The organism is Paenibacillus kobensis NBRC 15729, assembly GCF_004000825.1.
In the GTDB taxonomy this organism is placed as follows: domain Bacteria; phylum Bacillota; class Bacilli; order Paenibacillales; family Paenibacillaceae; genus Paenibacillus_T; species Paenibacillus_T kobensis.
Genome location: NZ_BILZ01000023.1, coordinates 1 through 86,460, shown reverse-complemented (window position 1 = coordinate 86,460; position 86,460 = coordinate 1). Strand labels below are relative to the sequence as shown.

The following is an 86,460-nucleotide window of genomic DNA, read 5'->3' as shown; positions in this document are numbered from 1 at the left end:
GCCCCCGCGGCGCGCGGCTGCCCAACCGCCAGCCGCTCCGCCGCTTGAGCCAAGCCCGCCGCCAATGGTGCGGCCGGGCGAGGCCATCGTTCTGAATTCCTCCGGAATTTCCTGGAGGAATCGAGAAGGCGGGTTCGCTGCGGTACGGCCGAACAGCGTCCTCATACGTGCGCACAGCAAGTACAGCTTCTTCTCGGCCCGAGTGATACCGACGTAAGCAAGACGGCGCTCCTCTTCGAGCTCCTCGTTGTCCATGAACGCTCGGCTGTGCGGGAAGACACCTTCCTCCATGCCGATGATGAACACGACCGGGAACTCCAGACCTTTGGCGCTGTGCATCGTCATGAGAATAACGGAATCCTGCGGCTGGTCTTCTTCCTCATCTTTGTTCATCGAATCGATGTCGGCAATGAGTGCGAGATCGGTCAAGAACGCGACGAGCGATTTGTCCTCGTTGTTCTTCTCGAACTCCTGCGTAACCGACAGGAACTCGTCGATGTTCTCGATGCGGGCTTTCGATTCGAGCGTGTTCTCGCGATGCAGCTCGAGCTTGTACTCCGACAGCTCCAGCACCTTCTCCGTGAGCTCCGTGACGGACAAGTAGTCGACCATGCGCGTCAAATCCGCGATCATGTCGCGGAACTGAACGAGCGTCGCCCGCGTCTTGCCGCTGACGTCGAGTCCTCCGAACTCATCCAACGTACCGAGCGCCGCATACATAGAGATGCCGCGCCGTGCGGCTTCTTCGGCGATTTTGCCGACTGTCGTGTCGCCAATCCCCCGCTTCGGCACATTAATGATGCGCACGAGGCTGATATCGTCATCCGGGTTCGAAATAAGCCGCAAGTAAGCGAGAATATCTTTGATCTCTTTGCGGTCGTAGAACTTGATGCCGCCGACGATCTGATATGGGATATCCGACTTAATCAAGATTTCCTCAATGACGCGAGACTGGGCATTCGTCCGGTACAAAATCGCATGGTCCGCATAACGGCGGCCTTCCTTCACATTCTTGGCGATCTCGCCCGTCACGAAGTAGCCTTCGTCATGTTCCGAATCCGCTTGGTAGACGATCAGTGCATCACCCGGCCCTCTGTCCGTCCACAGCCGCTTCGCTTTGCGTCCGGAGTTATTGCCAATGACCGCGTTCGCCGCATTCAGAATGTTCGATGTCGACCGGTAGTTCTGCTCGAGCAGAATCGCCTTCGCTTCCGGATAATCTTCCTCGAAGTTCAGAATGTTCGTAATATCCGCGCCGCGCCAGCGGTAGATCGACTGGTCGCTGTCGCCGACAACGCATATGTTATGATGCTTATCCGCCAACATACGGCACAGCATGTACTGAGCCCGGTTCGTATCCTGATACTCGTCGACGTGAATATAACGGAATTTATTCTGATAGAAAGCAAGCACATCCGGTTCATCCGTGAACAGCCTAATCGTCGTCATAATCAAATCGTCGAAATCGAGCGAGTTGTTAGCGCGCAGACGCTTCTGGTACGCCTCATAGACGTTCGCCGCGATCTGTTCGAAATAGTCGCCGACCTTCGCTGAGAACCGGTCCGGGGTCAGCAACTCGTTCTTCGCGCTGGAGATTGCCGCTTGCACCGCTTTCGGTTCGAATTTCTTCGTATCGACATTCTGTTCTTTCATAATGTTGCGAATAACGGACAACTGGTCGGTCGAATCGAGAATCGAGAAGCTCGACGTGAAGCCGATCCGGCTAATATCTCTTCGTAAAATGCGGACGCACATCGAGTGGAACGTCGATACCCATATGTCGCTGCCCGAAGGGCCAACGAGCTGGGCGACGCGCTCCTGCATCTCGCGGGCCGCTTTATTCGTAAACGTAATCGCGAGAATGCTCCATGGCGCCACACGTCTCTTCTCGATCAAATAAGCAATCCGGTGCGTCAAGACGCGGGTCTTGCCGCTGCCCGCTCCGGCCATAATAAGCAGAGGGCCGTCTGTCGCCTGAACAGCCGCCCGCTGCTCCGGATTCAGCTTCTGAACCGCTGCATCAATATCAATCGAATTAAACATCGTATCGTTAACTCCTTTACCTGTCGGCTAGGCCCGATCCGGCCGCGATGCAAGCCTTGGCTGTGCTTGCGCCCCGTGCATACCTGCTTCGAAACGCTGGCGCCTGCCGCTTATGTTCGCATCGCTGTTCGCCTTGTATGTCTAGTCTATTCAACCGCAAGAGCGGTGTCAATTTCCGTTTTTCGCCACTTGTCGGAGTCGGACAACACAAAAAAGACGGCTTGTCCAAAACGGGATATGCGTTGACCGGTAGAACCGGAGTTCACTCGCCACTCTTCGCAACCACTTCACGCTTCCCGTCTGATAACCGTCTTGCTTCACTATCCCCATGAACTCCGCCCGACTTCCGCAAGTCCGCGACAAGCCTTCTTCATCTTAACCCCAGGCAACTACAACGCCAAGTTCGTTTCTTTGACAGCCTGCACCGTTGCTACCGCAGCGTCCAAATCCGAATAAATAATATTGCCGACAACGACCGTATGTGCGGAAGAGGCCGCTTGAACCGCCCGTTCCGGGCTATCAATTCCGCCGCCGTATACGATTCTCGCCTGCGAAACCGTTTGTGCCGCCCGCTTAACGAGCGTCATATCGCCGAAAGCTCCGCTGTACTCGATGTATACAACCGGCAACCGCATCAGCCTGTCAGCCGCTTGAACGTATGCAAGCGCCTCGTCTTCCGTTATATCCGTTCGCGCACCGCTCACTTTCGCGGCTGTTGCTTCACCATTCAATATCAAATAACCTTCACCAGCCGTAATTTCCCACGGTATGAGATGGCCGAACTCACGAACGGCTTCCGTTTGTCTGCCGATCAGCCACTCCGGCTTGTCTGCGTTCAGAACAAGCGGGACCAAGTAGTAGTCGAACCCCGGCACCGCTGCCTCCAGGCTTGTCACTTCCAAGACGCAATCGACCGCATAACGGCGTATGCGGGACATGAGCTCGACCGTATTGTCGAATGTCACGCCGCTTGAGCCGCCGACCATAATCGCATCCGTTCCGGACATGCATAAGGCATCCAGCGCTTCATCCGATATTTCGCGATCCGGGTCGAGCTTGAATAGGTGCCGCCAACCGGCGTACCACGCCCCATCCATATTGCCACTCTCCTGCCCAATAATTGATGTCATGACATCAGTCTAGGACAATGGCTAGGACGGTGTCAAACCGATTGTCATGCCGGCAGCCGTTTAGCCGATCGCCCAGTTGATAGTCGCTCTCAGCGTAGGCGTAACTAGCCGCAGGCCCGCTTTTAACCAATAAATGCTTGTCATCGATGATGCATAGGGCAGATTCAGATTTACAGCAGTCATCATGACCCCCGCCCAGCCGAGGAGCACAGCATACAAGATAAAATCCCGATACCAGCCCTTACGGATAAGCGTCCGGCTGCCAGCAACGATTAATACGGCGAAGCTGATGATAATGACTGCAATGGTGTAATGCACAGCACTCGCCTCACTCTCTTTTATCTTGATTCGTAATATATTGAAACGACTTATTGCTCAGCCCCATGCGCGCAATGCGAAGGTGGACGTTCGTTTCCAGAGCAGCGGAAGTGAATACGCTGTTCCAATCGCCGCTCCACTTCTTCCATTGTTGCGGGTGCTTGCGGTGAGCCGACTCCGCCGCACCGAATACGTCGACGCCAAGCTGCTGTCCCCGCGACCATGCTTCTTGTATGATCGTGCGGATTTGCAGCTCGCCTCCTTGCTCAATCTTCCGAATGACCTCCGGCTTGTACAAATTTTGCGGGCAACCCGACTCGGTCAGCGTGCCTAAGGCATGCACCTCAGCAGAATAAGCAAGTCTGCCCTCCCGAACAATCGGCTTCAGCTTCGTCGAAGAACGGCTAATGTGAATCATGTCGTAGCCGCGGGTGCCGTCTGTCTTCTCGCAAGGAACCGTCACGCCCGTCTGCTGCACCCTATTGCGCAGATAAGAAACGCCCAGCGACTGCCGCTGATTCATCCAGCCGACCATTCGGCCTTGGCGCAGCACGGCAAGCCTCCTAAGCTTAAGCTTGGACGGAATCGTCGTCTGCTTGAAAGAGTCCAGCGAGGCCGTGTCTCCTGAACCCGAAATATAAATTTCCGGGAGCACCGCACTCTTCGCATCGCCGGCTAATTCCATCGCAAGCTGATACACTTGAACGTTAGGCAGGATGGACGCATTTTTCATTTCAGACAAAACAATGTCCTTCATCCCATCACCCGAAATCAGCTGCAACTGCATGAACTGCTCCAATATTCGCCTCGCGGAACCCGGCGTTACAAGCATGCTCACCGTCTCGCGCGGCCCCGCGTTCCGGAAGTAGACGTCGATTAATTCCTCGAAGCCGCGGCGCGCGACCTCCTCGCTCAGGACGACGACCCGGTTATGACCGTAGAACAGCTTTCTCGGGCTTTCGGAGAAGCTATACATCATCGCCTCGCGAATCGTACGTCCTTCAGTAGAATAGACAACAATTGGCGATTGCTGCGTCCCGCCGGTCGTTCCGATTCCCGACGATATAGCGGCCGGAATGACGACTTGATAGGATATGATCCATTTGCTACCGTCCCAATCGATGCCCGTTGCCGACGTAATAGCCAGCTCATTCAATTCGATTCGGTTCCAACAGCCCGTCGCGATGAAGGTTGTCCATACGAGTGCGGCGGCGCATAGTATCCGGCGCAGCTTGCCATTCATGATGTCTTCGCTCCTTTTGCGCGATTGCCCGCCCTAGTCAAGATCAAACCTATTCCAATCACGGCCGGCAGGCCGACATTAAACACAATCAAGAAAGGGATCGTATCATACAGCACCCAGTTGTCCATCTCGACGTTCCGGGGCCATGCCGCCAATGTCGTCACGACAGCTAGCACGCTTAGTCCAATCAAAGCGTGCCGATTGCTGCGCAGATGCAAGGTTTGCGACAAACAATGTACGGCTGCGAAAAGAAAGACGGCCATTTTGATATACATGGTCATGCCCCATGCGGAAACCGTGAAGATCTCGATACGCTCCAGAAACTTGCCCACCTCGACGATCCCAACCATGTTAATGAACGGATACGACATCATCGGTACGATTCGCGGGCCGAAGATCGTGAGCGTCATGACGACGACGAGCATGATCTCGAATAGGCTGAACAGCATCCCGAACATTCCTGCTCGAACGAACGAAGCCGGCCGCTTCATGTAGGGTGAGAAGATAAGCAGAATCGACATTTCCGTCAGCCACAAGAACGGCGATACCGTCGCGGCTGCAATATGGGGCAGATCCGTATCGACTAAAGGCAGCAGCCGTTGTAAATTGATATCGGAATAATTGAGCAAAACAGAGAAAGGGATAATGGCCGCGACCATCAGCAACACAATAAACGACGACCGCGCGATCGCCTCCACGCCGTGGGCGACCGTAAAGGCGGCAACCGCCACCATAATGCCGATCAACATGAACAGCGGCGTCTCGTCGAGAACCATGTCGCCTATAAAATTGGCGAACTGTCTGACGATTAAGCAAAAGGTATTAAAATAATAGACCCCGAACAGCAGTCCGATCAGCATACCGACTGGTCGTCCGAAACGGCTCTCCAGCCATTCAATAAACGGCTTACCCGGGTTCGCCCTGCATATTGCGGCGATGACCGCAACCATCGGCAAATAAGCGAGTCCGGCACCTAGAACGGAAATCCATGCGTCATGCGAAGCAATCGAGATCACCACTGGCGGGATCGATAATATTGCAGTCGGCGATATCGCGTTATTAATGATTGCCACCGTCTGCAAAGTAGAAATCGCAGGCTTCATCGTTATGCCCCTTCCCGGTCCGGATCAGGCCTTTGCCCGCTGCCTTCCCTCTTCAAATTTGATTTCGAAGCCATGTTTTTCGGCCGGTTGCGCATCGCCCACCACGGGACGCGAATGAGCACATCCTTCAGATTACCTGGGACAAAAGGCGAGATCGGCATGAGGTACGGCTTGCCGAATGAACGCAACCCGCACAAATGAGCTAGCAGCACCATCAACCCGGACATGATGCCGAACAATCCGAAGGTCCCGCCCAATATCATCAGCACGAAACGGATAAGCCGCGCCGCGATGCCCATGTTGACAGCCGGAATAACGAAGCTCGCTATAGCCGTGAACGATACGACGATTACCATCGCGGCGGATACGAGTCCGGCTTGAACAGCGGCTTGACCGAGAACGAGCGCACCGACAATGGAGATAGCCGGTCCGATAATGCGGGGCATCCGCACGCCTGCTTCGCGCAATATTTCAAACGTAATTTCCATGAGGAACGCTTCGACGAGCGCAGGGAACGGTACACCCTCCCGCTGCGCGGCTAGACTGACTAATAAGGAGGTCGGCAGCATTTCTTGATGAAAGGTTGTAATCGCGATGTACATCGACGGCAGCAGCATCGAAATAAAAAAGGAAGCCACCCGAATTAAACGCAGAAACGTAGCGATGTCATAGCGCTGGTAATAATCTTCGCTCGATTGAAAAAATCTGACGAACGTTACTGGCGTTAAGAGCACGAAAGGCGTCCCCGACACCATAATAACGACTTGACCCTCCAGTATGCCGGCGCAAGCCGCATCCGGCCGCTCCGTGTTCTGAATGAGAGGAAACGGCGTAAACGCCTTGTCTTGGATAAACTCCTCGATATATCCGCTCTCTAATATTCCGTCGATCTCGATCGCATCGATCCGGCGGTGCACCTCTTGTACGACATCATCCTGCGCGATACCCTGCAGATAGACGACGGCAATGTTCGTACGCGTTTCTTGTCCGACGACTTTATAGTCCATACGCAAATTGGGCGACTTGATGATCCTTCTCACGAGAGCCGTATTCGTCCGCAAATTTTCGGTAAAGCCTTCCTTCGGACCGCGCACGACGGTCTGGGAGCTTGGTTCTTCTACCGACCGGCTCTCTCCTCCCGCCGTATCGACCGCGATTGCCCGCAGACTATGCCCGACTACGATTACCGTACTGCCTTCCAGCATAGCGTAACCGGCCTCATCAATTGAGGTGACGGGCCGGATTTTGCCAACTGCAATCGAACGGTCCATTAGATGGTTATAGAGACTTCCATCGTCCTGCAATTCGTTTGTTCGGTTCGCATCTTCAAGCAGTCCCAGCAGCATCGTATGGATTGCCGCCCCGTCTACAAGACCGTCCATATATAGAATGGCGTATTGTTCGTTATCGAACGACCGGTGCGTAAGCGTGCGGCATACGATATCCGACCCTCCGCCGAGAAAACGTTGCAGACGCTCGATATTCAGCTCCAGATCCGGAAGCAGCACCTGCCCGGCGTGCTCGGTATGCTCAGCTTGCGAGTTCGATTGCTGAGCCGCCGGCTTTTCTGAGCCTCCGCTCGTCGCATCGTTGGACATGGCCCTAATGCCTCCTGTCGTTAATGGCTTTGGCGTCCCTTGCCGGACCGGACCCCCTTCCGCATGAGCATCACGAGCAAGAGCACGATCGGAATCCCAATCTGAAAGATGGGAAAGTGGTACTTCAAATTTTGTTCGAAGCCGACGTTAACCTGATGCATATAGCTCTTGAACCAGAACGATCCGACGAAGATGCCGATGCCGACTGGCAAAGCTGCTATTTGCAGCCGAATGCCAAACAAATAAGCGAAAGCGAGCGAGGCTCCCAAGTAATAGGCCGTCAGCTTCACATATACGGCAGAGAACAAGAGCAAGGATACAAGCGGATCGATTCGTTCCAATATGTCCCCGATATCGATGAAATTCGTCGCTTCCAGCAGCGGAACGGTCGTCCAGCTGGCGAATGGTCCGAGTATCGACAGAGCGATCACATTCATTAAGGTGATAAAAGCGCCCCCGAACAAATAGCCCTTGATCGTCATGCTGGCAACTTGCCCGTAATCCGACGATTCCGTATATCTCCAGAACATAAGAAACAGCACCATCTCGCCGAACGGGAACGAAATAATTTCCGGTATCGCTGCATCCCAGACCGGCTTGAACCCTCGCTCGAGCATCGGCTGCAGCCGGCCGAAATCAACTAGTCCTGAGCTGAACAGAAGGATATAGAGTAGCACGTAGATCAGAAGCAATATCGGCAGAAGCACTTCCACCATGCGAAAAAACACTCCCGGCCCGCCCATGACCGCATAACCTCCGATCAAGCAGATGACGAGCATGACGACGGACAACGGCGTATCCGCGATCAGAAACATAATGGATAGATCGGCGAATTCCCGAACGTTGCGGATCGACTTATAGCTGTAATAAATGACGTATAAGAGACCGAAAACAAAGCCGGCGGTCCTGCCGAAATAAAGCTTAAATATTTCGATTAAATTCCGGTTCGGCTCCAGCCTCTGAATTTGCAGCGTCACGAAGCCTAGCAGCATCAGACCCGCCAACATCCCAACGAATACGGACATCCACGCATCCCGGTCCGCCTTGCCCCCCAGCAAAAATAAAGAGGAGCTGCCGATCAAGAACAGAATGACCGTCGAAGCCAGCTGTCTTAACGTGATCACGGTTCTCCCCTCCACGAAGCGGATGAAATAACGTTTCTTACCATTCCCCGTTCGCCGGAAAATAATGCAAAGAAAAAGCCGGATCATCGCCCTGTGTTGCAGGCGTTGACCCGGCTTACCGCCGTTATTACTTCACCAACTGGCCGCGCGTAACGCCCAATTGGTTAATAGCTTTCAAGCTGCGCCATACTTGCGTTCCGCTAATTCGGCCCGCCAGCGCATCCTCGTACAAATCCATTACTTCGCGTACTTTCTCGGCCGACTCTTCCAGGAACTCAATCCGGAAAGAACGGACGCCGAGATCGACGAAGTTCATCAAATATTCCGCGCCAGACTGCTCAATCGCGTTATAGACCGTATTGCGGCAGCCTTCGTCGACGCGCACCGGATGCGACATGCCGATCCGGTCCTGCAGTGACGCCCGCTTCTCTTCGCATGGACGGCCGCAGTTCGTAAAGTTGGTACCTTCACTCATGAATGTGCAGTATACGCAGTGCTCCGTATGGAACATCGGCATGTGCTGATGCAGCACCACTTCCAGCTTCGACGTATCCGCGCGGCCGAGCATGTCGACCATCTGCTGAATGTTCAAATCATAGGAAGGCGTAACGAGATCGCATCCGACTTCCGTGAACAGATTCGCCGTCTTGTGGTTCGCGATGTTAAGCGAGAAATCGCCGATCAGACGCGGGAACGGCTCGCCCGGTGCTTGGCTCGCGCGGGCGCGCAAATAATAGTAGAGCGCTCCTGTGTTGCGCACGAGTACCGCATCCGGCTTCAACTTGAGAATGTTCGCGTGGTAGCCGTTCTCGCCCGGCATATGAATGCGCGGCGTCGCAAGCGCGATCGGTTTGCCGGCTTGCCGTGCGATTTCGATGGCTGCCGGGAATTGCTTAATAAACTCGAAGTCGGCATAGATCATCGTCGCATTGGTATGCACCGCCGCCTGCACTTGCTCCAGTGTCCGGCAGAGCACCGTCAATTCAGGCTTCTTGTCGTCATCTGCATGTTTGGGCTGTGCATCGGCAAAAATATCGACGTTGTACTTCGTGTAGACCGGCGGCTTCGGACGCTCCACCGTTAACTGCTCAACCGCCGAGCGGCGAATCCGGTTCAGTTCGCGTACCGGAACAATCAGATCGCCTTCCAGCTCAACGTCAAGCGATTCGAGCTGATACAGCGTACCGCCGAGACGGCCAAGCTGGTCTTCGAGCAGCGCCTTGTCCATTGGACGCTTCAGTGCTGTCTCAAGAGGAATCTCGGATTCTACCGTAACCGTCGTTCCCTTCTGCACGTCCGTCCATACCGTTACCATCGGTTCGCCGGCACGGCCGCTTACGTGAACATTCATCGGGAACACACGGTATGGCTTGTCCGTCTCAAATGTCGCACGCAGACGTTTGTCGAGCGCAGGATCGCTCGTCTTCCATACCTTATCGCCGACTTTAACGCGGCGAAGATCAATATCATTACGTCCCGGCACGATCTCTAGCACGACGCCTTCCTGCGCCTCGCCTTCGATCTTCACGCCTTGGCGGCGCAAGTCGTAAACGCGGCCGCCCTCTTCCTTCTTCGTCGGATCGCCCGCGTCGAAGACGATGCCGTCGCCGCGCTTCAGCGGCGCATCGATCCGGCAGACGACAGCGTCGCGGAGCACGCGCTCGACGCGGCCGAGATAGACGCCCCTGCTTTTCGGGAACGTGCCGTCGACGAGCTCCTTGTTGTTCGTTCCTTGCAGGAAGCCGTGCGTGAAGCCGCGCGAGAAGCTCTGCTGCAGCTCGCGTATTTCTTCCTTCGAAGGCGTCGCATCCACTCCGTCGAAGTAGTTGTCGATCACTTTGCGGTATTTGCTAACGACGTTTGCTACATATTCCGGGCTTTTGAGACGGCCTTCGATTTTGAACGAGGCAACGCCTGCTTCGATCAGCTCCGGAACAATGTCAATCGCCGCCAAATCCTTCGGCGACAGCAAGTAAGCCACGTCGCCCATCGGCTGCTGTACGCCATCGACCATCAGGTCGTATGGCAGACGGCATGCTTGTGCGCACTCGCCGCGGTTCGCCGAACGGCCGCCCCACATTTCGCTCGTCAAGCACTGGCCCGAATAGGACACGCACAACGCGCCGTGCACGAATACTTCCATCGGCAGCTTCGCTTGCTCGCCGATCTTCTGAATCTGCTTCAAATTGTTTTCCCGTCCGAGCACGACCCGCTCCATGTTGAACGGCTTCGTGAACTCGACCGCTTCCGGCGACGTAATCGTCATCTGCGTCGAACCGTGAATCGGGAAGTCCGGTGACAGCTCACGGATGAGCTTCACGAGTCCGAGATCCTGTACGATAACGGCATCCACACCTGCGTCGATACAAGACTCGATCAACTTCTTCGCATCTTCTAATTCGTCTTCAAAGACGAGAATGTTGAACGTCAAAAACCCTTTTACACCGTAGCTGTGCAGAAACGCCATAATCTCGGGCAGTTCGTCAGTCTGAAAGTTGTTCGCTCTTGCCCGTGCATTAAACTTCTCCACGCCAAAAAATATCGCATCGGCCCCGTTCGCTACCGCTGCACGCATGCAGTCCCAATCGCCTGCAGGCGCCAGCAGTTCCACATCACCGCGCTGAATTTGTTTCGTCATTACTAAGCTTCGCCATCCTTTGTCCAGCTTTCTATTCCTCTAAGTGTACCAGAGCGGACATCCCGATTCCACCGGCAAAAAAATGCGCCGCTTCCGGGAGAACCCGAAAGCGGCGCATTGGATTAGAATTGGAATGTGAGAGACTCTATTACCTTCGTCACTTTAGCGCGATTAGCTTCCGTATCTTGCGCACGATTAAAGCTGACCGTTAAGATCAATATTCCGTCATAACCAGGACGGTCTACCAAATAGTGCAGAGTCGTGAACGGACGTTCTGCTTTTGGAGACTCCGTCTCGACTACTTTAAAGCTCGTACCATTAATAGTCTGGTTCGATGTCGATTTGACCGTGGTGCCGATAGCTTTCTCTGAAGCTTCGGTTTTATAGTAGTATTCAAGCGCATTCCCGTATTCATAGGCATTAATGTCACGCGTCTCAACGTTGATGCTGAACAATCCGAACGTTGTAGCATAGTTAACTTCTTCTTCTTCGAAGTCACCGTCAATGGCAGACCACGATTTCGGCAACGAAATGGTGTAGCCGTACTCCTTGCTCGTTTTTTTCGTGACGGCCTTCTCCAGCTCCGTGTCATCATCCACCTCTCCGAAGTTGTCATCGATAAACTTCGTATCAAGCGACAAAGAGCTCGTAAGCGTGCTGTACAACTGCTGCTCTTTAGCGGCGTCATCTTTAGTGTAGTAAAATTTTAATTTGTACTTATGATTACCGGTAATGTAGTAAATGTCATATTCGCTTATCCATTTGGTTTGATCCCAGCTGTACTGATACTTCAACACTTGACCTGTTCCGTTGTTCAATGCGATTGTCGATTCTTCTATATTGCGTATATACCCAGCCGCAAAATCGCTTTCCACATTCTCGCGTTCGCTTGCTCTCCATTGCTCAGCCGTCTCGCCGCTTTGTGCAGAATACAGCGAGAAACTGATCAAACCCTCATCGCTTACGAAGAACGGATTGGTCATGTCCTCCAAGCGGTGCCAATTCGCAGGCATCTTGATCTGCAGACCGTAATCCTTGTCGTGGATCGTTACCATGCCATCGACGACTTTCGTAATATCTTTCAATGTACGATTGGATTTATCGAACGATATCGTAAAGCTATCCAGCTGCGGCCCATATTTGTTCAGCGCTTCACGCGATTCAGACTTGGCTCCGGCCATAACCACATAGACTCTTTTATCTTTCTGTGCAGCCCGGTATTCGAAGAACCATCCGGAACGGCTCTTCGTCACATAGCGCTCGTAGGACGTGCCTTTGACCGAGATCGTTTTCTTCTCAAGCACGATCTCATTGGTGTCAAAATAGGTTTCGATATGTTCGCGAATTTGATCCGTCGTCCATTCTTCATCGGCATCTTCGATGCTGACGATCAGGTTCGGATCTTCCGATCCGCCTGTCCACGTCGTCCAGTCGCCGTTATCGGATTGAGATTTAAGCGTCAGGTCAGTCGGATACTGCATGCTCCAACCCCAGTAGCTGTCGCCGATCTTCGTCATCCCGGCATCCGAATCGATACCCGCCGTACCGCCAGCCGTCGGGCTAGCCTCGTTTGCTTTTGTACCCGTGATCGTAATTTTATTACCGCTAAGCGCAATGTTTGCCCCAAATGCTTGTGTAATGACGCGTACCGGAACCATCGTGACACCGTTTACGATCTTCGGTTCGGCCGGAAGCGTCGTAACCACGCCGTTCACCGACACTTTGTTGCTTCCGATCGTAAGAACGACCGTCGTTGCGTTGTAGGTCAGCGTAATTTTTTTGTTGTTCTCCAGCTTCAGCTTCGCACCGAACGCTTTGGTAATGACACTGAGCGGAACAAGCGTTATTCCATTCACCTTGATCGGCTTCTGAATCGTGGATGACGTTCCGTCAATCGAAACGGCCGAACTTCCGACCGACAATTGGATTTCGACAGGCTGGGCCTCCGCAGCCTCTGCCGCACTAGCCGTTAAAGGAATACATGCAAGCAGCAAACAGATAACCGTTAACATCGCTAACAATCGTTTGGACATGATCGACTCTCTCTCCCTTTGAGTAATACCGAGTTATTCGCTCCATTGAGCAAGCTTGATTTTCTTCGTGACAAGGTCACCATCGGATAGCAGCGTTATCTCGATCGTTTGACCTGGGACATACGCTTTCAGCCACTCATTCACATCGACGATGGACGAAACCTGCTGGCCCGCAATGGAATAAAGCTCGTCGTCGGTTGAAACGCCAGCCTTCTTCGCCTCATCGCTGATCACCTTCGTAATCGTAAGCGGCTCGGTCGTCGGCAAGCCGATGACTGCCGACCAGCTCTCCTCCAGATTGAATCCAAGAGAAGCCCGGTTCACTTTGCCATACTTCGCGAAATGACCCAGCACGTATTGGACCGTGTCCATCGGAATCGAGAATCCTAGACTGTCGATATCGTCACTGACGAACTTCATCGAGTTGATCCCGATCACTTCGCCTTTCAGATTAACGAGCGGCCCCCCGCTGTTGCCTGGATTGATCGCAGCGTCCGTCTGAAGCAGCTTATAATAAGAACCGACTCCCCGATTCATTCCGCTGATGATACCGCTCGTTGCCGTATTTCTTAACGTGAACGATACCGGCGTACCGATAGCGACCACCTGGTCACCAGCTTGAATAGACAAAGGCACCGTTGCAAACACAGCAGGCTTCATCCCGGTGGCATTGATCTTGACGACCGCTATGTCGCTCGTCTCGTCGATGTAGGCCGTCTTGCCGCTGTATTGTTTGCCGTCGGCTGTCACCACTGTAATATTAGTCAAATCTTTGACGACATGAGCATTCGTTACGATCTGACCATCCGCCTTCCAGACGACCCCCGTTCCATGTGCGAGAGCATTCCGGTTATCGTAGCCTTTGACCTTACCGATAATGGCGACGACGGACGGGGATACTTTCTTCACGACTTCCGTGACCGGATTGGCCGGCGTGTACGCATACTTGCTGGTTGCAGCATCGAATGTGCCCGTTCCGCCTAACGACTTCGTCAGCGAACTTGCTTTGACATAGACCTCTCCGTTGATCACCTTGGCGTCCAGCGACAACGTTGAGTTGCCGCTGCTGCTTGCAGCCCATGTACTTCCCGCCGCGAACAGAAGCACAGCGAGTCCCGCAGTTGCGATGCGCAGCCACCTTGTTCTCATTCTCTCATTTCCCCCTATGAAGTTCACATATGGCGCACTCAAACCAATCTAGTATATTTCTTCCAAATAACACTCTACTACAAAAGAACTAGAAACTACAATTAAATATTCCTTTAACTTTCTAGATTTCCTTATATTAAAAATAAGCACCGCTCCCGAGTGAGCACGTAAGCGGCGCTTTTCAACTTAAGAAGTAAAGGTGAGCGATTGTACCACCTTGTCGAACCGGGCGCGAAAAGCGGCCGTATCGTTCGCTTTGTACACTTCGACCTCCAAGACGATCAATTTTCCGTTCTTCTCGAACATATAGGCAATCGAATTAGACGGGATGTAGGCTTCCGGTTCCTCATATTCAACCCGGATAACCGAAATACCGTTAACCGTCTCCGTCTTCCTAGAGATCACACGAGCCCCATGCTCGGCTTGATCTTCTTCCTTCACATAGTCATCGATCGAATCCGCATAGCCCTTTGCAGTTGTGCCTGGAGACGTAACGGTTAAATACAGGTCTCCGTATTCGAACATGAACATGTTCATATTATCTTCCAAGCTCTCGCTGTTATCGTTCCATGATTTCGGCAGTTCGATCGAATAGCCGTGCTTCTTGCTCGTTCTCTTCACGAATACATCGTCGAGTGGAGCTTCTTCCCCAATCTCGCTGAAATTTTCATCTACGAACTTCGTGTCGATCGTTAGGGTGCCTAATATGGTATCGAACAGCCCCTTGCCATTGTTGTTGCTATTGTCCGCTTTCTCGTCCTCTTCCCGGTCATATTCGAAATTTATTCCGTATTTATGATCGCCCGATACATAGAACACAAGATACTGCGTTGTCCAATCCTTCATATCCCAGCTATGTTCGTACTGCAGCACTTGCGCTGTTCCATTATTAATGGTTACGGAATATTCCGAGATGCCGCGCAGGTAATCCGCAACATAGTCGCTCTCCAGCTTCTCTCGAGTTTGCTTCCTCCACTGCTCCGCCGTTTCGCCATTGGCGACGGAAGCAACAGCAAGACTAAGATCGGCATTATCACTGGAAAACTCCGGCGTCGAAGAGCCTTCATATTGCGTCCACTCGACCGGAAGCTTAAGTTTCAAACCATAATCCTCATCCTCATAAGCAATCATGCCGCCGACAACCTTCGTAATATCCTTAAGCTTCTTGTCCGCACTATTGAACGACATTGTAAAGCTGTCGAGCAACGGCTGGTATTTGCTCAAACCTTCGCGCGTCTTCGCTTCCGCACCAGACGATATGACATAAACATAATTCCCGTTCTTAGCCGCCCGGTACTCGTAGAACCATCCGGAACGGTCTTTCGTGACAACCTTCTCGAACGTTGCACCGCCCGCTTTCACCGACTTTTTCTCCAGAACGATCTCATCGTCGGAGAAGTAGCTCATAATCAGGTCCCGAAGTTCTTCGCTTGTACTCGTCTCTTCATCCTCTGTCACTTCCACAATAACAGCCGGATTTCCGCTTCCATCCGCCCATACGGTAAGGCTTCCGTCATTGGACTGATAGTCGAGCGACAGGTCCGCCGGGTATTTCATGCTCCACTTAAAATAGCTGTCTCCCACCTTCGTGAAGCCGGCATCGCTGTCGATGCCCGCCTTGCTTGTGCCGCCTGCTTTCTTGCCCGTAATCGTAATTTGGTTGCCGCTTAGCGCAATGTTCGCACCGAATGCTTGCGTAATCACGCGAACCGGAACCATCGTAACGCCGCTGGCGATCGTTGGCTCAGCCGAAAGCGTCGAGACCGTTCCATTAACGGTTACCTTATTGCTGCCAATGGTCAGAACGACAACGGTGGAATTATAAGTGAGCGTAATCTTTTTGTTGTTTTCCAAATTCAGCTTAGCACCGAATGCTTTCGTTATAACGCTCAGCGGCACCAGTGTCGTTCCATTCACCTTCACGGGTTTCTGAATCGTTAACGCGGAGCCGTTAATCGTAACGACCGGACTTCCAACCTCCAACTTCATGTTGACGGACTCGCCCTCTATGGCTTGAGCAGATTCAGCAGCATGTGCAGTCCCAGCCGTCAGCGACAGTGATAGGGACAGTGACAAACAGGCCATCGTTAGACAAAGTACAGTGATCATTGCAAGGATTCGCTTAGACATGAAAAAAATCTCTCCTTCGATTGATTGACAGCTCGATCTTTCCACTATCCTAGTTAAATTTTCCTATCTTTTATCTCTTTTATCGGATTCGAGTCTCTTATCTATCATCAAATTCTGCAATTATTTGTGTTTATTTTAAGATGATAATGAACCCGGCTTCGCAAGTGTAGTTACGTTTTGCTCTGTTCCTATGTGATTTGGCTATTGGAGCGGTAAGCGCTTCCTGACGAACATTAGGACATGCTATAATTAGGCCATATTGGCAAGCTTAATACGTACATTCAATCCAGTTCCGGGAGGTTATATTCACATGAAACTTGGCGTATTCTCCGTACTGTTCGCTGGCAAACCGTTCGAAGAAGCACTCGATTATATCGCATCCAAAGGACTCGACGCTGTCGAACTCGGCACCGGCGGTTATCCGGGCAATGCACACTGCGATCCCGATGCACTGCTCGCCGATGCAGGCAAGCTTCGCGATTTCAAGCAAGCGGTTGAATCCCGCGGCTTGATCATTAGCGCGCTCAGCTGCCATGCCAACCCGCTTCATCCGCAGAAGGCGCTCGCTTCGGCTGACGATGCCGTGATCCGCAAGACGATCGAACTCGCGAACCGTCTGGAAGTGCCTGTCGTCAATACGTTCTCCGGCTGCCCAGGCGACCACGAGGATGCCAAATATCCGAACTGGCCGGTTGCGCCTTGGCCGAACGATTATCAAGATATTTTGAAATGGCAATGGGAAGCGAAAGTTATCCCGTACTGGACCGAAATCGGCAAACTGGCGGAATCGAACAATGTGAAGATCGGTCTGGAGCTGCACGGCGGCTTCTCCGTCCACAGTCCGGCAACGATGCTCCGTCTTCGCGAAGCGGCAGGCAATGCGATCGGCGCGAACCTCGATCCGAGCCACATGTGGTGGCAAGGTATCGATCCGGTTCAAGCGGTCCGCATCCTCGGACGTGCTGGCGCTATCCATCACTTCCATGCGAAGGACACGACCATCGATCCGATCAACGTCAACATGCACGGCGTAACCGATATGCAGTCGTATGCACTAATGCTGGACCGCGCTTGGCAGTTCCGCACGGTCGGCTTCGGCCACGACCTGAAGACATGGGCAGACATCATCAGCGAGCTGCGTCTCGTCGGCTACGACTATGTCGTCAGCATCGAGCACGAAGACGGCCTGATGTCCATCGATGAAGGCTTCACGAAAGCCGTGCAAAATCTGCAGCAAATTCTCATCCGCGAGCCACTCGGCGAGATGTGGTGGGTATAAACGAAATAACGAAGGGGCTGTCCCTGCGGCGTCATGTACAACATGATGCCGCGGGGAACAGCCCCTTTTTTATACCGTGTAAGAAAATAAGAAAGAAGGCGAAGCAACGTTACACGCTGCCTCGCCTTCTCGCCCCCGTAAATTCGGATCCCTATGTAGACCAATAGTATGGCCTTATTTCATCCAGCTTTCCGTAATCATGACGTAATCGGAAAACAGGAACACGAGCAACGATACCGTCGCAAATCCGATCGCGAATACGTTCTTCTTCGGTCTTGCCATCAACAGTCGAACTAGGCCGATCGCAATCAGCACCGTGAACGCGAGCATGAACCAGTCGAACGTGTTGATGTTGCTCGACGATGCGGCTTTTGCCGCCTCTTCTGCAAGATACATGGGATGACCTCCTTTTCGTCACACGTCACCTATCATATTCCTATGTTAGCGGCTGCCGCCCATCGATGCAAGTCCAACCGGCCAACCGTAACACTTTTGTCAACATTTTACCTCAAAATCCAACGAGATTACACATATGTAAGACTCCGGTCGTCAAATATTGTTGCCAATCGCTCCGGATTTATGTAACCGCACACGATGAACAACCCGTCTGTCAGCAGACTTACGGGTTGTCCCTAGCGGGCTGTATGAGCATTCTAGCGCAAGAAACAAGAACGAGTTAATAAATCAGATCAATCGTAACATAATCCAGATTCCGGTACAGCAGCAACTCGGTGCGTCCGGTCGCTTCGTCCATAATGACGACATAATCGGCTCCCGGCGTCACGATTACACCTTGGAACGTGCGGGCATTCCATTGCGAGTTGTTCGGATAAGTCATATGGAACGTCGCTAGATTCCCTCGAACAGACTTTAGCCACCTCTGAAAGCTAGCCTTGCGGATTCCTTTGCGGCATCGTTGCGCTTGCGAGCTTCGCCGGACGTTGCGTCTCGCCTCTCCCATCGTGCAGCATCCCTCTCTTCCATTCATCCGATAACTATACAATTAAAATATGTTATGAGAACGGACTGCTTTCGGTATGGACAATCAGAGGATGGCGGATGCATCGGGGGCAACTGCCCCGCCGAAATCCATCACGGTCAACCCCTCTTCCTGCCGCTGAACTTGTAGACAGAGCTGTTCCGTATAAAATCGAAGCGCGGCTTGATAGTTCTCGACAAACAAAATGATGCCTGTTTGTTTCCATTTCAACGCTATTCCCCCTAATAAACCTCTCACTACTGTCTATATCCTAACGCGCGGTTCAGGAAATTATCGTCAGCATAAAGTTGTAGTGTGGTAGTACGGCGATAGTATGGATTTCTCACTCCGTGAGCCAAACCAAGCAGACTAGTAGTCGGCTAAAGAATCCCACAAGCCTTATTCGCTCCAAATGACCTCTACTAGCAATGTAACGAACTCCAGCAGCCTTATTTCTCATAAATGACCACGATTTCGATTAATTGAAGCCAAATAGCGCCTATACGATTCGTTAAATCAAAATCAAGGCAATTTCGGGCAAATAAGAACGTTACGATTCGTTAGCTGCCTCGCCTCACGAAAGAAGGAAGCATGCATCATCGCATGCTTCCTTCTGTTGTAACGCTATACCGCTCGCTCAATGGCGGTCCGTCTAATCCGCCGCTCCCGCAGCAACCGATTGTTCCGCTTCCTGGCGCCGATTGACGGTACGCTCGCGGTCGCGCTCGAGAATCGGCTTCAAGTAGCGGCCCGTATACGAGCCCTCTACCTTAACGACGGATTCCGGCTCGCCCGTCGCGACGATTGTGCCGCCGCCGCTGCCGCCTTCCGGTCCGAGGTCGATCAAATAATCGGCCGTCTTAATAACGTCGAGGTTATGCTCGATAACGAGCACGGACTCGCCGCTGTCGACCAGACGATGAAGCACCTGCAGCAGCCGGTCGATGTCGTCGACGTGCAGACCCGTCGTCGGCTCATCAAGAATGTACATCGTCTTACCCGTGCTGCGGCGGTACAGCTCAGCCGCGAGCTTGACGCGCTGTGCTTCACCGCCCGACAACGTCGTCGCCGCTTGGCCAAGGCGCATATAGCCGAGACCGACGTCGAACAGCGTCTGCATCTTCCGGTGAATGCGCGGAATGTTACGGAAGAACTCGACCGAATCCTCGATCGTCAGCTCAAGCACTTCGGCAATATTTTTCCCTTTGTACTTCACTTCGAGCGTCTCGCGGTTGTACCGCTTGCCTTTGCAAATCTCGCATGGCACGTAGACGTCCGGCAGGAAGTGCATTTCGATCTTAATAATGCCGTCGCCGCGGCATGCTTCGCATCGGCCGCCCTTCACGTTGAAGCTGAAGCGCCCTTTCTTATAGCCGCGCACCTTCGCCTCGTTCGTGTTCGAGAACACGTCGCGAATGTCATCGAATACGCCCGTATAAGTAGCCGGGTTAGAGCGCGGCGTACGGCCGATCGGCGACTGATCGATATCGATGACTTTCTCGATGTGCTCAAGGCCGCGAATTTCTTTATGCTCGCCTGGGCGAACCTTCGCTCTGTTCAAGTCGCGAGCCAACGTTTTGTACAAAATCTCGTTCACCAGTGTCGACTTGCCGGAGCCCGATACGCCGGTAACCGCCGTAAAGACGCCGAGCGGAATCTTCACATTCAGTCCGCGCAGGTTGTTCTCCTTCGCGCCGCGGATCTCCAGCCACTTGTCGGACGTCTTCCGCCGCTCCAGCGGCACTTCGATAAACTTCCGTCCGCTTAAGTATGCACCGGTCAGCGACTTCTCGTCCGCCATCACTTCCGCAGGCGTGCCTTGCGCAATGACTTGCCCGCCGTGAATGCCCGCTCCCGGTCCGATATCGATAATATAGTCCGCAGCCAGCATCGTATCCTCGTCATGCTCGACGACGATCAGCGTGTTGCCGAGATTGCGCATATGCTCAAGCGTCTGAATAAGGCGGTCATTATCCCGTTGATGCAGACCGATGCTCGGCTCGTCCAAAATATACAGTACGCCCATCAGACTAGACCCGATCTGCGTCGCGAGCCGGATACGCTGTGCTTCACCGCCCGACAGCGTGCCCGCTGCACGGCTCATCGACAAATATTCGAGGCCGACATTCACGAGGAAGCCAAGACGTCCGTTAATTTCTCTCAGGATAAGATTCGCAATCGTCATATCCTTCTCACTAAGTTCCAGTCCATTGAAGAAACGCTGTGCTTCGCCGATGGACAGTGACGTGACGTAGGCGATATTCTGCTTGCCGACCGTGACGGCCAGACTTTCTTTCTTTAAACGGTGGCCTTTGCACGATCCGCACGGCTTCGCGCTCATATACCCTTCGATGATTTCCCTCATCATATCCGATGCTGTGTCGCGATAACGGCGCTCTAAGTTATTCACGATGCCCTCGAATGCGACGAGCGCTTCTTTCCGGTGGCCGAAGTCGTTCTCGTACTTGAACTTCACGAGCTCGCCGCCAGTGCCGTAGAGAAGCTTCTTCATATGCTCGGCGCTCAGCTCGCCGACAGCCGCAGTGCGCGAGATGCCGTAGTGCTGGCACACTGCCGCAAGAAATTGCGGATAATAATTCGAAGTACTGCCCGCCCATGCCTCGAATGCGCCTTCCTCGATCGACTTGGACGCATCCGGTACAAGCAAGTCAGGGTCAACGATCATCTTCGCGCCGAGCCCGTCGCATTCCGGACAAGCCCCGAACGGGCTGTTGAACGAAAACATACGAGGCGCCAGCTCGTCAATGCTGAAGCCGCATTCCGGACAAGCCAGGTTGGAGCTGAACATCAGTTCTTCCTTATCGATGATGTCGACGATGACTTTGCCTTCCGATAACTTCAACGCCGTCTCCAGCGAATCCGCAAGGCGGGTGTGAACGTCGGACTTCACGACGATCCGGTCAACGACGACCTCAATCGAATGCTTCTTGTTCTTCTCGAGCACAATCTCCTCGCCGCCAAGCTCGCGGAGCTCGCCGTCGATCCGCACGCGGACAAAGCCTTGCTTCTGCACATCCTGCAGCAACTTCGTATGCTCGCCCTTGCGGCCCGATACGATCGGCGCCAGAATCTGCAGCCGCGTCCGTTCCGGATATTCCATAATCCGGTCCACCATCTGCTCGACGGTCTGCGACGTAATCTCGATACCGTGATCCGGGCAATGCGGCTTGCCTACCCGGGCGAACAGCAGCCGCAGGTAGTCGTAAATTTCAGTTACCGTGCCGACCGTCGAGCGCGGATTGCGGCTCGTCGTCTTCTGGTCGATCGAGATGGCTGGCGACAGACCGTCGATTGAATCGACGTCCGGCTTCTCCATCTGCCCGAGAAACTGGCGGGCGTATGCGGACAGCGACTCGACGTAGCGCCGCTGTCCTTCCGCATAAATCGTATCGAATGCGAGCGACGATTTGCCGGAACCGCTAAGTCCCGTCAGCACGACGAATTTGTCGCGCGGTATCGTGACGTCGATATTTTTTAAATTGTGGGCGCGTGCACCCTTGATAACTATCCGATCGCTTGCCACTCCTGCTCCACCCTTCTGTTCCCTCTATAAAATAGGGCCTATACCGCCCCTATTAATCCGTCTCTGCCCGAAGCTCCAGCAGCGCGTCGCGAAGCTCGGCGGCACGCTCGAACTGCAAGCTCTTCGCCGCATCCTTCATCTCCGCCTCTAAGCGCTGAATAAGCGACTGGCGCTCCTTCTTCGTCAGCTTGCCGCCTGCGCCGGTTCCCGTCAGGTAGTCCGCCTTCTGTTCAGCAACCTTCGTCGCCTCGATAACGTCATGAATCTTCTTGCGGATCGTCTGCGGCGTAATACCGTGCTGCTCGTTATAAGCGATCTGAATCGTACGGCGGCGGTCCGTCTCCTTGATCGCTTTATCCATGGAGTCCGTAATCTTGTCTCCGTACATAATAACGCGCCCTTCGGAATTCCGGGCAGCGCGGCCGATCGTCTGAATAAGCGACCGTTCCGAACGAAGGAATCCTTCCTTATCCGCATCGAGAATCGCAACGAGCGATACTTCCGGCAAGTCCAACCCTTCGCGAAGCAAGTTAATGCCGACGAGAACATGGAACGAGCCCAGACGCAAGTCGCGCAAAATCTGCATCCGTTCGAGCGTTTTAATATCCGAGTGCATATACCGCACCTTAATGCCGACGTCCTTGAAGTAGTCGGTCAGATCCTCCGCCATCTTCTTCGTCAGCGTCGTCACGAGCACGCGCTCATCCTTCGTCACCCGGTCTCGAATCTCGCTAAGCAGATCGTCGATCTGCCCCTTTGTCGGACGCACCTCGATCGGCGGATCGATGAGACCCGTCGGCCGAATGATCTGCTGCACCATTGTCGGACATTGCTCTAGCTCATAAGGTCCCGGCGTAGCGGATACATAGATCATCTGGCCCGCCTTTCCCTCGAACTCCTCGAACCGAAGCGGCCGGTTATCCATCGCCGACGGCAGCCGGAAGCCGTGCTCGACGAGCACTTCCTTGCGCGCACGGTCCCCGTTGTACATCGCACGAATCTGCGGCAGTGTCACGTGAGACTCGTCGATGACGATCAGCATATCGTCAGGAAAATAGTCCATCAACGTATACGGCGTTGATCCGCGTTCGCGGAATGTGAGCGGACCTGAGTAGTTCTCGATGCCGGAGCAGAAGCCCATCTCCTGCATCATCTCGATATCATAGCGCGTCCGTTGCTCCAGCCGCTGCGCCTCGAGCAGCTTGCCCTGATCGCGCAGCTCCGCAAGACGCTCCTCCAGCTCCCGCTCGATATTGACGAGCGCCCGCTTCATCGTCTCCTCATGCGTAACGAAGTGGGATGCCGGGAAAATCGCGATGTGGTCGCGTTCGCCCACGATCTCGCCCGTAAGTACATCGATCTCGGTAATCCGCTCGATCTCGTCGCCGAACAGTTCGACTCGCATGGCGCGCTCGTTGTTCGCGACTGGGAATATCTCAATCACGTCGCCGCGCACACGGAAGGTGCCGCGAATGAAGTTGATATCGTTCCGCTGGTATTGAATGTCCACCAGCTTGTGCAGAATCGCGTCGCGGGACTTCTCCATGCCGACCCGCAGCGACAGCACAAGGCTCCCGTACTCGCTTGGCGAACCGAGACCGTAGATGCACGATACGCTGGCTACGATAATGACGTCGCGCCTCTCGAACAGCGAGCTCGTCGCCGAGTGGCGCAGCTTGTCGATCTCGTCGTTAATGCTCGAATCCTTCTCGATGTACGTATCCGTCGACGGAATATAAGCTTCCGGCTGGAAGTAGTCGTAGTAGCTGACGAAGTAGGACACTGCATTTTCCGGAAAAAACTCCTGAAACTCGCTGCACAACTGTGCCGCCAGCGTCTTATTGTGCGCGATAACGAGCGTCGGACGGTTCAACTGCGCGATCGTGTTCGCAATGGTGTACGTCTTGCCCGTACCCGTCGCACCAAGCAGTGTCTGATACCGTTCGCCATTATCGATACCCTCGACCAATTCTCGGATCGCCCCCGGCTGGTCGCCCTGCGGCTTGTATTCGCTCATCAGCTTGAACGGTTTATTCAGCCTCTCTACCGTCTCCATGTCGGCCGCTCACCTCCCTGGCATTATTGTTTATTTATAAAATGAAGTTCTATTAATCTGTATGCCCAATAGGCCTGCCTTAATAGACAGCAACCGATCGAATCTGCCCGTCGAATCGGGACAGAAACTCGAATGTGTGTTCCCATCCATTATATCGTTTTCCAGATGCCGATGCAATTTGGAATATGAGCGGGGTAATCATTAACCTTCCGGCAGCATGAATGTGCGGCAACCTATTAATTCACGACTGCCCATCCCCCCTGCTGTGATCAAAACACTGCCAGCGAATCCATAACTAGATTGTACTCTGTACAATGAAAACAACCAATGTTCGCCTGCCGCATAGGCTTGATTGCATTTCATACAACCCAAATCAGCACAACAGTCAGCCTTTACTCTAAAATATCGATTTCTGCCCATTTCCCATTGTACGTTGTGCAATGAACGAATGGTTCCCCGCCTAATCCCCGTATTTCGTTGCACCGACTGCAATGAGACCCTCCTCCAAACCGTAATCCGTTCCGGATAACCGTCACAAATGACCGGCATAACAAAAAAGCGCGCCATGAAAGGCGCGCTCTTCAGTCTCTACCCATACTCCTATCCAAAAACACCTGCTCCGAACTATACCGTCGTATCCTGCGGCCGGCTGGCACCGCCATGATGCCCGCTTCCGCCATGGCGAACAGACTCAGACCCTCCGTGCAAAACTCCATCCGAACGGCGCATGAACGGCCAGTAATTCGCTTCGCCGAACATGCGGACCATGATCGGAATGAACAACGGCAGCATAATGAGCGCATACATGAACAATCCGCACAGCACGATCGTCGCAATCTGAAGCAGCGACATGACGCCCGACGGAAGCATCGCCGCGAACGTTCCTCCCAATATGACGGCAGCCGACATGATGACCGTTCCCATCCGGCGCATCGCGAGAAGAATCGCTTCCGATGGCGGCAAATGGCGGTATTCTTTGAACCGGTCCATTAAGAAGATGCTGTAGTCAATACCGAGCGCCATGAGCATGACGAAGCCGAAGAACGGCACCGCCCAGCTGACGCCGGTATGCCCGAGCAAGCGGACGAAGATGATCTCCGATACCGCAAGCGATGTATAGAATGTAAGCAGAAGCGAAGCGATCATGTACAGAGGCATCACGATCGACCGGAACAGGGCGATCAGAATGATGCCGATCCCGATCAGCATGTACACGACGGTCTTGGAATAATCGCCATCCGACATCACTTTAAGATCCTGGTTATTGCTCGTAATGCCTCCGACCGCGTATTCTGCGGAAGCGAACGCCGTATCCTGCAGTCCGCGCGCTGCAGCAGCCTTCAGCCCCTCAATCCGCGACATCGTCTCCAGCTCGTAAGGGTTGCCAGCGAACACTACGTCGAATTTCACCGTCATCCGGTCCGGCGACATATAAGCGTCAAGCGCCTGCGTGAACTGGGCATTATCCGATGCCTGACCCGGCACGAACCAACCGGTCATGCCTTTGTCCGGCGCGGAAGACAACTCGGTCAAATAACCTCTTGCCGAGCCCAATCCGTCCGTAACCTGCTTCAAGCCGTCGACACTCTGGTCGAGTCCGCCTGTCAGCTCGGACAGCTGGCCGTTCAGCTCGGCAAATCCGGACTGAAGCTGCTTCTGTCCGCCCGCCAGCTCATCGAGACCGGACGTCACGTCCGGAAGCTTCGATACGATAGCGCCTTGGCCGGCTGCCGCTTCGTTCAGCCCCGTTTGGAGCTTGCCAATGCCATCGGCCAGCGTTTTCAGCCCGGAGGCGAGCGCCGCCTGGCCGGACGCCGCTTGGCTTAAGCCGTCATTCGCTTGGCTGACACCGCCGGCAAGGCCGTCCAGTTGGCCGTTCAGCTTGCTCAGCCGGCTGTTCAGCGAAGCAGCGTCGCTTTGCAGCTTGCCGACCGCGCCGAGCGCATTGGTGAATGCCTCATCATCGCGAAGCTCCGGATATTTGTCGCCGAGCCCCTCCAGCCCCGTGCCCACCGACTGCAACCCGTCCGCCAGTTTCGCTTGCTCTTCAGCCAGCTCCGAATAACTGCCCTGCAGCTGCTTCAGACCGTCGCCCAGCCCGCTGTAGCTGCCTTCCAGCTTCTTCGCCGCTTCGGACAGTTGAACAGCGCTTTGACGCGCATCCTCCAGTCCGGCTTTCAGCTGTCCGGCTCCAAGCGAACCGTCCTTGATGCCTTGCTCGATCCGCTTCAAGCCGGCTCCGAGCTCCGACACGCCGGATTTTAATGCCGCCGTGCCTTCAACCAGCTTGCCCGCGCCTGCCGCCGCTTCCTCCAGCTTCGGCGCGTTCTCGCTCAGCGACTTGCTCGCTTCGGACAAACCGTTGCCGATCGTCGTCAAGCCGTCGCCGCTTTGGCCGAGCCCGTCTTCCAGCGTACCGACCTGATCCGCGACCAGGAAATCGTCCGGAGCGGTGCCCATCGGCCTCGTCGCGCTGCGCACCGTCTGGACGCCTTCGACTTTGGACAGCTCCCGGCTTATCTGCTCGATTGCCGCAAGCCCTTCAGTCGTACCCATCGGCTTATCGGATTTGATCACAACACTCGTCGGCAGCGTCTCACCAGGCCCGAAGCTGTCCGCGACCAGGTTGAACGCTTTGACCGAATCGTATTTGTCGCCGATCTCGTCCAGCGAGTTGAACGAAATCGATCCTTTATACGCCGTCAATGCCGGCACGGTCAGCACCAGCAGAATGACGAGCGCCCAAAGCGGCCGCTTCAGCGAGAATGCGCCGACCGCCCCCCACATCTTGCTCTCCTTATGCTCGAGCGATCCTTTGGCCGGCCAGAACAGCGCATTGCCCAGCACCGCCAAGAAGAACGGAACGAGTGTGAACAAAGCGATAAGCATCACCGCTACACCGACCGCCACCGCCACCGCCGAGCGGTACAGGACGAATGTCGAGAAGCCAATCGCGGCAAATCCGACGAACACAGCCAGACCCGAGAACAATACGGTACGGCCTGCCGTCCGGTACGTCTCGACGATCGCCTCCGTACGGTCTCCGCGATGGATCAACTCTTCCTTATACCGGCTGATCAGCAGAATGCAGTAGTCCGTCCCGATCCCGAACATAACCGCCACCATGAATATTTGCGTAAAATTGGACAACGGGAAATCCATATACTCAACGAGAAATGCGACGATCGACTGCGACGTCACATAGCTGAACCCGACGGCCAGCAGCGGCACGATCGGTGCAACCGCCGAGCGGAACACAAGGAACAGAATGACGAGAATGAAGCCGACAGTAATGAGCTCTGTCTTTTTCAGACCTTCCTGCGAGCTCTGCACGACATCTTCACCGATAACCCATCCGCCTGTAATATAATGATCGGCTTTCACGTCGGACATGGCTTTATAGAGACCTTCACTCATCTCCTGCGGCAGTCTGCCTTCCGATTCGACCTTCGCCAGCGCAATGACGGTTGCCCCGTCCTTGGACACCAGCTGATCCTTCAATTCTGCCGTTATAAAATGGGATGTCACGGACGTCACGCCGTACTGTTCCCCATCATTCGATAACCGGTCTATCGCTTGCTTCGCTTGCGCCATATCGTCTGCGCTAAGCCCGCCGTCACGGTGGAACACGAGTACGGTCGACAATCCTGTATCGCCGCCGGCTTTGCCGCTGAGTCCTTCAAGCAGCTTCTCCGCATCCGTGGAGCTGTACCCGTCCGGCACGCCGACCTGCCCTTTGTCTCTGACGAGCTGCGCCATATCAGGCGCTGTGAACATCAAGCCGGCAAGCGCCGCAATCCAGATTACAAGCACGAGCCAACGCATTTTCAAAATGGTTCTCATCCTGCTCCAATCCCTTCCTTCGCCATTCTAATTGGATTCCGGCGACCCCTGTGTGTGAACAAGCACGGCAGCCAACTTCTCGAAGGTCTCTATAAACGTTCGTGCTTCCTTGTAGTCGAAGTGAACCAAATAATGACCGAGCAGCTCCTCCAGCTTGCTGTCGAACAGCTTCGTGATCTCCTCGCCTTCCGGCGTCAGCACCAAATAGTTGACGCGACGGTCCTTCTCGTCGGGAATGCGGTCGATTAACTTTTTGTCGGACAGCCTGGTGATTATGGCCGTGATCGAACTCTTGCCCACGCAAAAAATGTCTGCCAGCTCCGATGAAGTCGTCCGTCCGTTCTCTCGCAAATAACGTAATGCCGAGCACTGGTCAGGCGTTATCTCACCAGGCGCAATATCCTTAATTAAGGCGTTCAGTCTGCGGTTCACGGTGAAGGAAGCCGCAATGTACCGGTCGATCATCTGATGCAGCGTCTCTCTGTCCATCGTCTCACGCTCCTTTCTGTATCATTCATTTTTGAAGGCTGTTCGATTGTCGAACAGTTTTACTGTAGAATAGTTTCACTATCGAACTATAACAAATTTGCCCAGCCATCGTCAATCGAACAAAATGTGAACGGACGCCGAATGCGCCGCATGTTGCTCCTTGAAAAACAGCAGCAATACAGTTGCGAAAAAGCGGCAGCAATACGAGAGAAATAGAGAACGCAGCAAGGACTTGTGTTGAGTAAAAGATGGGTTTCGGGCTTGCGAAAGGCCATAAACGCGAACGCCAAATGAGGAAGGAAGCAAGGAGCGGCGATGCCGATGTTCGGCGCATGGAAAAGAGAAAGGGCCATGGATCAGAAAGCCGATGATGTTCGGTACATGAAAAAGAGGAAGCAATCAGCGTATAGGCGCAGCGCGCACGGGCGCCAGGAAAAGAGACGAAAAACAGATGCACGATAGGATTTGAGAGATAAAGTCCGGGAAGCCGCATTTCGTCCATTTCAAAAAGAGGGAGAAGCGAAAGCACGGCTCCAATAAGAAACAACCGCCCCAGAGCGGGACGGCTGCAACTGCAATAGAAACGATTCAATTATTCTGCGATAAAACGAATCAGTGCGCTGCCGAAATCGCCATGGAAACGCGGTGCAGCGATACCCGCGTACATAAGCTCGTCTCCCCCGTATATGCGGTCGGTGCCTGCGAGGCGGTAGTTCCGCGACGGGTCAAGCCCTTTGAGCTTCAGACGGCCAAGCGGCTCGTTCGGTTCATTCAATACTTGCACATATACGACCATCGATTCCGTCCGGTCCTTCGAAACGAACATCCAGGACGTCACGTTGCCCTCGAACGGACTGCGCAAGCGGTAGAAGTCGCCGAACTGAACGAGCGGACGAATGGTTTTGTATTCCGCGATCTGATCGCGCACAATCGCTTTGTCTTCGTCCGTGAATTCGGTGAGGTCGAGCTCGTAACCGAAGTTGCCCGACATCGCAACATGTCCGCGCGTCTGGAGCGACGTCAGCCGGCCGACCTGATGGTTCGGCACCTCCGATATATGCGCCCCCATTGCACTGGCTGGATAGACGATGCTGGTGCCATATTGAATGCGAAGGCGTGAAATCGCATCCGTATTATCGCTCGTCCATGTCTGAGGCATGTAATAGAGCATCCCTGGATCGAACCGGCCGCCGCCGCCCGAGCAACTCTCGAACAGCACGTTCGGGAACCTCGACGTAATTTGCTCCAACACGCTGTACAGTCCGAGCATATAGCGGTGAGCCGTCTCGCGCTGCCGCTCCGGCGGCAGAAGAGCGGAACCGATCTCGGTCATGTTGCGGTTCATATCCCATTTGACATACGTAATAGGAGCGCTGCTAAGCACGCCGGAAATCGTCTCGATCAGATACTGCTGCACATCCGGGCGGCTCACATCGAGAATCAATTGTTGGCGCCCCTCCGTCCGGTACCGGCCCGGCACATGCAAGCACCAGTCCGGATGAGCACGGTACAGTTCGCTGTCCGGCGATACCATTTCCGGTTCGAACCAGAGACCGAACTGCATGCCGAGCTTATTGATCCGGCCCGCTACATCCTGCAAGCCGCCCGGCAGCTTCTCCTTGTTGACGAACCAGTCTCCGAGCGAGTTCGTATCGCTGTTGCGCTTGCCGAACCAACCGTCGTCCAGCACGAACAGCTCCATGCCCAGCTCGCTGCCGACCGCCGCAATAGCTTCCAACTTATCTGCGTCGAAGTCGAAATACGTTGCCTCCCAGTTGTTCACAAGCACGGGACGCACGGCATCGCGATAAGCGCCGCGGCACAGCCGCGTTCGATACAGCTCATGATAAATCCGGGACATGCCGCCAAGCCCGTCAGGCGAATAGACGAGGACGGTCTCCGGCGTTTGGAACGTCTCTCCCGCTTCCAGCTGCCAGCCGAAGTCGAACGGATTGATCCCCATAAACAGACGCGACGTCCGGAATTGATCCACTTCCACGCCAGCAAGGAAGCTGCCGCTGTAGACGAAGCTTGCCCCGTATACATCGCCGGCGTCTTCTGTTGCGCCGTGCTCGAGCAGAGCAACGAACGGGTTTTGCATATGGCTGCTGGAGCCTCTTCGGCTCTCGATCGACTGCATGCCGGGACGCAGAGGACTGCGGTACACATCCCTCTCTCGTGACCATGCCCCCGACAAATGAAGCAAGTCGAAGCGATCGCCCGGCATATCAATACTCATCGACAATGCGCGGCGCAGCAAGACCGTCCCGCTTCCTTCGTTCGAGAACGACGCCGAGCGCGTAATCACGTTTAACGATTCCATTACCGTATAAGTTAACGTCACCGCAAGTCCGGACAAGCTGTCACGCAGCTTGACGCGAAGCGTCTCTGCCTCATCGTCCGACTCCGCATAGACCGCCGGCAAGCCCGGCAGCGCAGGCTTCCCTTGAATAATTTCATGCGATTCATACCGAAGATCAGTCACCGTTGTGCCGTTATCGTATTGTGCTTCGAAAGCCGGCGTACGGAAATCGGAGTTGCCGTAACCCGGATATTCATGTGGCATCGTATCGAATGATATATTTCCCCGTTCCGGCACCGGGTGCGGCGAGAACGAGGCTCGCTCAGCACGCTCGACAAGCGTATGCAGCTGATTGCCTCGAATGCGGCGTCCCCAATATACATGAGAAGGATATTTGCCTTCTACAAGCTCAAAAGCATAGCTCGTTGCAGCCGTCTGCAGATGAAAGAGTTGTTTGTTCGCATCAAATCGAATCGCCAATGGTCCATTTCTCCTCTCGATCCATACAAAAAAGGAACGCTCATAATGAATCATTATGGCATTCCCTTTTCGATTTGAGTATGGATGATTCTCGGGACTATATGGACAAATGTAGCTCACCAATCTAGCCGCCCAGTCGCAGATTACTTGCGGCGCGAACGGCTCGGCAGCGACGGCTCGCTATCTCCCGTCCCGGAGACACTACTGCCGTTCGCTTCATCGGATCCAACCTGCAGTTCACCAGACCGTGAAGAGCCGTCCAACTCCGTCGAATCAGCTGCAGCCTGCTCGGCTTGTCCCAATGGCAGCGCCAACGCCGCCGCCTGCTCCATCGCGGCTGTACCGCCGCCATTTCCGTAACCAACCTCCCGCCGATGCGCGGCACGTCCGCTAAACAGCAGTGCCAGCAACGAGCCCGGAGCCGGCTCCACATAATATTCCGCGCGGTCGTCCGGCGCAAGAATAACGCCAAGCTGGTGATGCTCGCCTGCATAACGCGCCCGCTGCACGAACCGCTGATGGCCTTCCCGGTTCAGAACCTCCAGCTTGCAGAACGCCGAGTTGCGGTGAAGCGCGTCGTACAATTCTTCTTTCGTCCTCACTCTCATCCCGTTGACCTTGTACAAAATTTCGCCGCTCTGCAGTCCCATATGAGCGGCTGGCGTCCCCGGCACGATGCCAAGCACCATAAGCCCTCGTCCGTCATGAACGAATAGCGGCGTTCCTTCCGATTCCTTGCGCCCGCTCGACCAGATGAGCAGCTCATGCAGGAGCAGCGCGACAAGCGCCGCAACCGGGAGCAGCGCCGGCAGCCAAGCGGCCGCCAGTGCAGCCGCTGCAACCGCGAGGCTATACCAGAGCAGCGATTTCGCCGCATGCTGCGCCTTGCGCTCCGGAAGCTGCGACCTTGTCCATTCCGTGAAGCCGATAATCATCGGCACTGCCGCGAACGACCAACCCGCAGCGCCGCCGTCCGCAGACTGGCCAGACAACAGCGGCAGCAGCGGCGTCCATGGCAATTCCACGCCGCCGGAGCTTGCCGGAACGAGCAGCAGTAGCGGAACAGCCCAATAGCCCTGCATACGATACGCGCCGATCAGCTTGCCCCGTTTGCCTTCCATGAATAACGGCGTTGCAAACTTCGAACCTTGCCGGCGCACGAGCAGCGCTTCCGCCCCGTGCAGAAGCGCGACGAGCAGCAGCACGGCCGGCATATCGACTGCTGCCAGCGAAGCTGCCGCATCACCGATCCAACCGCCCCGCTCCTCCAGCGTCGTGAAACCGATTGCCGATTGCAGCAGCGCCAACACGCCTGCCGCATAAGCGAAGCATAAATAACGAAGCCGCAGCAGCGCCAGCACCGCTGCCGTCCCCCACAGCCATAACGCAGCTTCGGCTGTCAACGAGGTGCCGAGCAGCACGGATAAGCCTGACAGTACCAGTCCGACCGCCAGACCGGCAACGATCGTCCGCCCTAACAGCAGCGGCCAAGCATGAAGCCTTACATGGAACAGTCTTCGTTCCATCGTCGTCCCGCGTATATATAGAACCGCAATAACAATTAACGCAATATAATAAAACGGCTGCGCCAGCGCATGAACCGCACCGTCTCCGATCAAACGCAGCCATTCGTTTACCGCATCCATCTGATCATCCTTTCGGCCTTCAAGATAAGTCATCCTCTAATGATAATAGACCGATTCGCCGTGTGAATGGAACCGACTTTCTATATTTTCGACATTTGTAACGATATTCCTGCCCGCACGAGCCACGAACTGTCTCCCTGCATACCTATACCGGCCACGCAAGATAACTAGGCCGGAACCTATATAAAAAAGAGCGCCTCTCGGCGCTCTTCCCACACTCGATGGCGGCATGCTGCCTCCATCACCCTATATCCGGCAGCTAGCTTGCCGCCTTCATCAATTTGTCCCGCACGATACCAAGCGCTTTGTTCAACTGAACGTCGTTGCGCTCCTCGCGGATCCACTTAATCACGTCCCGTTCCAACGTATCCGCCGTCGCAAGATCGACCGTGCCGTTCACCGGCAAGCCGGCTGCCTGCTGATACTGCTTCACGGCACTTTCCGTCTTCTCGCTGAAATAGCCGTCAATCCGGTCCGTCTTGTAGCCGACTGCCGTAAGCATCAACTGCAGGCTCTTCACATCTTCACCTAGTTGATCCTTGCGCAGCGTCTCGCCGCGCGACAGTCTAGCCGCTTTGTACACGGCAGGCGGTGCAACCTTCACGTCAGGCTCCATGCCTGCGCCGTGCACCCATGTGCCGTTCGGAGTCAGCCATTTGGCAATCGTCATCTTCACGATGCTGCCGTCTCCGATCGTCTTGTTGAACGACACTTGCACCGTTCCTTTGCCGAACGTCTTCTCGCCAACCAGCACCGCACCGGCAGATTGCTGCAGAGCGCCAGCCAAAATCTCCGAAGCGCTCGCGCTTCCTTCATTCGTAAGCACTGCAATCGGGTAGGTGCGTCCCTCGCCTTCCGACTTTGTCGTTTGCCGTTGTCCGTCGCGCGACTCCACCTGCACAATCGTCTTGCCCTTCGCAATAAACGGCTCGACGACCTTCTCCACGACCGGCAGCACGCCGCCCGGGTTATTGCGAACGTCGATCACGAGCCCCTTCATTCCTTGGTCCTCGAGCTTCTTCAGCTCATCGGCGAACCGGTCCGCCGTATTCATCGAGAACTGCCGGATCTCAATCAGTCCGACTCCGCCCTCTTTCATCGAAGCATAGACCGTCTCCACGTCGATATCGTCGCGCACTAGCTCGAGCCGAATCGTCTTGCCTACGCCGGTGCGCTGAATTTCCAGCTTCGCTTTCGTACCGCGCGGCCCGCGGATTTTGTTCACCGCTTCGTTCAGCTTCAACCCGTCCAGCTTCACGCCGTTGACCGACAGCAGCACGTCCTTCGGAAGCAGACCCGCCCGCTCCGCCGGAGAATCCTTGATCGCCGAGATGACGACGACCTTGCCGTTCTCCATCGTCACTTCAGCGCCAATGCCGGTGAAAGATCCGTCGACCGTTTCCGAAAAATGCCGCGCTGTTTCCTTCTCCATATAGACGGAATAAGGATCATCCAATGCGCCAATCATGCCGGAAATCGCGCCGTTGACGACTTCGCTGCGCTCAACGTCCTTGTAATAATTGCTCTCGATCAAATCCATGACCGCACCGAGCTTCGCCGATTCCTTCTCGCTCAAGCCGCCCTGCGCGGCAGCGGACGCGCCCGAAGCCGAACTTCCGTCATCCAGCCGTTTTATTACCCAATTCTCCGTCGCCATGAGCGTCCCGACAACCGAGACTGCCATCGTCATGGCCACGAACGCTATGACCGTCCGCAATTTGAAATGCATATCGCCACCACCTTGTCTGTCCTTCTACAACCTTGATGCCGCCGCTTCCATTGCTCAGCCGCATGCAACACAACGAGTAGTATATGACAAGCCTTTCCTTTTTATTTGATCCAATGGAGGCGAATATAACGAAAGGAGCCACTCGCGTGACTCCGATCGTCGGCATTCGTTATCATGAACAGGCCGTGCCAGCCATAAGTCTATTTCAAATAACCGCTCGGGTCTTTAGCCGTTCCGTTCAAGCGAACTTCGAAATGCAAATGGTTGCCCGTCGAATTGCCTGTCGAACCGACTTCGGCAATTTTCTCGCCGCGTTTCACGCTTTCGCCGACTTTAACTTTAATGCCGCCTTTGCGGATATGCCCGTACAGCGTCCACAGCCCGTTGCCGTGGTCCAAAATAACGGTATAACCGTATCCGTTCGTCCAACCCGCCGTAATGACGACGCCCGACTCGGCCGCATAAATATTCGTGCCCGCAGGAGCTGCCATATCGATACCGGCATGAAGCTTCCTCGTATGATAGATAGGATGAATCCGGTAGCCGAAGCCGTCACTGATTCGATAAGAGTCTTTGAGCGGAACGGCCAGCTTGCCGCCGGTGTAGAACACCGTCTGCTTCTTCTGCGCCTCACGTTTCTTCCGCTCCAGATCTGCCGTCTTCTGCGCCAGCTCGAGCATCAGCTTCTCCTGCTCTTCGCTGATATCCTCAAGCTCCGCCATCTTCTGATTCAATTGAGCGACGAGCTTTTCCTTCGTCTTCTCTTTCTCTTCCAGCATCGCTTCGTATTCTTCGAGCTTCCCGTACTTCACTTTGAGATCCTCGAATTTATCTTGGATCTCTGCTTCTTTCTGCACGATGAGCGCCTTATCCTTCTTATGCTGCTCCAAAATATCCTTGTCCTGATTAACGATCGACTGCAGCGCATCAAATCGGTCGATGAAATCGGTAAAGCTTGCCGAGCTCATCAGCACGTCAAGATACGATACAACCCCATTCTGATACATCAGCTGCAAGCGGGAATCGAGCATCTTCTTGCGCGCCACAACGCGCGCCTCTGCCTCTTCCTTCTCCTTGCCGGCAACCATCAGATCTTCTTCCGTCTGATCGATCTGCTTCTGAACGCCGTTGCGCTGCTGCCCGATCGTGTCCATCTGCTTCATAATGTCGTTCACGGACTGCGCTGCCTCATTCTTCTTCGCAAGCACGTCCTTGCTCTCCTGCTCAGCCGAGCGCCGCGTCGACGCCGCTTCCTGCGCTTGCTTCTTCACTTTCTCCAATTGCTTGTTGATCTCGCTGATTGTGGAGGATGCTTCGGCTTCGGGAGCGTCGGCCCTCGTCTGCCAGACGGCAACCGTCACGAGCAGCGCCAGCAGCGCTGCGACCGTTTTTTTCCAAGTTCCGGACCTCTTCACCTGCATGATCACCTACACTTTCAAATACTTGCGAACCGAAATCGTACTGCCCCATACGCCAAGCAGCGTACCGAGGCCAACCAGAGCGGCAGTCAACAGAAAGGCAACGTCATCGAACGGAACGAGCTTAATCATCGCAAGTCCAAGATCGAACTGCGTGGATTCAATCAGCTTCGAATAACCGAACAGCAGGACGATTGCCGTAAGCAAAGAGGAGCCGAATCCGATTAACGCGCCCTCGACAAAAAACGGCCAGCGGATGAACGCGTTCGTCGCGCCTACCAGCTTCATAATGCCGATCTCCCGGCGGCGGTGAATGATCGTCATCTTAATCGTATTGGAAATCAGGAACATCGCCGTAACAGACAGGCCGATGACAAGCACAAGGCCGATCGTTCTGACAACGTCCGTCACCTTGAACAGCTTCTCGACCGTTCCTTGTCCATACTTCACGTTCATGATCGGCTTCGCGCCGTCTGCGTTATTGATCGCTTTGATCTGCTTCGCAACGTCCGCGATCGTCTTCGGCTCGAACACTTCGACCGTGAACGAATCCGGAAGCGGGTTGTTCGTCTTGTCGAACCCTTCCAGCAAGTAATCGCCGTCTTCCCCTAAGTTCTTGCGGAGCAGTTCCAGCCCTTCATCCTTCGATACGAATGTGACGGTCTTCACGTCGGCCATGTTGCCGATATCGTTATTAAGCCGGTCGACGGTTGCCTTATCGACATTCAATTGTAGAAATACTCGAATTTGCACTTGGCTCTCAACTTGAGATGCAAAATTGCTAACGTTCAACGACAGCAATACAAATACACCTAAAATAAACAGCGAGATAAAAATAGAGGATACCGAGGCGAACGACATCCAGCCGTTGCGCGCGATATTTTTGACCCCTTCCCGCATATGTCTCAGAAAAGTTCTAAATTTCATAACCGTACTCCCCTCTTACTTCATCGCGTACGATCGCACCACTCTCGATGGCGATGACGCGCTTGCGAAGCGAGTTGACGATTTCCCGGTTATGCGTGGCCATGATAATTGTAGCGCCCCGGAAGTTGATCTCTTCGAGCAGGTTCATGATGCCCCATGACGTCTCGGGGTCCAGGTTGCCGGTAGGCTCGTCCGCTACGATAACGGACGGATTGTTAATGATGGCGCGAGCGATTGCGACGCGTTGCTGCTCCCCGCCTGACAGCTGTGACGGTAAGCTGTTGTGCTTCCCTTTGAGACCGACAAGCTCGATCACTTCCATCGTCCGCTTGCGGATCAGCTTCTTCGGCGCCTCTATGACTTCCATCGCGAAGGCGATATTTTCGTAGACTGACATTTTCGGCAGCAGCCGGAAATCTTGAAAGATGACGCCGATGTTGCGGCGCACATACGGAATTTTGCGCGGCTTCAGCTTGCCTATGTTAAAGCCGTTAACGGAAATTTGGCCTTTCGTCGGGACTTCCTCCCGGTAAATGAGCTTCATGAACGTCGATTTGCCCGCGCCGGAAGGTCCGACAAGGTATACAAAATCGTTACGATCTATACGGACTGAGACGCCGCGAAGCGCATGCGTGCCGTCAGCGTACGTCTTCCAGATATCCTGCATTTCTATCACGGTATCACATCCTGTAAGTTGTCGACGCTACTATTTCGACAGGAATGCGCGAAATCCTCTATAAACTCGTTGCTTTCCTCATTTTTTAACAATTCTAATCCAAGACTTATTCGACAAATGCCCGCTGCGAATATAGTCGAGTCCGCGCTCATGTAAGCGCCCCCTCATAGAGCCTGATCAACTAACCAGAGCAAGTCCCGTCTTTATCAAATTTTTTAACCGCATTCGCCTTAGCTGGCGTAACTTCCAGGTTCGTCCAAACGTTTATAAGTTCATTCAATGTTTGGGAGGATTGAAGACATGGTATCGTCATTGGTCACCAAGGGAATCGCCGCCGTTTGTACGATTGCGCTGCTCGCCGGAGCGTCCGGCGCTGCTGCGCTGGCAGCAGGGAATGGTTCATCACTGAAGACGGCAGAAGATAAGCTGACGAAAGAACGAATCGCAGTCGGCTATGCGGATCAACAAGGCACGAGGTTGCTCGGACTAATCGCGAAGACGGACAATGCCAAGCCGTATACACAGGCGATCTGCACCCCGAATGAGAAGCTCGCCATTGCGAGCGCCGGCTACCAGCAAGAGGATGAACAAAGCAATCACCGCCAGAACATGTGGAACTTCGATCATGATGAGGGCGCTCTGTATCAGGTCAAAGGAAAGAGGAAAGCGGAGCCGAACGACAGCTGCATTTTGACATCAAAAGATGCCTGGTCCGGTTACTCCTTCCCTTCCTACAAAGCAGCCAATGCCGAGAAGCTGTCAGCCGCAATCGTCACCCGAATCGAGAAGGTGAGCCACCGGAAAGTCATCAAGCACGAACGAATCGGTACGATTGGGCAGAACTCTGCCGTTGCGCTTGTCGAATACGATCATTCAGACGGCACCGCGCTGGCTGCCATCGCTCTAGTTACCGCCAACACGACCGTTCTGTACACGTTGGAAGGAAGCGCATGGGACCCCGATAGCAGTTCGATCTGGCGGGTCGACGACGGCGGACAAATCCGCGCCTCCCACTTCCGGCTCATAACGGCTGCCAAATCTGCTAAAGGCTACGCAATCGGACTGGAATGGTACGGGACGGAGTCTAACGCCATCTTCGTGCTCAAGCAGCAAGGACGCCAATTCGCCGAGGTTGACGGGGGAAGCCGCTACATCGCGCCGGTCTAGGGCCGCCGGGAGGGTTCGGTCGTAGTCTCAAAGGCATATTTTGTGGACTTCCGGGCAAGTTCGGGCGTGTTCCGAGCATAGCATATAAGAACGGGCAAGCCGTAAGCGAGAAATTCATTCTGTTCTCGGGGGATTATAAGGAGGAGCTGGATAAGGATGAAACGGATTCATATCGCTTTTATCGTATTGATCGGCTTGCTATTGCTTGGCTCGATCGGTTGGGGAGCAGCTTGGATGTATGCGAACGATTCGACCGTTCCGGAGGGAACGACGGCAGGCGGCATTCCGATCGGCGGCTTGGACATCGACAACGCCTCCTCCCTGCTGTCTCAGTACGCCGTAAGCTGGGGACAGCAGCACGCCATCGTAACCGCCAACGATGCCGGCGCCGAGGGCGACAGCCATTCTTGGACATTGAAGGAACTCGGCTATTCGGCCGATGTATCCGAAGCTAAGGAAGCAATCGAGAAACTGCGCTCCGGTGGCGTCATCGAGCGTGCCCGCTATCGCCAGTCATTCGAGAAAACATTGAACATCCATTATTCGTCCGACTCGGCCTTAATCGATAAAGAAATCCGCAACCAATGGGGTTGGGTGGACAGCAGCGCCGCCACGGATGCCCAACGCATCATTACGGACAATGACCGTGTCGTCTATACGCCGCATCAGGTCGCTTATCGAATCGATGTCGAGACGCTCCAGGGGAAGATCGATGAAAGCGTCCGGAATCTGCAATCCGAGACGCCTGCTACAGCGGAACAGATTCGGGATACGGCGCAGCGCAAGGTTGAAGCAGCCTTGCCGATCAAAGTCGTGGAGCCGGCAGTCACGCTGGAGAAACTGAAGGCGGAAGGCATCGACCGGATGATCATGTCGTTCACGACCGACTTCACGACGAGCGCCGAAGGCCGCGCCTTTAACGTAACGGCAACAGCAAAGAGCTTGAACGATGTAGAACTTGCGCCTGACGAAGTATTCGACTACAGCAAGATCGTCAAAGCAACGGAGAAAAACTTCGGATACCGCGAAGCGCCGGTCATTCAGAACGGCAAGCTCGTACCCGGCATTGGCGGCGGGATCTGCCAGGTGTCAAGCACCCTGTATAACGCCGTACTCCGCGTTGGCATCGACATCGTCGAGCGGCGCAACCACTCCATTCCAGTCAGCTACCTCCCGATCGGCCAGGACGCGACGTTCTCCGAAGGCGGCATCAATTTCCGCTTCCGCAACACAACCGGCAAGTATCTTATTATTCGTACCGTCGTAGAGAGCAAGAAGCTGACGGTTAAGCTGTTCGGCACGATGCCAGACAACGTGCGCTACGATATCGAATCGAAGACGGTAAGCACACTTGAACCCCCCGTGAAGGAAACGGTGAACTCCCAACTCCCGGATGGCGGACGACTCGTCGTACAGCAGGGCAAACCGGGCTACATCGTCGAGACGTACCGTACGATGTACAAGGACGGCGCAGAAGTATCCCGCAAGCGGATCTCCCGCGACACATACAAAGCCGAGCCAACGCTTATCAGCGTCGGCAAGGGCGTTAAAGTGGACGACGGGAAAGGCCCAGGCACACCAGCGGAGCCGAATGAGCCAATTATTGAGGACGGCATTGGGGCGTAGTGGAGCCTGAGTTGAGTGAGTTGAGTGAGTTGAGTGAGTTGAGTGAGTTGAGTGGACTTGAGTGGACTTGAGTGGACTTGAGTGGACCTGAGTGACTTTAGTGAACTGAGTAACCTGAGTGATCTGAGTGACCTAAGTGACCCGAGTGACTTGAGTTGACCCGGCTTGACTTGACATAACCTGGCCTGACCTAACTCAACCCGACTTGACTTAACTAAACTTAACTAAACTTAACTAAACTAAACCCCTTTAATCTATCGGCGGCCCCACATCGCCACTTCCTATATGGAAGTATTGCAATTCATACAACGAAACAACGAACCGCAACCCAATCGGCTGCGGTTCGTTGCATTTTGTACAACGATAAAAAAATATGTGCCGCCGAAAGCAGCCTTATCTGCTCCAAGCGTACGAATTCCATTGCACGGAGTGCAATGAAGGAAGGCATGTACCTCACTTTGAAGCGATTCAGTTGTATGGAATACAACGAACGCTTCACTGTACCGCTGGCTGACAGCGAACCGGCAGCATGATACAATGAACCTAGAGAAAAGGAGCGGTGGCCAGACCGCTCCTTCAAGACAGCTAACCGTTATAACGGCGGTTTCCGCTGGGCACTTGTGCACTCGATAGACCGCTACCTTCCAGGGAGGCGGTCTATTTCTTTTTATGAAAGGCCAGCAGCGTCACAACGAGCATTGCGAACGATACCATGAGCGTTAATGCTTGGTATACTTCCATCCTTCCACCCCCTTTCGAGGGCCTCAGCCTTGGCGCCGGGAGAGTTCGCTGTCCTGCTAGACTGTTCTACAATTATAGCAACATTCATCCAATAAGGGAACATACGTTCGCTAAAATAGTTCAAATAGACGCCTATGCTCAAGCAGGCGTCTGTAAGCCCGGCTCGAAGTTCTGAAGAGCTTCGCTCTGTCGCCTGCTCGGGCTGAGTGTATTGTATACAACAAGAGACAAGAGCCACGCTTTGCCGACGCGGATAAAGCGTATTGTATACAACAGACAAACGCTTTGCCGACGCGGACAAAACGTTTTGTATACAATAGGACAACCGTTTTGCCAACGCGTACAAAGCGTTATGTATACAACAAACTTTTTGCCGCAATGGTCAAAGGTTTTCTCATCTAACAAAAAACGCTTTGCCGCAATGGCAAAGCGCTTCTTATTTTATGTGCTAACTTGTTAACTTCCTCAACAATTAACGGCTTTTCTCCGCGAATTCCGTCACCCAAGCAGCAGTAGCTTCGAGCTCAACCTGAGCGCGCGAGATCGCTTCGCTTACTTGCGGCGTCGCCGTACCGCCGTATACGTTGCGGGCGTTGACGACGTTCTCCGGCTGCAGCACCGCGTAGATGCGGTCGTCGAACAGCGGCGAGAACTGCTTGAACTCTTCCAGCGTCAGGTCGAGCAAATATTTGCCCTGCTGGATACAGTAGAGCACCGTCTTGCCGATGACTTCATGCGCTTGGCGGAAAGGCAAGCCTTTGCCCACGAGGAAGTCGGCGATGTCGGTCGCGTTCGAGAAGTCCTGGTTGACCGCTTGGCGCATAATGTCCTTGTTGACCTTCATCGTCGCGATCATCGGAGCGAACAGCTGAAGCGCGCCTTGAAGCGTACGAACCGTATCGAACATGCCTTCCTTGTCTTCCTGCATGTCCTTGTTGTACGCGAGCGGCAGCGACTTGAGCACCGTCAGCAGGCCGATCAGGTTGCCGTACACACGGCCCGTCTTGCCGCGGACAAGCTCCGGAACGTCCGGATTTTTCTTCTGCGGCATAATGCTGCTGCCCGTGCAGAATGCATCGTCCAGCTCGACGAAACGGAACTCCGTGCTCGACCAGAGGATAAGTTCCTCCGACAGGCGGGACAGGTGCATCATGATGATCGAAGCATGCGACAAGAACTCGAGAATGAAGTCGCGGTCGCTGACAGCGTCAAGGCTGTTCTCGTATACGCGGTCGAAGCCAAGCTGCTTCGCAACGAAATGCCGGTCGATTGGGAACGTCGTACCTGCCAATGCGCCAGCGCCAAGCGGCAGCATGTTGACGCGCTTGTAGCTGTCTTGCAGACGCTCCGCATCGCGGCCGAACATCGAGACGTACGCCATCAGATGATGCGCGAACAGAATCGGCTGCGCACGCTGCAAATGCGTGTAGCCCGGCACGATCGTGTCGAGGTTCGCTTTCGCTTGCTCAAGAAGTGCCGATTGCAGCTTGTGCAGCAGGTCAACGAACTCAACGACGCGCTTGCGCAGGTACAGATGCATGTCCGTCGCGACTTGGTCGTTCCGGCTCCGTCCCGTATGCAGCTTGCCGCCTACCGGACCGACATCGTCGATCAGCGCTTTCTCGATATTCATGTGGATGTCTTCATCCGCAATTTCATACTCCCAGTCGCCGCGTTTGATGCGCTGAAGGACACGATGCAAGCCGTCCTTGATCGTCTCAACGTCCGCATCAGGGAGAATGCCTTGTTTGCCAAGCATCGTAACGTGCGCCAAGCTGCCTTGCACGTCCTCTTCTGCCAGTTCTTTATCGAACGTGATCGAAGCTGTGTATTCCTCTACCAGTTGGTCCGTTTTCTTCGTAAAACGTCCGCCCCACAATTTGCTCACTCTCGTAACACTCCTCTACAAATATTGACGCCCTTTATACACAGAAATAAGAGTCCGGAAAAAGACCCTTATTTCCACGGTTGCGTCTATGTCATTCGCGAAAGGGAAGCGGTTGAGACTCCATCGAGCCGTCCGCGCCCCCTAGCGGTTTCAAACTTATTGTTTGTTCTGTGTTACGCCGGTTCCGACTTTCAGACGGAGCGCGTTCAGGCGGATGAAGCCCGTTGCGTCGTCTTGGTTGTACGCTTGGGAAGGATCCGCTTCCATCGTCGCGATGTCCGGGTTGTACAGGCTCACTGGGCTTTGTACGCCAGCGCCGATGACGTTGCCTTTGTACAGCTTCAGGCGAACGACACCCGTTACGTTCTTCTGGCTTTCCGTCACGAGCGCTTGCAGCGCAAGACGTTCAGGTGCGAACCAGAAGCCGTTGTAGACGAGCGTAGCGTATTTCGAGATCAGGCCGTCGCGCAGATGCATGACGTCGCGGTCCATCGTGAGCGACTCCATTTTGCGGTGAGCCGTGAACAGAATCGTACCGCCTGGCGTCTCGTATACGCCGCGGCTCTTCATGCCAACGAAGCGGTTCTCAACCATGTCGACGCGGCCGATGCCGTGCTTGCCGCCCAGCTCGTTCAGCTTGTCCATAACGCCGAGCGGGCTCAGCTTCTCGCCGTTCACCGCTACGCAGTTGCCTTGCTCGAACGTCAGCTCAACGTATTCGGATTGGTCTGGAGCATCCTCAGGGGATACGCTCAGTACGTACATATCTTTGCACGAATCCGCACTTGGATCGAACCAAGGATCTTCGAGCATGCCGCTCTCGAAGCTGATGTGCAGCAGGTTGCGGTCCGTCGAGTACGGCTTGGCAGCCGATGCCGTTACCGGAATGCCATGCTTCTCAGCGTAAGCGATCATCTCTGCGCGGCCAGGGAACTCGTTGCGGAACTGCTCGCTGCGCCAAGGAGCGATCACTTCGATCTCCGGTGCAAGTGCCGCAGCCGTCAGCTCGAAACGAACTTGGTCGTTGCCTTTGCCCGTTGCGCCGTGCGCGATTGCCGTTGCGCCTTCAGCGCGCGCGATGTCAACCATGCGCTTCGCGATCAGCGGACGAGCGATCGACGTGCCGAGCAGGTATTGGCCTTCATACAGCGCACCCGCTTGGAACATCGGGTAGATGAAGTCCTTCGCGAACTCGTCTTGCAGATCGTCGATGTATACTTTCGAAGCGCCCGTTGCGAGTGCTTTGGCCTCAAGGCCGTCGAGCTCATCGCGTTGGCCGATGTCAGCCGTGAACGTAATGATTTCAGCATCGTACGTTTCTTTGAGCCATTTCAAAATTACCGAAGTGTCCAGTCCGCCCGAGTAGGCAAGGACGATTTTTTGTTTCGCCATGATTGGTAACGCTCCTCTATAATCGATATGGTATATGATTTCAACCGGCTCGCAGGCGCTACTCACGAGGCTGCGCCTGCGTCAGCCAATTGCCTCTTACATAATGGCAGCCATAATCGCTTTCTGCGCATGCAGGCGGTTCTCCGCCTGATCATAAATGATCGAATGCGCGCCGTCGATGACGCCTTCGCTGACTTCTTCTCCGCGGTGCGCCGGCAGGCAGTGCATGAACAGATAGTCTTTCTTCGCGTACTTCACGAGCTCTTCGTTGACTTGGAAGTTCGCGAACGCGATCTCGCGCTCCTTCTGTTCCGCCTCGAAGCCCATGCTCGCCCATACGTCGGAGTAGACGATGTCCGCGCCTTCGATTGCTTCTCTCGGATCGCGGCACATTTGGATGACAGAGCCCGTTGCGGAAGCGACCGCTTTCGTCTGTGCGACGATATCCGGATCTGCTTCATAGCCTTCCGGCGAAGCCACGGACATGTTCATGCCCAGCTTAGCCGCGCCCATGAGCAGCGAGTGCGTCATGTTGTTGCCGTCGCCGATGTAGGCGATTTTCAACCCTTCAAGCTTGCCTTTGTGCTCCAGAATCGTCTGGTAGTCGCACAGCGCTTGGCAAGGGTGAGCTGCATCCGTCAAGCCGTTAATGACCGGTACCGTCGAGCTGCGCGCCAGATCGATCACGATCTTGTGCGCGAACGTACGGATCATGATGCCGTCGAGGTAACGGGACAGCACTTGGCCCGTATCCCAGATCGGCTCGCCGCGGCCGATTTGAAGGTCGTTCCGGGAAAGGAACAGCCCTTGGCCGCCAAGCTGATAAATCCCGACTTCGAACGATACGCGCGTACGCGTCGACGATTTCTCGAACACCATGCCGAGCGTTTTGCCCTTCAGCGGTTGATATACTTCGCCGGCCTTCTGCTTCTTCTTGATGTCGATCGCCAGATCGATCAGGTAACGGACTTCCTCCGGGGAGTAGTCAGCCAGGGCGAGAAAGTCCCGTCCTTTGAGCGATACGGCCAATTCTTCGTTCAATGTATGCTGCATAGCTATACCTCCTATTGCGTCAGCAATGAGCTATTGCTGTCGATACGATATCTATTTCAGACGCTTGTTAAGCAGCTCCGCCAAAATCGCAACCGCTTGGTCGATTTCTTCTGTGGACACGAGCAGATTCGGCAGCAAACGAAGCACATTCGGACCGGCAGACAGCACGAGCAAGCCCTTCTGCTGCGCTTCCGCAATGATCGGCCCTACCGGTTCTGCGCACTCGATGCCGATCAGCAGGCCGAGACCGCGTACGTCCTTCACAAAATCATTATGAGCAACCTTCGCACGAAGTTGGCTCATCAAATATTCACCTTGCTTCGCTGCACGTTCCGGCAGGTTCTCTTCCATGATCGTCTCAATCGTCGCCTTCACCGCTGCCGTCGCGATCGGCGTACCGCCGAACGTCGAACCGTGGCTGCCTGGGCCGAATGCCGCGCGAAGCGGTTCCTTCGCTGCCATGGCGCCGACTGGGAAGCCGCTTCCGAGCCCCTTCGCCAGTGTGAAAATGTCCGGTTCAATGCCATAATGCTCATGCGCGAACAATTTGCCCGTACGGCCCATGCCCGTCTGAATCTCGTCGATGATGAGCAATGCGCCGCGTTCGCGGCACAGCTTCACGAGACGGTGCAAGTATGCCGGATCAACCGGGAAAACGCCGCCTTCCGCCTGCACAAGCTCCAGCATAACCGCTGCTGTCTTATCCGTAACAGCCGCTTCAAGCGCCGCGAGGTCATGCAGAGGAATGTAGTTGAAGCCCTCCGGCAAAGGAGCGAACCCTTCCTTCACTTTCTCTTGACCTGTCGCCGTCAGTGTCGCGAGCGTCCGTCCATGGAACGAATGCGCGAACGTCACGATCTCGTAGCGCCCGTTGCCCAGCACGATCTGCTGATAACGGCGCGCCAGCTTGATCGCCGCTTCGTTCGCTTCCGCACCGGAGTTGCAGAAGAATACCGCATCAGCCGCGCTGTTCGCCGTAATAAGACGGGCTGCATCCTCCTGATTCGGAATGCGGAACAGGTTCGATACGTGCCACAGCTCATCGAGCTGCTTCACAAGCGCTTCCTTTACCCGCTTCGGCGCATGGCCCAAGTTCGTTACGGCAATGCCGCTGATGAAATCAAGGTATTTCTTGCCTTGATCGTCCCACACCCAGCTTCCTTCGCCCTTCACCAGCGAAATTGGAAATCTGGCATACGTCGGCAGCAGGGCTTCGCCCGCTCCCGTCTGTCCGTTCTGAGCTGCCGATTGTTTCACCGCTTCGCTCATCTCCATTACCCCTCTCACTTGCCCTAGCAAAATATAGCTTAACGCACAATGCGCGTGCCGATACCGCCCTCAAGCACAGCCCGCGTCAGAACGCCGGGCTCCTCGCCTTTGACGATGACAACTTCGCTTACGCGGCCTTGAATACACTGGATCGCTGCGCGAACCTTCGGAATCATGCCGCCGTAGATCTCGCCGCTTGCGATCATCTCTTCGATCTCTGCCACCGTAACGGTCGGCAGCACTTGCTTCTCGCCGTCCACCGTTTTCAGGATGCCCGGCACGTCTGTAACAACAATCATCCGCTCAACGCCAAGATGCGAAGCAACCGCACCGGCCGCCGTATCTGCATTGATATTGTACCGCTGCGCGGCATCGTCGATGCCGATTGGAGCGATAACCGGAATGTAGCCCATCGTCATAACGCCTTCGATGATAGCCGCGTTCACGTCCGTCACGTCTCCGACGAAGCCGACCTCATGGCTGTTCGCCACCGGCTTCGCTTGAATCAGCTTGCCGTCGACGCCGGACAAGCCGAGCGCTTTGGCGCCGTTCAGGCTGATTTTGCGTACGATTTCCTTGTTGATCCGTCCTGCCAGCACCATCTCGACCACGTCGAGCACTTCGTCGCTCGTCTTGCGCAAGCCGTTCACGAACTCCGTCTCGATGCCGAGCTTGCCGAGCGTATCGTTAATCGCCGGACCTCCGCCGTGAACGATGACCGGACGGACGCCCGACTGCTGAAGTTCCTTCAGCTCCGCAAAAAAGCTGTCCGGCAGCGCCGCGAGCGTGCTGCCGCCGCATTTCATAACAAACCGTTGATCCATATTCGTCCGTTCTCCTTCGCCCTTCGCTTATGTCCGGTATGCCGCGTTTATGCGGACATAGTCATAGGTCAAATCGCAGCCCCAAGCCGTTGCCGAGCCTTCGCCGTTATGCAGGTCGACGTGAATGACGACCGTGTCGCCCTTCAAGTATTCAAGCGCAGCATCCTCGTCGAAGCTGATCGGACGGGATTGCTCCAGCGTGACGATATCGCCGAGGCGAATGTCGACCGTGTCCACATTGACCGGCTGGCCCGCGCGTCCGACCGCCGCGATAATGCGGCCCCAGTTCGCGTCTGCGCCGAATACGGCCGACTTCACGAGCGAGGAGCCGATGACCGTCTTCGCAATCGCTTGGGCAGAGTCGTCGCTCACCGCGCCGCGCACCTGGACTTCAACGAGCTTCGTCGCCCCTTCGCCGTCACGCGCGATCGCTTTCGCCAGCACCTCGCACACATGACGAAGACCCGCTGCGAAAGCAGCCCAGCCTTCATGCGCTGGGGTCAGCGCTTCGTTGCCTGCGAGACCGCTCGCCATGGCAACGAGCATATCGTTCGTGCTCGTGTCGCCGTCGACCGTGATCATGTTGAACGACAGATCCGTCGCTTGACGAAGCAGTTGCGTCAGCTCTGCGCTGCCGATATTAGCGTCCGTCGTGACAAAGCCGAGCATCGTCGCCATGTTCGGATGAATCATGCCGGAGCCTTTAGCCGCGCCTGCGATATGTACCGTTTTGCCATTGAGCTCAAGCTTCACGCAAGCCGTCTTCTCAACGAGGTCAGTCGTCAGAATCGCTTGGTTAAAATCGTTCGCTCCCGCATTGTCCGCGGACAGCTTCGCCGGAAGCTGCTCGATGCCGCTGCGTACGCGGTCCATCTTCAGGTTCTCGCCGATGACGCCAGTCGATGCGACTGCGATATGCACGGCCGGAACGCCGATCGCTTCTGCGAATTTCGCGCGCATCTCGTATGCGTCCGCCTCGCCCTGCTTGCCGGTGCAAGCGTTGGCGTTGCCGCTATTGACGATAACGCCGCGCAGCAGCCCTTCTTCGCCGATGCTGTTCTTCGTAACAAGAATCGGCGCCGCTTGGAACGCGTTCGTCGTGTAGACGCCGGCTGCCGATGCCGGCACTTCACATATAATAGCGCCCAGGTCGTGGCGCGTCGTTTTTTTGAGACCGCAGTGCAAGCCGCCTGCTTGGAAGCCGCGAGGCGTAGTAACGGAGCCGTCCGCTACAATCTGAAATTGAGACATCGTTCTTCTTCTCCTTTGGAATGTTTGTAACAGTTAAGGTCCGCTGCGCGTGCGATACGTTCTTCCGATCGCTGTTGTCCCCAGATTGTTATGGATTATATAAATTCCGATTCGGATACAATCCGGGGACAAAGGCGAACGCATCCGCTTCTCCAGAACGTATTCGCACGCTGCGCTCCACAACTGTCTCGTCGCATCGAACGATTAATTTATGAGAGTGGACAGCTCCCTGGCTCTATGAGCAGGTCGCTGCAACCTTGCAGACTTCTAATGGCGCTTCGCGCTGCCCTTTGAAGGTGCGGGAAGTTAGTTTGTTGCGGGCTCGAAGCGTCGAGTATCGAATGTATGTCGAGCTTCGAGATCATGATCGCTGAGCCACGCTCAGAAACTTATGGATAAGCCGGTACGAAATTGAGGCCGAGCGTTTCGTCCCAGCCCATCATCAGGTTCAAGTTCTGGATCGCTTGACCTGCTGCGCCTTTGACGAGGTTATCGATGACCGAGATAATCGTTACCCGTCCCGTACGCTCGTCCACGCTGAAGCCGATGTCGCAATAGTTGGAGCCCCATACTTCCTTCGTCTTCGGCCATTGGCCTACGCCGCGAACGCGAACGAACTTGCGTCCTTCATAATACTGGCGGTACAGCTCTACGAAATCAGCGTCCTTGTGACCGCCTGTCACTGTCGCGTACATCGTAGACATAATGCCGCGTGTCATCGGCACGAGATGCGTCGTGAACGTCGTCGTCACTTGCTTGCCGGCAACGTCGGACAGCACCTGCTCGATCTCCGGAATGTGCTGATGCTTGTTGATCTTGTACGCGCTGAAGTTCTCATTCAGCTCCGAATAATGCGTTCCAAGGCTCGCGCCGCGGCCCGCCCCGGATACGCCAGACTTCGCATCGATAATGATCGTCGCCGGATCGATCCAGCCTGCAGCAACTGCCGGAATGAGACCAAGCAGCGTTGCAGTCGGGAAGCAGCCCGGGTTCGAAAGCAGATCAACGCCTTGTACGCGGTCGCCGTATACTTCCGCCAGGCCATAGACGGCCTGCTCGAGATATTTCTCGTCGGCTGGCGTCTTTTTGTACCACTGTTCGTACAAAGCAGGCGATTTCAACCGGTGGTCGCCGGAAATATCAATCACTTTCAGTCCTGCTTCGAGCAGTTCTGGCGTCAGCTTAGCCGCAACGCCCGCCGGCGTTGCCAAGAACACAACGTCTGCTTTGGCGCGAATGGCCTTTGCATCGATGCCGTCCAGCAGATCGGTACGGATCTCCGTCAAATGCGGAAACCCTTCTGCAATAGGCGTTCCTTCACTAGAAGATGAAATAACCGACGTCACGTCGACGTGCGGGTGGCTGGCCAGCAGGCGGATCAATTCTACGCCGCCGTAGCCTGTCGAGCCGATGATTGCTGCGTTCACTTTATTCATGCTCATAAACGTCTCTCCCATCCGTTATCGAGATCGATAATCTTGTTGTTATAGAGTCGTTCTGGCAGTCTCGTTGCGCTTGCGGTCGATGCCGGTTCCATGACTTGCCGAACGGTTTAGGGCTATTCCTAATTTTACATTGTACCATGTTTCAGGAGTAAAGTGGAAAGTCCGTTGCTATTCACCACTGCGCATTATTATACAACCGGATTCATATAAATACAATGACAAAAACGCGGCAAAAGCCGCGCCGTTATCAGGTATTTTTGACTTTTTCAGCATTCAGCCGCATTCATTCCTGTAACAGCCGCTATTCCAGTTTAAATCCCTGCCCGACGACTTCCGCCGTATTGCTAATAATGACAAAAGCCGACGGGTCAACCGTCCTTACGAGCCGCTTCAGCTTAGCAACCTCATTCTGGCTGACGACGACCATCAGCACGGTCCTTTTCTGTCCCGTGTAGCCGCCATGTGCGTCCAGTTCAGTCAGCCCCCGGTCTAGATCGGTCAGAACGGCGTCCGCCAGTTCCTCTGACTTATCGCTAATAATAAAGGCAACTTTCGACAGCTGCAATCCGGTCTGAACGAGATCGATCGTCTTACTTGTCACGAACAGGGCGATCAGCGCGTAAAGCGCATTTTCCGGAGAGATGAAGATGCCCGCAAGCGCAATAACGAGTCCGTCGAAGCAGACGACCGTTATGCCGAGTGACAGCCCCGTATATTTGTGCAAAATTTGCGCAGCCAAGTCCGTACCGCCTGTCGAGCCGCGGCCGCGGAATACGAGTCCAAGCCCGATGCCGACACCAACGCCACCGTAGACAGCCGCAAGCAGCGCATTGTCGGTAGGCTGAGGCCAGTGCGCCGTAAGCAGAACGAACAGCGGCAGCATGATCGAGCCGAGAAGCGTCTTCAGCGCGAACTTTCTGCCAAGCAGCCACAGCCCCGCGAAGAAGAGCGGAATATTGACCGTCCATTGCGTGAACGCAGGCTGAATGCCGAGCACTTGCTTAACGATGATCGACAAGCCCGAGACGCCGCCTGATGCGATACCGTTCGGGACGAGAAATAAGTTAAAGCTTGCTGCGATAATGAACGCGCCAAGCAGCAGTTGAGCGATTCCCCAGACGGCTTGGGCGCGCGGATTAGCCGGTCCGCTGGCAAGCCGGCGGCGCGGCCTCGATGCGGAGGTAGATACGGGTCGGTTCATGATGTCGGTGCCTCCTTGGGCGATTACCTTTATGTATGTATACGGTTGCGTGATTTACATTATATCCAGCTGTATAGCGAAGGAACAGTTCCATTTGACCGAAAACTCAGACCATACTAACCACACCTTACGTTGGATAGTATCGTACAGATGATGAGGATATATGAAGCCTTTCCGCGAGATTAGTCTCTCGGTGTCTCCATTCCCGCTTAGAACCCGTCATTTAATAAAGAAGCCCTGCGATTCCAGCAGACTCCCCGAATACAAACAACCCGCCACTGGCTTAGCGCCTGGCGGGTTATGTTTGATTAACAGCTACATTCTACTCCTCCGGAGCATCCTGCTTAATCTGGCTGCGCAAATATCCATCGATGAACGCGTTCAGATCGCCGTCCATGACAGCGCCGACGTTGCCCGTCTCCACGCCGGTACGATGGTCCTTCACCATGCTGTACGGGTGGAACACGTAGGAGCGGATTTGGCTGCCCCATGCAATATCGGATTGCTCGCCGCGAATCTCGGCCAGATGCTTCTGCTGCTCTTCGATCTTGCGCTCGTACAGCTTGGAACGAAGCATCTTCATCGCCTGCTCGCGGTTCTGAATCTGTGAACGCTGTGTCTGGCAGGATACGACGATGCCTGACGGAATGTGGGTAATCCGAATCGCCGACTCCGTCTTATTGATATGCTGGCCGCCCGCGCCGCTTGCACGGTACGTGTCGACCTTCAGATCCTCGGTCCTTATCTCGATCTCGATGTCATCCTCGATCTCCGGCATTATGTCGCAAGAGACGAATGACGTGTGGCGTCGTCCCGATGCGTCGAACGGCGAGATGCGAACGAGACGGTGTACGCCCTTCTCCGCCTTCAGGTAGCCGTATGCATTGTAGCCTTTGACCGAGATCGTGACGCTCTTAATGCCTGCTTCGTCGCCCGGTAAGTAATCGAGCAGTTCAACTTTGAAGCCGCTCTTCTCCGCCCAGCGCGTATACATCCGGTACAGCATCTGGCCCCAGTCCTGGGACTCGGTACCGCCTGCGCCTGGATGTAGTTCAAGAATGGCGTTAAGCTTGTCATAAGGCTGGCTGAGCAGCAGCGTCAGCTCGAATTCGCTAACGCGATCAACGAGCGATTGTACCCCTTGCGTCAGCTCGGCTTCGAGCGAATCGTCGCCTTCTTCTTCCGCCAGCTCCAGCATCGTGATCAGATCTTCATGATCAGCCGTCAACTTCTCATATTTCTCGACGGTCGATTTGATCGCATTCATCTCCGAAATAACCGACTGCGCTTTGTCGTTATCGTCCCAGAAATCCGGCGCCGTCATCTTCTCCTCGAAGTTCGCGATCATCTCTTGCTTAAGATCTAAGTCAAAGAGACCCCCTGAGCTCTTGGAGTCGCTTCGCCATATCACGCAGGTCTTGCTTTACCTTTACGTCCAACATGGTTGCTTCACCTCAAATTAAGAATTCCCGGTTCTTCTACACGGTATGCCGCGGGACACCGGACGTGAACAGAGGCGGACCGCGCGATATTGTTCGCGCGTCCGCCGTCTGATGGTGCTGCTATGCGCAATGCCACTCAGGTGCAGGTGTGAACACCTGCCTAAAGATTACGCCTTACCGTGGCACAGTTTATATTTCTTGCCGCTGCCGCATGGGCATGGGTCGTTCCGGCCGATACGGTCCTCTTCCGCCGCTTTCGCCGGACGCTTCGCAGCCGGCTCGCCGCTGCCGCCCGATTCCGTCTGCCCCTTCGCCACTTCTTGACGCTCGAGGTTGTTCTCGACATGCGCCTTCATAATATACTTCGCGACTTCTTCTTGGATGTGCTCGATCATTTCCTTGAACATCTCGAAGCCTTCGAATTGGTATTCGCGCAGCGGATCGGTGCCGCCGTAAGCGCGAAGATGGATACCTTGACGGAGTTGATCCATCGCATCGATATGATCCATCCACTTGGAGTCGACGGCGCGGAGCACGACGACCTTCTCGAATTCGCGCATCGTCTCGGTTCCGATTTGCTCTTCACGCTCGTCGTACAGAGCTTCGACTTTGCTGTTCAGCAGCTCGATAATCTCTTCTTTCTCCTTGCCCCACAGCTGCTCTGCCGTCAGTGCATCTTCTTGGAGCAGGTTGCCGTGCACATAATCGACAATTGCTTGGAGATCCCAATCTTCCGGAATGTCCTCGGAGCAATGCGCTTCGACGATACGGTCGATCACCGGCTTGATCATCTCGGTAACAATAGACCGGATATTCTCAGAGTTAAGCACCTCACGGCGCTGCTTATAAATAATTTCACGCTGCTGGTTCATCACGTCGTCATATTGCAGGACGATTTTCCGCATGTCGAAGTTGTTGCCCTCGACCCGCTTCTGTGCCGATTCTACCGCACGCGAAATCATACGGCTCTCGATCGGCTGATCCTCGTCGAAGCCGAGACGCTCCATCATGCCCATAATGTTCTCGGCGCCGAAACGGCGCATCAGCTCGTCTTCGAGCGACAGATAGAATTGCGAAGAACCCGGGTCTCCTTGACGTCCAGCACGACCGCGCAGCTGATTGTCGATCCGGCGGCTTTCATGCCGTTCCGTACCGATAATATGCAGACCGCCAAGATCAGCTACACCTTCGCCGAGCAAAATATCGGTACCGCGGCCCGCCATGTTCGTCGCAATCGTAACCGCGTCCGATTGGCCTGCGCGCGAAATGATTTCCGCCTCTTCAGCATGATATTTCGCGTTCAGTACTTTGTGAGTGATGCCGCGTTTCTTCAGCATTTCGGATACGCGCTCGGAGTTCTCGATCGATACCGTACCGACGAGCACTGGCTGCTTGTTCGCATGGCGCTTCACGATCTCTTCAACGACCGCTTTAAATTTGCCGTTCTCGGATTTGTATACGACGTCCGGGGAATCCTTCCGGATGTTCGTACGGTTCGTCGGAATTTGGACGACCTCGAGACCGTAAATCTTCTTGAACTCCTCTTCCTCTGTCTTCGCCGTACCGGTCATGCCGGCCAGCTTGCGGTACATCCGGAAGTAGTTCTGGAACGTAATCGTAGCGAGCGTCATGCTCTCGTTCTGTACTTTGATTTGCTCTTTTGCTTCGATCGCTTGATGCAGACCGTCGCTGTAGCGGCGTCCTGCCATGAGGCGGCCCGTAAATTCGTCGACGATAACGACTTCGTCGTCTTGTACAACATAGTCGACGTCGCGGCGCATAATCGCATGCGCTTTGAGACCTTGTTGAATGTGGTGGTTCAGCAGCACATGCGCATGATCGAACAGGTTGTCGATGCTGAACGCGCGTTCTGCCTTCTCAACGCCCGCTTCCGTCAACGTGACGTTGCGCAGCTTGATATCGACCGTATAATCCTCTTCTTCCTTCAGCTTGCTGACGAACCGGTCAGCAGCGAAATACATCTCCGTCGACTTCGCAGCTTGACCGGAAATAATAAGAGGCGTTCTTGCTTCGTCGACGAGGATGGAGTCCACTTCGTCAATGATGGCATAGTACAGCGGACGCTGTACCATCTGTTCCTTATAAAGGACCATATTATCGCGCAGATAATCGAAACCGAATTCATTATTCGTACCGTATGTGATATCGCAGGCATAAGCTTCCTGCTTCTGTGCATGCGTTAGTCCGTGCAGATTGCAGCCGACCGTCAAGCCGAGAAACTCGTAAACCTGACCCATCAACTGGCTGTCACGCTGCGCCAAGTAATCGTTGACCGTCACGACGTGAACGCCCTTGCTGAGCAACGCGTTCAAGTATACAGGCAGTGTACCGACGAGCGTCTTACCTTCACCGGTTTTCATCTCTGAAATTTTGCCGTCGTGAAGCACCATGCCGCCGATCAGCTGTACGTCAAAGTGACGCATGCCAAGCGTACGCTTCGCTGCTTCGCGAACTGTAGCGAATGCCTCAGGCAGCAAATCTTCGAGTTCCTCGCCTTTCTCGAGACGCTCGCGGAATTCAGCCGTCTTCGCGCGCAGCGCTTCGTCCGACAGTCCCGTGAATTGCGGCTCTATTGCGTTAATCTCTTCGACAACTTTCAAACAACGCTTAATCTCGCGTTCGTTCGCATCGCCGAATATTTTCTTTACCAATCCGAGCATCAGCAACCGCCCTACCTTTCGTCGCACCCTTATTCATTACGCCTTTCACTTGCAGACCGCCGACATCCGACCGGATGTTAACAGGGCGGTTACGCTTTCTCTCAATGCCTAAATTGTAACAGTTTGAGAACCTTGTCGCAATGCAATGTAACAGTTTCCAACAACGAGCACCAACGTCTGCCATTTATACGCAATAAAGCCCCTTCTCCCAGGTGGAAAAGGGGCTTTCAATATTCGATAAGTTAGGAGCCGGATCGGCTTGATCAGCTCTGTTCAATTAGCCCGTATTTGCCGTCGTTCCGTCTATAGACGACATTCACTTCCTTCGTATCAGCATTGGCGAAGACAAAGAAACTGTGGCCAATCATATTCATTTGCAGAATCGCTTCCTCGACGTCCATCGGTTTGAGCGTCACTTGCTTCGTGCGGACGACTTCGAAGTCCTCCTCCTCATCCAATACTCTCGCTGCCGAGCCAGACTCTTTGAAAAAAGATCTTACGCCGCTTTCATTGCGGTACTTGCGGTTTACTTTCGTCTTGTGCTTGCGGATTTGACGCTCTAGTTTGTCCACCACGCCATCGATCGAAGCGTACATATCCTCGCTCTTCACTTCTGCCCGGAGCATAACGCCCGGCAGCGGTATCGTAACCTCTACAGCATGATATCCTTTGGTTACCGATAAGGTAACGCTCGTTTCGGAGGTGATCGGTGCTTCAAAATACTTTTCCAGGCGGGCTACTTTCTTCTCGACGTATTCGCGAAGCGCATCCGTCACTTGGATATGTTGACCTCGAATGTTGTATTTCATGGGGCACTCCTCCTTTACTTGATCTTATTATAACATATGAAGGAAGGTTCGAACATCAGTATTTTCTGTTAGTTGTGAATTTTCTGAAAATTTTTTATATAGAATTGTCAGTTTTTGTCCTTTATCGTGAATACAACGGTCGTACGCTGACAAGCATATCGTTAATAGTGTGAATTAAAAATAATGCCGGACCTTTATGTAGGCACGGCATTATTTAGAGGAATGTAGGACGCAGTATTATTTTGATTACTCTATAAGTTCAAACTCGCCAATTTGAAGATATACACCTCCATTATTTGTTAACACATTTATCCTGTATTTAGTGTAAGATCCTGGGCTTGAAACTGCAAACTCCTTCGCTTCATTTGGTACCCAGTCCGAAACATTATTTTGAGTATCTAGGATTACCCATGTTGTACCGTTGTAACCTTCGAAGGTCCAGTCTTTTGGAGCCCTTTTACCACCATCTGAATAATTTATTGGTCGAATAGTGTACTTCATAATTGTTTTTGGACTACTTAGCTGGTAGGATAGCCACTGATTTGTCAGTGTTTTCGGTGCCCATCCGTAATCATTGTAAACCTGATCAAAGGCATAAAACCCATCAGTATAACTGTTTGTTATACTGCTATATTCAACCAAACCTTCTGGCGAAGTATTGCTCAGCATTTTAGGGACAATACTTTGGCTTGGTCCACTTGGAGTATATTTTATTACAGATTTTGCAGATTCAAAAACTGGGAACACGGCTGAGACACCGACCGAATATGTTACACCATTAACCAATCCAGTTAAGTTATAGTTGGTGCCTGATATTAGTGTACTGTTTACTTTGACTCCATTTAAATATACGTTATAGCCGGCTGCATTAATCGTTTTTGCCCAACTAAAAAATGTATCACTGTTGTTTTTTTGAGCTATTAAATTAGTTGGAGAATTATACGTAAGAAGCGTACGTGATTCTGATAATTCGATTTCACCAATAGATAGATATGCCCCCCCATTGATTCCGGCAATCAGAAGTCTATATTTAGAGTAATAATTGTTATTAGAAATCGTAAAATACTTTGGTTGTCCTAGTTGCCAATCTGTAATGTTATGCTTTTCATCTAATATGATCCAGTTAGCTCCATCAAATGCTTCAAATGTCCAATCTTTAGGGGAACGAGCTGGCCCTGCGGAATGGTTTAATGGTCGAATCGAATAGTCAGTAATAACTTTAGGATTATCAAATTGGTAAGATATCCATTGGTTTTGCGCTGTTGCAGCAGTCCAACCGTTAACATTATTTTCACGATCGAAAGATAAATATCCATATGAGGATGCTGAATATGCGCTACTGTACTCGACGCGCCCACTTGGCGAAGTATCACTGGACATTTTGGGGACAATATTAATAAATGAACTATTATCTTTATAATTCGAATAATAAGTGACCTCATTTAATGCAGCCCAGGAAACAGCTCCGTTTATCTTAATCCTGATACCATTATAATTGTCCCAGTTTACAGATAAAGGGTTAATAATAGCTGGATTACCGGGTGTATCTGGAAGCCTAACAGAAACAGGAGTACTAATTTGCAACCAGACTCCTTGTTTTAAACCGTATATTGTTAATTTAATATCTTCTGATGGGCTTGAGTGAGCAGCGAGTTGTATTGCATTTATAGAAATTGATCGCGGAAATAGAATTTCGACCTGGCCAGTGTTTGAACCTGAGTCCCAGTATGTACTAAGGTCGCAATCCAATACTAAGTTAGGTGTATGTTGCTGATAGCTCGCACCAGAATAACTAGTAGTCCCATCTGGAAATTTGGCCCCACCCATTCCATTACATGCCTCTTCTGTTTGGAGTGTAATTTCAGAGACAGCCACCCAAGAGTTGGAGATAGTATCTATGTCAATTCGAATTCCGTCGTAAGAGTCCGGTGAAACTGCAATAGGTTCTAGAATTGAAGGTTGAAACGAGGAGTCCCCTTCAACTAAACGTGAATCAGTATTATTTATCTGAATCCATTCTCCCTGTTTCAAACCGTAGATGGTGAATTTTTCATTAGAAGAAGGAAATGCATATGCGGCAATTTGTAGGCCAGATATCATAACTGAGGAAGGAAAGGTCAGTTCCAACGTTCCGGAACTTTTTCCTGGGCTCCAGTAGCTTTTTAAATTTTCATCTATTGCATTTACCGCTAATGTTCCTGGAAACGAAGTTCCCGTAATAGTAGTATCAGCAGGTGGAGTAACTCCTTCCATTCCCTGAACCATCTGAGTAGCCTGTGTGCTTTCTGCAGAAACTAATGAACTTAAGCTAGAAGTCATTAGCAAAAAACAAAACATAATAATTGATAGTTTACTTTTCATCTTTCTTCTCCTTATTCATAAGATAATGTCAATATCGGTATATTAATTATGAATATTTAGTAATAGCTCAACTCTAGCAGCTTGAAATTGGTAGATAAGCCTTGACGTAGCTAAGCAATCCGGTGATCCATTAACGGAATTTACGCTGAATAAGTGAGGAAATTTTTCCGCCTTCATTACGATAATTTCGTTGATCAATCGCTCGATCCAGTATAGTCGCGATGACTTGTGGAGCAGTGAGCAGCGCTTCTTGCTTAGATGCGAAAGTTGAACTTTAAATGCAGAGCCTCGGGCATGTGAAGCTCTGCATCTTCTTTATCTGAAATTAATCATGCTTGGTTACGTAGTTGTCTTTTCGTATATATACCGCGCTCCAAAAGCTGCTATTAATATCGCTCATACTCTAATTATAAAGCTGTGTGAGCTGCTAGGCAGCAGCTCTATGACAATAGCTATTTACACTCCCCACATTGTATTTAAGTTGATTAATTCTTTATTAAAATGACCATTAGTGCTAACGGATTTAACTTTAAGTCCTCCACAAAGCCAATCAGTTGCTTCAAATAACCTTCATTATGTTCTAACGAGCGAGACAAAATCTGGATCACACTCACGCAGGTCTCCGGACTTATTTCACCGTCTTCTAGACCTCTTCCTATTATATGGAATTTGATTAGAGATAACAGTGAGACTAGTTGAATATATTGCTGAAACGCGGAGTATCCCTTCTTAAATAAAAACAATTTTTCAAAAACGTAATTGACGATATAGTTTTCTAATATATATTCCTGCTCGCGAAGGACTGGTGCGAATATGAGTTCTAACCCCTCTTTATAGCGACCGAGAATATATTCTGAATCATTTTTCTCCAACCCAAACCCTTGAATCACCTCATCTAACAGTGCCTTATATCGAGCATTCAGCTGCCCCTTTCCACTCCTTAGTTCAACCATTCTGCTCAATAACTGCATAGATATATGATGAGCTTGAGGCATTTGCCCTAGTAACGGAGCGAAGCTGTTATTCGCAATCTTCACTTTATACTCTTCTATTAATGAAGAAATGAGTTCGAATTTCTCATTGCTTATACTTTCTTCGAGCTTCTCACAGAATAGTCCAAGAATAATCATTCGATCGGTCAAATTATAATTCCGGTTCTGCAGCAACGAGATGACGAAAATCCGAATTTCCCAAAAGTGGGCCTCTATTGTATTACTTGCAGTTGTTCTGACAAGGCTACTGATCGCTTTATAATTATTATTCGATTCGATAACATCGAACTCCATAGGATCTTTATTCAAGAGAGCTAATCGAGCCGACTCAGGACATGACATGCTGGCGCTGACCTCAATTGTGTCATCAACGATATTAATATTCCGAGGATATGTCGCGCAGGTTGTACTTAAATAGCTCTCGCCGAGGGTTGCCTGAATGCCGCACATCTTTTCTTCTGTTAAAAACGAACATGCCCCTTGATCGTTCAGTTTCATGATCGCATAGTTTTGATCCGATGCATTTACTTTAACCCGTTCGACATTTTGATCGAGCCGCTTCTTCAGCGTCGAATCCGAGACCTTTTGATAGTTTTTATACGTACTCTTATCAATGAAAATCGCCCAACTCCTGCAGCACGTATCTTCACATGCAGTTCCAGTACATGCAAACTGTCTCATATATTGCGGGAGCATTGTTTTCTGCTGCATCATCTCGAATCGATCCCTTCTAGCCATTCTGTCCTATATACTATCTCGGTTCACAGTCCTGCTTTCTTTACAGTGATTCTATATAATAAAAAACCCCGGTTGCCCGGGGTTTTGTCGCTCATGTCTGGTGTTGACACCATCTATGAAGTTGGCTCGATCATCGAGCCGAATAATTACAGTTTTACTACGTTTGCAGCTTGTGGACCGCGTGCGCCTTCGACGATGTCGAATTCTACAGCTTGGCCTTCTTCCAGCGTTTTGAAGCCGTCAGCTTGGATTGCGGAGAAGTGGACGAATACGTCGCCGCCTTGTTCCGTCTCGATGAATCCGTAGCCTTTTTCTGCGTTAAACCATTTTACTTTACCTTGCATGCGTAACATTCCCTTCATCTTCAAATGCTGTGTCCGGCCTACGTGAGGCCCACAATTCGAATATAACCCGACTTCATATAATTGTCAAACATTTTTTTGAAAACGGATTCATTGCTGTGAATAGAGATTTTTCCATCCTTAAAGCGCTAGATTATTGTTTGTGTATCGGATGATGGAACCTGGGATCTTTATGTTTCAACAACTTAGGGCTAACTCCATTGCATTCTTTAAATAAAGCGTGGTTCAAGATCGTCACATCTTTCACCGCGAGCATATTAAACCCATGCGGCGGCCCTTCCAAATGTACCTCTTCAGGCGCGATAATCTCGACTGGGGCAGCATGCATATCTACGTTTGAATTATAGTCACGCACAGCGAATACCGAATATCCGTATCCGGCCAGAAATTTGACAATATCACTATTATGCAGACCGTTGCTCCAGTCTACATAGTGCCGATGTACTTCAAATACAATGTTCGGCGCGTCCCCTGGCGGGAGTTCTAATTGGCTCTTTGCTCCTTGAAGAACATCATATTCCAAACCTTCAATGTCTAACATAATCAGATCTAGCTTACTGATTTGATTGCTGTGGAGATAATGATCGATAGAAACGGTAGGAAAAGCATCTGAATCTGCAGTCCCGTTCTCCGTCTGAGCAAGTTCTGCATAAGCAAAAGAATCTTCGCCAACCAGTCGCAAATGGCTATCGCTGTCTTTCCACAAACCCATCCGCCACGTACGAATATTCGTCAATCCATTATTATTCGCATTTTTTTGCAGCATCTGATTCTGATCAACATTCGGTTCGAATGCATGAATAATGCCTTCGTTGCCTTGGATCTGATTAGCAACCATTACGACTTGGTCTCCAAAGTACGCTCCGCCAACCAGAACATGCTTGGCTTGCCGCGAGAGATGCATAAGCAGCTTTGTCGTTTGAGGCTCCCAGACATGATCCGGCACTTCGGGGGCCGAGAGGAGGAAATCCCTTGCGATTTTGGTGCGATAATAATAGTCAAACACCAACCCGTTCGAAATTCGTTTATTCAAAATCGTCTGTGCGTCGAACATGGCGTCTACGATAGGTCCAACTACCTCTTCTCTAGCATCACCTTCATATTGAAGTTCACTTTCAATTTCTTTCAACACAGCAACGAGCTTGTTGCGTGCGACTTCATTATTACCAATCGTTCGGAGCGCATTAATCAGCTTATCCATTCTGTTCCCTCGATTCGTTTCCATGATTACAAATGATTTTAGATTTGAACGTTGTACCAGCGTTGGGCCCAACATTGCTCTTTATACTTATATCCAATGGAGCCATCTTCCGACCGGTACACGACAGTATTGTTTTCAATGTTCTTCTGATAAACGGATGCATTGATTCCTACTGATACTTTGTCGCCAATCACACAATCGCCAATAATCGACGAATGAGGGAGAACAGCAACCCCCCGCCCTAGAATAGGGTACTTCCCATTCTGAGCCCCTACTGTACTCCCCTGGCCAGCTACTAGATAGTCTCCATATTCTGCTTTACCTAGCACCGTTCCCACAGTATGAAGCAGCAGGAAGATCGAAGGCAGTTTCGTATCGTAAAGACAACTAAATCCATGCAATGATTTATTCAAATAAAACAATTTATTCGCTATAGCCAAGTCCTCTGTCCGTGACCATATTGAATTGGACAAGAACCACAAGAACACGGCATATTGATCGGAATACAGATGGTTCAAATATAGATTTCCGTCCTTGAAGTAAGTTTGAAGCGTCACATCCTTCAAACAATACTCCGTACGCTCCAAGGCAAGATCGAAGGCTGCCGAATTATCATTAAGCTGAACCATATATTTGTCCGGAAAGAAATGATTAAGCTGCCTGCTCACGTACTCTCTAAACTCCTGTACCGAAAGCGATAGCTCCACCTTCATCCCCCCTACTTATCCATGTAACGATTAATTTGTTGCAAGGTAACTTGTCTCATGTCTTGTTGCAGCAAGTAATCGTTATACCATTCCATCGACCATTGAATGGCTTCCTGTGCTGTCAGTTTCGGCTTCCATCCCAGTTGTTGTCGTGCTTTATCGCTATTTAGCATTAGGCATTTTGCCTCATACGGCTGAGCCCGCGTTTCATATACTACCTCAGGCTTAACACTCATATAATGCAAAGCTTGCTCGACGATATCAGATACCGACAAAATAGCCGTTTCGTCCGGACCGAAGTTCCAGCCGCCGTCAAAATCATGACCATAGTGCCACAAATGCTCTGCAAGGTTAAGGTAACCGTGAATACAATCAAGGACATGCTGCCAAGGCCGCACAGCATTCGGATTGCGAATAGTCAGCGGTTGATGGGACTCCAGTGAACGGATGATATCCGGAACAATGCGGTCCTTGGCGAAATCCCCTCCGCCAATAACATTGCCCGCCCGCGCAGAAGCCAGCACTTTTTCTCCATGAGTGTAATAGGACTTAGAATAAGCAGCAGCTACAAGCTCTGCGCCCCCTTTGCTGGCACTGTATGGATCTGCTCCTCCCATTGGCGACCCTTCTTGGAATGCATGTACAACATGTCCCGGGTTGTCATAACACTTATCACTCGTCACATTGACGACTACCTTCACTGAGGAAACCTGTCGTGCAGCCTCAAGCAGATAGACAGTTCCCATAATATTCGTATTGAAAGTGTGGATTGGTTCATCGTATGAAAGACGCACCAAGGGCTGAGCTGCCAGATGCAGAACGATTTCAGGCTGCACCTCATTCATTGCTGTGAACAGACCGTTATAGTCGGTAATATCACCATAATAAGATTGAATCCCTTCGTTCACGTCAGCAATTCGGAACAACTGAGGCCCCGGTTCCGGCTGCAGCGAATAGCCGCTGATCTCCGCACCCAATCGCTGAAGCAAAAGCGTTGCCCAACTTCCTTTAAACCCCGTGTGCCCTGTAAGGAACACTTTCTTGCCCTTCCAGAAACCGTGTTGTCTATGTCCACCGTTCACCATATTAACAGTACCTCATCTGAAATACTGTGAACTGAGATTTTAACATCACTTCCAGTTGAGAAGCTCGTTCCATATCTGTACCCGCGATACATTGTGTTAATGCTTTGATTACATTTTCGCTCATTGAGCTTCTTTGTTCCGAACAGAAATTAACTATTGAGTATGGCTCAAAGCCCCATTTTGCAGCTTGCTGAGCTACCAAGTCACGCATATAAATTTTCTTATGATGTAGGGTGTAAGAGGCATTAAGCATTTCTAATATTGTTTCAACATTCGTTCTGTTATTAACAGTAAAGATAACTCTTCCGTTCTTCTTCACGATATTAGCCAATCCGCTAAATACATCGTCCAGATCGTCGTGGTACAAATCAAGCGGCTTTTCAATGTATACCAAATCATATTTCTCATCAATCATCTCGGAAAGCGATGTGAAGGCATGGAACAATTTGACGTCTTCTGAGATTGTGATGAGGTCATCTACATATTTCGGTTCAGTCGTACATACCGACAGCTTCGCTTTCGTGCCGAATTCCGACCAGAGCTTATTTTTCACATGCAGCAGATCAGCGCCGCACTTCACATCAATTCCCAGTACCGTTTGGATTCCCGACAGCCGTTGATAGTCGATATTTAGTGCAACTGAACTGATTCGCGCATCTTGCCAGGCATCCAAACCGTATTTGTCTAGGAATATTCGTCTGCCTTCCTCCATCGAATTCGTCATGTGATCGCTAACAGTCGTCACACTGCCATAATGATGTGTAACCGTATCAGCACAATAAACTAACTTATATCCCGCACGCCTGATCTTGAAGCTAATATCGTCATCTGCGAATTCTCCGCGGAAGAACCTCGTATCGTAATATCCGATTCGATCCAGCAAGGCCGTAGGACTGCAGAGTACATTAGGCAGCAGAACAATGCGTTCCTCCCACATAGACGGGTTACTAACGTTATACGCTCTTGCCCGTTCCTGGAAGTCTTCTTTAGATATAAAAGGAATATCCACCATTTGCAAATTCGATATATAAGTCGCCCCCGGCGAAACGTATCCAATGGCAGGATCCGACTCGATACAAATCATCAGATTACTAAGCCAGTTCGGCGTAAAAATGAAATCGTTGCACAACACAGCACAATACTGCCCCTCAGCAGCCATCATGCCCATATTGAACCCTTTGACGACATGCAAATTGTACTTCAAGTGAATGACTTTAGCCCCGGAAATGGACTCAAAATAGGCCTTGGTCCCATCCGTGGAGCCGTTGTCCACCAAAATCAACTCGTAATCCACATCATGGGTGTTGGCCAAAATACTTTCTACACAATCTCGGGTATAATTCAAATTGTTATAGGCGAGCAGGACAACACTCGCTTTATATCGAGCCTTGGTTCCTTTATGTAAAATCTCGGAATGATCCATCTCTCCGACTTCAGGGTAGAGATGCGGAAAATCATCTTTATCGATAAATTGTTCAATCAGCATGGATACTTCCAACTCTAGAATTCGAAACATCGAGCAGAAGTGGAATTGAAAGTTATATAGAAAACCATCCACATCACCATCGGCGAAGCTTTCTTGAAGTTGTTTCATATAGAAATCAAGGTTACTATTAATGTCCTTGACTCGATTAAGAATTGGAATGCCCGCAACCGCTTCTTCCACTGCCGGCAGCATCTCTGTCAACGTATCCAGGATAATCATATCCTCTGGGCTCAAAGCGCCCTCATGAATACAATTGGCCAAGTGCGCAATCCCTTCCCGGCCAACATCCAATATCCCTATTAGTTGTTCTGCTACCTGTCTATTCATGTATTACTCCTTCCGTGACGAAAAGTCCGCCTGCAGTCTTGTCGAAGTTTCCCCACTTCTCGTCTTTCATTGATAGCAGGAGAGAATCTCGATTGGGCCATTCAATACCAAATGCAGGGTCATTCCAGCGAACTCCAGACTCATGAGACGGCGTATAGTATTCGCTGACCAGATAATGAATGCCGGCATTATCGGTAAGCGTCAAGTAACCATGCGCAAAACCTTTCGGTATGTATAAGGATAAATTGTTGTCCTCCGTGAGATTAATTCCATACCATTGGCAGTAGGTTGGACTATCTTCATTGAGATCAATGATAACATCGTAGATTGCCCCCTGGGTACACGTTACAATCTTATCCTCACAGTAAGGAGGCTTCTGATAATGCATTCCTCGAAGGGTATCTCTGTGCCGGTTGAATGCCGTGTTCGCTTGTACCATATTGAACGACAGACCATGCTCAGCTAACGTTTTTTTGCAAAAACTTCTCGCAAAATAACCCCGGTTATCTGATATCGGCTCCATTTCCAGCAGAGCTGCTCCCTGAAGAGGAGTCGGATGTACGAGCATAGCGATTCTCCTTTAAAACGAGTTTGTACTGACCAAGTCGTGATATACTCCAAGCATGTCCATTACGAAAGTCTCCAGATTGTCACGCGGCGCGAGCTCAGGAATGCTGCAGCAACTCGTGAATTCAAATTCGGACACCGAATTACTGCCTTCCGGACGTATAATTGATACCGTTCTGCCGTAGCGTTCTCTAGCAACCTTTTGCACCAGAAGCGCATACTGATAAACACTAAGTGTGTCCTGTCCATAGGCATGGATAATTCGTTCTGCAGGTTCATTATCCAGTATCCATTGAATGTTCCTGCACACATCTGTGACGCCGACAAAGTTGCGAAGTTGACTGCCCGTGGTAAGGAGCGTTATGGTACCGCGTTCGATAGCTTCCCTGCAGAATAGGAATGGAATCAAATTCCAACGCTTAAATTTATCGCGGTCTGCCGGAACTCCGAATACATTAGAGGGTCTGATGACCCATCCATCCAGCTGTTTAATCCGGTTATACATTTGAACCGTTTGCTCTGCTATTGCATGAGCAAGTCCATAATCATTATGCGGCGCTATGGGAGACAGTTCCGATAGGCGACCCGATTGATTGCCCATCACATGAAAGCTAGATATATAGATAAACTTGCGGATCTCATTATGTGTACAAAAATCTAATGCGGCATGAATCCCCGTTACACTCTCGCTCAAAGCACTATAAGTGTCCGTTTTGTATAACGTTTCATTAGGAGAGACTGTATGAATCATGGCATCAATACCTGAGACAGAATCGGTTGCCACTTGATTCGGCCGGGAAAAGTCCATATGTAAATCCCCGCTTCCATCTCTTGCAGCGGTTAAAACGTGATAGTTGTTATTCCGCAACCAATTCGCTAGATGGAGGGCAATATAGCCATTTGCACCGCTTAATAGCACTCTCTTTTTATTCATCTAGCACTCTCCTTATTCCCATACCTTCCACGGTGCTTTGTCTCGATCCCACATGTCATCGAGAATGATCTTCTCCCGCAGCGTATCCATCGGCTGCCAAAAGCCCTCGTGACGATAAGTGTTCAATTCGCCATCCTTCGCCAAATTCTGCAATGGCCCTTGTTCTAGAATCGTATCTTCCCAATCCGGCAAGTATCCGAACACTTCCGGTTGGCATACCATATAGCCGCCATTGATCCAACCACCGTCGCCGCGCACCTTCTCTGCAAAGCCGGTAACCTGATCGCCAGCCAGCTCCAACCGGCCGAATCGGCCATCGGGCTGGACTGCCGTTATGGTTGCCAGCCGATTGCTTTGCTGATGCACGCGTACAAGCTCATGAATATTGATATTGGCTAAACCATCTCCATAGGTAAGCATGAACGGCTCGTTACCAACATAAGACGCAACTCGTTTGACCCGGCTGCCCGTCATCGTATCCAGACCCGTATCCACTAAAGTAACCTTCCATGGCTCAACTTTATTATGATGGACTTCTACTGTATTGCCCGATGTGAAATCATAGGTTATAGCCTCGGACATATGCCGAAAATAGTTTGCGAAGTACTCCTTAATTACATAACCTTTATAACCTAAACAAATGATGAATTCATTATATCCATAATGGGAATACGTTTTCATTATATGCCATAGAATCGGCGCATCGCCGATTTCGATCATCGGTTTCGGCTTCAAATGCGACTCTTCGCTAATTCGAGTACCTCTTCCACCTGCTAGAATGACTACCTTCATGTCTTGTCACTTCCTTGCCTATTAATAATGCTTATTATATATTCTCTATCGACATATTCTTTGAATTATTAATAGATAATCGGATGTATAATAATGGTCGCCATCAGTACTCACGATTTTTGATTCACTTTACGATATATATTAGTAACCTATCAATGTTGGAGGTCTCTTCTTAATGCTACTATCTTTATGTATGATCGTAAAAAACGAAGAACGTGTGCTCGCAAGATGTCTCGATAGCGTAAACGCATTGGTTGATGAGATTATTATCGTCGATACTGGCTCTACCGATCGTACTAAAGCAATTGCTTCGCGATATACGCATCATATCTACGATTACGAGTGGACGAATGATTTCGCGGCGGCACGTAATGAATCGATTAAACATGCTACCGGCAAATGGATACTTGTTCTCGATGCGGACGAATATATACAGCCTGACCAGCACGAAGAATTACGCCGCCTATTACAATCTCGGGATGCTCGAAAGCCCACTGGCTTCATGCTGCAAATTATGAATATCCTCGGCAGCGAAAATGGACTAAACCATTTGATGGAGTCTCCTGGCGCTCGTTTATTCTCCAAAACGCCGGGTGTTCATTATGTGGAACCAATACATGAACAAATTCGTGCAGCCAACGGGGCGATCCCGTTCGAGAACATCACGTTCAAAATCTTTCATTCCGGATATACCGATGAAGTCGCCACCGAGAAACAAAAGACGAAGCGTAATTTATCTATCCTAGAAAATATAAAGAGCTCAACTAAGGTTCGCGAACCCTATTATTGCTTCGTATTAGGAAATGAATATGTGAATGGAGACAATCTTAGCCAAGCCATTAAGTACTATCGTAAATCGTACAATCGTTCAAAACCAACCGATGCGTGGTATAACCATCTGATTGATCGAATGATTACAACCTTCATGAAACAGAATGAGTATATCGAAGCATTAAAGCTTGTTAAAGCAGCACAAAAAAAACATATCGACGTCGTCGACTTCTACTGTCTTGAAGGCATCATTCTGAATCATTATGGCTTATACCATGAGGCCAAGCATTGCTTGGAGCGCTGTCTGGAAATTGCAGACCAAAGAGAACGCGATAATAAGCCATATTGGCTTATTCAAACGACTTACGGACGTCTGGTTCCTCATCAATTACTTGCTGATATCGCACGCAAATCGGGAGATTTGCACCAATTGGTGCATCATACCATGAAATCACTGCAGTACCAAGATAATAACTATACGATGCTTAGAATACTGACTCATTTTCTTACCCTGTATGAAACGACGGATTCCATACAAGCTTTGATTGAAAAGTTATATCCAACCGATAAGCCATTTAATCTTTTCATCCTGTTCAAAACAGCATTGGCTTGCGGAAATACGGAGTTGGCCCGTTTATACTATCCACAATGTATACAGCATGATCTACCGATTACAGAAACGGATAATCTCACGTATAGCCTCCTTACCGAACAACCGCGTGCAAGCTTGGCGGGCCGCAGCTTAGAGGAATGCCCTACCGATCTTCTACTGGTTGCTGCAATTTACTATCAAGACCCCTCTTTGTTGCAATCCATTCCGAACGACAAGGAGACCATCATTCATTTTGCAGAAGAAGTCATTGCGATCTTGAACTCCGAAGGCCAGCCATTGGAGAATGCAACCACCTATGCGCCACTGCCTCTCCTGCATGACGTCTTGCTGCGCTTGCATCTGCTCGACTTTAATGATATATGCTCGGTCGTTGTTCAGAACTGGGCTGATGCCGAGACATTAAACCGTCTGGCGACTTCTCTTCTGTTAATTGGACGTACATCTGCAGCTATGGAATACTTGAGCGTATTGCTTGATAATGAAGCTCTAAATGCCGAGGGCTGCAAGAATGTAGGACAATTTTTACTCATGCAAGGCGAAGTTGAAGACGGGATCCACCTGCTTACGTCCGCGCTTGACTTGGGAGATGCTAATGAAGCAATTGAGATTGCAGGAATCGCCAAGTCCTTCGGAACAAACGGATCCGATCCATATAGAGTGCTGCTTGACCGATATTTCAAACGTTTTCCTGACGCAAAATTGCTCCCCTTTAATTAAATAAAAAAGAGAGTCGGCCTGAAATAGGTCGACTCTCTTTTTATTTGGCGAACCACTCTAATGAATGCTTAGAGTGATCCGGTCAAACACTGTTAGTTGTAAGTATAAGTCATTGCATTACTCGTCTGACCGTCAGGGTTTACTGCCACGATCGTTTTAGCTCCTGGAGTACCCGTAGGCAGTTTAATTTGAACCCTTGTTGCACCATAGTAGGCATTGACCGTCGCTTCGACACCACCAATATAGAACTTAACGCCACTTGCAAATCCCGACCCGTCAATATAGATATAGTTGACAGTCGTTGCTGAACCGGAAGTTGCACTCAGCTTCGTAATCGTTGGTGCCGGAGCCGGAGGCGGAGCATCATACGTAAAGTTCGCCGTCACAGCTGCTCCTGAAGGAAGCGTAACTACGATCGGGACTTGCCCTGCTGTCGAAGACGCTGGAACAACGATCAAGATTCGGTTCGAACTATAATACGATGTGATAGCAACCGATTTGCCGTTCACTGTGACCGTCATATTAGGATCAAAGTTCGTTCCGTCGATATAAACCGAAGCAGAAGTATTCAATGCAACATGGTTAGGAGACAGCGTCGTTATCGTCGGCACCGGAACCGTATAGGTATATCCGCCAGCCAATGTAAACGTTTGTCCGTCTGTATTCGTGAGCGTTACGTTCACGGCTCCAGCAACTGTCGATGCAGGCACCTGTACCTGTACACGCGTAGTGCTGAGCAGACTGTTTATCTTAACCGTATTCGTTCCGAATGTAACTTGTGCATTTGCTTTAAAGTTCACACCATCAATGTAAACGTAGTTACCGCCACTCATTAATCCTGTATTAGGAGTAATGGCCGTAATAGTTACTGGCTCTGGTGCTGGCACATTGTAAGTATATCCTGCTGCAAGCGTGCCTTCCTGTCCATCTGGGTTAACTACCTTGATGTCTACCGCTCCACCTGCAGAAGGTCCTGCCGGCACTAGAATTTGAAGTTTCGAAGCGGAGTAGAAGTAATTGACTCTTGCTTCAGTCGAGCCCATGTATACTTTTACACCATTTACAAAGTTCGCACCATTGACATAGATATAATCGCCGCCAGCTACCAGACCACTCGTCGCCGATAAGGACGTTATCGTTGGAGCTGGTGGAGGTGGTGGCAACTGATACGTATAACCTCCTGCCTTGCTGCCTTCTTGGCCGTCCGGGTTCACGACTTTAACATCGATCGTTCCGCCAGCAGAAGGTCCCGCAGGTACTTGAATTTGAATTTTCACAGAAGAGTAGAAAGCGTTAACCTTCGCTTCTGTCGTGCCGAAGTAAACCTTCAGCCCGTTTACAAAATTAGAGCCGTTAACATAGATATATTCACCGCCGGCTACCAAACCGCTCGTTGCCGACAGTGTGGTAATAGTCGGTGCAGGCAGTGGAGGTGGCGCATTATACGTATAGGCACCCGCCAAAGTTGCTTCTTGGCCGTCTGGGTTAACGATTTTAATATCTACTGCCCCTGCAGTCGTCGATGCTGGTGCAATGACCAGAATCTTCACGCCACCGTTATAGTAACTTGTAATTGGAACTACGGTATTGCCAAAATATACGGTAGCATTCGATGCAATCTGATCGCCATTGATGTAGACAGATTCTCCGCCTGCTGTTAAGCCCGAATTCGGCGATACCGAAGTAATGGTCAACACTTTTTTCGGCGGCTCATTATAAGTAAAGCCTCCTGCAACCGTTACCGTCGTTCCGTCTGGATTAGTCAACGTGACATCCACAGGTCCAAATACCGTGGAAGCAGGGACTTTCACAATAACTTTAGAACCATTATTGGTGTCAACTTGAGCCAAGTTGGCTCCGATCTTAACCGTCATGCCCGGCATGTAGTATTTTCCGGAAATACCGATTGTGTATCCGCCGGCCATATCGCCTTTGTTCGGATCGATCAATGTGACAGTCGGATCTGCTTTGTACTGATATTGACCCGTTGCGAATTGACCATCGGTATTCGTAACGACAACACTTACCGTTCCTTGTGTACCTGCCGGAACGACAGCTGTAATCGTTTGGGCATCTACCACTTGCACATTACTTGCAGATGTTGAGCCAAATTTAACGCTTGCACCGCTCATAAAGTGGTCGCCCGTAATCGTAACTGTATTCCCGCCAGCCGGAAGGCCGCTCGAGTAAACGACAGACGTTACCGTAGGAGCCGGGAATTTAACCGCCAGATTAGCGCTCGGGATAAGTTTAGAACGCTGAGCACCTGCATAGTCCTTGTAAGTGATTTGAGATGCACCTGTCGATACTGCGAAAGTACCCTTTTTGGTTTTGTCTACTGGACGAATCTTATATTCGAATGTCAACGTCTTGTCTTTCAATTCGTTGAATTCCCATGTCAATGAGTTGCCGTTGACCGTTGGCTTCGGAATGTTGTTATCGTAAGAGCCTGGAACGATTTCAAATTCAGGAGCCACAATGTCGTTAACCTTTACGTCAAATGCACTTGCCAAACCGATTTCCCTAACGATTGCTGCATAGATCTGATCCAACCCCGTCGCGCCTAGTACGAAGTGGTGGTGATTGGACGTGGTTGCCATTTCTTTCAACAGAATGTTCGGTTTGCTCGTTTCCGGGTTATCCGTAGCATTCAGCAATGCAATCGTATAGAAAATGACGCCTGCATCTTTAGCTAAACCTGCTTCATATTTTGCATAATCATACGCATTCGGATAGTCTTTGCTTCCTACCGTTGCATCGCCGTCCGTCAGAATGACGATTACGGGTTGCGCTTCTGGACGATGATTGGCAAGCATCTCCGTTGCTTTCTGGATCGCATCGCCTGTAGCTGTAGAACCTTTAGCCGTAATCGTATCAATATGGTTTTTAGCTGCGTCTTTATCCGTCGTCAAATCGAAAGTTCCGATTTTGTCTGTATCGGAGAAATCAACGATGCCGACACGGTGCTTACTAAAATCCATAAGATCGATGAAGCCTTTGGCTGCCTGTTTGGCATTTCCGATTCTATCATCGGCTGTAACCATACTTCCCGACTTGTCGATAATTAAGACAACGTCGTTGGGTACAACTACGTTTGTTGGCGGCGTGCCGGTAATATTCAAAGATACCGTTGCCTCTTCAAGCGTTGTAATTGTTCCCGGCGTTACTGTTTTTGTAACGCTCACGTAATCATTCACTGCGGCTGATGCGTTCCCTGCATTCGAAGTTAGCAAACCGCTAACGACGAGCGTAAGAGCAAGAATTGACATCAATAAAACTCGCAATTGCTTCACTTAAACCCCTCCTGTTTATTATTAAAAAAAAGCAATAGCACGTTTGCACTATTACTTTTTGAAACCAAGAGATTCTGGGCTCATGACTAGATATGCAATAGAAACCAAATTTCAATTCTTTTGCACCATTTCTTGAGCATACTCCATTTTTTTCTCAGTATTTTAATTAATTTTAGGAATATATCACCATAATAATCTAAAAAGATTATTATAGCAATATTATTAACTAGGACTAAAGTATTATTTATCTTCTACTATCTACAAAATATCCTATATCACTCGAACTTTCGTAATTGTACATGTTACGAGCTCGTCGCGATTGCGAAATTCGTTCTATTTGATTTTGCAATCCATCTCGAATACTTGTTAATCGCGAATGGATCTGCTCTTCAATACGACGGTACTCTTCTGCAACATTCCGTGCAGAGTCTGATAGTGATATGCGAGGCTTGGAGGCACGTAACTGCTCGATCCTTAATCTAAGCTGATCCTGCTCTTCCTGCAGACTCTCAAGCTGCAGTAACGTGCCCTCACTGATTTCTTCGTCCATAAGAGGAAGGGATAGAATCTCCATGCCGCATCGTCTCAGCTGTTCAAACAACGACAGAACTTCCTCATGAACGTTCTGTTCGCTCATGAGGAGACTTGTCCATTCTTTAATTGCTTAATCGCTTCAGCCCATGTGTCTCTCAGTTCCGTCATCAACTCAATACAATTTTGTAAAACAGCGGTGTCCATGCTAATATTCGCACGCACCAGCTGCGATTTCATGAACGAATACAAATTGTCCAAATTCGAAGAAATCTCGTATTTAGAATTGAGCGTAACTTGCAATTCATCAATAATATTTTGGGCTTTAATGATATATTCATGTTTGACTGGTGCATTCTTTGCTTTAATGGCCGTTTCCGCTTGCTTCATAAATCGAATACACCCGTTATATAGCATCAAAGTCAATTCGCCAGGTGAAGCAGTCTGTACTTGTCTTAAGAGATACTGCTCTTGTGGTGTAATCATGATGTATGTCACCTCTTCTCGTCGATAAGCGCCCCAACGGTCAATTGTTGTAACTTCTCTACAAGAGCCATCATCTTCTCCGACGGAATCTCGACAATAAGCTCTTGCGTCTCTTTATTCAAAATCTGTACGATAATTTGGCTCGAGTCTTTGTGGTGCTTGTAGACAAACTCCGTATCCGTCCCTTGCGCCGTCTTGTTCGCTTTCTCGATCGCTTCTAACAAAGCTTTCTCGGATACACTCAAAACGTCATACTTTTGACGGTCTTTGAGTTCAAAAAATGCGCCTGCCACACGCAACACTTCCGCCTTTTGCGCTTCTGGTTGCACTCCCGTCAGACCGACGCCGGCCAGAGAACCCAATGAAGAAATTTCCATACTTTATCCCCTTTTCCCTTATTTATCACCTTCCATCTGTGGCTGTGATTAACGACTGGTGTAGGCTCTAATTATTCAGATGGAATATTGATGAATTAGCCGGTTTGCCCCGATAACCAAGAAATCGATGCATTACTTTTAGCAATCGCCTGTTCCATGATCGTGAATTGGCGATAGTAGTTATCTTCCTTCTTGCTCAATCGGTTCTCCATCTCCAGCATTTTCGTGTCCAGATCGTAGATCGATTTTCCGATTGCTGTCGTCCTGTCGCTATCAATCCCGTTGACACGGCCTGCTTTCTTGACCAAATCGCCAATAATGCTATTCGCGCGATTATACATGCCTACGAAAATGCCTTCTTGGCTATCTACACCTACATCGTTCGTCAGCAGTTGATTGACCGCTTCCGGATTGGCCGCGAGCGCACTGCGCAGTTTTTCCTCATTCAGCTCGATCTTACCTTGATCTTTAGCAACGTAAGCGCCAGTGAATGCTTGTGTCGTCAAACCGATATCTGCTAAGGAGTTAAACTGATCCGTAATACCGTCAACTTGTTTCGATAGTAGCGAACGCAAGGAGTTTTTGGCATCACGCAATATCGATGAGTTGCTAAGTAAGCCTGTTTTTACTTTGTTCTCCCATAGCGCAATATCGTCATCGTTCATTGCATCTTTCTCTTCGTCCGTCAATGGCGCGTATTTATTCGACTTCGTTTCGCTCAAACGAGTATTGACCAATTCCATCATTTCGTTATAAGCGGTTACGAATTTCTTCACATTGTTCACGATACTATCCGGATCACTCGCGATGTTCACTGTGACAGCGGAAGCCGTCACCTTATTCAGCGTATAGGCAATCCCATCCTTGGAATAGACGTTGCTGCTCACGCTGAAATCAGCGCCGTCCAGCTTACCTGTCGCATCTTTGCCCGAAACCGACGCAGATGCCGGCAACCCTATTCCGGCCAGGAGACCGCCGCTATCGCTTACGTCGACAGTCTGCGCCGCCCCTGTCTGCTTGCTCGTAATCGTAAACTTGTCATTCAGGGAATCGTAAGACATTGTAACCCCGGCCGCCGACCGGTTGACGCTGTCCATAATCGATTGAAGCGTGCTGTTCGCGTCATAATCAACGGTAGTTCCATTACCGAACGTCAGCGTCCCAGAAGACGGAACAAGCGGATTCGTCAGTTTATTCTGAGAGGTCAAATCCGACAAACTGTTAGTCAGATTCAGCCTATAGGATTGGTTGCCCGTAAATCCAAGCGCACTCATTGCGCTATTCGGTATGTCGTATAGCGTAACCTGCGGTTTGAAACCATTAGTGGCCGCCGCCGGCTCAAAGCTAATTTGGTTAGATGCATCAAGCTGAACATTCAGCCTGTTGCTGCCAAATGCCGAATCAACCTGTTTCTGAATTTCTGTTCTTAGATCATCTGCCGAATAGGTATTGGCAGGAATGGTAATGATCTTGGTCGTATTGTCGAGTTTAATCGATAGTCGATCGTTTACTCCTTGGGTAATCGTCGTACCATCAACATTGGCTGTCCCTTGAAGCGAGAGTGCCCCGACACCGCCGCTGCCTTCCAATCTCGCGTAATCTGCCAGTTGGTCGACTTGAATAGAATGCGAAGATGCTCCTGTCACCTGATTAACGGCAGCTGTAACGTCTGTTGAAGACGACGTCGCCTTCATCCCCGTCATTTTGCTGCTATACCGCAGTTCATTCATCGCATCGCGGAATGCCGCCATCTTCGTATTGACTTCTCGATATAGGTTCATCTCCAAGCTGTACAGATCTCTCTTTTGTTTCAGCTTCGTCTTGGGCAGGCGCTCGGCCTTCATCAAGTCGCTGACAATCTTATCAATATCCATACCAGAACTCATACCGGATATCCGCATCACCATTACAACCGACCTCCTGGATCAATTTTCTTATATAATATATCGGAAAATTCCACTTGTTCTTTTAGCATCTTTTGGTGCTATATTGAAATATTACTTAATCTCTGCTTCGCTGGAGCATAGCCCTGCTCTCGAGCCATCGTGTAATAACGGACAGCCAACGCTCTCTGTCCCGTGATCTCGTAAAATACGCCTAAATTATAGGCTGCTTTATAAGTCCCCACGCCAATAACGGTCGAATACTTCGTAGTCTCTCCAATCGATAATGATCTTTCGAAATAATGCGCAATACGAGTAATATCACCTGTATCCATTGCAAGCAATGCCATTAAGAATGGCAGATCCGGGTAATCCGTATATTGCTCCTCGAACACCGATAAGAATGAAAGCGCCTGTCCGCTACGGCCTAACTCTTTCAGTGTGTAGCCATATTGAACGAGCAACGGAGGAAAGTATAAATTCGCAAACTGCTCATGCATCAACGCTTGCTCGTACGCCGACAGCGCCAGTTCGTATTTTTTATTGGAGTAGTGCAACTTCCCCAACTGGTACCACATATATCCGTCCTTGGGATCCTGCTTGAGCACTTGTGAATACAAGTTCAAATACCTATCGTACTTCCCTGTCTTCTCGTAAATGTCCTGATTGTATCCGTAATGCTCAATCGCGATCGAGGTGGCCTCAAAATCTGCAGGCACTCCGTTCACAACGATCTGCTCATGCACCTGCCCTGCAAAACGATAAGATGGTTCGTTAGGAAAGAACCGAACCATACGATGTTGCGTCCAATCCCCATTCGATTGGTTGCGGATGATAACCGACCCCGCACTACTCGGATGTTCATCAACAAAACGGCGAACGGCCTCTTCAGTCCCTTCGCACAGCACTTCATCTGCATCAAGAACTAGCACATAGTTGCCAGTCGCTTGTTCGATAGAAAAATTGCGAGCCTCAGAAAAATCGTTCGTCCATTCGAAGGAGAAAATGCTTGCCCCGTGACGTAGCGCCTCATCAAACGTTCCGTCCGTCGATCCCGTATCAACTACAATCCGCTCATATTGGTCCGGAATGCTCGACAAGGCTCTTCCGACTTGATCCACCTCATTCCGCACAATCATGCAAACACTTATTTTCACGTTAATGACAACTCCTTAGGAAGAAGAAAAGCCCACACCGAAATGTGGGCTTTTCTTGAAATAAGCAAATATTAGCGGAGCAGTTGCAGAACGCCTTGTGGCGCTTGGTTCGCTTGTGCCAACATTGCCGTCGAAGCTTGTTGCAGAATGTTGAATTTCGTGTATTTCATCATTTCTGCAGCCATATCCGTATCACGGACACGGGATTCAGCAGCTTGCAGGTTCTCAGCCGTAGCGCCGAGGTTATTGTACGAATGCTCCAATTGGTTTTGGAAAGCACCAAGCGTCGAACGGTAGTCGTTTACTTTACCGATTGCCGTGTCAACTGCTGCCATTTCCGCACCAGCCGTCGCTGCGGAGAGCGTTGCGCCAAGGCCCAGTGCGCCGCCGCCTGGTTTAACGTTGATGTTCGTGAAGTCGACAAGCACGGATTCTGCTGCTGCGCCGCCGATTTGGATCGTGATCGAGCTTGTGCTTCCGTCCAGAAGCGTAATGCCATTGAACTTCGTGGTCTCCGCAATGTTAGTCATTGCGTTTTGCAGGCTCGTGTACTCTTTGTTCATTGCTGCCACGTCGGAAGCGTTATACGTTCCGTTCGCTGCTTGAACCGTCAGTTCTTTCATGCGCGTCAGCATGTCGGAAACTTCCGTCATAGCGCCCTCAGCCGTTTGAACGAGCGAGATGCCGTCTTGTGCGTTGCGTGCACCTTGGTTCAAGGACTTGATTTGCGAGCGCATTTTCTCGGAGATCGAGAGACCAGCTGCATCGTCAGCTGCACGGTTGATGCGGTAGCCGGACGAAAGTTTTTCGCTCGATTTGCCTTGTTGGATGTTGTTGAATACCAGGTTGCGGTGAGCGTTCATTGCGTTAAGATTGTGGTTGATAATCATGATTGTTTTCCTCCCTGAATTGTATTATCCACTTCCATGTGGAGCAGGCTCTTCGCCCTACATATTCTTTATCGGAGGCTTCGAATCCGAAGTTTATAGCTATTTGAATAATATTTTATTTACTTTTTATCTTCAGTTCCATGACTTTGGACCCAGTTTTTGAGATCCTTCATATCGAGCAGCGTCGACACGGCACTTTGATTCGAAGCTTTGACGTCATCAATCACTTCTTTGCGAATAATGCTATACTCTCTTGGTGCCGAAATACCGATTTTGACTTGTTCGCCTTCGATCGCCGTTATAAAAATCTCGATATTTTGATTTATAACAATGGATTGGCCTCTTTTGCGGCTTAAGATTAACATTATCTATTCCCCTCCATTTCGTTCAGGGAATAATGGAGCTCTGATTGTATACGGGGAATTGTTCAATATAAATTGGCGTCCTACCTCTCGAGACACGTTAATGACAACAGGAGCCACTAGATTGATGGTTGAACTCGGGAATGGCTTGTTCACGGTTACAATCGAGAGCACCGTCACTTCATCCGGCGATTGAACCTGCAAGCCTTCGATAATTTCGTCGGATAGCCTAAACTCATAATCCGAGTACATCTCAAATGGCGATACGACGATGAAGCCAATCTCCGGTTCCTCCTCGCTAACCATCATGCCGAAGAGACTGCCTTCCTCTACCTCATCGATTCTAAAGTGACGCAAATGCTCGAATCCGACAATGCTGCTGCCGAAATCAAACGATATATTTTTCAACATCCTGAAATCCATTCCCGCTCCTCCTATGCTACACCATCCAAATAAAAAACAACGCTATAGCGTTGGCTATAGCACTGTTATTTATACAGATCGTATTGTGTTACCTCGATATTAATCGAATTCTTTTGTCTCAAATAGATATCCAGATTGGCTAATTGAGGATTAAACTCAACGGGTCTAGGTGTAAAGTTAATCTGGACTGGGGTAGATTCCATTCTCGTATCGACCGACCCGGGCGTGTAAGACATTCGGACGTTATCGTATCCCGGTGTGGCGACTTGATAATTAACAGGATTCGGACGAAACAACGCATCCTGGGCTAAATCCGCGAATGCACTGCGCGATATTGTAATATTCGCCATTCGCTTGCCTTCTTCCACTTGCTGAGCCAAATTCTGAAGAAACACCGACTTCATCTGGCTGTAAATCGAACTGCTCCATTCCAGGTTTGGACCTTTGCCAAGCGCATGCCATGCCTGCGACGAGTCGGCGCTAAGCTCGGATTTGCTGGACTGAAATTCCATTACGGCAGGAGGCTGTTCAATCTGCAAGTCGCCTGGCTGACTATGGATTTGCAATCGCGCAGGCTCCGAATCCATGCCGATGAATGCGAACGTTTGTCGAATGGATAACCGCAGATCATTCAAGCACTATCCCTCCTTACCGTAGATAGTCGATAAGAGTAGGCGAAATAATCTTGGCACCTGTCGAGAGAGAAGCTTGGTATACCGCTTCCTCTTGGTTGTATTTCATAATCGTCTCCGCCATATCCGTATCCTCAGTCTTGGCTTGGAGCGACGTGACATTATAAGTCAAGTCTTGCAAACGCTGATCAATCAGATCGACCCGATTCGCGCGAGCCCCTACTTCAGACCGAACGTTGATAATCTTGTCATAACGAGAATTCAAACGTGAGTATGCGTCTGCCAATGCAGTCTTATTAGATGTCGGTGAAAGAGCATCTTGCATATCCTTTAATGCTTTGAACAAATTGTCCTGATCGCTGGTTTTGCCGAACACATCTCCGCCCGTCACATTCACCGCAACCGTAACGCCCGCCGAGAACCGGATGTTCAACAATTGATCATCGGTATCCGGAGCAGTCGCGCTTGCTGCTGTCGCTTTATCGTACGGAATCTTATCCGTCATCTGACCGTTAAAAATGTATTTGCCGTTTAACTGATCATTCCCGATCATGACAGCCTGCTCATAAATTTGTCCAATTTCCTTCCCCATCGCATCCAATGCCGATTGAGGGTTCGTGCCATTCAAACCTTGAACGGCCAGCTCTTGTGCTCGTTGAATGATATCATTCAACTGCCCCATAATGGTATCGGTATGCTCTAGCTGTGATTTCGCTTGCGCAATGTTCTTGTCATACTGCTCGTTCATGGCCAACTCGCTGCGATAGCGGAGCGAATACGTAATGCCTACCGGATCATCCGATGGCTTATTCAGCTTGCGGCCAGTCGACAATTCATTCTGCTGACCTTGCATCCTCGTCAGGTTATGGTTAATGTTGCGCATCAATTGACCCTGCATCATTCCGGGGGTTACGCGAAGTGCCATATTGGTGTCCTCCTCGAATATAGGCTGAAATGCGGTTCTATTGAGAAGGCGAGCAATACCTGCCCGCCTTTACTTACAACTCAACGGTATTAACGCCCTACAACGCCCATACCGTTAATGACTTTATCTAACGTCTCATCGATTGTCGTCATGAAACGTGCTGCTGCGGAATAAGCATGCTGAAATTTGATCAACTCCGACATTTCCTCATCCAGCGACACACCACTTACCGACTGACGGCGGGAATCAACCTGTGTTGTGATATCCTGTTGATTCGTCGCTTGGCGATCGGCTTCCTGCGCTTGAAGACCCAATTGACCAATCATCGAAGCGTAAAACTCGTCCAGCGTGCCTGCTGTGATTCCGTTCTGACTCGCTACAGGAGAGAACTGGAACTGTGTCTCCTTTAGGCCTGCCATCATGTTCGCAAGCGTATTATTTCCTTTAATCGTTTCAAGCGAGCCATTGATGACCTCAGTACGGAGTGAAGTCGCAATGTTCATTGGATCGTTAATAATATCTTGGCTAAGCTTAATATTCTCCGCAGTCACCGTAGTGGAACCGTCGCTCGTAACGAATATGTCGCCCGCTTGTACCGGTGCATTAGGCGGCGTATTGAACAGGAAGCCAAGCTTATGCAACCCGTTAATGCCCTTCACCGTAACCGTTGTGTCATCCTGAAGCTGCGTTCCGTTATAAGTCGATCCTTTCGGAATCGTAACCGTAATTTCACCATTTACGAGCGTATCGGCCATCGCATCGAGCTGGCTTTTATAGTCCGTCAGAATACGGTCCCGAGATACAATCAACCCTTCAATCTCGCCGCCCACTACGCCGTTACCATTGAGTTGATCCTCTAACGCCTGAGCAGTCGTGCCCGGAGCATTGAAGCCGTTTACAAGCGTGATGCCGGCGCCTACCGTAAGATCGTATCCGTCCGCCGTGTTAACGACGGTAACATTCACCATCTTGGAGAGCTGGTCAACCAAGTAATCACGTTCGTCCATCAGATCGTTCGGATTATCGCCGTATGCTTCCAGCCGCTTGATCTCCAGGTTCAAGTCAGCGACCGACTTCGAGATGGAGTTGATTTGCTCCGTCTTCGTCGTAATGTTAGATGTTAAGTCAGCCTGCAAATCGGTCAAATGTTTGCTTGTTTCGTTCATTGCGTCAACGAGCGCCAAAGCATTCTCGCGGACGATTTTGCGGCCGGTGATGCTCTCCGGGTCCTTGCTAAGATCCGTCCAGGACTTCCAGAAGTTATCCATAACGGTCCGGACTCCGGAATCCGATGGCTCATTAAATACGGTCTCGAGCTTACTCAGCGTATCGGACTGGATCGACCATTCACCAAGGCTGCGGTTCGCATTACGGAACTGGTCGTCGAGAAACTTCTCGCGGACACGTGTAATGGATGTGAATTCAACACCGGTTCCGAGCTGGCCCGGTATGTTCGTGCGCATGTATCCTGGCGCTTCAATTGGACGGGATGCGACCAGATTCACCCGTTGGCGGGAGAAGCCCGGCGTATTCGCATTGGCGATGTTATGGCCCGTCGTGCTAATATTCGCTTGTTCCGTGAACAAGCTGCGCTTGGCGGTTTCTATGCTATGGAATGTCGATCTCATCGGTTACACTCCTCTATTTTCTCGATTGATGCCGGCCGTAACCGAGCGAATCGTATCTGGAATCTGTCATCGGATTCTTATAGGTGTAGCTCTCGTCTTCCGGCATTAGAATGACGTCCAAAGAGAACTGAACGAATTCGATCGACTGTTTAATGAGCAACTGGTTCGCCTCATTCACTCGGCTAAGCTCATTCACAACTTTGCCGAGCTGCTCGTGAAGCTGCTGAAGCTTCATCCGCTCCTCTACGTCAAACACGACGCTGAGCAACTGCTTCTGCGTAACCGGAACACGGGAATATACGCCCTTCGTCGCCATGAATCGGGTGGATTCCATACCGCGGTCGGTTTCGAGTTGCGCAATTCGCTTAATGAGCCGATTCTCCGTCATCATGAACTTCGTCAACTCATTCAATTCTCCCGCGATAATCGTCTGCTTCTTGCTGAGCGCTGTTGCGAGCAGCTCCTCATGCGCATCAACCATTTGCTCCAGCAAGCTGATAATGTTCGCTATCTCCATGTCGTTCACCCGCGCTTCCGGCGATTAGTTCCGATCCTGCTGTCTAAGATAAGGGAGCAGCTTCTCCGCAATCTTACCGGCGTCCACAGAGTAAGTGCCCGTCGACACCTGGTTCTTCAATTCTTCGATTTGTTTCTTGCGCTCAGGAGACAGTACGCCCTGCTGCGATTGCAGCATTTCCTTTGCTTCGGTCGAGATCTGAACATCATCCCGTTTCTTCTTGCTGCTGCTCTCTACAACGCGCTGTCCGTTGTTCTTGTTGTAAGGGTTGACGGCGCCAAGCCGCTGGGTTTCGTTAATCTTCATCATTATCGCTCCGATCGTTCAAGCCTGAAATAGAAACAAGCCGATAATCAACTAATGTTATTATCGGCCGTCGTATTGGATTTGTTTATAGGATTGCCTCATACAATGAAAATGTGTGAAAACCGCACATCGCCCTATTACCTGCGGTCGTCATTATTCGCCTGGTAAGCTCCAGCACCACGCTGAACTGAATTACCGGGTCTATCGTTCTGTTTCAGCTTGCTGATATCCTTCATCAAGCGCGCCCTGCACGATTCGCAGATGTTGCCTTCACGGATCGTCTGCGAGCACATTTCGCACGGATAACCGAGATTCGGCGCATCCATCAGCGAAATACGGCCCTCGCGAATAAACTTCGTAATTTGAGGGATGGTAACTTCAGTTGCCTCCGACACTTCGTAGATTGTAGCTCCCCGATTCTCGCGCAAATATTGTGCGCAATGCTCGTACATTTGATCCACTTCTTTAATACAATCCGGGCAGATTCCTCGCAGGTTCTTCATATACAGCCTGCCACAGCGTGGACAATTGTCTAAATTCATTCGGTCCAGCCCCTTTGGCCCTCACACGGCCGATACTAGTATTAGCCCTATTCTACCTCACTTTTGTCCATATTTCATCGCTTTTTTGCAGAAATCGACAGAATTCGCTTACGAATTGTCACGATCTCGCCAGCGTGACCGCGTACACTTGTACGTTTCTATTAGGCAAATAGCGCTGAATAGCTGATGATACCGCCTCCGAGCAAGCTTCAATCGTGCTACCGGTCGTATAAATGTCGTCTAAGATCAAGAGGTTGACGGGACCTGGCCTAGACATGCCTTCGACGAAGGCGTGAACGGCCGTATTATCTGCTACGAATAACCCTTCTGCACTCTTTAGCCGTGCAAGCCGCGACTGCAAGCTCTTCTTCTCCGAGTGCAGGGTACGGTGCAAAAGCTTGCACAGCGGCAAGCTTCTTCTACTGCACAATAGCTCCGCTAGCCGCTCTGCTTGATTGAATCCGCGCTCGGCAAGACGTTCGGAGCTGACCGGCACCGGGATGACCGCATCCCATCGATGGCCGGGCATACGGCTTTGAAGCATGGCCTCAAGACGGCGAAAAGCGATATCGAGCATATCCGCCAGCGGCTCCGCGAGCCGCTCGTCTCCACGATATTTGAACAAAGCTAGCCATTCACGAATCCGGTCGTTATACCGAACGGCGCTCCGGCTGCATATGAAATGGGCTGTGTCTCTTCTCGCACAATCACCGCATGGGTCTGGACGGCCGCATACTGCGCAAGCGATCGGGCCGATCCACGGAATTTCCGAAGCGCACGCCCGGCATATGCCAAGAAGCGCCGCGTTAGCCGGCAGCGAGGCTCGAATATCTGCCTTCAGTTGGATTCCTCTTGCAGGCGTCCGGCACAACGGGCAAGAACGGGCCGATTCGCTAAGCAACCCGCCAATAAGCGCTGCTGCGCTCCGGATATTGGAGATGAAATATTGAAACATGGCGAGCCTCCCTTAAAACTTATAATAAATAACCTCTGGCCGCCGCCTCGCAGTTCATACTCTTGATTTGTTGTATGGCAAGCTGTTGCGAGCGGCTGTTGACCGGAGCACAGTAATAGACCCGCCCTGCCGGATCGTCCTTGGATCTGCCTGCCCGTCCAGCCATTTGGACAAGAGAAGCCTCATCGAACAATTTGGCATCCGCATCCAGTATAAATACATCGCTGCGCGGCACCGTCACTCCTCTCTCAAGAATCGTTGTCGTCACGAGCACGCGAAGCTGCCGGTCGCGGAACTGTTGAACGCGGTCACCCCGTTCAGCATCCTTGGACGAAGTCGCTCCAACCGCTACGCCGGGCAACGCTGCTCGAAGCAAACCCGCCACCGGTTCGGCATGCCGAATCTGTTGGACGAAGACGAAGCACTGCGCTTCACGCTCGATGGAGGCTATGAGCCGGGACAACAACAAAGATGGGATACGGCGGCTCGCCATAATCTTGCCGACTTGAGGAAGACGTACATACACCGGGACCGGAAGCGGATGGCGATGAAAACGGACCGGTACGCGGACGTGTCCGATCTTGCCTCGTCTTGCAGCGGACTGCAGCGCTTTGGATGGCGTCGCAGTCAACAGAATGACCGCTCCTCCCGGAACGGAAGCTTTGGCGGCGGCATACTGAAGACGGGGATCACCATGATAAGGGAAAGCATCTAGTTCATCAATAACGACCAACTGAAAATACTCCTGAAACCGGAACAATTGATGCGTTGTCGCCAGCATAATATCGCCGTCCTCCCAGCGCTGCTCGCTGCCGCCGTAGAGCGTCACGACGCGGGATTCCGGAAATGCGCGCCGAATGCGGGGATCCAGCTCCAGTACGACATCGCGGCGCGGCGTCGCAACGAGCGCTCGTCCGCCAGAAGCGATAGCCGCTTCGATGAGCGGGAAGACCATCTCTGTCTTGCCGGCACCCGTCACGGCCCACAGCAGGAACGGCTCTGCATCGCGCGGCGTATCAGTTGGGGGGATAGATAGCCGCGGATTGTCTGGCGGCGGGACTGTGCGCGGCACGCGGGGCCGCGGTGCATCCCGCGGCGGGACTGTGCACGGCGCGTGGGGCCGCGCGGCAGCATGCAGCCTCGGCAGCGCGTATTGCAGCGCCGCCGAGGCTGCCGCATACTGCGCTGGGCTAAGCCCCCAGCGCGCATCCGGCGCCGCCGGCGCGCGCACGCC

At 51.6% G+C, this 86,460-nt stretch carries 67 protein-coding genes; 4 read left to right on the top strand and 63 right to left on the bottom strand.

The features are described 5' to 3' along the window. From pcrA to PKO01S_RS14760, 11 genes are all read right to left on the bottom strand, one after another. On the bottom strand, window positions 1-2,043 hold a 2,043-nt coding region (gene pcrA / locus PKO01S_RS14810; protein WP_127532136.1), incomplete at its 3' end, for a DNA helicase PcrA. Between the two features lie 389 nt (window positions 2,044-2,432). Then, window positions 2,433-3,140, bottom strand: a complete 708-nt coding sequence (gene pcrB, locus PKO01S_RS14805) for a heptaprenylglyceryl phosphate synthase (protein WP_127532134.1) — start codon at window positions 3,138-3,140, stop codon at window positions 2,433-2,435. A 93-nt stretch (window positions 3,141-3,233) separates the two neighbouring features. After that, window positions 3,234-3,491, bottom strand: coding sequence for a hypothetical protein (locus PKO01S_RS14800; protein WP_127532133.1), 258 nt, complete (start codon window positions 3,489-3,491; stop codon window positions 3,234-3,236). A gap of 10 nt (window positions 3,492-3,501) precedes the next feature. Further along, the gene (locus PKO01S_RS14795; RefSeq protein WP_127532131.1) at window positions 3,502-4,734 is read right to left on the bottom strand and encodes a Ger(x)C family spore germination protein; all 1,233 of its coding nucleotides are present in this window, start codon (window positions 4,732-4,734) and stop codon (window positions 3,502-3,504) included. Next, entirely contained in the window at window positions 4,731-5,837 is a 1,107-nt protein-coding gene (locus tag PKO01S_RS14790; RefSeq protein ID WP_127532129.1) for a GerAB/ArcD/ProY family transporter, read from the bottom strand. The genes PKO01S_RS14795 and PKO01S_RS14790 overlap by 4 nt, the downstream gene beginning before the upstream one ends. A 2-nt stretch (window positions 5,838-5,839) precedes the next feature. Beyond that, the gene (locus PKO01S_RS14785; RefSeq protein WP_127532128.1) at window positions 5,840-7,435 is read right to left on the bottom strand and encodes a spore germination protein; all 1,596 of its coding nucleotides are present in this window, start codon (window positions 7,433-7,435) and stop codon (window positions 5,840-5,842) included. Window positions 7,436-7,455: 20 nt separating this feature from the next. After that, window positions 7,456-8,559: a GerAB/ArcD/ProY family transporter gene (locus PKO01S_RS14780; RefSeq protein ID WP_127532126.1), complete on the bottom strand. Its 1,104-nt coding sequence runs from the start codon at window positions 8,557-8,559 to the stop codon at window positions 7,456-7,458. 127 nt (window positions 8,560-8,686) lie between these two features. Then, window positions 8,687-11,197, bottom strand: a complete 2,511-nt coding sequence (locus PKO01S_RS14775) for a U32 family peptidase (protein ID WP_127532124.1) — start codon at window positions 11,195-11,197, stop codon at window positions 8,687-8,689. Window positions 11,198-11,319: 122 nt separating this feature from the next. Further along, window positions 11,320-13,230, bottom strand: a complete 1,911-nt coding sequence (locus PKO01S_RS14770) for a copper amine oxidase N-terminal domain-containing protein (protein ID WP_127532123.1) — start codon at window positions 13,228-13,230, stop codon at window positions 11,320-11,322. Between the two features lie 33 nt (window positions 13,231-13,263). Beyond that, a complete protein-coding gene (locus tag PKO01S_RS14765) occupies window positions 13,264-14,379 on the bottom strand; it encodes a S1C family serine protease (RefSeq protein WP_127532121.1) in 1,116 nt (371 codons plus the stop codon). 186 nt (window positions 14,380-14,565) lie between these two features. Continuing rightward, on the bottom strand, window positions 14,566-16,509 hold the full coding sequence (locus PKO01S_RS14760) for a stalk domain-containing protein (protein WP_127532120.1): 1,944 nt from the start codon (window positions 16,507-16,509) through the stop codon (window positions 14,566-14,568). Window positions 16,510-16,819: 310 nt separating this feature from the next. On the opposite strand from PKO01S_RS14760, the gene PKO01S_RS14755 reads away from it, so the two are divergent. Next, window positions 16,820-17,788 carry a sugar phosphate isomerase/epimerase family protein gene (locus PKO01S_RS14755; protein ID WP_127532118.1) on the top strand — a complete coding sequence of 323 codons (969 nt, stop codon included), beginning with the start codon at window positions 16,820-16,822 and terminating at the stop codon, window positions 17,786-17,788. Window positions 17,789-17,962: 174 nt separating this feature from the next. Here the strand turns inward: PKO01S_RS14755 and PKO01S_RS14750 are convergent, their stop codons facing one another. From PKO01S_RS14750 to ftsE, 13 genes are all read right to left on the bottom strand, one after another. Next, on the bottom strand, window positions 17,963-18,184 hold the full coding sequence (locus PKO01S_RS14750; protein WP_127532117.1) for a hypothetical protein: 222 nt from the start codon (window positions 18,182-18,184) through the stop codon (window positions 17,963-17,965). Window positions 18,185-18,464: 280 nt separating this feature from the next. Next, window positions 18,465-18,749 (bottom strand): spore coat protein GerQ, encoded by a 285-nt coding sequence (locus PKO01S_RS14745; protein WP_246070587.1) that lies wholly within the window; start codon window positions 18,747-18,749, stop codon window positions 18,465-18,467. A gap of 84 nt (window positions 18,750-18,833) precedes the next feature. Continuing rightward, window positions 18,834-18,998 (bottom strand): VOC family protein, encoded by a 165-nt coding sequence (locus PKO01S_RS28805; protein ID WP_164779615.1) that lies wholly within the window; start codon window positions 18,996-18,998, stop codon window positions 18,834-18,836. A 421-nt stretch (window positions 18,999-19,419) separates the two neighbouring features. After that, window positions 19,420-22,311, bottom strand: a complete 2,892-nt coding sequence (gene uvrA, locus PKO01S_RS14740; protein ID WP_127532114.1) for an excinuclease ABC subunit UvrA — start codon at window positions 22,309-22,311, stop codon at window positions 19,420-19,422. A 52-nt stretch (window positions 22,312-22,363) separates the two neighbouring features. After that, window positions 22,364-24,367: an excinuclease ABC subunit UvrB gene (gene uvrB, locus PKO01S_RS14735; protein WP_127532112.1), complete on the bottom strand. Its 2,004-nt coding sequence runs from the start codon at window positions 24,365-24,367 to the stop codon at window positions 22,364-22,366. Window positions 24,368-24,991: 624 nt separating this feature from the next. After that, on the bottom strand, window positions 24,992-28,210 hold the full coding sequence (locus PKO01S_RS14730) for an MMPL family transporter (RefSeq protein ID WP_127532111.1): 3,219 nt from the start codon (window positions 28,208-28,210) through the stop codon (window positions 24,992-24,994). 27 nt (window positions 28,211-28,237) lie between these two features. Continuing rightward, a complete protein-coding gene (locus tag PKO01S_RS14725; protein ID WP_127532109.1) occupies window positions 28,238-28,699 on the bottom strand; it encodes a MarR family winged helix-turn-helix transcriptional regulator in 462 nt (153 codons plus the stop codon). 592 nt (window positions 28,700-29,291) lie between these two features. Then, entirely contained in the window at window positions 29,292-31,481 is a 2,190-nt protein-coding gene (locus PKO01S_RS14720; protein WP_127532108.1) for an alpha-galactosidase, read from the bottom strand. A gap of 143 nt (window positions 31,482-31,624) precedes the next feature. After that, window positions 31,625-33,127 (bottom strand): PDZ domain-containing protein, encoded by a 1,503-nt coding sequence (locus tag PKO01S_RS14715; RefSeq protein ID WP_164779614.1) that lies wholly within the window; start codon window positions 33,125-33,127, stop codon window positions 31,625-31,627. Between the two features lie 259 nt (window positions 33,128-33,386). Beyond that, window positions 33,387-34,856 (bottom strand): S41 family peptidase, encoded by a 1,470-nt coding sequence (locus PKO01S_RS14710; RefSeq protein WP_127532107.1) that lies wholly within the window; start codon window positions 34,854-34,856, stop codon window positions 33,387-33,389. A gap of 200 nt (window positions 34,857-35,056) precedes the next feature. Beyond that, window positions 35,057-36,277 carry a murein hydrolase activator EnvC family protein gene (locus tag PKO01S_RS14705; protein ID WP_246070586.1) on the bottom strand — a complete coding sequence of 407 codons (1,221 nt, stop codon included), beginning with the start codon at window positions 36,275-36,277 and terminating at the stop codon, window positions 35,057-35,059. Between the two features lie 6 nt (window positions 36,278-36,283). Next, window positions 36,284-37,201, bottom strand: coding sequence for a permease-like cell division protein FtsX (ftsX, locus tag PKO01S_RS14700; RefSeq protein WP_127532105.1), 918 nt, complete (start codon window positions 37,199-37,201; stop codon window positions 36,284-36,286). Beyond that, a complete protein-coding gene (ftsE, locus tag PKO01S_RS14695) occupies window positions 37,191-37,877 on the bottom strand; it encodes a cell division ATP-binding protein FtsE (RefSeq protein ID WP_127532104.1) in 687 nt (228 codons plus the stop codon). The genes ftsX and ftsE overlap by 11 nt, the downstream gene beginning before the upstream one ends. A 300-nt stretch (window positions 37,878-38,177) precedes the next feature. Between ftsE and PKO01S_RS14690 the strand changes: the two genes are divergently transcribed. Together PKO01S_RS14690 and PKO01S_RS14685 are read left to right on the top strand one after the other, a co-directional pair. Continuing rightward, window positions 38,178-39,044, top strand: coding sequence for a hypothetical protein (locus tag PKO01S_RS14690; RefSeq protein ID WP_127532103.1), 867 nt, complete (start codon window positions 38,178-38,180; stop codon window positions 39,042-39,044). Window positions 39,045-39,200: 156 nt separating this feature from the next. Beyond that, entirely contained in the window at window positions 39,201-40,670 is a 1,470-nt protein-coding gene (locus tag PKO01S_RS14685) for a VanW family protein (protein ID WP_127532102.1), read from the top strand. A gap of 657 nt (window positions 40,671-41,327) precedes the next feature. Here the strand turns inward: PKO01S_RS14685 and PKO01S_RS29780 are convergent. The 22 genes from PKO01S_RS29780 to rfbF all read right to left on the bottom strand — a co-directional run bounded on the left by PKO01S_RS29780 (window position 41,328) and on the right by rfbF (window position 68,218). Continuing rightward, entirely contained in the window at window positions 41,328-41,411 is an 84-nt protein-coding gene (locus tag PKO01S_RS29780) for a putative holin-like toxin (protein ID WP_407669653.1), read from the bottom strand. 472 nt (window positions 41,412-41,883) lie between these two features. After that, complete coding sequence (gene argH / locus PKO01S_RS14680) at window positions 41,884-43,299, bottom strand: argininosuccinate lyase (RefSeq protein ID WP_127532101.1); 1,416 nt, start codon at window positions 43,297-43,299, stop codon at window positions 41,884-41,886. A 156-nt stretch (window positions 43,300-43,455) separates the two neighbouring features. Beyond that, on the bottom strand, window positions 43,456-44,691 hold the full coding sequence (locus PKO01S_RS14675) for an argininosuccinate synthase (RefSeq protein ID WP_127532100.1): 1,236 nt from the start codon (window positions 44,689-44,691) through the stop codon (window positions 43,456-43,458). Between the two features lie 96 nt (window positions 44,692-44,787). Continuing rightward, window positions 44,788-45,744, bottom strand: a complete 957-nt coding sequence (gene argF / locus PKO01S_RS14670; RefSeq protein ID WP_127532099.1) for an ornithine carbamoyltransferase — start codon at window positions 45,742-45,744, stop codon at window positions 44,788-44,790. 51 nt (window positions 45,745-45,795) lie between these two features. Further along, window positions 45,796-47,013 carry an acetylornithine transaminase gene (locus PKO01S_RS14665; protein WP_246070585.1) on the bottom strand — a complete coding sequence of 406 codons (1,218 nt, stop codon included), beginning with the start codon at window positions 47,011-47,013 and terminating at the stop codon, window positions 45,796-45,798. A 38-nt stretch (window positions 47,014-47,051) separates the two neighbouring features. Further along, the gene (argB, locus tag PKO01S_RS14660; RefSeq protein ID WP_127532098.1) at window positions 47,052-47,837 is read right to left on the bottom strand and encodes an acetylglutamate kinase; all 786 of its coding nucleotides are present in this window, start codon (window positions 47,835-47,837) and stop codon (window positions 47,052-47,054) included. 27 nt (window positions 47,838-47,864) lie between these two features. Continuing rightward, window positions 47,865-49,088, bottom strand: coding sequence for a bifunctional ornithine acetyltransferase/N-acetylglutamate synthase (gene argJ, locus PKO01S_RS14655; RefSeq protein WP_127532097.1), 1,224 nt, complete (start codon window positions 49,086-49,088; stop codon window positions 47,865-47,867). A 389-nt stretch (window positions 49,089-49,477) separates the two neighbouring features. Then, window positions 49,478-50,530: an N-acetyl-gamma-glutamyl-phosphate reductase gene (gene argC, locus PKO01S_RS14650; RefSeq protein ID WP_127532096.1), complete on the bottom strand. Its 1,053-nt coding sequence runs from the start codon at window positions 50,528-50,530 to the stop codon at window positions 49,478-49,480. 304 nt (window positions 50,531-50,834) lie between these two features. Continuing rightward, a complete protein-coding gene (locus tag PKO01S_RS14645) occupies window positions 50,835-51,734 on the bottom strand; it encodes a YitT family protein (protein ID WP_127532095.1) in 900 nt (299 codons plus the stop codon). 322 nt (window positions 51,735-52,056) lie between these two features. Beyond that, window positions 52,057-53,176, bottom strand: a protein-coding gene (gene prfB, locus PKO01S_RS14640) for a peptide chain release factor 2 (RefSeq protein ID WP_127532094.1) whose coding sequence is annotated in 2 segments (ribosomal slippage) — window positions 52,057-53,103 and window positions 53,105-53,176 — 1,119 coding nt in all. Because the reading frame shifts where the segments join, the coding sequence is not laid out codon by codon here. 167 nt (window positions 53,177-53,343) lie between these two features. Beyond that, complete coding sequence (secA, locus tag PKO01S_RS14635) at window positions 53,344-55,857, bottom strand: preprotein translocase subunit SecA (protein WP_127532093.1); 2,514 nt, start codon at window positions 55,855-55,857, stop codon at window positions 53,344-53,346. A gap of 263 nt (window positions 55,858-56,120) precedes the next feature. Further along, window positions 56,121-56,666: a ribosome hibernation-promoting factor, HPF/YfiA family gene (gene hpf, locus PKO01S_RS14630; RefSeq protein ID WP_127532092.1), complete on the bottom strand. Its 546-nt coding sequence runs from the start codon at window positions 56,664-56,666 to the stop codon at window positions 56,121-56,123. Between the two features lie 246 nt (window positions 56,667-56,912). After that, window positions 56,913-59,027 carry a fibronectin type III domain-containing protein gene (locus PKO01S_RS14625; protein ID WP_127532091.1) on the bottom strand — a complete coding sequence of 705 codons (2,115 nt, stop codon included), beginning with the start codon at window positions 59,025-59,027 and terminating at the stop codon, window positions 56,913-56,915. Between the two features lie 485 nt (window positions 59,028-59,512). After that, window positions 59,513-60,733 carry a flagellin lysine-N-methylase gene (fliB, locus tag PKO01S_RS14620; protein WP_127532090.1) on the bottom strand — a complete coding sequence of 407 codons (1,221 nt, stop codon included), beginning with the start codon at window positions 60,731-60,733 and terminating at the stop codon, window positions 59,513-59,515. 170 nt (window positions 60,734-60,903) lie between these two features. After that, window positions 60,904-61,101, bottom strand: coding sequence for a cold shock domain-containing protein (locus PKO01S_RS14615; protein ID WP_110041885.1), 198 nt, complete (start codon window positions 61,099-61,101; stop codon window positions 60,904-60,906). A gap of 151 nt (window positions 61,102-61,252) precedes the next feature. Beyond that, window positions 61,253-62,320, bottom strand: coding sequence for an FkbM family methyltransferase (locus PKO01S_RS14610; RefSeq protein ID WP_127532089.1), 1,068 nt, complete (start codon window positions 62,318-62,320; stop codon window positions 61,253-61,255). Between the two features lie 38 nt (window positions 62,321-62,358). After that, entirely contained in the window at window positions 62,359-63,027 is a 669-nt protein-coding gene (locus PKO01S_RS14605; protein ID WP_127532088.1) for an LbetaH domain-containing protein, read from the bottom strand. Between the two features lie 11 nt (window positions 63,028-63,038). Next, a complete protein-coding gene (rfbG, locus tag PKO01S_RS14600; RefSeq protein ID WP_127532087.1) occupies window positions 63,039-64,112 on the bottom strand; it encodes a CDP-glucose 4,6-dehydratase in 1,074 nt (357 codons plus the stop codon). Between the two features lies 1 nt (window position 64,113). Beyond that, window positions 64,114-65,925 (bottom strand): glycosyltransferase family 2 protein, encoded by a 1,812-nt coding sequence (locus tag PKO01S_RS14595; RefSeq protein WP_127532086.1) that lies wholly within the window; start codon window positions 65,923-65,925, stop codon window positions 64,114-64,116. Next, complete coding sequence (gene rfbC / locus PKO01S_RS14590; RefSeq protein WP_127532085.1) at window positions 65,918-66,493, bottom strand: dTDP-4-dehydrorhamnose 3,5-epimerase; 576 nt, start codon at window positions 66,491-66,493, stop codon at window positions 65,918-65,920. The genes PKO01S_RS14595 and rfbC overlap by 8 nt, the downstream gene beginning before the upstream one ends. 12 nt (window positions 66,494-66,505) lie before the next feature. Continuing rightward, window positions 66,506-67,426 carry an NAD-dependent epimerase/dehydratase family protein gene (locus tag PKO01S_RS14585; protein ID WP_127532084.1) on the bottom strand — a complete coding sequence of 307 codons (921 nt, stop codon included), beginning with the start codon at window positions 67,424-67,426 and terminating at the stop codon, window positions 66,506-66,508. Between the two features lie 12 nt (window positions 67,427-67,438). Next, complete coding sequence (gene rfbF / locus PKO01S_RS14580; RefSeq protein WP_127532083.1) at window positions 67,439-68,218, bottom strand: glucose-1-phosphate cytidylyltransferase; 780 nt, start codon at window positions 68,216-68,218, stop codon at window positions 67,439-67,441. Between the two features lie 175 nt (window positions 68,219-68,393). Between rfbF and PKO01S_RS14575 the strand changes: the two genes are divergently transcribed. Then, window positions 68,394-70,319: a tetratricopeptide repeat-containing glycosyltransferase family 2 protein gene (locus PKO01S_RS14575; protein WP_127532082.1), complete on the top strand. Its 1,926-nt coding sequence runs from the start codon at window positions 68,394-68,396 to the stop codon at window positions 70,317-70,319. A gap of 92 nt (window positions 70,320-70,411) precedes the next feature. Here the strand turns inward: PKO01S_RS14575 and PKO01S_RS14570 are convergent, their stop codons facing one another. From PKO01S_RS14570 to PKO01S_RS14490, 17 genes are all read right to left on the bottom strand, one after another. Next, on the bottom strand, window positions 70,412-73,612 hold the full coding sequence (locus PKO01S_RS14570) for an IPT/TIG domain-containing protein (RefSeq protein ID WP_127532081.1): 3,201 nt from the start codon (window positions 73,610-73,612) through the stop codon (window positions 70,412-70,414). A gap of 244 nt (window positions 73,613-73,856) precedes the next feature. Next, window positions 73,857-74,249, bottom strand: a complete 393-nt coding sequence (locus PKO01S_RS14565) for a hypothetical protein (protein WP_127532080.1) — start codon at window positions 74,247-74,249, stop codon at window positions 73,857-73,859. Continuing rightward, entirely contained in the window at window positions 74,246-74,629 is a 384-nt protein-coding gene (fliS, locus tag PKO01S_RS14560) for a flagellar export chaperone FliS (protein ID WP_127532079.1), read from the bottom strand. The genes PKO01S_RS14565 and fliS overlap by 4 nt, the downstream gene beginning before the upstream one ends. 8 nt (window positions 74,630-74,637) lie before the next feature. After that, complete coding sequence (locus tag PKO01S_RS14555; protein ID WP_127532078.1) at window positions 74,638-75,006, bottom strand: flagellar protein FlaG; 369 nt, start codon at window positions 75,004-75,006, stop codon at window positions 74,638-74,640. A gap of 95 nt (window positions 75,007-75,101) precedes the next feature. Continuing rightward, window positions 75,102-76,913 (bottom strand): flagellar filament capping protein FliD, encoded by a 1,812-nt coding sequence (gene fliD / locus PKO01S_RS14550; protein WP_127532077.1) that lies wholly within the window; start codon window positions 76,911-76,913, stop codon window positions 75,102-75,104. Between the two features lie 77 nt (window positions 76,914-76,990). Further along, window positions 76,991-78,046 carry a tetratricopeptide repeat-containing glycosyltransferase family 2 protein gene (locus tag PKO01S_RS14545; protein WP_127532076.1) on the bottom strand — a complete coding sequence of 352 codons (1,056 nt, stop codon included), beginning with the start codon at window positions 78,044-78,046 and terminating at the stop codon, window positions 76,991-76,993. A gap of 71 nt (window positions 78,047-78,117) precedes the next feature. Next, complete coding sequence (locus tag PKO01S_RS14540) at window positions 78,118-78,936, bottom strand: flagellin N-terminal helical domain-containing protein (RefSeq protein WP_127532075.1); 819 nt, start codon at window positions 78,934-78,936, stop codon at window positions 78,118-78,120. Between the two features lie 119 nt (window positions 78,937-79,055). Next, on the bottom strand, window positions 79,056-79,301 hold the full coding sequence (locus PKO01S_RS14535; RefSeq protein ID WP_127532074.1) for a carbon storage regulator: 246 nt from the start codon (window positions 79,299-79,301) through the stop codon (window positions 79,056-79,058). 3 nt (window positions 79,302-79,304) lie between these two features. After that, a complete protein-coding gene (gene fliW / locus PKO01S_RS14530; protein ID WP_127532073.1) occupies window positions 79,305-79,721 on the bottom strand; it encodes a flagellar assembly protein FliW in 417 nt (138 codons plus the stop codon). Between the two features lie 65 nt (window positions 79,722-79,786). After that, complete coding sequence (locus tag PKO01S_RS14525; protein WP_127532072.1) at window positions 79,787-80,356, bottom strand: DUF6470 family protein; 570 nt, start codon at window positions 80,354-80,356, stop codon at window positions 79,787-79,789. 13 nt (window positions 80,357-80,369) lie between these two features. Further along, a complete protein-coding gene (gene flgL / locus PKO01S_RS14520; protein WP_127532071.1) occupies window positions 80,370-81,278 on the bottom strand; it encodes a flagellar hook-associated protein FlgL in 909 nt (302 codons plus the stop codon). Between the two features lie 89 nt (window positions 81,279-81,367). Then, window positions 81,368-82,906 carry a flagellar hook-associated protein FlgK gene (gene flgK, locus PKO01S_RS14515; protein ID WP_127532070.1) on the bottom strand — a complete coding sequence of 513 codons (1,539 nt, stop codon included), beginning with the start codon at window positions 82,904-82,906 and terminating at the stop codon, window positions 81,368-81,370. 13 nt (window positions 82,907-82,919) lie between these two features. Then, a complete protein-coding gene (locus PKO01S_RS14510; protein ID WP_127532069.1) occupies window positions 82,920-83,423 on the bottom strand; it encodes a flagellar protein FlgN in 504 nt (167 codons plus the stop codon). A gap of 24 nt (window positions 83,424-83,447) precedes the next feature. Beyond that, on the bottom strand, window positions 83,448-83,729 hold the full coding sequence (gene flgM / locus PKO01S_RS14505) for a flagellar biosynthesis anti-sigma factor FlgM (RefSeq protein ID WP_127532068.1): 282 nt from the start codon (window positions 83,727-83,729) through the stop codon (window positions 83,448-83,450). Between the two features lie 137 nt (window positions 83,730-83,866). Then, complete coding sequence (locus tag PKO01S_RS14500; RefSeq protein WP_127532067.1) at window positions 83,867-84,271, bottom strand: TIGR03826 family flagellar region protein; 405 nt, start codon at window positions 84,269-84,271, stop codon at window positions 83,867-83,869. A 118-nt stretch (window positions 84,272-84,389) separates the two neighbouring features. Next, window positions 84,390-85,226 carry a ComF family protein gene (locus PKO01S_RS14495; RefSeq protein WP_127532066.1) on the bottom strand — a complete coding sequence of 279 codons (837 nt, stop codon included), beginning with the start codon at window positions 85,224-85,226 and terminating at the stop codon, window positions 84,390-84,392. A gap of 19 nt (window positions 85,227-85,245) precedes the next feature. Next, window positions 85,246-86,460: helicase-related protein (locus PKO01S_RS14490; RefSeq protein WP_164779613.1), on the bottom strand; the 1,215-nt coding region annotated here is incomplete at its 5' end.

Bases quoted from the DNA above. Each gene is read 5' to 3' on its own strand.
- argF (WP_127532099.1), bottom strand. From the start codon at position 45,744: ATGCAGCATACATTGAACGAAGAATTGGCCGTATCGCTCAAAGGACGG.
- PKO01S_RS14585 (WP_127532084.1), bottom strand. From the start codon at position 67,426: ATGAATAAAAAGAGAGTGCTATTAAGCGGTGCAAATGGCTATATTGCC.
- PKO01S_RS14645 (WP_127532095.1), bottom strand. From the start codon at position 51,734: ATGAACCGACCCGTATCTACCTCCGCATCGAGGCCGCGCCGCCGGCTT.
- PKO01S_RS14665 (WP_246070585.1), bottom strand. From the start codon at position 47,013: ATGAGCGAAGCGGTGAAACAATCGGCAGCTCAGAACGGACAGACGGGA.
- PKO01S_RS14745 (WP_246070587.1), bottom strand. From the start codon at position 18,749: ATGGGAGAGGCGAGACGCAACGTCCGGCGAAGCTCGCAAGCGCAACGA.
- PKO01S_RS14500 (WP_127532067.1), bottom strand. From the start codon at position 84,271: ATGAATTTAGACAATTGTCCACGCTGTGGCAGGCTGTATATGAAGAAC.
- PKO01S_RS14770 (WP_127532123.1), bottom strand. From the start codon at position 13,230: ATGTCCAAACGATTGTTAGCGATGTTAACGGTTATCTGTTTGCTGCTT.
- PKO01S_RS14765 (WP_127532121.1), bottom strand. From the start codon at position 14,379: ATGAGAACAAGGTGGCTGCGCATCGCAACTGCGGGACTCGCTGTGCTT.
- fliW (WP_127532073.1), bottom strand. From the start codon at position 79,721: ATGGATTTCAGGATGTTGAAAAATATATCGTTTGATTTCGGCAGCAGC.
- fliD (WP_127532077.1), bottom strand. From the start codon at position 76,913: ATGGTGATGCGGATATCCGGTATGAGTTCTGGTATGGATATTGATAAG.
- PKO01S_RS14705 (WP_246070586.1), bottom strand. From the start codon at position 36,277: ATGCAGGTGAAGAGGTCCGGAACTTGGAAAAAAACGGTCGCAGCGCTG.
- rfbF (WP_127532083.1), bottom strand. From the start codon at position 68,218: ATGAAGGTAGTCATTCTAGCAGGTGGAAGAGGTACTCGAATTAGCGAA.
- PKO01S_RS14755 (WP_127532118.1), top strand. From the start codon at position 16,820: ATGAAACTTGGCGTATTCTCCGTACTGTTCGCTGGCAAACCGTTCGAA.
- PKO01S_RS14535 (WP_127532074.1), bottom strand. From the start codon at position 79,301: ATGTTAATCTTAAGCCGCAAAAGAGGCCAATCCATTGTTATAAATCAA.
- flgM (WP_127532068.1), bottom strand. From the start codon at position 83,729: ATGAAGATTAACGAAACCCAGCGGCTTGGCGCCGTCAACCCTTACAAC.
- PKO01S_RS14565 (WP_127532080.1), bottom strand. From the start codon at position 74,249: ATGAGCGAACAGAACGTTCATGAGGAAGTTCTGTCGTTGTTTGAACAG.
- PKO01S_RS14775 (WP_127532124.1), bottom strand. From the start codon at position 11,197: ATGACGAAACAAATTCAGCGCGGTGATGTGGAACTGCTGGCGCCTGCA.
- PKO01S_RS14795 (WP_127532131.1), bottom strand. From the start codon at position 4,734: ATGAATGGCAAGCTGCGCCGGATACTATGCGCCGCCGCACTCGTATGG.
- PKO01S_RS14540 (WP_127532075.1), bottom strand. From the start codon at position 78,936: ATGATTATCAACCACAATCTTAACGCAATGAACGCTCACCGCAACCTG.
- PKO01S_RS29780 (WP_407669653.1), bottom strand. From the start codon at position 41,411: ATGGAAGTATACCAAGCATTAACGCTCATGGTATCGTTCGCAATGCTC.
- PKO01S_RS14710 (WP_127532107.1), bottom strand. From the start codon at position 34,856: ATGCATTTCAAATTGCGGACGGTCATAGCGTTCGTGGCCATGACGATG.
- PKO01S_RS14615 (WP_110041885.1), bottom strand. From the start codon at position 61,101: ATGCAAGGTAAAGTAAAATGGTTTAACGCAGAAAAAGGCTACGGATTC.
- ftsX (WP_127532105.1), bottom strand. From the start codon at position 37,201: ATGAAATTTAGAACTTTTCTGAGACATATGCGGGAAGGGGTCAAAAAT.
- argB (WP_127532098.1), bottom strand. From the start codon at position 47,837: ATGGATCAACGGTTTGTTATGAAATGCGGCGGCAGCACGCTCGCGGCG.
- PKO01S_RS14785 (WP_127532128.1), bottom strand. From the start codon at position 7,435: ATGTCCAACGATGCGACGAGCGGAGGCTCAGAAAAGCCGGCGGCTCAG.
- PKO01S_RS14575 (WP_127532082.1), top strand. From the start codon at position 68,394: ATGCTACTATCTTTATGTATGATCGTAAAAAACGAAGAACGTGTGCTC.
- fliS (WP_127532079.1), bottom strand. From the start codon at position 74,629: ATGATTACACCACAAGAGCAGTATCTCTTAAGACAAGTACAGACTGCT.
- PKO01S_RS14715 (WP_164779614.1), bottom strand. From the start codon at position 33,127: ATGGATGCGGTAAACGAATGGCTGCGTTTGATCGGAGACGGTGCGGTT.
- uvrB (WP_127532112.1), bottom strand. From the start codon at position 24,367: ATGGAGACGGTAGAGAGGCTGAATAAACCGTTCAAGCTGATGAGCGAA.
- rfbC (WP_127532085.1), bottom strand. From the start codon at position 66,493: ATGCTCGTACATCCGACTCCTCTTCAGGGAGCAGCTCTGCTGGAAATG.
- PKO01S_RS14595 (WP_127532086.1), bottom strand. From the start codon at position 65,925: ATGAATAGACAGGTAGCAGAACAACTAATAGGGATATTGGATGTTGGC.
- pcrB (WP_127532134.1), bottom strand. From the start codon at position 3,140: ATGGATGGGGCGTGGTACGCCGGTTGGCGGCACCTATTCAAGCTCGAC.
- PKO01S_RS14725 (WP_127532109.1), bottom strand. From the start codon at position 28,699: ATGGACAGAGAGACGCTGCATCAGATGATCGACCGGTACATTGCGGCT.
- PKO01S_RS14685 (WP_127532102.1), top strand. From the start codon at position 39,201: ATGAAACGGATTCATATCGCTTTTATCGTATTGATCGGCTTGCTATTG.
- flgL (WP_127532071.1), bottom strand. From the start codon at position 81,278: ATGGCACTTCGCGTAACCCCCGGAATGATGCAGGGTCAATTGATGCGC.
- argC (WP_127532096.1), bottom strand. From the start codon at position 50,530: ATGAGCATGAATAAAGTGAACGCAGCAATCATCGGCTCGACAGGCTAC.
- flgK (WP_127532070.1), bottom strand. From the start codon at position 82,906: ATGAGATCGACATTCCATAGCATAGAAACCGCCAAGCGCAGCTTGTTC.
- PKO01S_RS14730 (WP_127532111.1), bottom strand. From the start codon at position 28,210: ATGAGAACCATTTTGAAAATGCGTTGGCTCGTGCTTGTAATCTGGATT.
- PKO01S_RS14495 (WP_127532066.1), bottom strand. From the start codon at position 85,226: ATGTTTCAATATTTCATCTCCAATATCCGGAGCGCAGCAGCGCTTATT.
- PKO01S_RS14610 (WP_127532089.1), bottom strand. From the start codon at position 62,320: ATGGATAAGCTGATTAATGCGCTCCGAACGATTGGTAATAATGAAGTC.
- PKO01S_RS14625 (WP_127532091.1), bottom strand. From the start codon at position 59,027: ATGAAAAGTAAACTATCAATTATTATGTTTTGTTTTTTGCTAATGACT.
- fliB (WP_127532090.1), bottom strand. From the start codon at position 60,733: ATGATGCAGCAGAAAACAATGCTCCCGCAATATATGAGACAGTTTGCA.
- PKO01S_RS14675 (WP_127532100.1), bottom strand. From the start codon at position 44,691: ATGGCGAAACAAAAAATCGTCCTTGCCTACTCGGGCGGACTGGACACT.
- PKO01S_RS14760 (WP_127532120.1), bottom strand. From the start codon at position 16,509: ATGTCTAAGCGAATCCTTGCAATGATCACTGTACTTTGTCTAACGATG.
- PKO01S_RS14790 (WP_127532129.1), bottom strand. From the start codon at position 5,837: ATGAAGCCTGCGATTTCTACTTTGCAGACGGTGGCAATCATTAATAAC.
- PKO01S_RS14750 (WP_127532117.1), bottom strand. From the start codon at position 18,184: ATGTATCTTGCAGAAGAGGCGGCAAAAGCCGCATCGTCGAGCAACATC.
- hpf (WP_127532092.1), bottom strand. From the start codon at position 56,666: ATGAAATACAACATTCGAGGTCAACATATCCAAGTGACGGATGCGCTT.
- argJ (WP_127532097.1), bottom strand. From the start codon at position 49,088: ATGTCTCAATTTCAGATTGTAGCGGACGGCTCCGTTACTACGCCTCGC.
- PKO01S_RS14510 (WP_127532069.1), bottom strand. From the start codon at position 83,423: ATGGAGATAGCGAACATTATCAGCTTGCTGGAGCAAATGGTTGATGCG.
- rfbG (WP_127532087.1), bottom strand. From the start codon at position 64,112: ATGGTGAACGGTGGACATAGACAACACGGTTTCTGGAAGGGCAAGAAA.
- secA (WP_127532093.1), bottom strand. From the start codon at position 55,857: ATGCTCGGATTGGTAAAGAAAATATTCGGCGATGCGAACGAACGCGAG.
- PKO01S_RS14555 (WP_127532078.1), bottom strand. From the start codon at position 75,006: ATGGAAATTTCTTCATTGGGTTCTCTGGCCGGCGTCGGTCTGACGGGA.
- PKO01S_RS14690 (WP_127532103.1), top strand. From the start codon at position 38,178: ATGGTATCGTCATTGGTCACCAAGGGAATCGCCGCCGTTTGTACGATT.